The sequence below is a fragment of the Vogesella perlucida genome, assembly GCF_979366545.1.
Map to the genome: position 1 here is coordinate 282249 of NZ_CEETRO010000001.1, position 115343 is coordinate 397591.

Sequence of the window (115343 nt, forward strand, 5' to 3'; positions counted from 1 at the left end):
ACAGCGGCGCGAAACGGTCAGGCTCGTTTTCATGTGCAGCCAGCGCCTGCGCGACCCGCTGGCGTACCTCGCTGATGCTTTGTTCGCCGTTTTTGGCGTATTTTTCCAGCAGTACTTCACGCGAAATGTCTTGTTCCACCCATGCCATTGCCTGCTCCCGATTCATGACCACACCACCATATGTAGCACCCCAAGAGGCAGATTACACAATTTTTAGTGGCTCAGGGCATTGATGGGGGTCAAGGCATTCACGGCCAGTAACGCTGGCGCAGCTGGCGGTAAGTGCCACTGGCCACCAGCTGCTGCCAGGCTTGCTGCCAGGCTTGTAGCTCGGCAGCCGGCGTCGCGAGTGACGCTACCAGATAGCTTTCCAGCGCCACGGTGGGCAACAGGCTAGGCTGTACCGCCGCCGCAGACAGCCCGGCTTCCTGCAGCTTGGCTTTAAGATCACCCGCCACCACGGGCGCCAGGCGCACGCGGCCTGCGGCCAACATGCGCAGGCACAGCGCATAGCTGCTACTGTGCTCCACGCGCTGGAAGCCAAATTGCAGGGCATATTCTTCGGGCGCACTGCCATACACCACACACACCGGTAGCTGGCGGGCCTGCTGCCAGCTTGTAGCTTCGTGTGGGCGTAGCGGGGACTGATAAAACACCAGCGTGTCACGATACAAGGGCACCAGCCATTGGTAGCGCAGCTCGCGTGCCGGGGTACGCAACAAACCCACCAGCATGGCGGGCTGCCGCGCATCCAGCGCTTTGAGTGCCCGCGCCAGCGGCACGTCGCTTACCCCCTGGGAGCGGCCAAGCTGCTGCAGTAAAGCCTGGGCCAGCGCCAGTGAAAACGCCCGGGGGCCACTACCGGGGCGTGGCACCGGCGGCGAGGTGTCATGCAGGGTAACACCCTGCAAGCTGTGCACATACACCGCAGGCCAGCGTGCCGGCTCCTGTGCCAGCACATAGGTGCTGGCCAGCGACAATCCCCAGACCAGAAGACGCCGCATCATGTACGGAAGCGGTTTACCGATGTACGCAAAGCCTCGGCTTGCTGATGGATGGCATTGACCTGCTCTACGGCGTGGCTGGCAGACGACAGCGCGTCCTCGACCACGCCAGCCACTTGCTCCACACTGCCGGCAATACTGGTACCCGCTTTGCTCTGTTCGGACATGGCCAGCGCCACCGAGCGGATGCGGTTGAGCGAGTCCTGCGCACGGCTGTTGATCGCCTGCAGCGCGCTGGAGGCTTCCTGTACGCGGGTCACACCCTGCTCTACCACCGGGGCAATGCTCTGCACCTGGCCGGATACGGTGCCGGTATCGGCCACCACGGCTTGTACAATGGCCGAGATCTCGTCGGTAGCCAGCGCAGTGCGCTCGGCCAGTTTGCGTACTTCGTCGGCCACTACGGCAAAGCCGCGACCGGTTTCACCGGCACGGGCAGCTTCGATGGCGGCGTTCAGCGCCAGCAGGTTGGTCTGGTTGGCAATTTCGCGAATGGTTTCGGCAATACCGCTGATATGGCGCGTGCGCTCGGATAGCGAGTGCACCTGGATGTTGACCTCACCGATCTGGCTGGCAATCAGCTCGATATGACGGCTAGCCTCGGTGGTCAGCGCGGTACCGCTGGCGGCCTCGTCTACCGTGTGACGGGCGTCGTTTTCGTTGTCGCGTGCGCTGGCGGTAACGTGGTCGATACTCACCGACAGCTGCTCGATAGCGGCCGCCGCCGAGGCGGTAGATTCGCTGGCATTGTGCGACACGTTTTGCAGGTGGCCCATGTGCTGCTTCAACTGGGTACCGGCGTCGGCTATGTCATGGCTACCGGCACGAATATCGGTAATGATCTGCGCCAGTTTGTGCTGCATGGCGTGCATGCTGCCCAGCAGGCTGTGTTCCGGGCCGTTGACTACGATTTTTTCGGTGAGGTCGCCTTCGGCAATGCGGCGCACCACTGCCGCCGCGTAGGCCGGGTCGCCGCCCAGCGAGCGCAGGATGCTGCGCGACAACAGCCAGGCCAGCACACCTACCGCCACAATGCCGATCACCACGAACAGCAGCATCCAGCGCGCCTCGCTCCAGAAGATCTCGTCGATATCATCCACAAAAAAGCCGGTACCGATCACCCAGCCCCAGGGCTGGGCACGTACCACGCCGTTCAGTTTGGGGATATCCACATCGCTCCCCTGGCGGGCAGCGACCACGTACACCATGCCGTACTGAGCCTTACCCAGTGCTTCGGCATAGACCTCGACCGAGGTACGGCCATCCGGCCCTTTGCCGCCATCGTCATACTTGCCGATACGCGACTCTTTCGGGTGGTACAGCATCACGTTGCCGCTGTCGCGTACAAAGTAGTACACCTCTTTGGTGCGTACCATGGACAGCGCCTTCAGCGCCTGCTGCTTGGCCTCTGCCTCGGGCAATTTGCCCTCGGCCGCCAGCTTGGCATGGCGATCTACGATGCTTTCGGCCACCTGCAGCAGGTAGGTGATCTGGGTTTCTTTTTCGTGCAGCAAGCCCTGCTTCTTGAAGTACAGGGACATGCCACCGAGCAGTAACAGGCCAAACAGACTGGCCAGGGTGAGAATCAACAGGCGGGTAGACAGCTTCATCGGGTGCTTCCTCTCTATTTCTATTTATCGTTATCCGTTCGCCCATGCAGCGGCTGGTGCATGAAAACAGGCATGAACACCCTTGGCCATTGGGGATACCCGCAGCGTGGCACAGTTTTATTGCCATTGATGTGGTATGAACCAGCCCGGTGCATTAGGCAAGCCGGCTGGCACCAAGCTTGCCACGCTTTACTGTCAAAGCGCTTTCAAACGCCCTGGCCAGACAGCCAGGCATGACAACGCCCCGGCGTGCGGGGCGTTGGTGCGCTATCTGCAGGGCAAGCCTAAGCGTGGCTGCCATGCCCGGCGGTATTTACTGCAGCTTCAGCAGCAAGGGCACGCCGTCAGCAGACGATTTCACCTGCTCTGGCGGCAGCAGGGCAATCCGCTCGGCCAGGGTGGGCTGGGCGGCCAACATCAGCTGCCGGGCGGCAGTAGCGCGGGCGCTGGCCAATGCCTGCAAGGCGGCACTGTCGATACGCTGGGCCGCCAGTAGCTCGGCACGCATGGCCTGCGCCCGCGCCGGGGTATCGGCAGCCAGCGCAACGCGCTGCAGCCAGGCGATACGGCCAAACTGCTGGCTGTAGGCCTCGCCCACGGCACGGCGTACCGCCGGGTCGCCCATGTCGGGTAGCGGCAATGGCTCGTCGTGCTGTAGCTGGTACGCCGCGCCTTTCAGGATGCTGCTGTCTACGCGGTAGCGTGCCAATGCGGCAGCGTCGCTTGCCGCGTCATAGCTGCCGCCCAGCGCCACCTTCAGCTTGGGGCGCTTGGCCAGCAGCTCGGCCAGTTTGTGCAGTTTTTCACGCTCGGGCGGCGGGATGCGATCGTCGCCGGCGTCGGCGTAGATCTCGTCAAAGCCTTCGCCGCCAAACAACGCACGGAACGGCGCGGTAGCCACCTTCACCAGCACATTGCGCAGCGCCTGCCACACCAGATGGCCATAGCTGAAATCGGGCGCGTCCAGGCTACCGGCTACCGGCAGCGACAGATCAATGCGGCCGTCGCTGTCTTCCAGAATGGCCACCGCCAGGCGCAGCGGCAGGCGCGTGCCCTGGTAGTCGGCCACCTCGTCACCCAGCTGGATGTTGTCTACCACCATGCGGTTGTCGCCCTTCAGTTGGCGGTCTTGCACCAGATAGCGCAGCTCGGTGCCCAGGCGGCCATCGGTAATTTTCCAGCCGGCAAAGGTCATGGCATAAGGGTTCAGGCTGCCCAGCGGGATATTGCGGAAGTTCAGCGCCATATCCAGATCGCGCGTGACATCCAGCGGTAGCAGGCTGCCGCGGATGCGCACGTCACCGTACTGGTCTACGCGGCCATCCAGCGTGACCGTACCGCGCCGCCCAGGCTGGCTGGACAAGCCCAGCACGGTACCGGACAGGCTGTGGATGCGGGTGCCAAACGCCGGGTTCAGGCCACGGTCGGCAAAATCCAGCCTTGCATCGCGCACGCGCACGGCGCGCACGTCTACCACCGGCACGGCAGCCGGTTTAGCCGCAGGGTTGGCCGCAGGCGATGAGGCCGCCGCCGCAGGCTGTGCTTTCAGCACATGGGCAAAGTTGGGTACGCGCTGCTCGTCCAGGATAAAGCGCAGCTGCGGTGACACCAGCCGCACATCGCCCAAGGAAATACGCTGCGGCTGGGCACGGATGGCCGACAGCTGCAGGCGCTGCCAGCCCAGCAGTGGCTCGCGCTGGCCAGGCTCGTACAGCGCCAGCTGGTCCAGCGCGACGCTGCCGGTGGCCTGCCAGCGCTGGTTTTTCCAGCTGGCCTTGAGGTTGGCCGACAGCAGGCCACCGCCAAAGCGCAGCGTGGTGGCGTCCAGCGCGTACGGCGCCAGGCCCTGCAGCGGCAGGTGACGGGCGTTCAGTGTGGCGCTGACATCGCGCAGGTTGGCCGCCAGCTGCGCCTGCAATGCCAGCTGGCCACGGCCCAGCCGCGACTGCCAGCCCAGCGTAAAGCCTTGCTGCGGGTTGCCCTGCAGCGTGGCCTGGTCGATATCCAGCTGCAGCGCCACCGGCTGTGCGGTGGTGGCATCGCGCCAGCGCAGCTGGCTGTCGCTGAGCGCTAGCGCCGGGTAGTGCAGCTGCCATCCTGGTGCAGGGGTGTGCTTGGCTTCTGTCGATACGGCAGCGGCAAGCGGCTGCGGGTGCTGGCGCAGCAGGCGCTGCCAGTCCAGTTCGCCCTGCCGGTTGCGCGCTGCGGCCAACTGCAAGCCACGCAGCTGGATGTCGCCGACCACCAGCTGGCGCCTGGCCACATCGGCACGGCTAGCCGCCACATCGAGCGCGGCCAACCTGGCCAGCGCGGGCTGGCGGCCACTGGCCAGGGCCAGATCGCGCAGCGCCAGCGTGGCGTTATCCAGCTTGATGCCGCCTTGGGCATCGATAGCCAGCGCCGCCTGCAGCCGCTGAAGCGTCAGGCTGGCGGACAGCGGGCTGACAAAGCGCTGGTCGGTGGCGCGCAGCTGCCAGTCTTGCAGGGTGATAGCAGGCAATTGCAGCTGCCAGCCGGGGTTGGCCGCAGGCTGGGTCGCGGCGGCCTGGCCGGTGGCAGGGCTGACTGCAGCGCCTGTTTGTGGCAACGCCGCTAGCCAGTCGGCGCGGCCCTGGCGGTTTAGCACGGTGGCGAGCTCGCCGCCCGCCAGGGTCAGCCGGGCAATGTTCAGCTGGCGCGTGGCCAGATCGAGCTGCCCGCCAGCCAGTGTGAGGCTGGCCAGCTTGAACGGGCTGCGGCTACCCGGTGCCTGCAGTGCCAGCCCTTGCAAGTTGGCCGCAAAGCCGCGGCTGGCCAGCTGCAGCGTCTTGCCTTTTAAATCAAAGTGGTACGGCACGACCAGGCCCAGCTTGCCGGCCGGTGCGGCCAACTTCAGGTGCGGCTGCACATAGGGCCATACACTGGCCAGGGTGAGGTCGCGCACCTTCAATACACCATCAGACTGCAGCGGCTGCAGCTGCAGGCTGCCCTGCCAGTCCAGCTGCGTGCCGTCGTCCAGTGCGGCCGCCAGGCGGTAGCGGCCATCGCTGCCGGGCAGCGTGGACACATCATTCAGCTGCAGGCTAAGCGGCAATACCTGGCGCTGCAGGCCACCGGCCAGCGCGTCCTGCAGCTGGATGCGGCCTTTGTTCAGCGCCAGCCGGGTCATGACCAGCTTGAGCGGCTGGCTATCTTGCGGCTTGGCCTGAGCCGGCCCGGCGGCGTCGGCGGCCAAGCGCGCCCAGTTCCACTGCCCTGCCGCGCTACGGCTGGCAAGCAGCTGCGGCGCGTCCAGTGTCAGCTCGTCCAGTGCCACGCGCCCCAGCAGCAGCGGCCAGGCCTGGGCATCTAGCCGTAAGCCTTGTGCGGCCAGCAGGGTGCTGCCGTCGCGGTCGGCCAGGCGGATGTCGCGCAGTGTCAGGCGCAGCGCCCACGGCTCGAACACCACCTCGCCCAGGGTGAGCTGGCGGCCGATGCCCTGCGCCCACTGCCCCGCATAGTGCTGGATCAGATGCGGCACGGCAGCCCAGCTACCGCCCAGCAACACGGCGAATGTGCCCCCCACCCACAACAGGCGGCGTGGCCAGCGTGACGATGCAGGCGTGGCAGGAGACGAGGAAGCTTCAGTCATGGCGATCACAATCTGGGCAAGGGTGAGGCGGCGGCGGGCCAGGGTATGGCCTTGTTCTTGCTGCATAGAAAAGCAGATGCAGGCTTAGCTGCATTCTATAACTTTTACCGGCATGAAATGCAGAAACTCAATAAAGCGTTTGCATTAAATGCCGACCACTATCCTGCTGTGCAACCCGGGAGCCTGCCCATGAATGCTGCGCAAACCATCCAGCGCTGGCTGGACGAACACCACATTACCGAAGTGGAGTGCCTGATCCCCGACATGACCGGCCTGGCACGCGGCAAGATCGTGCCGCGCCACAAGTACAACGCGGCCGAGGGCCTGCGCCTGCCCGAGGCCGTGCTGATGATGACGGTAACCGGCGACTACCCCGAGCAGCACTTTACCGCCCCGGCCGACCCGGACATGCGGCTGATTCCCGATGCCAGCACGCTGCGGCCGGTACCGTGGGCCAAGGAGCCCACCGCGCAGATCATCCACGACTGCGTCAATTTCGACGGCACACCCGCCGCACTCTCGCCGCGCAACGTGCTCAAGCGCATCCTGAAACTGTACGAGCAGGAAGGCTGGCGCCCTATCGTGGCGCCGGAGATGGAGTTTTACCTGGTACAGGTGGAGCCGGACGAAGACATGCCGCTGAAGCCACCAGTGGGCCGCACGCGGCGTACCGAAGCCGGCATGCAGAGCTTCAGCATCGACGCCGTCAACGAATACGACGATATCTTCGACGTGATGTACGACTGGTGCCAGGCACAAGGGCTGGCGCTGGACACGCTGATTCACGAAATGGGCACCGCGCAGATGGAAATCAACCTGGACCACGGTGACCCGCTGGCGCTGGCCGACCAGGTGTTCCTGTTCAAGCGCACCGTGCGCGAGGTAGCCATCCGCAACAATATGTACGCCACCTTCATGGCCAAGCCCATGCAGGGCCAGCCCGGCAGCGCCATGCACATCCACCAGAGCGTGGTGGCGCTGGACGGCGGGCAGAATATTTTCAGCCAGCCGGACGGCAGCCCGTCGCCGGCGTTTTTCCACTTTATCGGCGGGCTGCAAACCTATCTGCCCGCCGCCATGCCCTTCTTTGCCCCCTATGTAAACAGCTACCGCCGGCTATCGCGCTTTACCTCGGCGCCCATCAACCTCAGCTGGGGGTACGACAACCGCACCTGCAGCCTGCGCGTGCCACACAGTGGCCCGGAAGCACGGCGCGTGGAAAACCGCCTGGCCGGCGTGGACGTGAACCCCTACCTGGCGCTGGCCGCCAGCCTGGCCTGCGGCTACCTGGGCATGAAGCAAAGCCTGCAGCCAGACGCCCCGCTGGCCGGCAGCGCCTACGACCAGCCACACCAGCTGCCGCGCCACCTGGACGACGCCATCGACCTGCTGATGAACTGCCAACCGCTGGCCGAGCTGTTTGGCGAGCATTTCATCCAGGCTTACAGCGCCATCAAGGAAGCCGAGTACGGCGAGTACTTCAACGTGATCAGCCCGTGGGAGCGGCGCTTTTTGCTGCTGCACGTGTAAAGCGGGCGGAAAATGGCCATGCGGCCAACCTTGCAGCAAGGTTGGCCGCATTTATGTCATAAATTCAACAAAAAACATATGAAAATCAAAATGGCATATGCAAAAATGGCAGCATGCAAAACAAAACACAAAATGCCAAATGGAAAAATTAGTACGCCAAATTTACGAGACATATGACTGCGCAGAACATCTCGATGCCACGCAGTTTTCTCTCTGGTGCTTGAAACACTTGAACACCGCTCTGGCATTTGACTCGGGGGCGATCACCAGCTTCATTCCTAACGAGAAAGGCCAAATGGCGATAGCCTCACAGGTTGGCCACAACGTAGATGCGGATAAAGTCAGGTTGCGGCACGAAATTTTGGGTAGTGAAGGCTTTGTGGAAGGCAAGCTACACACACCAGATCCGCTACTAAGAAAAATGGTGCTAGCACAGGATGAAATCCATAGCTGCCATGTACCCGAAGCACAGCATGCCTCATTGCATCACTATGCCAGTCTCACGGGCAGCCTGAATGCTTTGGGTGCTTCCGCAGTAGCAGGCAATGTGCTGCTTTTTGTTTCTGCCTGGAGAGCCAAGGAGCAATACCGCTTCGACGCGCATGATATGCACCAAGCAAGACAAATCGTCCCGCATGCATTAAAAGCACTAGCCATCAACCGGAAGCTCTCCCTGCACCCGCTTCTGGAACACAAGTCGTCCTCGCAGATCTACTGTAATACCAAAGGCGACATCATCCACTACGATGAAAGTGCCATTTACTTGTTGAGGCGCGAGTTTCCTTACTGGCTAGCAGGCAATTTGCCACATGAAGTTCTCAATAGCATCCTTACTTCATCCAGCTATCGAAGCGCTGTGATTACCATCTCAGTGATAGCAAAGCAAGAATCCGTCTTGCATCTCTCCATCTGCAATTCAGCATTGAATCCGCTTACCAAAACCGAACTTCGCATTGTCGAGATGGTAGTTCGGCATAACTCCTTGAAGAAAGTTGCGCTGGAAATGGGCAGTTCAGTAAATACAGTGCGCAACCAAGTATCCAATATTTACAGAAAGCTTGGCATACAAAGCAAAACCGCTTTGGTCAACCATTACCATCAGAATAAAGACTCACTGGCATCCTGAAGGGTGGATTACTCTACAAGGCCACCTTCCTCAAACTTCCACACCCACATTCTATAATCATAAAATGCAGTCTGAACCAACTCCATAGGACTGGCATTACGCAAAGGAATGTAGCCAGATATATATGCAATTCTCGACACGATATTGTTGAAACGTACAGAAAGCGGATTGGCCTTGTACATGTCCGTTTTTACAAAATTCATTTTAAATGGCTTTTCTGGTGGCAATGGCCCACGACTCCTAACACCTCCCGTATTTTTCATACCCAGCGGAGGCGTACTGAATTCCAGCTTGTTAGAAATGGTATTCATTGCTTGAAAAGAAACAACAGCCTTATTACCTACATCATCCTTGACAACCACATCAGTATCACAAATGCGGAATGTCTCATCGGCAGAACTAGCGGGTGATGACCATATGGTAGCTTGAACATCCCAGCACTTCAGATGAGGGCCATATTTTAAAAAGGCCAATGCTACACGCGGGTAGGCTAGCTTGCCATAATTTGCCAACTGTTGATCTTGCTTGGCATATAGCCCTTCAATTCGCCTGGAGGTTGACAGTGGCTTATACAATGTCACACCTGAATCCATACCACCTGAAACAGTTTGCGATTCGATTTTTATATCAATACCTTTGGATACCTTCTCGGCAACACTATTAGTTATTTGCGCCACACTGGCGCAGCCGGATACCAAAATGAGCGCTGGAAGCATAATCATCTTACAGGCTAAGAATCTGCCACGACGCAATTGACCACACACACCAAATACCTCAATAAATATATACATCAAAACATACCAAAGCCCGCGCCATCAACTAGCGTTCAGCACTTGAATTGTGTCACCTACCACCCAAGTTCACTTTTTAGCAATCACCTCACTCTCTTGCAGCACCACTTGTAACTATCAATAACAAGAAAAATGCACTTGCACACATACGCACTCACACTTTCACAGCTACCATTCGAAAAATGGTCAGACAACTAGCACATGAAGTGTTCTTTGGGAAACCACCTCATGGCGAATTCACTTAGACTCTAGACATCGACACATAAGGGTTCTTTACCATAGCCAATCAGACACAGCACATCCAAATAAACAATAAAAATTTCTTGCAATATAAAACCTGCCATTTCATTTAAAGAGCGCATCAATAATTGAGCCACCCACCTTGCCCAGGCTGGCACTTGATACCTTGTTATTCTTCAAATAGTAAGGATAGGTTCGCAATCTCTGCATTTTACCTTCACCAAGATCCTTGAACTCAACAAACGTTGCAGAGATATTGAACGTATCGCCAACAGACTCACCCGGCTTCATTTCCCGCTTTGCTGTAATAACAATTGGTCGTTCTTCACCAGGTGCCAGTACACCAGAACTATCAACACCGCGCTCTTTAAAAACTGGTAGGCCTTTTACGTGCCCCTCTTCATAACCAACACCCAGATTATAGCGATAGCCAAAATTATCCGTCATGACAAAGCTGGTATTCTGATACAGCAGGATCATAGGCCGACTTGTATTGTTAATTAGTTTTACATTGACCGTTGCACGGACAACCTTGTCACCCTTACTGATAGAAATGCCATCAAAGGCAAATTTCAAGCCTGCAACTTCTTTGGCATCACCCACTTCAGCCACGACTCCCTGGCGATTTTCAACCACCTGCTTGCATGCCGCCAGTTCTGTTTTCAGTCTTTCAATTTCAACATCCTTGTTCGATTCTGCCAAGGCAACAGAAGAACAAGAAAAAACAAACATTGCAGAAATAACCGACAGAAATGAAACATTTCGTGCAAAAGGTTTTATCATCACAAGTCTCCTTTATTTTACAGCAGGCCCATACTCGGCCAATACCGAGCCAGATTTATCAACAAACTGCACGCGAGTAACAAAGGCTTTAACGGCCATTTGGTTCATGTCCACAGACTGGCCAAAAAAGTACACTTTCAGTGTTAGCTTATTATTATAGTCATTTCGCATAGATTCGATCTTGCGCGCCACATCCTCACTTCCCACAGGTGAGAATGCCACATCTTTCGCATTAGCCCAAGTTAACTTGTACTGGGAGATATCATTAAAATAGCGGTAAGACCCTTCCGAAAAGTCATTAACAGGAAAGCCTTTTTTGTCAAAATCATAAGTTGCAATATCATTGCTATCGATACTCATCCAATAGTAAGGCTTGGCTTTTGCATCCGCGATACCTGCCTCCAGATTTGGCTGAATGGACTTCAAAATATCACTTTTGCGAAATCCATCCGCTGTTCCTCTATACTCGCGAGAGGAGGCCTCCGCCATTTTAGGAAAATCAGCAGGCACACCAGAAATTGCAGTATAAAGAAACATCAACTGGCTACCACTGGTCAATTCCACGTACTCAGACACTGGCTTAGCCAGATCTGCTTGTGGCAGTGACATCGATGTCTTTTCTTCGGGCACACTAGGTTGATTTGATGCCACTCCAGCCTTATCATTATTTTCAGCGTTATCGCCTTTACCACAAGCAACCAATGCCAAAGCACTGAGCAATACAAAAAATACTGAACGTCCAAACATGAACCACCTCATTTCTGATCAATTGTTGTCTAAGATTTTTCCAAGGCCTGAACTGCTAGCTTTCTGAATTCCATTGGAGCCTTTATGCAAGGGATCGGCGCCTGAGGATTGCCAGCACCAGAAATTACCAGAGAACCGTAGTTGAATATGCGCCCAAAAATACTCTGTCGAACCTGAACACTCTCCACCTTAGAAATATTCAACTCGATAGAATTCCTCATAATTATGCCTGTTTTAGCAACAATACGCTTATTTGTCACTGCCAGTTCTGTAGAGACATACGTTGAAATTGCATAGCAAATCAAAAAAAATCCCATCAAAAACAAGGGCAATGTAATAATACCAACAATTATCATGAAAATAAGATATGCACGACTGGGCCGGGCCCTGACAATAACATGCTCGTCAGGCATCAGTGTAGACTCTACAAAACTGGCCATAATATCTCCGCTGGTGAGGTCTTGCTAAAATTGATTAATAAATTACAAACCACCTGATGACTGGAACTGGCGGTACCAAAAAACTAATTATTCTGACCGACTCTGGGCATCAAATACCAGTCGACAATGAGCAGTCAGATCTGCATCAGCTCTCTGGCATGCAAAAATTACAGGCAACAACGAAAAACCTGCTTTCGCTTTCAGTGCAGTTCTCCGATATGAAGGGTGGTTTGGTTTCTACTTATGATCATTTTATTGATATGATGCACTTATCATCCATAGTGCAAATGCACTATGGATGACGCCGCTTCGTATGGGCATGCGCGTTCTGCTGCCTGTTAGCTACAACTGAGGCTGGGCACGCAGTTGCTGAACAGCATGATTTGCAGGGAGTAGTAAGGCAGCGTGATCTGATTACCTGCCTTGCTCACCGACCGCATCGCTAGCAAGGCGCCACGCAACACGGTACTGCCGTGATAACAGAGGCCAAGGGTATGGCTGGCCAGTGGCCGGCAGGTTGCCGTGATAACTAACGTAGGTGGAGTAGCCGAACGGACACTGACTTGCAGCGGTCTGTAACACACCGGGTGGCTGGCAATCAGCTTGTATTTCACTTCACTATCCGCTATACGCTGGCTACGCGGCGCCCCTGGTTCTGCACGCCGTCCCGCTTGTTGCCCAGCGCCACGCCCATGGCGCAGAAGCCCCCAAACTGTGGCGCGTAGTCCGCCGGGTGTTTCAGGTGCGCCTGGTTGGTAAAGCGGTAGCGCCGTCGTAGCTGGTAGCCTGCAGCATTGCTGACAACGACCAACGTGTGCACCCGATGGGCCGGGCCTGGACGGCATGATCGGCCCCCAGCGCTTTGGCAAGTTGGGCTACTACGAGATGTTCCGCTTGATGCTCAAACAGCAGGAAAGCGCCAGCACCGGCGACCCGCAGGCGTGGAAAGTAGTGGATAACAAGCGGTACCTGAACGTGAACAAGGACGTACAGAAGGAGTGGCTGGAAGACGTACCCGGCCATATCCGCAGCGCGCTGGAAACCTGGCCGGCCATAAATGCGCTGTAGCCTGCCCATGACCACCCCTGCGGCCAACCTTAAGCAAGTTGGCCGCAGGCTTTTGTACGGTGTTTGGCGGGGCTGCCACAGCAGCAAATCATGTGGTAGCGGCAGCGCTGCTGGAGCGCCAATATCAGAACTGCTCCCGCCAGCGAAACGCCCAGCGCCCCACCAGCAGCGTGAAGCCGGCCACCAGCGCCAGCAGCAGCCAGAAGCCGTGCGGGTTGGCCGCAAAGGGAATACCGCCCACGTTCATGCCAAAGAAGCCGGCCACCATATTGATGGGCAAGGCCAGTACGGTCACCAGCGTCAGGGTGAACAGCGTGCGGTTGGTCTGCTCGTTCAGCATGGCAGCCAGCTCTTCTTGCAGCAGCTTGATGCGCTCGACCAGCGACACCAGGTCGCCCAATACCAGGGAAAACTCTTCGGTGGATTCGCGCAGGTCTTGCAGATCGTCGTCGTTCACCCAGGCTGGCGGTTTGTTCAGCAGCCGAAAAACCGAGCCCGGCTCTGGTGCCAGCAGGCGCTGCAGCCGTACCAGGGTGCGGCGCATGGCGGCCAGCTCGGCGCGGCGGTCGCCCAAGCGGTGCGCCAGCAGGCTGTCTTCCAGCGCATCCACACTGGCAGTGGTATCGCGCACGATGCGAATCAGGATATCCGCCTGGTCTTGCAGCAGATGCACCAATAGGCCCAGTGGCGAGGCAAACGCGGCACCGCGCTTGACCGAGGCGCGCAGCTGGTCGATGGCGCGCAGTGGCTTGAGCCGCGCCGTGACCAGCACCTGCGGCGTGGCGCAGGCCCACATGGATGCCACATCGGTCACGCTGCGGTCAAACTCGAAGGTCACGTCGTTGATCACCGCTAGCAGCGCTTCGTCGATGTGCTCCAGCCGGGTGGACCCCGTACCGGCACCCAGCTGCTCGTAAAAAGTGGTGGGTAAGGCGGGCAGCACGGCACGCAGCCAGCGCTGGCAGCCGCTATGCGACAGATTCAGGTGCAGCCAGACAAAGTGGCCCGCGGGCAGGCCTGCGGCCAACTGCTGCTGCAAACCGGCCACGTCCAGCACGCTACCGGCCTGTTGTGGGGCAAAGCGGTAGGCACAAATCAAACCCACCTGCTCTGCATCAAAACGTGCTGTTACTGCTACCGCGCTCATGCTGCTGCCCTCGTCTGGCTAGCGCCGCGCCCACCGCGGCACCGGTCAGTATGCGACAGCCCGGTGACAGCGGCGTGACAATGCCATGCCACGGGCAAGGCGCTTCAGGCGCCATGTTATTGCGGCAGTGGCCATCGTGCACCGCTATACTGGCGGCCTGTTTTTACGGGTGTCCTGCCATGCATTGTTCCCTGTTCTGCCGCGTCATCGATAACTACGGCGATATTGGCGTGTGCTGGCGCCTGGCGCGCCAGCTGGTACACGAGCACGGCTGGCACGTCACGCTGTGGGTGGACGACCTGGCCAGCTTTGCCCGCATCGCGCCGGGGCTGGACATGGCACCAGCCCGCCAGCGGCTGGATGGTATCGAGGTACGGCGCTGGGCAAACCCGCTACCGGCAGACGCCGCCGTGGGCGATATCGTCATCGAAGCCTTTGCCTGCGAGCTGCCGGACAGCTATCAGCAAGCCATGGCCGCGCAAGCACGCCGCCCCTTGTGGCTGAACCTGGAATACCTGTCTGCCGAAGACTGGGTGGAAGGCTGCCACGGCCTGCCCTCGCCCCACCCGCGCCTACCGCTGCAAAAATACTTTTTCTTCCCCGGTTTTACCCCGCGTACCGGCGGCCTGCTGTGCGAGCAAGCCTTATTGGCCGAGCGCGACGCCTGGCAGGCCGATACAGCAACACAACACGCCTACTGGCAGGCACGCGGCGTGCCGCCCTGCCCGCCCGGCGGCGTGCGCTACAGCCTGTTTGCCTACGATAGCCCGGCGGCAGCGCAGTGGGTGCAGCAGTTGGCCGCAGGCAGCCAGCCGGTGCAGCTGCTATTGCCGATGGGCAAGGTGGTGCCGGATGTACTGCAGGCATTGGGCCTGCCAGCAGATGCCACTGCCGGCCAGCACTACGCCTGCGGCCAACTGGCGCTCTACCTGCTGCCCATGACCGACCAGCGCGGATACGACCGCCTGCTGTGGAGCTGTGATTTCAATATGGTGCGTGGCGAGGACAGCTTTCTGCGCGCGCAGTGGGCGGGGCGACCGTTTGCCTGGCACATCTATCGCCAGGAAGACGACGCGCATATCGACAAGCTGCAGGCCTTTTTGCAGCACTACTGCCATACCATGCCGCCTGCACTGACGACGGCAGTGCAGGACTTCATGCTGCAATGGAACCACAACCGGCTAAGCGGCGAGGCCTGGCCAGCCTTGCAGGCACAGTGGCCAGCATGGCAACTGCATGCCGCTACCTGGCCAGGGCAAATTCTGGCTGGCGGGAGCCTGGCGCAGCGGCTAGTGCAATTTGCCGAAATCAGGCTACAATAGCGGGTTTTCTGGAAATCCGTTTCCATTCCAATTCAAGACATTAGGACTTTATAAGCATGAAAACCGCACAGGAACTCCGCGCTGGTAACGTATTCATGGTTGGCAACGACCCGATGGTGGTACAGAAAGCCGAATTCTCCAAATCCGGCCGTAACGCCTCCGTTGTAAAAATGAAGATGAAGAACCTGCTGACCGGCGCCGGTACCGAAACCGTGTACAAAGCCGACGACAAGTTCGACGTAGTTGTTCTGGAAAAGCGCGAGTGCACCTACTCTTACTTTGCCGACCCGATGTACGTGTTCATGGACGAAGAGTTCAACCAGTACGAAGTTGAATCCGAAAACCTGGGCGACACCATCGGCTACATCATCGATGGCATGGAAGACAAGTGCGAAGTGACCTTCTACAACGGCAAGGCCATTTCCGTAGAGCTGCCAACCACCGTGGTACGCGAAGTGGAATACACCGAGCCAGCCGTACGTGGCGACACCTCCGGTAAAGTACTGAAGCCGGCCCGCATCAAAGGCACCACCATGGAGATCCCGGTTCCGGCCTTCGTGGAAATCGGCGACCTGATCGAGATCGACACCCGCACCAACGAATTCAAGAAACGCGCCTGATTTACCGCGCTTTCATGAAAAACCGGCAGCCTGCGCTGCCGGTTTTTTTACGCCCGCGCGCCCTGGCCGCCACGGGCAAGCTTGCCGAAAAACCGCGTGCTGGGTATCATGCCGGCTTCCTGAGGGAGTAGCCGCCCTGCGAGACAGCAGGGGCTTGCGTCAACACACTTGGCCGTTCGGCCATGGCGCCAGCGACACGCGTTTGGCAAGACTCATGATTCGCCATGCACAGCGGGGGCTGCGCCATGGTGGGTCATGTTTCGTGCGCAGCCCCCTCGGAGTCTTTATGGAAGCGTTTTTCCTGTCTACCGGCATTGTTGCCCTGGCCGAAATCGGCGATAAAACCCAACTGCTGGCCCTGCTACTGGCCGCCCGCTTCAAGAAACCCATCCCCATCATTCTGGGCATTTTTGTCGCTACCGTATTCAACCACGCCGCTGCCGCCTGGCTGGGCCACGTCGCCACCGGCTTTATCGATATGAACATCCTGCGCTGGGTACTGGGTATTTCCTTTATCGCCATGGCAGTGTGGATGCTGATTCCCGACAAGCTGGACGACGAAACCAATCTGTTCGAGCGCTTTGGCGTGTTTGGCGCCACCTGTATTGCCTTTTTCCTGGCCGAAATGGGCGACAAAACCCAGATCGCCACCGTGGCGCTGTCGGCGCGCTACATGGACGCGACCATCGGCGTGGTCATGGGCACCACCATGGGCATGATGATTGCCAACGTGCCGGCTGTGCTGCTGGGCGAGGTCGCCGCGCGCAAGCTGCCGGTAGAACTGGTGCACAAGATCGCCGCCGGCATCTTTGCCGTGGTAGGCGTGCTGACGCTGGTGAGCTTCTAAACAGCTACCTGTAGCCATGCGGCCAACCTTATTGCCGGGTTGGCCGCATAGCTGGGCAAGACCTACTTTTGCAGCAGAATCTGCGCTTGGCCGTCGCACTCTTCCAGCTGGTCGACAAACCGGCTGAACTCGGCACTGCGCAGGGTATCGGCAGACAGCCACAATGCTTTGCGCACCCATTGCTGCGCCAGCCCTACCCCGTTTTTGACCGGCACGGCGTTGAGCGTGTAGTCGGCCCATGGCGAGCGCACCTCGCAGCTTGCCGGCTGCGCCAGCGGCTTCACGCCATGTACGCGCGTGACGCTTTGCGCGTTGCTGGCTTCCATCAGGTAGTCCGTTACCCCGGCCTTGGCCTGCCACTGCCGCCAGGTAGCAATACGGCCACTCGTCTGGCGCAAGTCCAGCAAGCGGAATGCGCCCAGCGGCTTGGTCACCTGCCCTACCGTCGCGTCTACCGTGTAGCGGTAAGGCTCGGCCAGCAAGGCCGGGACGGCGCTACGCTGCACCTGGTGCTGTGTCTTGGTCATGCCATTGGACAGCAAGGCCTCGGCCAGCACATTGTCCTGCCGCTCTTTACCCTGCCCGCTTTCCACCCCCAGTATCTGGCGCGCCATGCTGCCCGCCAACTCGCCCTCGGCCTTGAGCTGCCACAGGCGGCCATCTTGCGGGCTAAAGTCCAGCTGCTGCCTGTTATAACTGCTGGCGGCGGCCATCAGCGCGATGCGGTCGGCTACCACCTGGCCGTCGTCAGCGAGCACAAAAACATTGCGGTCTTGCAGCTCGCGCACCGGGCCGTGCAGTACGTTCAGCTTTTGTGTCGGGTCCAGCCAGTAGGTCTGGCCGCCCACCTGTAGCCTGACAATAGCGTGGTTCAGGCCATTCTGCGGTGATAGCAGCAGCGGCGTGTTATCGACATCCGCACGCACCAGCGCCACCTGTGCCTGCATACCACTGGCCCGCAGCATGGCGGCCAGCGTCAACGCCATATCCTTGCAGTCGCCAAAGCCACGCTGCTCGATTTGCGCCAGCGTGAACGGCAGGTAACCGTTTTCTGATATCCGCCAGTCGCCCATGTAACGGATGCGGGTATTCACGTCGGCCATCAGGCTGGCCAGCTGTTGCTGCCATGGCTTACCCTGTACGGCAGCCACGGCGGCGGCGGCCTGTGCGGGCAAGGCCTCAGCCAGCCGCTGTGCAAAGCCGGTCGCTATCGGCGCCAGGTAGCGCATGGGGTCAGCTTCGGTGCTGACATCGATCACCGGCAGGCTGCGCAATGCAAAGCGGTTTCCGGTTTCGGTCACATCAAAAAACATGGGCTGCAGGCTGCGTGCGGCCAACGTTTTGCCGTCTGTCGATTGTGTCACCTCGATGCGGCCAGCCAGATCGCGGCCCGCCCAGTGCAGTGGCTGGTCGGCGCGGATTGTCCAGTTGAACTCGTCTATGCGCAGGCTACCGGCGGACAAGCCTTGCAGCTGAGACAGGGCCTCGAAAGGCGCAATGCGCGGCGTCTGGCGGCGGTACTCCAGTACCACGGTGCTACCGGTACGTACTGCGGGAAAAGCCACGGTCAGGTAGCTGCTGCTCTCGAAGCCATTCTGCCCGGGCATGGTGCCACGCTGGATGTCGCCGTCCGGTACGGCCAGCTCGGTACCATCCGGCTGGCGTGTGTAGGCGCGCAGCAGGGTGAGCGTTTCGCGTTCACGGAACACCAGGGTCGCGGTGCCGAAAGCATCGCGGCCACTATCGCGCAAAATGGTGACCACCTGCTCGATGCGGCAGTCGCTACCCTGCGCTACCTGCCACTGGCAATCTTGCCGGAAGCGCAAGGCCGAGTTGGCCTCCTGCGGGGATTTGAACGCCGCCATGGCCGGCATGGACACCGCAAGGCAAAGTAACAGCTTGGCAGACCGATTCATGATATCAAGATTCATTCTCATCAATAATGCCGCACAAAATACAACAAAGTCATAGTCCGGACAAGCGCCACGCTGACTCAAGCCGCGCCTACCACTCTACTCAATAAAAAACCGCAGCACCTGGCTGCGGTTTTTTCTGTTACGGCGACGCGTTCTTAGCGACGCGGGCTGCGGCGGCTGCGTGGTTTAGGCGCTGCGCCGCCATCTGCAGCCGGTGCTGCCGGTGCCTGACTAGCAGGTGCGGCACTGCCTGGGGCAGCGTTGGCCGCAGCAGCGGCCGGCTTGCGACGGCGCGCTGGCTTGGCAGCTGCTGGCTCGGCCGGCGGGGTTGCCGGCTGGGCTGCGGGCTGCGCTGCCGGTGCGGCCTGGGCTGGCGCTGGCTTATTGGCCGGTGCCTTGGCTGCAGCCGGCTTGCGCGGGGCACGCGGCGGCTTGGCGGCGGGGGTATCCGCCACTACCGGCTGGGCTTCGGCAGCTGTGGCCGCAGGTACCGGCTGGGCTGGCGCGGTTTGCACCTCGGCCGGTTTGTTAGCAGCATGCCCCTTGCCACGATGGCGGCTGCGCGACGATTTGGCCGCCGGGGCCGGCGTCTCGCTGACTACCGGCAACACCGCCTCGACCAGTCTGACCGCCGGCTTGGTGGCAGGTTTGGCGCTGGCTTTCGGTGGCGGCTCGTTGCCCCCCTGGCGGCGGTTGTCACGACGGCCTTTATGGCCACGCGACCCACGCTCGCCGTCGTCACGCCCGCCTACCGGCTTGCGGCCAACATCCAGCAAGGCAAAGTCTACCTGCGCGGTTTCCAGGTCGGCACGCATCACCTTGATGGTGACGGCGTCGCCCAGCTGGTAACGCAGGCCGCTCTTCTCGCCGATGATGGCTTGCAGGTCTTTGTGGAAGTGGAAGTAATCCTTGCCCAGCTCGGAGATATGGATCATGCCTTCCACGTACAGGCCATCCAGCAGCACGAAGATACCGAAACCGGCCACAGCACTGATCTTGCCGGTGAACACTTCGCCTACTTTGTCGCGCATGAAGTAGGTTTTCAGCCACGATTGCACGTCACGGCTGGCGTCGTCGGCACGGCGCTCGGCCATGGAGCAGTGCTCGCCAATGGCTTCCCACTTGCCCGGCTTGTACTTCTTGCCCGCCAGAATGGCCTTGATGGTACGGTGCACCAACAGGTCGGGGTAGCGGCGAATCGGCGAGGTAAAGTGCGTGTACGCCTCGTACGACAGGCCAAAGTGGCCCAGGTTTTCCGGCTGGTAAACCGCCTGCTGCATGGAACGCAGCAGCATGGTCTGGATCATGCTGGCGTCCGGGCGCTCGCGCACGCGGTCGGCCAGCTCGGCGTAATCTTTGGTGGTGGGCTTGTCGCCACCACCCAGGGTGAGGCCACTCACGTTCAGGAAACGACGCAGGTTTTCCAGCTTCTCGGGCGTGGGGCCTTCGTGCACGCGGAACAGGCACTTGTGTTCGTGCTTGAGAATGAACTCGGCCGAGCACACGTTGGCCGCCAGCATGCATTCCTCGATCAGACGGTGGGCGTCGTTGCGCACCACCGGCACGATCTTGTCGATCTTGCCCTGCTCGTTGAAAAGCATCTGCGTTTCTACGGTATCGAAATCCACCGCGCCGCGTTTCTTGCGCTGCGCCAGCAACTGCTGGAACAGGGCATACAGGGTTTCCAACTGCGGCTTGCGCGGGTGCTCGCCGCCTTCTGACAGCAGCTGCCATACCTGGGTATAGGTAAAGCGCGTTTGCGAGCGCATCACCGCCGGGTAGAACTGGTACTTTTTCACCTTGCCGCGTGCCGAGATCTGCATATCGCACACCATGCACAGGCGGTCGACATCCGGGTTCAGCGAGCAAATGCCGTTGGACAGCTCTTCCGGCAGCATGGGGATCACACGGCGCGGGAAGTACACCGAGGTGCTGCGGGTGCGGGCGTCCACGTCCAGCGCATCGCCGGGGCGCACGTAGTGGCTCACGTCGGCAATGGCCACAATCAGGCGGAAGCCCTTGCCGCTTTTCTCGGCGTACACCGCGTCGTCAAAGTCGCGCGCGGTTTCGCCGTCGATGGTGACCAGCGGCAGGTCGCGCAGGTCAACGCGGTCCTTGATGTCTTTCTTGCCGACTTTTTGCGAGGTGGCTACGGCCTGCGCCAGCGCTTCGTCGCTGAAGATATGCGGCAGGTCGTGTTTGCGCAGGGCAATTTCGATTTCCATGCCGGGGTCGGCGTAGTCACCCAGCACTTCGCTGACTTTCACGATGGCCTGACGGTGTGCATCGGCGTATTCCACGATGTCTACCATCACCACCTGGCCGTGCTTGGCACCGCCATCGCCGCCGGCTTCTACCAGCATTTCCTGGCGTACACGGCGGTCTTCGGCCACGGCAAACCATACGCCGCGCTCGTTATAGATACGAGCAATCAGGCGGGTAGTGGCGCGCTCGATCACATCGGCAATGCGGCCTTCCGGGCGGCCACGGCGGTCGGTGCCGGCCGGGCGTACCATCACGCGGTCACCATGCATGACCTTATGCATTTCGCGTTCGGAAAGATAGATATCGTCGCCCTCGCCGTCTTCACGCACGGCAAAACCGTAGCCATCACGGTGGCCGGAGATGCGGCAGGGGATCAGGTCGAGCTTCTGCGCCACGCAGATCTCGCCCTTGCGGTTAATCAGGATCTGGCCGGCACGTTCCATGGCGCGCAGACGGCGCTCGAACAGGTCCAGCTCGTGATCGTAAATGGGGAAAACGGCCGCTAGCTCCTCTGCGTGCATGGGCACACCATTTTTTTCGAGGATTTCCAGGACAAATTCGCGGCTAGGTAAGGGATTGTCGTATTTGGTTTTTTCGCGACTCAGGTGGGGATCCTGCAGGCGCAAAGGCTGGTTCTTGCTGTTTTTTCTATTGGAGGCCATTGACACTCTCAAAATGATCATTATAATGCGTGCTTCTTCGGTGCACTGCCCTAAACAAGCAGCTGTAGCGATGATACAGCAAAGCAGCGCCCAGGTGGCGGAATTGGTAGACGCACTAGGTTCAGGTCCTAGCGCCCGCAAGGGTGTGGAAGTTCGAGTCTTCTCTTGGGCACCAGCAAATGCTAGCTTCTTTGTTGTAAAAAACCCGGTTGGCCCAGGTGGCGGAATTGGTAGACGCACTAGGTTCAGGTCCTAGCGCCCGCAAGGGTGTGGAAGTTCGAGTCTTCTCTTGGGCACCAGCAGCAATGCTGATGTTCAACCGGTAAAAATTTGTCGTGCCCAGGTGGCGGAATTGGTAGACGCACTAGGTTCAGGTCCTAGCGCCCGCAAGGGTGTGGAAGTTCGAGTCTTCTCTTGGGCACCAGCAAGTTATCTTGCTGTTGACACGACAACTGACAATCAAGGTTTTGGCCCAGGTGGCGGAATTGGTAGACGCACTAGGTTCAGGTCCTAGCGCCCGCAAGGGTGTGGAAGTTCGAGTCTTCTCTTGGGCACCATCACTTTTTGTCAGATAGCAGTCGGCAGCACACAATCAGGTTTAAGCCCAGGTGGCGGAATTGGTAGACGCACTAGGTTCAGGTCCTAGCGCCCGCAAGGGTGTGGAAGTTCGAGTCTTCTCTTGGGCACCAGTTAAAAAAGCCGTTGACACAGTCAACGGCTTTTTTGCGTTTGCACAGCGTCCCATCATGTTGGCCGCACCCTGCGGCCAAGCCTGCCCTGTTTATTCCGGCGCCTTGCTATCCAGCCAGATGGTCACCGGGCCGTCATTCACCAGCGCTACCTGCATATCGGCACCAAACACACCAGTAGGTACCGGCTTGCCCAGCGCCTTGGCCATGGCGGCCACGAAAAGGTCGAACATGGGCTGCGAGATCTCGCCACGTGCCGCGCGGCTATAGCCGGGGCGGTTGCCCTTTTTGCAGCTGGCAAACAGCGTGAACTGGCTCACCGCCAGCACCTGGCCGCCCGCGTCCAGCACCGAGCGGTTCATCACGCCTTGCTCGTCGTTAAAAATGCGCAGCTGGCTTACCTTGCGCACCAGCCAGTCGATGTCGGCGGCCGTATCGGCCTCTTCCACGCCCACCAGCAGCAGCAGGCCGGTGCCAATCTGCCCCGTGATGCTGCCCTCTACCGTAACGGATGCCTGGGTTACGCGCTGTACCAAAACCCGCATGCTTGCCTCTCCTGCCTGATTGCCATTCACCGGCGACAGTGCCATGCATTAGAATGGCCGCCGCCCACCGCCAAAGGACGTGACATGTTGATGGTTATTTCGCCAGCCAAAACGCTGGACTACGACACCCCTGCCCACACCGCCCGCTACACACAGCCGGGGTTTCTGGCACACAGCGCCGAGTTGATCACCACCCTGCGCCAGCTCAGCCCGGCCGACATTGGCCAGCTGATGAGCATCAGCGACACGCTGGCCACGCTCAACGCCGGGCGGTTTCACGACTGGGGCGGTGAATTTACACCAGAAAACGCCAAACAGGCAGTGCTGGCTTTCATGGGCGACGTGTACGAAGGGCTGGATGCCAACAGCCTGAGCGAACCGCAGCTAGGCTGGCTACAGCAGCACCTGCGCATTTTGTCCGGCCTGTACGGCCTGCTGCGCCCGCTGGACCTGATGCAGGCCTACCGTCTGGAAATGGGCACCCGCCTGGCCAACGCGCGCGGCAGCAATTTGTACCAGTTCTGGGGCGACATCATCACCGACGCGCTGAATGCTGAGCTGGCGCAGCAAGCGCAGCCGCAGCTGGTGAACCTGGCGTCCGACGAATACTTCAAATCGGTGAAACCCAAGAAACTGCAGGCCACCGTGATTACCCCGGTATTCCAGGACCTGAAAAACGGCCAGTACAAGATCATCAGCTTTTACGCCAAACGTGCGCGTGGCCTGATGGCGCGCTGGGCGGTAGAACACGCCGTGACCGACGCCGAGGCACTGAAGGCGTTCAACAGCGAAGGCTATGCCTTTGATGCCCATGCCTCCGACGCCACGCACTGGGTATTCCGCCGCGACCCGCTGGCGCAATAAACCCGTTGGCAGCAAACAAAAAGGTTGGCCGCGGCCAACCTTTACTCGTCTATAAAGCCAAACGCTACTGCGGCAGCACCTCGTTCACCAGCGGCTCGCCCGCTGCAAAAGCGCTGGCATTGCCCAGCGTGGTGTCGGCGATATTGGCCAGCGCCTCGCGCGTCAGAAAACCCTGATGCGAGGTCACCAGCACGTTGGGGAAGGTCAGCAGCCGCGCCAGCTGGTCGTCTTGCAGGCCGGTATCGGACAAGTCCTCGAAGAACACGCCCTCCTCCATTTCGTACACGTCCAGCCCCACGCCCGCCAGTTGGCCGCTTTTCAGCGCGTCGATAATCGCGGGCGTATCCACCAGTGCGCCACGGCTGGTATTGATCAGGATGGCACCGGGTTTCATGGCAGCAATGGCCGCCGCGTCGATGATATGGCGGGTGGCCGGCAGCAGCGGCACGTGCAGGCTCAGCACATCGCTCTGCGCCAGCACCTGGGCCAGCGGGGCGTATTCGAAACCCAGCCGCGCCGCCAGCGCCGCATCCTGCTGCGGGTCGCAGGCCAGTACGCGCATGCCAAAACCGCGGGCAATGCCGATGGCCGCCTCGCCAATACGGCCGGTACCGATCACGCCAAAGGTCTTGCCGTACAGATCAAACCCCACCAGACCATCCAGCGAGAAGTCCATCTCGCGCACGCGCACATAGGCTTTGTGGATGCGGCGATTCACCGCCAGCAGCAGCGCAAACGCATGCTCGGCCACCGCGTGCGGCGAGTAGGCCGGCACCCGCGCCACACGGATACCATGCTGGCGGCAAGCTGCCAGATCCACACCGTTGAAACCGGCGCAGCGCAGCACTACCAGCTTGACGCCCAGTGCGGCCAACCTGGCCACCACGACAGCATCCAGCCTGTCGTTCACAAAGGGGCATACCGCATCGTAACCGGCGGCCAGCTCTACCGTCGCGCGGTTGAGCCGTGGCTCGAGATAGCCCAGCGTATGGCCAAAGCGGGCGTTGGCCAGGTCCAGCGCCATGCGGTCGTAGTGTTTGGTATCAAATACGGCGATTTTCATAGGTGTTCCTGCCAAGCCAAAACGCCATCATGCCGCAGCGCTGGCCGCCACGCTAGCGTGCCAGGTAGTAGCCGACACACGGTTAACCGCCGGTAGCTGTGCCGGCTACGGCTTGGCGGTAGCGGCTTCGTCGTGGCGCTGCTGGCTTACCCAGATCAGCTTGCTGGTATCAAAACCCAAAGCCCGTGCCTGCTGCAACAGCGGTGCTGTCACGGCCTCCGGCAGGCTGCGGTCGCGCGCCAGCAGCCACAGATAGCTGCGGTCATTGCCCGCCACCATCGCCCAGCGGTAGGCCGGGTCCAGGGCGACCACGTGGTAGCCGCCGTAAAACGGCCCGAAAAACGATACTTTTAACGAAGCCGTAGTGGGGTCGGCATTGAATAGCGCACGCCCCAGCGCCTGCTTCCAGCGCCCGGTTGCCGTATCGTAGCCACGGTTCAGTACCGCCACGCTACCGTCTGGCTGCAAGGTGTAGCGGGCCGAGACATCGCTCATACCGCGTTCGAAGCTGTGATCAAGACGGGCTATTTCGTACCACTGCCCGCTGTAGCGTTGTACGTCAAAGCCACTGACAGGCTGAATGCCCTGGGGTGGCAAGGTACTGCACGCAGCGAGCGATAGCAGCATGGCGGCGGCGGCACCCAGCCGGGACAAACGGGAAAGCAGCATGACGGTCTCCTTTGGGCGCCTGGCGCCCGGTAATGTGGCCATAAGGGGGGTTGCAACGCAGCACCAAGACAGCTTGTGCCATGCCTGCTACCGCTTGGCAAGCTGGCGACAGAGCCCTGCCTGCCCACTAGCTGACCGCACGCTTCGGTGCGCTGCGCAAGCGATATCGCAGGCAAATGACAGCGCAGGCCAAAACCGCCACGCCAGCACAGGTGCCAACCCGATCTGGCACCATGCATAGCCAGCCGGCCCATGCTGGCGTGCAGCCGTCAACTTTCCATGCGGACCAGCTTGATCTCCTCGTCAAACAGCGTGTGCAGCACCGGCTGGTGCGTCACCGCCAGTACCGTGCTATCGGGTAGCGCATCACGCAGGGCACGCAAGCAGGCTTGCGCCGAGGCGTCGTCCAGCTGGTTGGTGGCTTCATCCAGAATCAACAACGCAGGCTGCTGCAGCATGGCGCGCACCAGCGACACCCGTTGCTGCTCGCCACCGGACAGCACCCTGCTCCAGTCAGCCACCTCGTGCAGGCGCTCGGCCCATGCGGCCAACCCTAGCGCTACCAGCGCCTGGCGCAATGACGCCTCTGGCCACGGCTGCAGCGCCGGGTAGCTCAGCAGCTGCGCCAGGCTGGCGCGGAACAGATACGGCTGCTGCGGCAGGATCAACACATCATTCTGCGTGCAATGCTCCCCGCGGTAATAGGGCCAGATGCCTGCCAGCGTACGGATGAGCGTGGACTTGCCTACACCGCTGGGGCCGTCCAGGCGAGCCCAGCGCCCGGCGGCCACGTGCTGGCTCAGCGCCTGCAGCATGGGGCGGCCATCGGGGTAGCACACCTGTAGCTGTTGCAGCTGGACACCCGATGCCCCGCCCGGCGCGGGGGCCGGCTGCGGTGCCAGGCTGCGCGCTGCCTCCAGGCTGCTGACAAACTGGTGTAAACGCTGCACCGAGGCCGACCAGCGCGCCAGCTCGTCGTAGGCACGCACAAACCAGCTCAGTGCATTGCTCACCTGCATGAAGGCAGAGTTCACCTGCATCAGCCCGCCCAGCGTCAGCGACTTGGACAAAAACGCCGGCAGCGCGGCAAACAGCGGCACCATACTATTGATGTAGTTGTAGCTGGTGCTGAACAGCCCCAGGTTGCGCTCGCGCTGCATCATGCGGTACCAGTTGGCCGCAATGCCGGCAAAATCGTCGGCCACGTGGCGGCGCGCCCACGGCTCGCCACCGTACAGCGCGATCTGCTCGGCGTGCTCACGCTGGTGGCGCAGCGTGCTGCGCAGGTCAGCCTCGCGCTGTTGCTGCTGCACATTCAGCCGTGTCAGCTCGCTGCCGATCCAGTGCGTCAGCACCGCGCCAAACAGCGCGTAGCCCAGGGCAAACCACAGCAGGTAGCCGGGCACCACCAGCTGGCTATCGCCCCATGGCAGGGTGAGGTCGCTGGACAGCTGCCACAGGATGAACACAAACGACAGCAGCTTGGCCACCGCCGACACCAGCGAGCGCAGCAGGTCGATGCTGTCGGTGACCAGCAGGTTCACGTCTTCGGCAATGCGCTGGTCGGGGTTGTCCGGCTCGCCGTACAGGCCCAGGCGGTAAAAGGCGCGCTCGCCCAGCCAGGCGTCCACCAGCTGGCGCGTCATGGCTTCGCGCCAGCGCAGGATCAGCAGCTTGCGCACCCAGTCCAGCGCCACCGCCACCACCACGGCGGCGCTGATCAGCAGGCAGTAACGCCCCAGCAGCGGGTAGATGCGCGGCGTGTCCAGCGCGCCCAGCGCGTCGTAGAAGTCCTTGTTCCAGAAGTTCAGCCATACATTCATCTGCACCAGGATCAGGCCCATGCCGAGGATGGCCAGCAGCAGCAGCCAGGCTAGCCAGTTATGGCGCGAGCGCCAGTACGGGGCGGCCAGCTGCCAGAATTGACGCAGGGTATTCAAGGTTGGGTCTCCATCAGTTTGGGGTCAGGCAGGGTCAGCAATAGCGCCAGGTTCTGATCCAGGCGCAGGCCGGCAGCCAGCGCGCGTACGCTGGCCGCGTCCAGCGTGCTGCCCAGGCTGGCGCTATGTGCCAGGTAGCGAGTGTCGCCGTAGTGGCGCACGCTGAGCTGCAGGCGGTTGAAGCGGCTGTCGTCGTCGTTCAGGCGGGCGCTGGCTTGTTGCCGGCCGTATTCCAGCGCAGGTTGCAGCATGGCGTCGTCCAGCGCGGCGGCCGGCTGCGCAAGGATGGCGTTTACGCGCGCCAGCAGCTCGTGCAGCCGCGCGGGGTCGGTGGTGAACTGCCACTCGCTTTCCAGGCGGTCGGTATCGGGGTTGAGCTTCAGGCTGAACTGCACGCTGTACACGCCGGCCGCCTCTTCGCGCAGTGACTGGCGCAAGGCAGCATGCAGCGCGCGCCCCAGCGTGGCCACCTGCAGCGCACGTTCGCCCTGCCACGGCATGGGCACGCTGCCGTAGGCCTGTGCCCGCGCCACAGGCTCGCGCGCGATGGCGTGCCGGCTTTCAAAGCGGCCCGGCAGCGGTAGCAGCGCACTGGCGGTGACAGCGTCTGCGCGGCGCGGTATCGGCGCCAGGTAAAGGTTGGCCGCGGTCACCACCTCGGCCTCGCTGGCGGCACCGCTCAGGTAGTGGGTCACCGGCCGTGCTGCCAGCTGCTGCCACAGCGCACGAAGCCCGGCCGGGGTTTGCCGCTGCAGCGCGGCCACGGTGGGGGCCTGGTCGGCAGCGGTTTGGGTATAGCGCAGCTTATCCAGCGCGGCGTAGGCCTGGCTGGCAGCGCTGCTGTCGCGGCCCAGGCTGTCTTGTTGCAGGCGCAGCAGCGCCGTGTCGATAGCGGCGTGCAGCTGGCGCGTCTGGTAGTAGTGCCACAGCGTGGCCAGCTGCTCGGGCGTGACGCTCGCTTGCTGGGTCAGCAGCTGGCTGCTTTGCGACTGCGACAGGCTTAAGCGCTTGGCCTTCTCCCACGCACGCAGCTGCATGGTTTGCCAGCCAGCCGGGCCGCTGGCTGCGGCCAACTGTGCGGCCAGCTGCCACTGCCAGCCGTCGGCACCGGGCAGGCGGTAACCAGCGCCCGATTCTGCGACATAGCGCAGCTTGCCATCCTGGTTGGCACGGTACTGCCACACCAGGCGGTCGCCATTGGCCAGCTGCCACATGGCCACCTGCTGCGCGTCGTCGCGCCACAGCAGCGTGCTGCCGGCTGCCGGTAGCGCAGGCGGCAGTTCGGGCAGCGGCACGGGGGCCGGCACCAGCGGCGGCGGCACGGCGGGCAAGGCTTTGGCGGCGATGTCTGCCTGCAGCGCCAGCACCTGCTGCGGTGTGGGCAGGGGTACAGCTTTGAGGCCGGGCGCCATCATGAACAGCAAGCGGTCCGGGCTGTGCAGCCAGCCGCGCAGGTGGGCGATGATGTCTTCGTTGCTGATGCCCGCCAGAATGGCTTCGGCCATCGGGCCTTTCTGTGCCGGGTCTTGCAGCACGCGCTCGTCGGCCACCGCGTTTTGCAGCGCCTGCAGCCATTTTTGTGCGTCCCAGCCGGCGCTGCTGCGTGGCGAGCGTCGCGCTACCGCCATCAGTTCTTCGCGTAGCCGGGTCAGCCCATGGCTATCCGGTGCTTGCTCTTGCAGCAGGCGCTGCAGCAGCAACAGGTGCTGCATGCCGGCCTGATGCACCCCGGGGTTGACGCTGGCGGCAAAACCCAGGGTAAAGGTGGTGCCACCAATAAAGCTCTTGCGCGCCACCACGCTACGCATGCCGTCGGGGCGCAGCGGCTGGTAACGCACCAGCTCCTGCTTGAGCAGTTTTTCGGCCAGGTTGTCCAGCAGGCGGACGCGGAAACCGGCGCTGTCCTGCGCAAGATCGCTGCGGCTGCGCAGCACCCAGCCTACCTGGCTGCTGCGGTTATCGGCGTCTTGCAGGCGGCCGGTACGCAGCGTATTGCCCAGCACCGGGTTACGGTCGGCACGGGGTGGCAGCGCGGCGGCCGGGCGCGCGGCAAACCAGTGGCGAATGCGCGCTTCGGCGGTGGCCACGTCGATATCGCCTACCACCAGCAGCGCCATATTGTTGGGCTGGTACCAGCGCTGGTAGAAGCGCTGCAGGTTGGCCGCCGGCTGACTGCGGATGCTGTGCTCGGTGCCGATGGTTGGCCGCAGGGCTTGCAGGCCGCCTTCGCGCAATAGCAGGCGGCGCTGCTGCTCCATGCGCTCGCGCGCGCCGAGCTTGCCGCGCCATTCTTCCAATACCACGCGGCGCTCTTTTGCCAGGCTGCTATCGCTGATGCGGGCGTGGCCGGCCATTTGCGCTAGCAGGAACAAGCCCTGGTCCCACTGGGCCAGCTGCGCTTTGCCGGCCAGGTTGAGCATGTACAGCGTGCGTTCGTAGTTGGTCACGGCATTGAACTGTTGGCCGGAGCGCCAGCCCATGGCCTGCATGCGCCGGGCGATGCCTTCCGGGACATCGCGGCTTTCGTGGAACACCATGTGCTCCACCATATGCGCTACGCCGGACTGGCTGTCGTCCTCTTCCAGCGAACCGGCGTGCACCAGCAGCTGGATGGCCAGCGTCTGGGCTGGCTGCCGGGCTGGGACAATAAAGTAGCGCAAGCCGTTGGGCAGGGTGCCACGGTGGATGGCCGGGTCCCAGCGGAAGGGTTCCGCCGTAGCGGGTGCGGCATGGGCCGGCAATAGCGCCGCCATGCCGCAGGCGGCCAGCAGGCAAAGCCAGCGCGCCAGGGTAACAAGATGAGTCACGACAAACCTCTAGCAGATGTCAGGCGGGTGGCATGCGGCGATGCCACCCGCCCGGGGGTCAGAACTGGTAGCCCAGCTCCAGGGTGAAGGTACGGCCACGCTCGTAGGTGGCGTAGCTGTCGCTGACGCTGAGCATGTTCTTGCGGTTGGTCAGGTTCTCGATGCTGAGCTTGACCTGGGCGCGCTGGTCGCCGCTGATGCGCGGGTTCCAGGCAATAACGGTGTCCAGCGTCAGCGAGCGCGGCAGCGCGGTCTTGCGCCACACGTCCACGGTGCTGCCTTCGTAGGTGGTAGTACCGTCCTGCAGCATCTGCTGGTAACCGTCGCGGATACGCAGCAGGTTGCTGATGCTGAGGCTGTAGGCCGGCAGCGAGGTGATGGCCCCCAAGCGCAGTGTCCACGGCCGGTTGTAGTTATCGGCCGGCATATCGCTGTAACGCATGAACTGGCCGTCGTACTGGATGATCTCGTCGGCGGCCTTGTCGCTGCTGTAGGTATCGGCGTAGCTGGAATAGTTGCTCTTCACGTCGCTGTTGTTAAACGCCAGCCAGAAGCTGGTGCGGCTGTTACCCAGCCGCCACGGGGTGCGGCCGCTCCAGCTCAACGTGAAGTCACGGGTCTGGCTGCCGCCCTGGTTGGTGTACACGTAGCACTGGTTGGACGCGCACTCGGTCTGCCCGGAGATCAGGCGTTTGACGATCTGCTGCTTGCCGTCGCGGCGGGTCAGGCGCAGGTCGAACAGGCCGCCAGCCCAATCCGGCTCCCAGCTGGCGCCCACGGTCACTTCGTCGTCGTAGGGGCTGTCGATATCAGACAAGCGGTTGGCCGCTTTGGACTGCACCGGGTCGCTCCACACCAGCGAGCTGGTAGTGCGGGTCTGGGTGTACTGCAGGGTGCGGATCTTGTCTTGCAGCGCGTAGGCCAGCAGCGAGCGGCCGTAGTAGCGGTTGGCACCGGCGTTCAGCGACAGGCCTGTGGCGGCCTGCCAGGTCAGGCTGCTGCGTGGCGCCAGGTTGAGGTCGCGGGTAAGCGTGTCGTGGTCGGCACGCAGGCCCAGGCGCAGCTGCCAGTCTTGCCAGCGCATCAGGTCGTCGACATACGCCGCACTGCTGAGCGCTTCCATTTCGGCACCGCCCGCCTGGTAGGTAATCAGGCGGCGGAAATACTGGCCGCGACCCTGCGCCAGCGTGGCGGTAGCAGAGCAGCCTTCGGTATCCACGCTGCCATCGGCGTACTGGCACGACGCCATGGCGCCGCTGGTGGGCAGGTTGGCCGGCGTGAGCCAGTAGCGGGTGGTGCTCAGCCGCGCATACTCGGCGGTCTGGTGCTTGAGGTCGATACCGGTGCCGATCTTGTGCGACAGGCTGCCATCACCGGCCAGCTCGAACGATGCGGCCAACTTGTAGTTCACGGTGCGCAGTGTCTGGTCCACGTCGCCCCACGCCCCTTCCAGGCTGGTGGGGTTGCTTTCACTGGCATCGCCCCAGTTTTTGGCAGTGGACCAGCGCCAGGCACGGTAGTAGTCCACGTCGCTGCGGCGCGACTGCTCGTTCTGCATCAGCGACAGCTGCTGGTTGAGCGTCACGCTGCCCAGCTCGGACACCAGGCGGCCGGACAGCGCGGTACCGCCGCTACGGATCTGGTAGTCGCTGTCCTTGGCATCGGCGATAAAGTAGCCATTCTCGGCCGGCGCGTAGCTAAAGGTGATATCGCCGCTGTGCGGGCTGTCTTTGGGCGACCAGTCAGCCTTGATGGCCAGCGCGTCCATGCGCCGGGTCTGGGTGACTTCCTGGCTCACCACGGTGCTGTCGTTATCGGTTTTGAAACGCTTGAGCGGAATCTCGGACTCGCGCCGCACGGCCGACACCACCACGCCCCAGTCTTCACTCGGGCGGGCTTCCACGTTGGCCTTGTACGTCCACTTGCGGTAGCGCGGCTGGTTATCCGCATCGGACGACTTTTCAAACGCGCTTTGGCGATTGGGGTCGATGATCTGCTCGCTCCACGACGACGAGGTGTAGCCGATGCTGACGCTGCCGCCCAGCGTCTTGCGCGCACGGCACAGCTCGGCCTCCACCACACCGCCGGTAAAGCGGCCGTATTCGGCAGGCACGTTGTTATCCAGCACGCGGGCATTGCACAGCTGGCTGCTGTCGTAGGCCAGCGCCTGCGCCTGGCCGGGGATGTATTCGGGGTTGGTGGTAACAATCTTGTTACCCGGGTCCAGGTCATTGGCAATGGACAGGCCGTCTACCAGCATCTCGTTCTGGTACGGTTTGGCACCATGAATGCTGATTTCAGCGGGGCTGATTTCGCCGCCAGTGGCCGACGACAGCTGCGCTTCGTCAAACTGGATATTGGGGTTGATGCGCAGCTGGCTGGTGAGGTCACCGTTGGCCGCAGGCAGCAGCTGCAGCATTTGCTGATCCAGCTTTTCCGGCGTACGCAGCAAGGGCGCGGTCACCACCACCGGGGCCAGTGTGGTGGGCTCCCCTGCCGCGCTGCTGGCCGGGCGCATGACCAGCTGGTAGCGCGGCCCGGCGATAGGCTCGGCGCGGTAAGGGGTGGCGGCCAGCAAGCGGGCAAAGCCCTCGGCCACGGTAAACTGGCCGCTCAGCGCCGGGCTCTGGCGCCCGGCCAGCCATTGCGCATCAAACGCCAGAATCACGCCTACGTCGGCGGCGTAGCGCGCCAGCGCGGTGGCCAGCTGCCCTGCCGGCAGCTGTACCGTATGGCGGGTAACCGCCGTGCCGACGGTATCGGCCCAGGCCGGGGCCGGGGCCAGCACGGCCAGCACGGTGAGTGCAGACAGGCCAAAACTGAGCTGGCGCAAAGCCTGGCTCAGTGGTGTGAGGCGGGGATGTGCGTGGGATGCAGTCGTGTTCTTCATGGGCTCACCAGCAAATGAGAATCAGTTGTTATGCTGGTAGGCCGAATGGTGGCCCCGAAAAAGACACCCCCTGCGCAAAAAAATTTTCACGGCGTGCCGGGTGAGCCTCAACGCAGCGTCAGCAGTGTCCACAGGGGGCCACGCCGCACGATCTTCACCGGCAAGGTGGCGGTGATGGCCTGCAGCGAGGCTTGCGGGTTGTCTTCGGAAAATGCGCCGGACACCAGCAGGGCCGCTGCCTGCGGGTCGCACAGCAAGGCACCGGGATAATGCGGTGCCAGCCGCTTGACTACGTCGCCCAGGCGCGCATTGACCACCACGATGCGGCCGCTAACCCAGTCTGGCGTCGCGGCATCCAGCGGCTGCGGCAGTCGCCCGGCCTCTGCGCCCAGCTCGCCGTGCTCGCCAGCCTGCAGGATCAGCCCCACCCCGCCCGCCCACGGCTGCAGGTGCACGGCGTGCGCCTGCACCGCCACGGCGGTGTGGCCATCGGCTAGCGCCACGGTAAAGCGCGTGCCTAGCGCGGTAATGTGGCCGTGCCGGGTTTCTACCTGCAGCGGTCGATACGGCGTGTGATGGTCGCTGGCAGTGGCGATGGCAACCTCCCCTGCCAGCAGGCGGATCAGCCGCCGCTGCGTGTCGTAGCTCACCTGTACGCGTGCGCCGGCGCGCAGCACCAGCTGGCTGCCGTCGGCCAATGTCACGTGCTGGCGGCGGGCATCGGCATGAAAAGACTGCGGTACAGCGCCGTGCTGCAGGCGCAGCCAGCCCTGCCAGCCGGCACCCAGACAGCCCAGCAGCAGTACGCACTGGCGCAGCGTGCGGCGCCGCCCCTGTTGTTGCTGTAATAGCTGCTGGCCGATACCGCTGGGCAAGGGCTGCAGGCGGTGGGTAAGCGCAGCCAGCTGCTGCCAGGCTTGTTCGTGCAATGGGTTGGCCGCACGCCATTGCTGCCAGGCAGCACGGTCGCCATCGCTAGCTTCGCCAGCGCTGAACAGCACGTGCCACTCTGCCGCTTGTTGCAAGATTGCCGGGGTCAGTGTGGCCATGGTCAGCCCTGCGCCAGTTGATAGGCCAGGCAATGGGTAAGTGCCTTGACCATGTATTTCTTGACGCTGCTTACCGAGACCCCCAGCGTACTGGCTATGTCGGGGTAGCTCATGCCATCCAGCTGCGCCAGCAGGAAGGCTTGCCGGGGGCGGCTACCCAAGCCTGCCAGCATGGCATCCACCTGCAGCAGCGTTTCGATCACCAGCGCCTGCTGCTCGGGCGACGGCGCCTGTGCTTCGGGCTGGCTAGCCAGTGCTTCCAGATAAGCGCGCTCCAGATCCTGGCGGCGAAACAGGTCCACCATCAGCCCGCGCGCAATGGTCACCAGAAACGGGCGCGGTGCTTGCAACGGGGGGAGCAACTGCTTTTGCAGCACGCGCACAAACGTATCCTGCGCCAGGTCGGCCGCGTGCTGCTGGCTCGGCCCCAGCTTGCCGCGCAGCCAGCCTTCCAGCCAGCCGTGGTGCTGACGATAAAGCGAATCAACGCTGTGAGCGTCGTTCTGAGCCAGGAGGGCAGGAAGGGGCATGGCGCGCTTCAGCATATTTGATAATAATTATCATCTACAAAACAAAAGCAGGCTGTCAACTGCGGCCGTTCCACGCAGTACTGACATCTCGCCTGTACGGCCGCCAGGCTAATCACCAGGCAGGCACCGACTCCTCCACAGCGGGGCCGGTTGCCCTGGCTGGCGGCTTACAGGCTGCTACGGCTAGCGATAGCCTGCATGAAAGTGCCTTGCGGGCGGATAGGCAGATAGCGCTGGTAGAAGCCCAGATACGTGGCCAGCGGGTTGATGTCGCGGAACAGGTCCGGGTACAGCGTCTTGGCCACGTACTGCAGCAGCGCGGCGTCCATGATGCTGCGGGTGGCACCGTGGTACACCGCGTAAACGCGCTGGTTTTTCACGGCGGGCAGCTCGGCCCAGCCGGCACGCTGGGTAAAGCCTTTCAGGCGCTGCTGCACGGCGGCAGCCGGAATATCCTGGCCAATCTGCATGGCGGTTGCGCTGGTGACGTTCTCGTAGCCGGCAATCAGGATAACCTCAGGTTTGCTGGCGATCAGCTGCTCCGGATGGATGGTGCCCCAGTCTTTCACAAAGGGCTGGGCAATATTGTCCCCTCCGGCCAGCATGGCCATGGCACCCCACATGTTCTTGCCGTAGGTGTAGCTATACTCGGCCGGGCCTTTATCGCCCAGCTCGATGTAAATACGCGGCTGCGAGCGTTTGGCTTTCGCCACGCGCTGCGTGATGGTATCGACTACCTGGCGGTAATCGCTGGCAATACGCTGCGCACGAGCTGTCTCGCCGGTAACTTCACCCAGAATGCGGGTGCTGGCCAGGTGACGTTCCAGCGTTTGTGCGTTGTAATCCACCACCACCACCGGGATGCGTGCCGCATCCAGGCGCGCCACTTCAGCGCCCAGTGCCTTGTACTGCCAGTCGGCCAGCACCACCACATCCGGTTTGGCGGCCATCACTTTCTCGATGGAAAAGGTCTGGTCTTGCACATTGCCTACATCTGGCACCTTGGCCAGCTGCGGCTTGCTGGCCACGTACATGGCCCAGGTTGCCGGGCGCGATTTGACAAACCAGCCGCGCGACATGCCCGCCAGACGGTCGTAGCCTTTGTCGCCCGCCACGGCAAAGTAGTCTTCGATATAAAAGCCTAGCATCACGCGCTTGGCTGGCGCATCCACCGTTACCTTGCGGCCAAGTACGTCTTCAATCACCACCGGCTTGGCGACGGCTAGGCTGCCGATACTGCACAGCAACAAGCTGGCGAGCAACGTTCTGGTTTGGGCTGGGGCGTTCATATCGTCTCCTATAAAATGCTAATTATTATCATTTATAAAATACAGGACAAGCCAGCCCGGCATGCCATGGTGCTGGCAGCACACGTTTATCCACACGCCCTCCCTGTCACAGTGGTGCATCCTGCCCGTAATGGAATCGATTTCAGCATGACATGGCTGCCAACTGCTTTAGCACGACCGTTCTATGGTTATTTATTGCGTTAAGTTCTTATTCGCATTGACTCATCTTTTATTAAACGAGAATAATTCGCAAAATAACCACAAAGACAGGATACTGCCATGACCCGTTCCACCTTGAAGCAAACCGTACTGCTAGCTTCGCTGCTGGCCATCCCCGCCCTTTCTCACGCTGCGCCGGTAACGGTCAAAGACATCGTGGGCCGCCAGGTCAAGCTGGACCTGCCCGCCAAGCGGGTGGTGCTGGGCTTCTACTTCGAAGACTACATGGCCATTGGTGGCGAGAAAGCGTACGACAAGGTGGTGGGTATCTCGCGTGAGGCATGGGAGGGCTGGCGGCCGGCCAACTGGGCACTGTTTAGCGCCAAGCGCCCGTCGCTGAAGACGCTGGCCGACGTGGGCGAGGTTGAAGTGCAGACCTTCTCGGTAGAAAAGGTGTTGGCGCTGAAGCCCGATGTACTGGTGCTGGCCGAGTGGCAATACAAAGGCCTGGGCCCGGATATCAAGCGCCTGGAAGACGCCGGCGTGCCGGTCGTGGTAGTGGATTACAACATGGAGCTGCCGGCCAACCACCGCGCCAGCACCCTGCTGCTGGGCAAGATTGCGGGTGATGAAAAGCGCGCCACCCAGCTGGCCAATGAATACACCCAGGCCATCAGCCAGGTACAGCAGCGCATTAGCAAAGCCGGCCTGCCCAAGCCGCGCTTTTACGTAGAGTTCGGTAACAAGGGTCCGTCGGAGTACGGCTTCAGCTACGGCAAAGGCATGTGGGGCCCGCTAGGCACGCTGGCGGGTGGCGAGAACATCGCCGCCCCGTTCGTGGAATGGTATGGCCCGATGAACCCAGAAAAGGTGTTGGCCGCACAGCCGGAAGTGGTGTTCATCTCTGGCACCGAGTCCACCAAGAACCCCACCGCGATGCTGCTGGGCCAGGGCGTAGAGCGCAAGGTAGCCGAGCAGCGCCTGCAGGGCTTCAGCCAGCGTAGCGGCTGGGCCAGCCTGCCTGCGGTGAAGAACAAACGCGTTTACGGTGTGTACCAGGGCGCATCACGCACCGTGCTGGATTACAGCATGGTGCAGTTCATGGCCAAGGCGCTGTACCCGTCGCTATTCAAGGATATCCAGCCAGAAGCCAATTACCTGCGCTTCTACCAGCGTTACCTGCCCGTCGCCGCCACAGGCACTTTTATGGTCGGTCATTAAACCGGGCGGCGCACCCCACGCGATTGCGCTCCCTCCGGCAGGCTACCCGCCTGCCTTTTTCCATTTGCAAGGATGCTTTCATGCTGGACACTGCCGCGCTGCATAGCGCCCTGATACAACAGCGCACGCGCGAAAAACGCCGCTGGCGCTACTTGCTGCTCTTTATTGTGCTGATTGCCTTAAGCCTGCTGCTGGATGTGGCCACCGGCCCCTCGCTGCTGCCGCTGCGTGACGTGGTCACCACGCTGCTGTCGCCGGCCAGCGCCGACAGCATGACCTACGCCATCGTAATGGATATGCGCCTGCCCATCGCGCTGATGGCACTGGTGGTGGGTGCCGCGCTCGGCCTGGGCGGCGCGCAGATGCAAACCCTGCTGGACAACCCGCTGGCCAGCCCGTTTACGCTGGGGCTGGCAGCCGCAGCCGGCTTTGGTGCCGCGCTGGCGCTGGTCAGCGGTGGTTTTGGCCTGCCGCCACTGATTGCCATCCCGGTAGGGGCTTTTGTGTGCTGCATGTTGGCCGCCAGCCTGTTGTTCGGGCTGGCACTGATGCAACACGTCAGTAGCCAGACCATCATTCTGGCCGGCATTGCCATGTTGTTCCTGTTTCAGTCGCTGCTGTCGCTGCTGCAGTTTTTGTCCTCGCCGGAACTGAACCAGCAAATCGTGTTCTGGCTGTTCGGTAGCCTGATGCGCACCACCTGGGACACGCTCGCCATCACTGCCGTGGTCACCGTAGCGTGTGGCATCTTGCTGTACCGCGACGCGTGGCAGCTCACCTGCCTGCGCCTGGGCGAAGCCCGTGCGCGCAGCCTGGGGGTGGACGTCACCCGCTTGCGCCTGAAAACGCTGGTACTGGTGGCGCTGATGACCGCCACCGCCATCAGCTTTGTCGGCATCATCGGCTTCATCGGCCTGGTGGCACCGCATATCGCCCGCATGCTGATTGGCGAAGACCAGCGCTTCCTGATACCGCTGTCGGTGCTGTGCGGCGCCTGCATGCTGTCGGTCTCGTCGGTGTTATCCAAATCCATCATCCCTGGCGCGCTGTTCCCCATTGGTATTGTCACCGCCATCATCGGCGTGCCGTTTTTCATCTGGCTGATTCTGGGAAAGGGCCGCAAACGTGCTTGAACTGAATCAACTGACGCTGCATATCGGCAAGCAAACCCTGGTGCGCCAGCTCAGCCTGCAGCTGCAGCCAGGCCAGCTACATGTGATCATCGGCCCCAACGGCACCGGCAAAACCAGCCTGCTGCGCGCGCTGTTCGGCGAGCTGGCTCCCCAGGGCGGCGATATCCGCTTTAACGGCGAAACCCTGTCGCGCCTGCACCTGGCGCGCTGGCGCAAGCGCTTTGGCTACATGCCGCAAAACATCCAGCTGGAGCTGGACCTGAGCGTGCTGGAGGTGGTGGTGCTGGGCCGGCTGGACAGCCTGAGCATGCGCCTGTCCGACGACGACATCCTGGCCGCCCTGCAAGCCCTGCAGGCGCTGGGCATCGCCCACCTGGCAGACCGCGCCATGTACTCGCTCAGCGGCGGGCAACGGCAGATGGTGCTGTTTGCCCAGGTACTGCTGCGCGACCCGCAAATCATGATGCTGGACGAGCCGGTCAGCGCGCTGGACCTGCAGCACCAGATGCAGCTGATGGAGCACCTGCACCAGCAAACCCGTGCCAAAAACTGGGTCAGCCTGGTGGTCTTGCACGACCTGAACCTGGCAGCGCAGTACGCCGACCAGCTCATCGTACTGGCGGGTGGCCAGCTGCAAGCCTTCGGCCCGCCGGCCCAGGTACTGCACGCCGAGCTGATTCACCAGCTCTACCAGGTACCGGTAGACATCCACCACGACCGCGACGGCAAACCGTATATCCGCACCCTGCGACAGGAGCACACCCAACCATGCTAAGCCCCCGCCATGTCCTGGCCACCCTGATGTTGGCCGCAGCCACCACCCCGGCCCTGGCCGCCGAGCATGTAGTACGCATGCTGAACATCGGCAGCAACGGCACCACCATGGTGTTCGAGCCGGCCTTTGTCCAGGCAGAGGTCGGCGACAGCGTGCGCTTTGTGCCGGAAACCGCCGGCCACTACGTGCGCAGCCTGGCCACCCCAGGCGGGGTCAGCCAGTGGAACAGCAGCGAAGACCAGCCCTACACCGTCAAGCTTGAGCAAGCCGGCCTGTACTTTTACATCTGCCCGCCGCATTTGATGATGGGCATGATCGGCCTGATCCAGGCCGGGCCTAATGCGGCCAACCTGCCGGCCGTACAAGCCAGCATGCAGGCACAAAAGGGGCGCATGTACAGCAACAGCCAGCGCGTGGATGCTCTGCTACAGCAGGTAAAGCCATAAATGAACGCCCTGGCCGATAGCCGCCAGGCCTGGCAGCGACTGAGCCCGGCAGCTCGGCTGCTAGTGGCCAATGGCCTGGCCTTCAACCTGGGCTTTTACATGATGATGCCCTTCCTGGCCCAGCACCTGGGCGGCACTCTGGGCATGGCCGGTTGGGCAGCCGGCCTAGTAATGGGCATGCGCGTGTTCAGCCAGCAGGGCCTGTTTCTGCTGGGCGGCACGCTGGGCGACCGCATCGGCTACCGCCCGGCCATCATCTGGGGTTGCCTGGTACGCAGCGCCGGCTTTGCCCTGCTGGGCTGGGCCGAGCACCTGCCACTGCTATTGCTGGCCGCGTTTCTTACCGGTTTTGCCGGCGCGCTGTTTACCCCCTGCGCCCAAGCCTACCTGGCGGCAGAGTGCCGCGATGCCACGCAAAGGCAGCAAGCTTTTGCCCTGCACAATCTGGCCAGCGAAGCCGGTATGCTGCTGGGGCCGCTGGCCGGCATGCTGCTCACCGGCGTGAGCTATGGCCTGACCGGGCTGGTGTCCGGCGGGGTCTTCCTGCTGCTGACCTGGCTGCAATGGCGGGTACTGCCGGGCGAGCCGCCACGCACCCGGGCAGTAACGGAAAGCGTATGGCAGCAATGGCGCAGCCTGCTGCGCAACCGCGCCTTTCTGCGCTTTACCGCGCTGGCCAGCTGTTATTCCTTGCTGTTCCACCAGCTCTACCTGGCGGTGCCGGCCTTTATCCACAGCCAGCCACACGCCACCTGGCTGCTGGGTAGCGTCTTCACCGTGACAGCGCTGATCGGCGTGTGCTTGCAGCTACCGGCCACCCATCTGGTACAGCAGCGCCTGGGCAGTGCCGGTGGCATGGGGCTAGGCCTGGCATTGATGGGCAGCAGCTACCTGCTACTGGCGTGGTTGGCCGCATGGCCAGCGCTGGCCGTACTGGGCATGGCGGTGGTGTTTTCGCTGGGCTCCATTCTGTGCTACCCCTTGTTTTCCGCCCACCTGCCCTACTACGCCGGCAGCGAACGGCTGGGTGGCTACTATGGCTTTCACGCCAGTAGCGGCGGCTGCGTGGCGCTACTGGCCAATGTCGGCATTGGCGCTGCCCTGGGCGAGGCCGGCAGCCCCCCGCCGATAGCCGTGTGGTACGGCTTGGCCATCGCAGGCTTCATATCGGGACTGCTGCTCTATCTCCAGTTGAAAACCGAACGGTCAAGCAGCCCGCCAGTCAGCCGTGTATCACCATAAAAAGCAAAAACCCCTGACTCAATGAGCTGCTTGAATCAGGGGTTTTCCCTGGATGCCAATAGCCAAGCTCGACCCTGCCGCCTGACGATTTCACCACCGTGTGCCACCACGGGATAGGCAGGTCACCATGCGCCATAGCCTGTCATTGCACACTTGATACCAGCCAGCACATGCTGGCTTTAGCAAGCAGCGATGATTCAATCAGCCAGATCAACACGAACATGAAAAAAATCATCGCTAGCAGAACAAACACCGGTGCACCGCCTATCGTCTTCCAGCTCAAAATGAGTGCTTGCTTGCACCACCCAGCTCTGCTTGCACTACGCCCCGTATCTGCATCACAACAGATAGAAAAATAAACAACAGGGCTCACCGCGAGCAATAAAGAAAGCAAACAAACCAACAGCACCAAAAAGACAGGGATATCTGGCAAGAACAGCAAAAAAACTGCCACAACAAGTAGAAAGACAAAAAACTCCAGAAAATCACCCACCATCTCAACATCAAAAAGCAGATCAGGCAGCAGCAACGGCTTAGTCAATGCCACGACAGCAGCATGCTGAAATGTTTGCACCAGACCAAAAGCCAGGAAAGCAAAACAAAAACCGGCATAAGCCGCTATGAGCCAGCCATTTAAAAACAAAAAAACAAAAACAAAAAGGTGAGTGACAAGCAATGATGCAAGCAAAAATCTACGCGCACCACCACCACTTACCAGCATATCCACGAGTGGTCGCAAAAAAGCTGCCGGCAACAGCATCAGCATTCCTGCGATAGCCAGCTCACTGACACTCCCTGTCGCTTTATACGCCCACAGCAGCAATATGCATTGCATCACAACCGAACTTGCTTGTGATGCCACCTGACCAAACAGTACAAACCAGAACATTCACCCCAACCACAAGTAAGATCATGCGCGTCAATCGGTCGCCAGGCGCACCCATGACCAACATGCAAAAAGCCTGGCTACCGGCTCACATCAGGAAGAAAAATTCCCGCCCAACGCTTTATACAAAGCAACAAAGTTGCTCATTTCTGCGGCACGCAAATCAATCAAAACCTGACGTGCACCATATAGCTGACGCTGAGAATCAAGCAGTTCCAGCCGCCCTTCCATTCCGGCACGATAACGGAGGTTAGATAGATTCAGTCTTTTCTCTGCACTGGCGACGGCACGTTGTTGTGCCTCTATCTGGCGGCCATAGGTTTCACGCCCTGCCAATCCGTCAGCCACCTCTCTGAATGCGATCTGAATGGCACGCTCGTACTCTGCAACGGCAATAGACTTTCTTACCTCTGCCAAGCGTAACTCAGCCCTTAGTTTGCCCGCGGTAAAAATGGGAAGACTGAGCTGAGGGACAAATGTCCACGATCTGCTATCGCTCGAGAACAGATTTTTCATCTCCGCACTACCATATCCAAAGGTTGTCGTTAATGAAATCCGTGGAAAGAATGCAGCCCGCGCAGCGCCAATATCTGCATTTGCAGCACGTAAATTATGCTCTGCTTGCAGTACATCAGGGCGGCGGGTCAATAAGGCAGATGGCAGGCCGACCTGCAGCACGGGCCGGGGTAATGTTTCAAGCAAAGGAACAGGTACCATTTGTTCTGGCACATCCCCACCGGTTAACAACTGCAGATTATTGTTTGCTTGCAATAAAGCGCGACTTCTGGCTTCAACATCTGCCTCCGCACTCGCCACCTGACCTTCAGCCTGCGCTACATCAAGCCCGCTACTTTGATTAGCATCTTTTAATTGACGGACTAGTGCCAGTGACTGTTGCCAGTCAATCAGCGTTTTTCTCGCTAGTTGCCACTGCTCTTTTGCCAGCAACTGCGCATGATAGGCATCGGCAACAGCGCTAATCAGCGATATTTCGGCTGCATTCCGCCCTTGCTCACTGGCAATAAAACGATCAAATGCGGCATCAGTCATCGTACTCGCACGAGAAAACAGATCTACTTCAAATGCACTTGTTCCTATTCCGATGTTTTTCAGTGAGCTCACCGTTGCACCACCACCATTGGTATTACTACGCTGACGGGTAAGACTCACCGTGGCATCAACAGAAGGAAAACTGGCTGAACGCTGAATACCATACTGCGCCTGAACGGCTGCAACATTAAGCGTTGCCAATTTAAGGTCGCGATTATTCACGAGAGCGTGTTTGATCAACTGCTGCAAGCGAGGATCAAGAAAAATTTCAGACCAGTCGCTATAGACTTTCTTCACCTGGCCGTCCTCACCACCAGACAATGGATAAAGCTTCGGCACCGGGGTATCCGGCATCACCAGTTCCGGGGTGAGTGAACACGCAGACAAGGTGGCCATGGATAACAAAATGACTAGATGTTTTCTCATCAGACAGACCCCTCATCTGCAGCATGGCGATGAATCTGGCGCTTACCTGCCCAGGCATTGACTTTTTCCTGCAGGCTCATCACAAAGACAAAGAAAACCGGCACAAAAAATATGGCCAGCACGGTCGCACTCACCATGCCGCCGAACACACCGGTGCCAATAGCATGCTGCGTTTCTGCACTGGCACCTGCGGCCAACATCAACGGTACGACACCAAGGCCAAATGCCAGAGAGGTCATCAGAATCGGGCGCAAACGCAAGCGTGAAGCGGTCAATACTGCGTCGGCAATGGTCTTGCCTTGTTCTCTGAGCTGTTTGGCAACCTCTACGATCAAGATGGCATTTTTCGCCGAAAGACCAATCACGGTAATCATACCTACCTTAAAGAACACATCATTTGGCAGCCCCCTGAGCAAGACTGCCGCCACGGCACCCAGTAGCCCCAACGGCACCACCAGCATCACGGCCATCGGAATACTCCAGCTTTCATAAAGTGCAGCAAGCACCAGGAAAACCACCAGCATCGACAACAGCATCAACAACGGTGCTTGTGTTGCAGACCCACGCTCTTGCAGAGACTGCCCCGTCCAGGCAATGCTGAATCCCGGTGGCAGCTGCTTGGCCAGGCGCTCCATCTCGGCCATGGCCGCACCACTGGAAGCACCTGGTGCCGCACTACCGGATAGTTGCGTGGCTGGCACACCCTGGTACCTCACCATTTGCAATGGCGTTTCATTCCACACTGGTTTCACTACTTCCGATAATGGCACCATGCCACCTTGGGCATTGCGTACATATAACTTGAGGACATCATCAATCTGCATGCGTGCCGGTGCATCAGCCTGCAAAATGACCTGCTGCATACGCCCGGCATTAGGGAAGTCATTCACGTACAGTGACCCGATAGCAGAAGATAAGGTATCGCTGATACTGGTAAACGCAACGCCCAATGCCTCTGCTTTTTGTCTGTCAATATCAAGACGAATACTGGTTCCAGCAGGCAGTCCATCCGGATAAACGTCTGTTACCACCGTACTCTTTGCGGCCAACTCAAGCAGTTTGACTTCCGCAGCTTTCAACGCCGCATACCCCTGATTGGCACGATCCTGCAACCGGAGCGTAAATCCCGAGCTGGTGCCCAGTTCTTCAATCGCTGGTGGCGACATATGCATAACGCGGCCCTCTGCGACCCCCTCGGTCGCTTTCGATGCAGATTCCACTTCAGATTTCACAGTAGCGCCGCCGCGTTGGTCCCAATCCTTCAGCGTGGTAAAGGTCATGGCAGTATTCGGGCCGGACCCGGAAAAACCAAAACCCAGAACCGATAGACTGGCATTGACTGCCGGGCGCTGAAGCACATGTTTCTCGAATTTCTCCACCACTTCCAAGGTTCTGGGTGTCGTAGCATCGGCTGGCAGCTGGAAAACCGTCATGAAATACCCTTGATCTTCTTCCGGCAAAAATGAAGACGGCAGAATGTGGAAACCCGCAAGCAAGCACGCCGTTAACACCGAAAAAATCAGCATCATCCGCCCTGCTTTCAAAATCAGCTTGGCCACCTGGGAATGATAACGGCTTGCCATCGCGTCAAAGGTACGATTGAACCAGCCAAAAAAACCTTTCTTGGCATGATGTCCGGAAGCAGCAGGTTTCAGCAAAGTAGCGCACAAAGCAGGCGTTAGCGTCAGGGCCAAAAATGCGGAAAACAGAATGGAAACCGCCATGGACAAACTGAACTGCTGATAAATTACCCCCACCGAACCACTCGCAAAAGCCATCGGAATAAATACGGCAGTCAATACCAGGGTAATGCCGATTACCGCGCCGGATATTTCACGCATCGCCTTGATAGTGGCTTCTCGTGGCGACAGCCCCTCTTCGGTCATGATCCTTTCTACGTTCTCAACTACCACAATGGCATCATCCACAATAATGCCAATACCCAACACCATGCCAAACATGGTCAGTACATTAATAGAGGCACCGGCCAAAAGCATAACGGTGAAGGTACCTAGCAAGGCAATAGGTGCCACAATGGCGGGTATTAATGTGTAGCGGATATTTTGCAAAAACAGGAACATCACCAGAAACACCAATACCATGGCCTCAATCAAGGTATGGATAACTTTCTCAATAGAGGCTTTGACAAATGGTGCGGTATCAAAAGGTATCGAGTACGTCATCCCTTTGGGCATGGCTTGGCTAAGTTCGCCCAAGCGGGCTTTCACTGCATCAGCCGTTTTTACCGCATTGGCGCCGGGTGCCAACTGGATGGCAGCTGCGGTTGCACTTTTGCCATTCTCACGGTTATCAAAACCATATGACTGCGCCCCCAGCTCGACCCGCGCCACATCGCCCAGAACGACTTTCGATCCATTTGCATTCGATTTGAGCACCACATTGGCAAACTCATTTGGACTGCTCAGCTGGCCCTGAACGGTCAGCGGGACTGTGACCCGCTGGCCGGATACAACAGGCGCCGCGCCAATACTGCCCGGGGATATCTGGGCATTTTGCTGGCTGATCGCCGTGGACAAATCCGCCATCGTCAGCCCATATGCAAGCAGCTTGGCAGGATCTACCCAGATGCGCATGGCTTGCTCCGCACCAAATAGCTGTACGCGGCCAACGCCCTCAATGCGACGCAACTCTTCCACCATGTTGCGCGCCATGTAGTCGCTCAGTTCCACCTCGCTGAATTGGCCGGTATCGGAGCGCAGCCCGATAATCATCAAGAAACCGGACGAAGCAGACTCGACCGACAGGCCATTCTGGCGAACCGCTTGTGGTAAACGGGACTCGATTGATTTGAGCCTGTTTTGTACGTCGACTTGTGCCAGCTCTGGGTCAGTACCGGGTTTGAATGTAACGGTGATAGAGGCCGAACCCGAGGTATCCGTGGTCGATTCGAAATACAGAAGATTCTTTACACCGGATATTTCACGCTCGATCAGACTCAGCACCCCATCGTTCATGGCCTGTGGCGTCGCGCCAGGGTAGCTGGCGGTTATCGTCACGCTTGGCGGCGCCACCGAGGGGTAGCGGGCGATAGGCAGATTGGGAATAGCCATCAAGCCAGATAGCATGATGAAAAATGCGATCACCCAGGCAAATACCGGGCGATCAATAAAGAACTTAGCCATGAATAAACCCTTCCGTCCGGTTAGCGCACAGCCGGCTGAGTCGCCGCCAGATTGCTGCTTAGCGTGACCGGCATACCCTCGACCAGACGCTCCATACCCGCCACCACAATGCGCTGGCTTCGTTTCAGACCCGATACGATGCGATAACGCTGGCTGACCAATTCGCCCAATTCAACCGGTGCAAGGTGCGCCACATTCTGGCTATTGATGGTCCAGACGTGGGCTTTGCCACCCGGCCTGACCACCGCTTGTTGCGGCACACTCAACGCGTCCGGGTAACTGGCCAGCGGAATCCTTGCCCGAACAAACATGCCCGGCAGCAGTTGGCGCTTCGGATTATCGACTTGCACACGCAAGAGGACATCGCCAGTACCCGAGTCAACATTGACCCCGGAAAACAGCACCTTTGCGCTTACCTCATAGACACCGCCAGTGCTTTTCAAAATGGCGACAGGCATGCCGTTGCTGGTATTCACACGATGCTTTTCCAGCGCCTGTTGCAAAGCCTCCAGCGAAGCCGCAGGGCGACGGACATCAACATACACTTTGTCAATCTGCTGAATACGCGCCATGGGGCTGGTGTCGGATGTGCCAACCAGCGCCCCTTCCGTCACCAATGCCTGATCGATGCGGCCAGCAATCGGGGCATCCACGGTGGTAAATTTCAGGTCCAGTTGCCGACGAGCCAATGCCGCACGTGCCTGTGCGACGTCCGCAGCAGCTTGATCACGCTGGGAAACAGCATCGTCGTAAACTTGGCGGCTAATCGCATCAGACGCCAGCAACGGTGCCAGACGCTGGGTCTGGACTTGCGCACGCGTCAAAGCAGCCTCAGCCCTTTGCAGTGCAGCGTTGGCCGTGTCTTTCTCGGCAACAAACGGAGCCGGATTGATCTGGTATAGCGGCTGGCCGGCGCGGACTTCCCCGCCTTGCTCAAACAGCCTTTTCTGGACGATGCCGCTGACTTGTGGCCGAATTTCGGCAACGCGAAACGCCTCCACCCGCCCCGGGAGGTCTTCGCTGGTGTTGAATGTCGCGGGAAGCACAAGCTCGGTAGACACCACTGGGGATAATGGTGTTTCATCTGCGACAGGTTGCTCGCAAGCGGCCAACAACAATGACACGGCGACTGCACCACCTTGCAGCAAAACCTGATTTATCTTCATACAAACCTCGCCAGGAACGGGTAAAAAAGCAAGCCAAGGTAGATTTTGCATTTACCTGATGGATTTATAGTTGGCGTTGTGTGGAGACTGGATGGAGATGAAATAAATTGTCTGACCTGAATGAAGCGGCACGCTCCCCGTCTGGCTTGATCCTGATAGCAGAAGACGAGGCCGAGATTGCCGAAATACTGGCCGCCTATTTGTCACGCAGCGGTATGCGCTGTGTGTTTGCGGCAAACGGGCGCGAAGCACTGGCGCTACACCATAGCGCCAGACCGGACTTGGTCTTGCTGGATGTACAGATGCCGGAAATAGATGGATGGCGCGTATTGTCAGAAATACGCCTCCACAGCAATACACCCGTCATCATGCTTACGGCCATGGACCAGGATATCGACAAGCTGATGGGGCTGCGAATCGGTGCGGATGACTATATTGTCAAACCCTTTAACCCGGCAGAAGTCGTCGCTCGCGTTCAGGCAGTGCTGCGGCGTAGCAATATGCACCAGCCCCCTCTTCAATCATCATTACTCAGGGCAATGCCCTTTCTGATCAACTTGCAAAGTCATGAGGTGATGGTAGAAACCGGTGAGGGGCCGTTAGTGCTGGAACTGACACTGACTGAATTCAAGCTTTTAGCCCAATTGGCTACCGCACCCAAGCGAGTATTCAGCCGAGCGGAACTGCTCGCCAGCTGTTTGCCAGAGGGCGATACCCTTGAACGCACGGTTGACAGCCACATTAGCAAACTACGGAAAAAGCTGGAAAAAGCCGGTATAACAGACATGCCACATGGTGTACGTGGTGTTGGCTACCGGCTTTGGAGTTAGCGATGAAACTGGTTGGCATCTATCGTCAGATTGCACTTACCATGATGGCCATGGCTGTTGGCATCACGCTATTGGTCGTGATTACCTCGTATGTGCTTTACGCTCTTTGGCAAAAATATTGGCCAAACTACTTTCCTGACGACGATTACATGCAGACGGGTCCGGAATGGGTCTGGTTCATATTAACAACTTTAACCGCACTGGGACTAGCCGTAGGCGTTGCATCCCACATCTCAAAACGAATACTCTCACCATTAAAATCCGTCACCGACAGTATCAAAAAAGTGGCCGATGGTGATTTATCAGCACGCGCAGTCGCTAATGAAAATGCCCCGCTTGAGGCGTTTCATCTTGTCAATGACTTCAACGTGCTCGTTGAAAAATTGCAGCAAGCTACCAATGAGCAAGTATTCTGGAATGCTGCGATTGCACACGAATTGCGTACACCAGTCACCATTCTGAGGGGGCGCTTGCAAGGTTTGGCCGAAGGCGTGTTCGAGCCGGATGAACGACAATTCCGCAGCCTGCTTATGCAAATTGAAAGCCTAAATCAGCTCATCGAAGACCTGCGAGTCGTTAGCTTGGTCGAGAGTGGGCACTTACCCCTGAACCAGCAGAAAGTTGATATATCTTTGGAAATTCAACATGTCGTTGAGTCAATGACAGATGTGCTGAAAAAAACAAATCAACACGTCATCATGGACATACAGGCAAATTCTGCTTTTTGCGACCCGCTGAAGATACGACAGGCCATTCTGGCACTACTGGAAAATGCAACAAAACATGCCATGCCAGGAGGTATCCTGATTAAAACCAGCATGGTGAATGAAACATTTTCGATCAGTATCGAAGATGAAGGCCCTGGTATCCCGGACACATTCATAGCCCAAATGTTTACTGCCTTCAGGCGCGCGCCAACTGCGTGCGGCCAAGGTAGTGGCTTGGGCTTGGCCGTTGTGGCTGCCATCGCCAAGGCTCATGGCGGCCAGGTAGCTTATGCTAAAAACGTCAAGAACGGCTCGTCATTTACGATAACCCTTCCTCATCACATCAGCACCTTGCCGTAGCCGCATCATGATTTAATTCAGCACAGCACCATTGTAGAAGGTGAGAAAACCACATGATGAATGATGAAATAATCCTGAAAAAAACCACCCCTGATGACATCGCGGCCTTCAAGAAAGAACTGCAGGAAGCTTTCTCTTTGGCATGCATGGGTGAACCAGGATTTACCCTTGATGAACCGATACCATCAGATGATGATCTGGACAAATCCATCACATCACCCAATAGCGTCATGCTGCGCATCCTATACAACAATAAAAAAGTAGGTGGGGCTATCGTCAGTATCAACCAGCAAACTCACGACAATTCGCTTGATTTTTTCTTCATAAAATCAGGTGAGCATGGAAAAGGTTTAGGTCGAAAGGCTTGGTTTGCCATTGAAGCACATTACCCGGAAACCAAGTCTTGGCAAACACACACGCCCTATTTTGAAAAGCGGAATATCCACTTTTATGTGAACGTGTGTGGTTTTAAAATAGTGGAATTCTTCAACCAAAAACATCTCGATCCGCATGCGCCGCCGTCGGATAACTTGACTGGGCCCGATGAAGCGTTCAGGTTTGAAAAGTTGATGTAAGAGATGAACGGCCAACTATCCGCACGGCGCCAGCCCGGACCGCACCGGCGCCGGCTTGCAGAGCCACAAAACGGAGGCAGCGTGTCGCAGCGGTGGTCGCAAAGCTTGAAACCATTACGTCGTCCAGACCAGCCCTGCATGAAAAAGGCCCTGCATCAGCAGGGCCTCGCATGCGCTGGATGTGTAACGCCATCAGCCGCTTGATCAGGGCTGGCGATACACCTCTTTACCCGCCAGAACAGTAGATAGCACTTTCACCCGCTGGATATCCGTAGCCGGCATCTGCAGCAGATTACGGTCCAGCACAATCAGATCGGCCCACTTGCCGGCTTCAATCGAGCCGATATCCTTTTCCCTGCCCAACGAGTACGCCGCATTGTAGGTGAAGGCACGAATGGCCTGCGGTACGGTCAGGCCGGGGTCATCGCCCAGACGGCCGGGGTAGCGGTCGGCTTCGCCAGGGTTGGCACGGGTGACAGCAATCTGCAGCGCAAACCATTCGTTTAACGGATCAACCGGCCAGTCACTACCAAAAGCAATGGTGGCACCGGCCTGCTGGAACTTGCCTGCCGTTTCCAGATAGGGGTAACGCTCATGGCCGATATACGGTTTGACGGTATCCAGCGTGTCAGCTGCGGGCTTGCCCCACTGGAAAGACAAAATGGGCAAGGCGTTCAGCTGGCGGTAACGCGGGTAGTCGGCCGGGCGAACCAGCTCGTTATGCGCCAGGGCCGGGCGCAGCGTGCTGTTCGGGTAGACCTTGCGCAGTTTTTCTACCGCGTTAAGGGCAACGGTGACGGCTTGGTCACCATCGGTATGCAAATGCGGGGTGAGCTGCCGGCGAGCCAGGGCCAGCACCAGCTGGTCCAGCTTGACCTGGTCAAAGTACAGTTCGCCGCGCTTATCACCGGCACGCCAGTCCGGCGCGGCCTCGCTGCCATGATTGTGCAGATAGGGTGCGTGCAGTGCCGCCGTTTGAGCCGGGGCCTGGATCACGCCGTCCATGAAGATTTTGGCAGTGGTCAGCCGGATATCCGGTTGACCGTCCACGCGCGGCTGGTGGTAGCGCTTGGCCAGCTTGCCTACGTTGGCCGCAGCCTGCTCCGGCTGGCGGGCTTGGTCCGGGGTAATGACCGGGGCAAAATGCGCGCGCGCCGTTAACTTGCCTTCCGCCCGCAAGGCAGTAAATGTCTGCAGGCTGTGCGGATCGGCGGCGGCGTCCAGAAAGGTGGTCACCCCTTGCGCATTCAGGGCGGACAAAGCAGCCAGCGCATAGTCGCGGCGCTGGGCTCGTGCAGCGGCAGCCGGCAGCGGCGGCATGGCCTGCATCACGTTTTCCATGGCCCCGTCTTCAAAAATGCCGCTGGGCCGCCCGTCCGGCAAACGCAGGATCTTGCCGTTGCTAGGCGCTACCGTGGCGGCACTGAGTTTGGCGGCACGCATGGCGGCACTGTTGGCCGCCAGGGTGTGGTGATCGCTGGAGACCACAATCACCGGGCGGGTGGGCTCGATGCTGTCCAGCACGGCGGCACTCAGGTCGGAGCCTGCCGGCATGCCCTGGCGGAACCAGGCTTGTACCTGTAACCATGCCCCGGCCGGCAGTGGCTGGGCGGTCAGGCACTGGCGAATCCGCTCACCGATGGCGCTGGTATCGAGTGATTCATACGCCAGCGAACAGCTGCGCAGCAAGGCGCCCCCGCCCAGCGGGTGCAGGTGGGCATCAACCAAGCCGGGCAGCATCATCTTGCCGGCCAGATCAACGGTGCGGGTGGCGGGGCCGGCCAGAGCGCGAATCTGCGCATCACTGCCCACCGCCATGATGCGGCCATCCCGAATGGCCACGGCTTGTTGCACACTGTCGCTGGCATCTACGGTATAAACCACGCCGTTTACATAGATGTGGTCCGCAAATGGAGCCGCCACGGCCGTGCCGGCATACAGGGTGGCCGCAACAGCCAGCGTAAGGGCAGCCAGACTGCGGCGGCGGTATGGATGGGTAGTCGTCATGAGGCGTTCCTGTGGGCTTGGAAATAGTAAGTTATTACTTACATTTATTCATAGCAAGCAAACCTGCTAGTATCTGCCGACGTCTTCCCTACCCTGTGTCTTTTCGTCCGCATGATCGACTGCTTCGCCTTCCTGAAAAAACAGCCTGCCCAGCAACGCTCCCTGGACTCGGTGAACCGCATCCTGGACAGCAGCCGCCAGATCCTGGCCGTGGCTGGCTACGAGGCGCTGAGCACCAACCGCATCGCCCAGGAAGCCGGCGTAAACGTGGCCTCGGTCTACCAGTATTTTCCGGATAAGGAAGCCATCCTGTGCACGCTCTACCTGCACTGGGTCGCACCGGTGTACGCCATTTACGATGACATGCTGGCGCAAGCCAGGCAGGGTTTGCCTTTCGTGGCGATGGTCAGACAGCTGGAAAGCCGGCAAAGCCAGCTATATGAAAACACCTGGGGATACCAGCACATGGCCCATCTGGTGGAGATGCTGCCTGCACTGCGCCAACTGGAAAACGAACACGTACAGCGCAGTGCGGCCTATCTGGCCGACCTGCTATCGACCTACCGCCAGGGTTGGCCGCGGGCGCAGCTACTGACATACGGGGCCATGCTGTACCGGGTAATCGGCACCTTCAATACCGCCTACGCCACGGCCACGCCCGGCGAGAAAGCGCTCATCCTGCGCATCTACCGGCGCACGCTGATCGGCATGCTGCGCATTTATCTGAACGCACGCACGCCAAGCAGTCGGGCTGTCTGCCAGTGCCCTCCGCCGCCAATACAGCGCTAGCCAGCGTATCCGGGTGTAGCGCATAAACACTGATCACGCTGCCACAGAAAACTGCTCAAAACTGGCACAGATCTGTCACAAGTGGCGTTGTGACAGTTTTAGCGATGCTAAAAACGCAAAACCCCTGATCCAATTTTTCAATTGAATCAGGGGTTTGTGTTTGGTTGCGGGAGCAGGATTTGAACCTACGACCTTCGGGTTATGAGCCCGACGAGCTACCAGACTGCTCCATCCCGCGTCTGATGTGTTGAATAATATACAGTATCTATCGTGATGTCAATGATTATTTACTGTAATTATCAATTTGTTTTCCGGAAGGCTTTGCCGGAAATGAAAAAGCCAATCTTTCGATTGGCTTTTTCGAAAACTTGGTTGCGGGAGCAGGATTTGAACCTACGACCTTCGGGTTATGAGCCCGACGAGCTACCAGACTGCTCCATCCCGCGACAGAGAGGAGCAACTATATCTGTAGAGCACTGCCGCGTCAAGCTTTTTACAAAAATAACTCAGGCTGCCGTCTGTACGTAGGCGTTAGCGGGGTAAATCACGCTTTCCACACCCGCAGGTGTGCGCATGGTCACTTCGTAACGGCGGCCTACTGCACGCACGTCCATGACTTCAAAACGCAGCTCTTCACCGCTATCGGTGACTTCCAGGATGCTATGACCTGGTTCCAGTTGGTTGATACGCATTGTAAATTTCCTTTTCAGTTTTCATTCTTGTTATGAACTATTGGTAAAACAGCTTGAAGCTACAGGACACCATACACAGTGTCAAAGGCATTGACCATACGTAAGACTACGAGGTTCCCGTGTATTGTCAGACAGCTTAGCAGCGGCAAATGAACGCCGGATGACAAACAAGAAAAACGCCCCGCAATGCGGGGCGTTGTGGTGTGGATACCGGTACAGCTTAGCCTACGCGCATGCCTGGCTGGGCGCCGTCGTCGGCATCCAGCAGGAACAGGCCACTGCTGTCGTCGTTACCGGAGGCGCAGACGATCATGCCTTGCGATACACCAAAGCGCATTTTGCGTTCGGCCAGGTTGGCTACCACGATCACCTTGCGGCCAACCAGCTTTTCCGGCTCCTGGTAGGCGGAACGGATACCGGAGAAGATGTTGCGCTGTTCAAAGCCCAGATCGACGGTGAACTGCAGCAGCTTGTCGGAGCCTTCCACAAAGTTGCAGGCCAGTACCTTGCCCACGCGCAGGTCCAGCTTGGCAAAGTCGTCGATCTTGATGGTGTCGGCCAGCGGCTCGTAGTTGGCCGCAGCGGCCGGTGCTTGTGCTTCCATTGTCTGTTTGTTCGCTTCGATGAGTTTGTCCACCAGCACCGGGTCGACGCGTTGCATCAGGTGCTGGTACGGCTTGATGGTGTGACCCAGCAGCGGCTGCTGGGCGTCGGTCCACTGCAGCGGCGCCACGTCGAGGAAGGCCTCCACGTCTTGCGCCACTTTCGGCAGTACCGGCTTCAGGTAGATGGTGAGCAGGCGGAAGGCGTTGATCAACACGGTGCACACTTCGTGCAGGCGCGCTTCCTGGCCTTCCTGCTTGGCCAGCTCCCACGGTTTGTTGGCATCAACATAGGCGTTCACCACGTCGGCAATGCCCATGATCTCGCGCAGCGCCTTGGCGTACTCGCGCGCTTCGAAGGCGGCGGCGATGTTGTCGGCCTCGGCGGCGATATTGCCCAGCAGGCGGGTTTCATCCTGCACGCTGTCGGCCAGCTTGCCGCCAAAGCGCTTGGTGATGAAGCCGGCGGCGCGGCTGGCGATGTTGACGTACTTGCCCACCACGTCGGAATTGACGCGAGCCACGAAATCACCCAGGTTCAGGTCGATATCTTCGATGCGGCTGTTGAGCTTGCCGGCGATGTAGTAACGCATCCATTCCGGGTTCAGGCCGCATTCCAGATAGCTCTTGGCGGTGATGAAGGTGCCGCGCGACTTGGACATTTTCTGGCCGTCCACGGTGAGGAAGCCGTGGGCGAACACGCCGGTAGGCGCGCGCATGCCGGAGAACTTCAGCGTGGCGGGCCAGAACAGTGCGTGGAAGTACAGGATGTCCTTGCCGATGAAGTGGTACATCTCGGTGTCGGTGTCAGGCTTGAACCAGGCGTCGAAGTCCAGGTTCAGCTGTGCGCACAGCTTCTTGAAGCTGGCCATGTAGCCGATCGGCGCATCCAGCCACACGTAGAAGTACTTGCCCGGCGCGTCGGGAATCTCGAAGCCGAAGTACGGGGCGTCACGGCTGATGTCCCAGTCCTGCAGGCCACCGCCGATCCACTCGTTCATCTTGTTCAGCGATTCCGGCTGCAGATGCGGCTGTACCACGCCGTCGGCACGGGTGGTCTGGCCGCTGGTCCAGTCGCGCAGGAAGTCGGCGCACTCGCCCAGGCGGAAGAAGTAGTGCTCGGAGGTTTTCAGCACCGGGGTGGCGCCGGACACGGCCGAGTACGGGTTTTTCAGCTCGGTGGGGTTGTAAGTGGCGCCGCACACTTCACAGTTGTCGCCATACTGGTCTTTGGCGCTGCATTTCGGGCATTCGCCTTTCACGAAGCGGTCTGGCAGGAACATCTGCTTTTCCGGGTCGAACAGCTGCTCGATGGTACGCGAGGTAATCTTGTTATCGGCACGCAGCGCGCGGTACATCTGCTGCGCCAGTTCCTTGTTCTCCGGGCTGTTGGTGCTGTAGTAGCTGTCGTGGCCAATCAGGAAACCCTGCGAGTCGGCCACGTGCAGCGCTTCTACTTCGGCAATCAGCTGCTCGGGGGTAATGCCGCGCTTCTCGGCTGCCAGCATGATGGGGGCGCCGTGGGTGTCGTCGGCACACACGTAGTAGCACTCGTGGCCGCGCATCTTCTGGAAACGCACCCAGATATCGGTTTGGATCTGTTCGAGCATGTGGCCAAGGTGCAGCCCCGCGTTGGCGTAAGGCAGTGCACTGGTCACCAGAATCTTGCGTGTGGTCATGGAGAAGCGTCCGGTGAAAGGTATTCGGTAAACCGTCGATTATAACGACAAAGGTTGGCCGCGACAGTCATCGCGGCCAACCTTCTGCAATTACGCTGCTCCGCCTATCGTTACAGCGGGTTCAGCTTGGGGCGATGGCCAGGCCGGCAGGGCCAGAGGCCATGCCCGTCAGGCCGATTGTGGCAGCATGTCCGGGTCGTCGCGCTCGGCCATGGCCACGGCCACTTGCGGGCGGGCCAGCCACACAAACAGCAGCGCCGTCACCACCGACAGCAGAGCAAAGCCGGTGATGCCACCAGCAATATAAGCCCAGCGGAACAGCTCGATGCCGATACCGTAGCCGGCCATGCACAGCATACTCATGCCCGCCGAGACCACGCCCTTGGGCAGGCTGCTGCTCATCAGGGCAAAGCGGTACAGCACGCCAAAGGACAAGCCCTCGCCTACCGCCATCAGGCTCATGCCCAACACCAGGAAGATGTGCTGGTAATGGCCATACAGTACGCCGGCCAGCATCAGCACCAGCCCGCCCACTACCGGCCACATACCCAGCAGCACGGAGCGGCCCAGCGGCCAGGCTTCGGCGCGAGCGGCCAACAGCAGGTTACCGGCGATCAGGCCACCGAATACCGGCAGCTGCCACAGGCCGTAGGCCAGCGTGCTCATGCCCAGGTCCTCGACCAGCAGCACCGGCGACAGGGCAATCCAGCCCATTAGCGGCAGCGCCAGCATGGGGATGCACAGTACCGACAGCACAAAGCGGCGGTCACGCAGCAGCTGCAGGTAGTCGCCACCCATGCGCGACAGCGGGCGCGGGTTGGCCGCAGGCTGCACGGTTTCCGGCATTTTCCACCACAGGCCCAGTAGCGCCAGCAGCGCGCAGACGGCAATAAACAGGAAGCAGCTGCGCCACGGCGCCAGTTCGATCAGCGCGGCACCGGCCAGCGGGCCCACCATGGGCGCAATCAGCGCCACGTTGGCCATCAGCGCGGTAACGCGTACCGCGGTTTTCTCGGCGTAGGCTTCCTGCACCGCGGCATAGCCCACGGCATTGATGAAGCACAGGCCCATGCCCTGCAGTACGCGCAGCGCCATATAGGCTTCGATGCTGTGCACCAGATAGGTGGCCAGGCAGCTCACGATAAAGAACACCACGCCGGACAGCAGCACCGGGCGGCGGCCGTAGCGGTCGGACAGCGGGCCGGTAAGCCACGATAGCGCCGCACCGCCCAGCAAAAAGAACGTCATCGACAGCGGCACCCAGCCGGCGTCCACGCCGAACTCGCGGGTAACCTGCAGCATGGCCGGCTGCGCCATGTCGTTGGCGATATACACGGCAAACTCGAACAGCACCAGGGCTAGCGGGAACAACAAGGTAGCAACAGACAGGTGGGCAATTTTATTATTGGCAGACAAAAGAACACCTCAAAAAACCATGACAAGGCAGCAAGCCGCCGCGTCACGTTGACAAAAAGGCCGGGGATTCTACGTGAAATCAGCCACTTAGGCCAGCGCTTATTGCCACCGCGCTGCCAGCGCGGGCGGCTGGCGGCGCTTTGGGCTATCATTTACCGCATTCCCCGCGCCCCCGGCGCCTGTCGGCGGGGGCAAAACCTGATTAAAATAGTCGGGTAATCCCGACTTGGCGCACGATATGTTCTCCCGACTAGGCAAACTGTTTGGCAGCCCTGCCAACACCGACACCCCACGGACACCCGACATGGCTCACAGCGACGCAGATATCCTGGCATCCCTCGCCACCCTTATCGACCCGGACACCGGCAAGCCCTACCGCAAAGGCCTGGCCATTGCCTGTAACGACAGCAGCCGCCTGGCGCTGAGCGTCAAACTGCCCTACCCGGCCAAAAGCCGCTTTGCCGAGATCGGCGCGCTGTTTACCGAAGCGCTGGCCCCGTTTGCCGACGGCCGCCCGGTAACAGTAGAGGTCAGCAGCCAGATCACCAGCCACGCCGCCCAGCGCGGTGTGCCGCTGCTGCCCGGCGTGAAAAACGTGATTGCGGTGTCGTCCGGCAAGGGCGGCGTGGGTAAATCCACCACTGCGGCCAACCTGGCACTGGCGCTGGCAGCCGAAGGCGCGCGCGTGGGCATACTGGACGCCGACATCTACGGCCCCTCCCAGCCGCTGATGATGGGCCTGCAGGGCCAGAAGCCCGAGGTGGTGGACGGCAAACTGAAACCGCTGGAAGCACACGGCGTGCAAACCATGTCCATTGGCTACCTGGTAGACGACGACCAGGCCATGGTATGGCGCGGCCCTATGGTCAGCCAGGCGCTGCAGCAGCTGCTCAACGACACGCTGTGGGACGAGCTGGACTACCTGGTGATCGACATGCCGCCGGGCACCGGCGACATCCAGCTGACGCTGTCGCAAAAAGTACCGGTGACCGGCGCCATCGTCGTCACCACGCCGCAAGACATCGCGCTGATCGACGCCAAGAAAGGCCTGAAGATGTTCGAGAAGGTGGGCGTGCCCATTCTCGGCATTGTGGAAAACATGGCCATGCACGTGTGCAGCCAGTGCGGCCACGAAGAACACATCTTCGGCCACGGTGGTGCCGACAAGATGAGCGCGCAATATGGTGTAGACGTACTGGGCTCGCTGCCGCTAGACCTGTCCATCCGCCTGTCTACCGACGAAGGCAAACCCACCGTGGTAGCCGAGCCGGATGGCAAGCTGGCCGCCCGCTACCAGCAAATCGCCCGCCGCGTGGCGGTGAAAGTTGGCGACAAGGCGCGTGACTTCTCCAGCAAGATGCCGAAGATCGTCATCCAGAACAGCTAGGGCACACGCATGATCGGCATGTTCGATTCAGGCCTGGGCGGCCTGTCGGTATGGCGCCAGCTGCGCCACGCCCTGCCACAGCAGGATGTGGTGTACCTGGCCGACCAGGGCTACTGCCCCTACGGCGAGCGCAGCCAGGCCGAGCTGATTGCCCGCGCCGAGGCCATTACCGCCTGGCTGCTGGCACAGGGCGCGCAGCTGCTGCTGATCGCCTGCAATACCGCCACCAGCGCCGCCGCGCGCCACCTGCGCGAACGCTACCCGCAGCTGCCCATTGTCGGCATGGAGCCCGCCATCAAGCCCGCCGTGCTGGCCAGCCAAAGCGGCCGCGTGGGCGTGCTGGCCACCCACGCCACGCTGCAGGGCGACAAGTTCCGCCAGCTGGTGGCACAGTTTGCCGGCGATACCCTGGTAGTCGCGCAGGCCGGCAAGGGCTTTGTCGAGCTGGTAGAGGCCGGCGAGCTGGACAGCGAGCGCAGCCGCGCCGTGGTTGGCCGCGCCCTTGCACCGCTACTGGAACAAGGCGTAGACCACGTGGTACTGGGCTGCACCCACTACCCGTTTCTGGCTCCGCTGATACGCCAGCTGCTGCCGCCACATATCGACATCATCGACCCCACCGACGCAGTGATCCGCCAGACACTGCGGCTGATGCAGCAGCACGGGCTGCCCGCAGCCAGCGGCCCGGCGGCGCACTACCGTTTTGCCAGCACCGGCCAGCCCGACAATATGGCGCACTTTCTGCAGCACACCCTGGGCACCCAGGCGCAGGTGGCATACCTCGATCTGCCCGGCTAACACCGGCATCCCCCAACAGCAGGCCCGGGCACAGCCCGGGCCCCAGGCTGCTGACAAAGTACCAACAAAGGCCCTACCGGACCCGGCAAAGCCGGGCCGCTCAACATAGGTACTTGAATCCGCAGCCTTGCTGTTTACAAGACAAACCCTGCTTGCATGGCAAACAGGGTTTGTCCTCAATCTCGGGCCCAGGTACACCCCGGGCCTCTTGCTTTTCAGCACCGCTTACAACTGATGTCATGCAGCTGGATTGACAGAAAAATATCTCAGGTTTTACCCGCCACCGCCGATAAGCAAACATGGGGCAGCACACGGCAACGCCAGTGAATGCAAGGCCCCGGGGCAAGGCAGGAGGCTTACATCATGGGTAATCTCAGCTGGTGCGCCGCAGTGCGCGGGCAGGACGCTTATCACCAAGCCACTGCCATGCTCAAAGCAATTGAAGAACATAAACAGGCTATAGCCAGGCTGGAAGCCAGCCTGGCAACACTGGGTGACATCGTGGATCTGGCACGCGTAGACCGCATGGCTGCCCAGCTACTGGTAGAAGAGCGCCTATCAATAAGCGACCACAAACAGAGCGGTTAAACCGCCTACCATAGTCTGATACCGCAAGGTGCCAACTATAACGGCCAGCCCTGGCAACAGGGTTGGCCGCTCTTCTTTGTAGCCGCTGGCTAGCGCAGCTGCGGGTAACTCAGCCAGGCCAGGTGCAGCACATTAAACCCCGTATGCAGCAAGACAGCGTAAGCCAGCCGGCCGGTAGCGGCGTACAACAGCGCATACGCGGCACCAGCCAGCGTGGCCACCAGCGCCCACAGCACGCCACCGGGCACATGCACCAGGCCAAACAGCGCAGCGGATAACACGCAGCGCTGCCACAGCGGCCAGCGTGCCGCCGCCGCAAACACGCCCTGGCGAAACAGCGCCTCTTCCGGCAAAGACACCAGCAGCAGGTTGGCCGCCAGCCACGGTAGCCACCAGGCCGGCCATTTGGGCTGCCACGTCAGCAGCCCGCTCGCCAGTGCCAACCCCAGCGCGGCCAACAGGCAGGCCGCGCACGCCAGCAGCCATTTCCCCCGCCTTGCCACCTTTGGCAAAGCCACGCGCGGCAGGCACAGCAGCAGCCACAAGCCGGCCAGGCCCTTATCCCAGTGCCAGTAGAGCGTGTAGGGCTTGCTGTTATCAGCCAGCTCGCCCTGCCACCAGCGCGGCGGGGAAAAGCCGGGCAAGATGTGCAGCGCCAAAGCCAGTATCAGCAGCACCGCTGCCAGCCCCGGCCAGCGCGCCTGCGGCCAACGCTGGCACAGCCAGGCGGCCAACCCCAGTAGCATGTAGGCCAGGCACGCCTGCAGCCCCAGCACACCCGCCCACAGCGCCATGGCGGAGGCTGGCAGCACCATGCCCAGCGCTAGCCGGCGCTGCCCGGACAGGGCCGCCAGCAGCGCGATCGCCAAAAACATAAAGGCAGCCAGCACGGGCCAGTCGGGTACGGTATAAGTCATGTCAGGGCAAAAAGCAGTAAAGCGCGCCAGTGTAGCGCAAGGCAAAAGCATTGCGGCCAACCTTGGGCAGGTTGGCCGCAACGGTAGGACAGCAAGGGCGGCGAGTTACGCCTGGCGCACAGCGGCGTCCAGCGCCTGCACCACGTCTGCCAGAATATCGTCCACATGCTCGATGCCGATGGACAGGCGGATCAGCTCCGGCTTCACGCCGGCACGCAGCTGCTCTTGCGGCGACAGCTGGCGGTGCGTGGTAGACGCCGGATGGCACGCCAGGCTCTTGGCGTCACCGATATTCACCAGCCGCGTGACCAGCTGCAGCGCATCGATAAAGCGGCCACCGGCCTCTACCCCACCCTTGATACCGAACGACAGGATGCCCGACGCGCGGCCGCCCATGTATTTGTCCACCAGCGGTCGGCTGGGGTGGCCTTCCAGCGCGGCGTACTCCACCCACTCTACCGCCGGGTGCTGCTGCAGGTACTGCGCCACTTTCAGCGTGTTGTCGCAGATGCGGTCCAGGCGCAGGGCCAGCGTTTCGATACCCAGCAGGATCTGGTGCGCGTTAAACGGCGAGATCGCCGCGCCCATATTGCGCAGCGGCACCACGCGGGCGCGGGCAATGTAAGCCGCCGCGCCCAGCACTTCTACATAGTTCACGCCGTGGTAGCTGACGTCTGGCGTGTTCAGGCGCACAAAGCGCTCTTTGTGCTCGCCCCACGGGAACTTGCCGCTATCCACGATAATGCCGCCAATGCTGGTACCGTGGCCGCCCAGGTATTTGGTGAGGCTGTGCACCACGATGTCGGCGCCGTGCTCGAACGGGCGGCACAGGTAAGGCGACGGCACGGTGTTATCCACAATCAGCGGCAAGCCGTGTTTGTGGGCTTCGTCGGCAAAGGCGCCAAAGTCCACCACATTGCCTAGCGGATTGCCGATGGATTCGCAGAACACTGCCTTGGTCTTGTCGTCCACGTTGGCCGCAATATCCTGAGGGCGCGACGGGTCGATAAAACGCACGGTAATACCCAGTTGCGGGAAGGTGTGGGCAAACAGGTTATAGGTGCCGCCGTACAGCGTACTGGTAGCAATGATGTTGTCGCCGGCCTCGGCAATGGTCTGGATCGCATAGCTGATGGCCGCCATACCGGACGCTACCGCCAGCGCACCAATACCACCTTCCAGCGCGGCCACGCGTTTTTCCAGCACGTCGGTCGTGGGGTTCATGATGCGGGTGTAGATATTGCCCTGCACCTTCAGGTCGAACAGGTCAGCACCGTGCTGGGTACTGTCAAAAGCGTAGCTGGTAGTCTGGTACAGCGGTACTGCTACGGCTTTGGTGGTCGGGTCGGGGCTGTAGCCCCCGTGTACGGCGAGCGTTTCCAGTTTCATCTTTGTATATCCCATGGGGTCATTATCACCGGCCTGCGTCATGGCCGGCCGCAGGCCATACCTTAACGTCATGCTGCCACAAGATAAAGTCTGTTTTTTGCAAAGCTTTGCAAGCCGGTAGCGCTGCAACCGCCCAGCCAAGCCGGCCAGGAGCACCTATGCTTCAATAAAACAAGATAACGGGTTACCCATGCTGCAACGATTTTTCCCGCTGGCACATACCATCAGCCGCCAAATGTTCTGGCTGCAGGCCCTGTTGGTCATCCTGCTACTGAGTGCCATGGCATTCTTGCATTACTACAGCGACGAGCAAGCCTCGCTACTGGCGAGCGAAAGCCGCCGCCATGCGCGCGAACAACAACAGCTGGGCGACACCGTGTCGCGGCTGGGCGACCTGCACAACCGGCTGATCTTGCTGGTAGAAGAACAAGAGGCCGAGCAGCTCAGCAGCACCGATATCATGCGGCGCAAACTGAGCCTGCAACAAGCGCTGAACCGGCTTACCCGGGACACCTTGTCTCTGAGCGAACAAACCCGGCAAAGCCCATCGCTGGCGGGCCTGGTACGCGATATCCAGGCCGACCTGATGCGCTACCACACGCAGGCAGACAAGCTGCTGCAACTGCTGCCCAGCGAAACCGAGGCCGCAGAAGAACAGGCCCTGATCATCAGCCGGGAGGTGACCCATGACATGGAAAAACTGCGCAAGCTGGCACGCCAGCAGCGCGAAATGTCCATCCGGCACTTTGAGGCTGCGCTGCAAGACACCGTGCAAACAGGCCACCGCATGCAAAGCATTTTGCTGGGCCTGCTACTGGCAGCCCTGGGCTTGATAGGTTGGCGCATGCACCGCATCGGCCACCAGCTACAACGCACCGAAGCCTTGCTGATCGCCCTGGGCAGTGGTGACACCAGCATCGATCCGCCATTAGGCGATGCCCTGTTCCGCCCCGTGTTTGACGCGCTGCGCCGCTTTCGCACCTTGCTGCTGAGCCAGCAAGCCCTGCTGGCCAGCAGTGAAGCCCAGCAACAAAAACTGGAACACATGGTGAACGAGCGCACCGCTCACCTGCAACAAGCCAACCGCCAGCTGGAAGACGAAATCCGTCAGCGCCAGCAGGCAGAAAAGCGTCGCCGCCTGTACGAAATGGTGTTCGAGCACACTGAAGATGCCGTGATCATCACCACGCCCGATACCCATATCGTGGCAGCCAACCCGGCCTACCAGATGATGACCGGCATGACAGCTGACGAGCTGTACGGCAAGCGCCCGCCCATCACCCGCTCTGGCCACCACGACCGCCAGTTTTACCAGCAACTGTGGGCACAGCTGTCCAGCGCCGGTCGCTGGCGAGGTGAAATCGTTAACCGCCATGTTGACGGCAGCCTGGTACATGCCCTGCTCACCATCAATGCCGCCACCGAACCCGACGGCTCGGTCACGCACTATGTGGGCATTCTGTCCGACATCACCCAGCTGAAACTGGCGGAAAACCAGCTACGGCGGCTTGCCTACTACGACCCGCTCACCGCCCTGCCCAACCGCGTGCTGCTGAAAGACCGCCTGGCACACGAGATCGACATCGCCCGCGAAGAAAAGCGCAGCTTTGCCACCATGCTGCTGGACCTGGACCGCTTCAAATACGTGAACGACACGCTGGGGCACAAGGCTGGCGACGAACTGCTGATGGATGTGGCCGAACGCCTGCGCGGCACCGTGCGGCTGGAGGACACCGTGGCCCGGCTATCGGGGGACGAGTTTTGCATCATCGTGCGCGACTGCAGCCCTTCGCAGGTAGCCCGCACCGCCGAAGCCATCGTCACGGTGCTGAACCTGCCCTTCCGCCTGGAGGCACGCGACGCCGAGGTGGGTGCCAGCATTGGTATCGCCATGTTCCCCGGCGATGGCGAAAGCAGTGAACACCTGATGAAAAATGCCGATGCCGCCATGTATCAGGCCAAGGCACTGGGGCGTAACCGCTATTGTTTCTTCGAGCCTGCCATCGAGGCGCGGCTGCGTGACGAGATGGAGCTATTCACCCAGCTGCGCCACGCTATAGAAGACCAGCAGTTTGTGCTGCACTATCAACCCATCGTGCCGCTGGCAGCCGGGCTGGGCAGCTATGGCGAGGCGCTATTGCGCTGGCCTGGCGGTGGCAACCAAGCTTCGCCGGGGGTGTTTATCCCCTTTGCCGAGCAACACGGCCTGATAGAAGGCATCGGGGATTTCGTGCTGGAGGCTGCCTGCCGCTTTATCGCGCTCAGCGTAGAACAAGGCCAGCCGCAAAGCATCAGCATTAACCTGTCGGCACGCCAGCTGGCCATGAGCGACTTGCCGGAGCGGCTGGTGCAGGCCGTGTCACAGCATGGCATTCCAGCATCTGCCATCGAGCTGGAGCTCACCGAATCGTCGCTGATCCAGAATCTGGAAGCCATTTCGGTCACACTGACCCGGCTGCGCCAGGCGGGCTTTCGCATTGCCATTGATGACTTTGGTGCGGGCTACTCCTCGCTGAACTATCTGGTAGAGCTGCCGGTAGACAAGGTAAAAATCGACCAGCGCTTTATCTGGAGCCTGTTCAACAGCCCGCGCAACCAGGCCGTAGTCAAAGCGATTCTGTCGCTGGCACGCACCATCGGCATCCAGACCGTGGCAGAAGGCGTGGAAACCGCCGAACAGCTGGCTTTTCTGCAGGCCCATGGCTGCCACTACGTGCAGGGCTATTACCTGGCCAGACCCATGAGCCAGCAAGACTTTCTGACCTTCCAGCAGCTGGGCTCCGGCAACGCAACGCCTGCGGGCTAAGCCGCGGCCAACCCTGCCCGCAACGGCACCGCATGCGGCGTGGCGTACACATACCGTCGTGATAAACAAAACCCCCTGCCGGGTAAGCGGCAGGGGGTTTTGTTTGACAGTACGGGCTACCATCGGGGCCCGCTCTGGGAGCCGATACTAGTCAGCAGCAGGTGCAGGTGGTGGGGCGATGACCAGCACTTTGTCTACGCGAGTGCGATCCATGTCCATGACCTCGAAGCTGAAGCCATTCCACACCACTTTATCGGCGGCGCTAGGCACGCGGCCCAGCATGAACATGACAAAGCCGCCCAGGGTCTGGAAATTACCCGACTCTTCGCCCTCGATGCTGTCCAGCTCGAAGTGCTCTTTGAAGTCTTCCAGCGACATCATGCCGTCTACCAGCCAGCTGCCGTCTTCACGCTGCACGATTTCTTCGTCACCGTCGCCCGCTTCGGTCGGCAAGTCGCCCACAATGGCTTCCATCACGTCGTTGATGGTGACCAGGCCTTCGATTTCACCGTATTCGTCCACCACTAGCGCGGTATGGTTACGCGTGCGTTTGAACTGCTCCAACAGCTGCATCGGGCTGATGGCTTCCGGCACGTACAGCGGCGGGCGCACCGATTCGGCCAACTTGACCGACTTGTCGTCCAGCAGGCGGTGCAGCAGGTCTTTGGCCTGTACCATGCCCAGTACGTTTTCGAAACCGCCTTTTACCACCGGGTAGCGGGTGAACACGCTGCCACGAATGATCTTGAGGTTTTCTTCCAGCGGGTCTTCCACGTCCAGCGCAATGATGTCCTTGCGCGGCGTCATGATGGAGACCACCTTCTTTTCGTCCAGGCTGAAGATGTTTTCCACCAGCTCCTGCTCGGCGCGGTCAAAGATGCCTTCGTCGGCCCCCTGCTCCATCAACACCTTGATTTCCTCTTCGGTAATGGACGGGTCTTTGTTCTTTTTCACGCCCAGCACACGCAGCACGGCCTCGGTAGACAGACTCAGCAGGCGTACCACCGGCGAGGTGACGCGGGCCAGCAACAGCATGGGGCGGGCCAGAATAGAAGCCAGCACTTCGGGGTTTTGCATGCCTACACGCTTGGGCACCAGCTCGCCGATGATCAGCGAGAAATAGGTAATCAGCATGACTGTCACGGTCAGGGCGATCGGACGGGCAAACTCGGCCAGTAGCGGATAAGTTTCCAGATACGCCTGCAGGCGGTCGGCAATGGCGGCTTCACCGAAAGCACCGGACAGAATGCCAATCAGGGTAATGCCGATCTGGATGGTAGACAGGAAGCGGGTAGGTTCTTCTGCCAGCTTGAGCGCGGCAGCGGCGCCACGGTTGCCTTCGTCTGCCCACTGCTGCAGGCGAACCTTGCGTGAAGAGACGATGGCGATTTCGGTCATGGCAAAGATGCCATTGAGGAGAAAGAGTACAACTAATATAAGCACGTCCATTGGACAGGGTGAACACCATATAAAGAAGACAGCACCATTCTACATGCTGGCAGTTTTTTCGCCACTCCCCACCCTGCTACCCGCATGCCATAGCGGTGACAGCGGAATCATTGGCAAGGCAAATTTCAAGCACTATAAATAAAAGCACCAAGCCGATAGTGCGTCATTTTCAAGGAAACACCATGAAGCAAATATCGTTACGCACCCACCTCATCCTGATAGTGAGCATCGCCATTCTTTTTTGCGTGGCGCTGGGTACGAGCGGGCTGCTGGGCTCACGCAGCATCGCCAGCGAAGTGAACGACTTGCTGAACATCCAGAAAATGATCCGCCAGCAAACGGAAGCCGACATGATGCACGATGCCGTGCGCTCCGACGTGCTATCGGCACTGTACCGCGACAAGCTGGGCGAAAAAGACAAGCTCAAGGGAATCGCGGCAGACTTGGCCGAGCATGCCAAGCATTTTCGCGAGCTGATGGCCGATAACACCCAGCGCGCCAGCGGCAACCCCCAGCTGACGGCACTGTACGGTGAAGTGGTGCCGCAGGTAGAGCGCTACCTGCAGTCGGCTAGCGTCATCATCGGCAGCCTGGAAAGCCAGCCGGACAAGGCGCTGGCCACCCTGCCCGCTTTCGAGCAGGATTTTGACGCACTGGAAGGCGGCATGGAAAAAGTGACCGATGCCATCGAGCAGTCTTCCGATAGCGCGCAACACACCGTCGATGCAGGTATTACCAAACAGTCCATCATCAGTGGCACGCTAGCGCTGGTAGCCGCCGCACTGCTGGCGGCTTACGCAGCAGTGCTGAGCAAGCTGCTGCTGCGCCCGCTCAAAGCGCTGACCCATACCGCCAACCAGGTGATCAAAACCGGTAACCTGAGCCTGCGCGTGGATGACCATGCCGGGCTGGAGCTGGCAATATCGATACAAGCCTTCAACCGCATGCTGCAGTCACAGCAAAAGCTGGTGGCACAGCTGCAAGACGTGGCCGGCTCGCTGGAAAGCACCAGCGGCAGCATCGGCGAGCTAACCGCCCGGGTGCGCAGTGATGCGGAAACACAGAGCAGCTCGGCCGAGCATATCAGTAGTGCCATCAGCCAGATGAGCCACAGCGTCGCCAACGTCAGCCAGAGTACACGCAGCGCACTGGAGTGCAGCCAGGCAGCGGGTGAGCAGGCGCGCAGCAGCAGCCAGACGGTTACGCAGTCGGCCAACGCCATCCTGGCCGCGACAGAATCGGTACAGCATGTGTCCAACGTGATCCACTCGCTGGAAAGCAGTGCCATGCAGATTGGCAAGGTGGTGGAGGCCATCAGTGGCATTGCCGAGCAAACCAACCTGCTGGCTCTGAATGCGGCCATTGAAGCGGCCCGTGCCGGGGAAAGCGGCCGCGGCTTTGCCGTGGTCGCCGACGAAGTGCGCAACCTGGCAGAGCGCACCAGTACGGCCACCAAGGAAATCCAGACCATGGTGTCGGGCATCCAGACGTCGGCGCAGCAAGCGGTACACGCCATGGAAGACGGCATCCGCCAGGTAGCCCAGAGCTCGGAAGACGCGCAAAAAGCCGGCAATGCCATCGAGCTGATTGAAGAGCGTACCCGCGAGAGTGTCAGCACCATGGGGCAGATCCACCAGGAGCTGCAAGAACAAGCCAGTGCCAGCCAGGACATCGCCGGTAACGCCGACCAGGTTTCCGACATGGCCAAGCGCACCCTGGGTAGCGCGCTGGAAGTCGAAACGGAAACCCGCCGCCTGCTGCAGCTGGCACAAAGCCTGAATAAAACCCTGGCCAGCTTCAGCGGCTAGGCCGGCGTGCCGCGACATCGCCAAGCTATACATAAAAACCCCGCCGGCTTGCGCTAGCGGGGTTTTGTTTTGCCTGCGGCCAACCTGCCAGGTTGGCCGCATGGACGTGCTTACTCGTAGTTGTCGATAGACGGGCAGCTGCACACCAGGTTGCGGTCGCCGTATACGTCGTCGATACGGTTCACGCTAGGCCAGAACTTGTTTTCCAGCACGTACGGCAGCGGGAAGAACGCCTGCTCGCGGGTGTACGGGCGGGTCCACTCGCCAGCAATGTCGGCCTTGCTGTGCGGTGCGTTGCACAGCGGGTTGTTGTCTTTTGGCCATGCACCGTTTTGTACCGCGTCGATTTCCTGGCGGATAGACACCATGGCAGCAATGAAACGGTCCAGCTCGGCCTTGGACTCGGACTCGGTCGGCTCGATCATCAGCGTGCCCGCTACCGGGAAGCTCATGGTCGGCGCGTGGAAGCCGTAGTCCATCAGACGCTTGGCCACGTCTACCTCGGTCACGCCGGAGGCGGCCTTCAGCGGGCGCAGGTCGATGATGCACTCGTGCGCCACGCGGCCGTTCTTGCCGGTGTACAGCACCGGGTAGTGGGCTGCCAGCTTGTCTTTCAGATAGTTGGCGTTCAGCAGTGCGATCTCGGTAGAACGCTTGGCACCTTCTGCGCCCATCATGCGGATATACATGTAGGAGATCGGCAGGATGGATGCCGAGCCGAACGGCGCAGCGGAAACCGCGCTCTGCCCGGCTACTGCACCCGGCACCTCGGCTACCACGTGGTTGGCCATGAACGGCGCCAGGTGCGCTTTCATGCCGATGGGGCCCATGCCTGGGCCGCCACCGCCGTGCGGAATGCAGAAGGTCTTGTGCAGGTTCATGTGCAGCACGTCGGCGCCGATGTCGGCCGGGCGGGTCAGGCCCACCTGCGCGTTCATGTTGGCACCGTCCATGTACACCTGGCCGCCGTTAGCGTGTACCAGTTCGCAGATTTCCTTGATGGACTCTTCGAACACGCCGTGGGTAGACGGGTAGGTAATCATCAACGCGCCCAAGTTGGCCGCATGCTGCTCGGCCTTGGCCTGCATGTCGGCCATATCCACGTTGCCGTTGTCGTCGGTTTTCACCACCACCACCTGCATGCCCAGCATCTGTGCGGTCGCCGGGTTGGTACCGTGCGCCGACTGCGGGATCAGGCAGATGGTGCGGTTCGCATCACCACGGCTGGCGTGGTAGCGACGGATCGCCAGCAGGCCGGCGTACTCGCCCTGCGCGCCGGAGTTAGGCTGCATGGAGATGGCGTCAAAGCCGGTAATGGCCAGCAGCTGCTGTTGCAGGCCATCGATCATTTCCAGGTAGCCGGCGGCCTGCTCGCGCGGGGCGAACGGGTGCATGTTGGCAAACTCTGGCCAGGTCACCGGAATCATCTCGCTGGTAGCGTTCAGCTTCATGGTGCAGCTGCCCAGGCTGATCATGCTGTGGTTCATGGCCAGGTCGCGGTTTTCCAGCTTCTTCAGGTAGCGCAGCATTTCGTGCTCGCTGTGGTGCTCGTTGAACACCGGATGGCTGAGGATGGCGGATTCGCGCTTCAGGCTGGCCGGGATCGCGTCGGCGGCGGCAGCGTCCAGCGCGGCAATGTCGGCAGCCTTGCCAGTGAAGATTTCAATCAGCTGGGCCAGGTCGGCTTCGGTAGCGGCTTCGTGGAAGGCCACACCCAGCACGCCATTGCCGGCGTCACGCACGTTGATACCGGCAGCCAGCGCCGCAGCGTATACGTTGGCCGCATTGGCACCCAGCTCGACCTGTACGGTGTCGTAGAACTGTTCGAATTTCAGCTTGCCGCCCGCCGCTTTCACCGCGTGGGCGAAAATGGCAGCCAGGCGGTGGATACGCTGGGCAATGCGTTTCACGCCAGCCGGGCCGTGGTACACGGCGTACATGCCGGCCATATTGGCCAGCAGCACCTGGCTGGTGCAGATATTGGAGTTGGCTTTTTCGCGACGGATGTGCTGTTCGCGGGTTTGCAGCGCCATGCGCAGCGCGGTCTTGCCCTTGGCATCGATGGACACGCCGATGATGCGGCCAGGGGCCGAGCGCTTCATGTCGTCGCGGAAGGCAAAGTAGGCCGCGTGCGGGCCGCCAAAGCCCATCGGTACGCCAAAGCGCTGGGTGTTACCCAGTGCTACGTCGGCGCCCATTTCGGCTGGCGACTTCAGCGCCACCAGCGCCATCACGTCGGCGGCCACGATGGCCACGCCACCTTTGGCTTTGACGGCAGCAATGTACGGGGTCAGGTCCAGCACGTCGCCGGCTTCGCCCGGGTACTGGAACAGCGCACCGAAGTAGTCGCCATTACCGGCTTCTTCCGGGTGGCCCAGCACCAGCTCGAAACCGAAGTACTCGGCGCGGGTTTTCAGTACGTCCAGGGTTTGTGGCAGTACGCGGCTATCCACAAAGAAACGGTCGCCTTTTACCTTGGAGGCACGGCGCGCCAGCGCCATGCCTTCGGCGGCAGCGGTAGCTTCGTCCAGCAGCGAGGCGTTGGCGATGTCCAGGCCGGTGAGGTCGATCACCATTTGCTGGAAGTTCAGCAGCGCTTCCAGGCGGCCCTGGGCGATTTCGGCTTGGTACGGGGTGTAGGCGGTGTACCAACCTGGGTTTTCCAGCACGTTACGCAGGATCACGCCGGGGGTAATCACCGGGTAGTAACCCATACCGATAAACGATTTGTTGATGACGTTCTTGCTGGCCACGGCTTTCAGGTCGGCCAGCGCGTCTACTTCGCGCTGTGCTGCGGGCAGGTCCAGCGCACGGTTGAAGCGGATACCGGCCGGCACGGTTTGTGCCACCAGATCTTCCAGCGAGCTGGCGCCGATTTCGGCCAGCATCTGTTGCTGTTCGGCATCGCACGGGCCGATGTGGCGGGCGATGAATTCTTGATGATTGAAGAGTTGCGAGAGAGACATGTCTGCGATTCCGTCTTATCGATTAGCCACGAAAACACACGAAAAAACACGAAAGAAAACCCGCTAGGGCAACAGCTAAAACCTGTTGCGGCGTCACCCCAAGCCGGGCATGAGCCAAAGGTGTAGCCGCCTGGTTGTGGCAATCGCTTCGAGCGCCGCCAGGCATTTCCGTGTCCTTGCGTGTGTTTCCGTGGCTAATAAAAAATGCCCCGCCATCTTGCGATGGCAGGGCCGTTTTATCAGGCGCCGATTTCGGCTGCGTAGGCAGCGGCGTCCAGCAGGCCATCCAGATCAGCGGCGTTGGCCGGCTTGATCTTGAAGAACCAGCCTGCGGCGTATGGCTCACTGTTGGCCAGCTCCGGGTTGGCTTCCAGCTCGGCGTTCACTTCCAGGATTTCGCCGGCGATCGGGGCGTATACGTCGGAAGCGGCTTTTACCGATTCCACCACGCCGGCTTGCTCTTCGGCAGCCAGGTTGGCGCCGACGGCAGGCAGCTCGACAAACACGATGTCACCCAGCAGCTCTTGCGCGTGCTCGGTAATACCCACGGTTACGGAGCCGTCGGCTTCCAGGCGCAGCCATTCGTGGCTGGATACGTATTTCAGTTCGGCAGGAATGTTGCTCATCGTTTCTCTCCAGAAAAATGTGTCGTGATGGTGTAGCGGGACAGGCTCTTGCTCGCCCCGTCGTTATACACCAGCTTATTCAAAAACTTTCTTGCCGTTACGCACGAACGGCATTTTCACCACACGCACGTCGGTCAGCGTGCCGCGCAGGTCTACCTGGGCGGTAGCCGCAGTGGCAGCCGGTACACGGGCGATGGCGATGGAATGCTTGAGGGTGGGCGAGAAGGTGCCGCTGGTGATGATGCCTTCGCCGATGCCTTCTACCACCACTTTCTGGCCTTCGCGCAGCACGCCGCGGCCTTCCAGCACCAGGCCGACCTGCTTCATGGCAACACCGGCTGCCTTCTGGGCTTCCAGCGCGCTACGGCCGATAAAGTCGCGGCCTTCGGTCATGGCGATGGTCCAGCCCATGCCGGCTTCCAGCGGGGAAACGCTGTCGTCCATATCGTGGCCGTACAGGTTCATGCCGGCCTCCAGGCGCAGCGTGTCGCGGGCGCCCAGACCGATAGGCGCTACGCCAGCGTCTTTCAGCTCGTTGAAAAAGGTAATGGCTTCGGTAGCGGGGATCATGATTTCCAGGCCATCTTCACCTGTGTAGCCGGTGCGGGCAAAGAACCACTCGCCGGATGGCAGACCCTGGAACACTTTCAGTGCACGGATGGCGTCGGCCAGTGCCGGTTTTACGCTGCAGACTTTGTCGATGGCGGTGGGGCCTTGCACGGCCAGCATGGCCAGGTCGCGGCGTACTTGCAGGGTCACGTCGAAACCGGCGGATTGTTTTTCCATCCAGGCCAGGTCTTTTTCTGTGGTGCCAGCGTTAACGACCATGCGATAACCAAAAGCGGTGAGGTATACGATCAGATCGTCTACCACACCGCCTTGTTCGTTCAGCATGCCGGAGTACAGTGCCTTGCCCTCGAAACCCAGCTTGGCTACGTCGTTGGCAATCAGCTTTTGCAGCCAGGCCTTGGCGTCGCTACCGGTGATGTCCACCACGGTCATGTGGGATACATCGAACATGCCGGCGTCGCTGCGCACGATCTCGTGCTCTTTCAGCTGGGAGCCGTAATGAATAGGCATTTCCCAGCCAGCGAAATCAACCATTTTCGCGCCGGAAGCCACGTGGGCATCAAATAGGGGGGTACGTTTCGGGGCCGTCATTGCAAGTCCTTAGGAGTGAGATTATCCCTGCCTCACACCCCTCTGTCCCTGCACCTGAGATTTTCCGGCATTGCGCCGTTAGCCCCTTCGGTGGGCGCATCCTGTGCGCCACTCTCCAGATTCTGCGGGGAAAACCCCGATTCTTGCAGTCCTTTTGCCTGAGCGATTGCGGGTGCACTTGCGCCTTCGGCGGCGGTTTTGCCCGGTGGGCAAACCGCTCTCTCCTGCGGAATGCGCGCATTATCGTTGCCACAGCGTAGCTTGGCAAGCTGGATTTGGCGGCACTGTGGCACCCAGCGGCCTGGCAACACGACGGGCAGATGACAAGACAAAAACAGCCATGTCACCCGGCTTGAGCCATCACTATCGCCACGGGCAGTCATGCGACACCTTGCTGCGCGCAGGCCTGGGTTACTGACACAAACCGGACACACCCAGGACAAGCGCTGCGTACATGATGCAAGAAGCATGGTATGCAAGCTACTGTTTGGTAAGCCTACCCTGCAAGACCACGGCTACCCAGACCAAGGCGCCAGCACGCATATACCGGGGCCCAGCCGTGGCTGCCTTAGCGTACAAGTACAGAGGGAGCAGCGACATGCAGCCATCAATTGATGACATTCTGGCCAGCCTGGAAAATTGCGGTGAACACGCTGCGCAACGGTGCGACGGGGACAGGCAGCTTTATACAGCCGCGCTACATGGCATGCTGCACCAGGCCACCATGCATCTGCCGCCATTGGAAAAACTACTGGTGATCCATGCCGCCATCACCCTGTTTGGGCCCGATGCCAACATCAACGATGACACGACTGATGACAAAACGGGTGATCGTGATCTACTCGGCGATGAGCAAACACTGATACCGCTTCATCTGGGCGCATAGCGCAAAAGCAACAAGGGCCGGCGTGCCATGCACACCGGCCCTTGCATCATGTTGGCCGCAGGCTACCCTGCCCCACCGAGCTTAGCCTTTCACCAGGCGCTCGCGCAGCTGCCACAGGTACACAGGCAGGCCGGCCAGCAGCAGCAGGATGCCCCACATGACCACTTCGGCACCGGAGCCGTAAATGGTCCACATGGCAAAGATAAAGCCGCCAAACGAGAACGCCAGCGGCGCGTACCAATCGCGGCGGCTGAACTGCTGGTGGCGCTTCAGCATCACCGCCAGCAGCGCCATGGCGCAGAAGGCATACGGCAGCAACGTGGTGGCCGTGGCCAGCAGGATGACAAACTCGAAAATCTGCACGCCACTGTCGCCACCAGCGTACTTGCTGGCCAGCAAAATGGTCACCAGCACGGTAGACAGCACCAGGCCGACGATGGGCACACCGGCTTGGTTTTCACGCACGAAGAAGCGCGGAAACAGCTTATCGCGGGCGGCAGCGGCCGGAATATGCCCCTGCATCAGGCACCAGCCATTGAGTGCGCCAAAGCAGGACACCACGGCACCCAGGCCTACCGCGTAGTAGGCCCAGTTACCCCACAGCTGGCGGGCTGCATCGGCAAACGGTGCGCTGGATGCGGCCAACTGGCTGGCGGGCATCAGGCCCTGCAGTGCAATGGTGCTCAGAATGTACAGGCCGGCGGCAATCAGCGTGCCCAGCACGGTGGCACGCGGGATGGTGCGCTCGGGCTGGTCCACATCCCCAGCCGGTACCGAGGCCGACTCCAGCCCCAGAAACGCCCACAGCGTCAGCGCCATGGTCGCGGGGATGGCTTCGCCCAGCGGCTTGTGCTGCGGGTTGAACTGTACAAAGTCGGGGTTCAGATACAGCAGGCCGGCGATGGTCACGCCCCCCAGCGGCAGCAGCTTGATCAGCGTGGTCACAATCGCTACACGGCCGGAGCTTTGCGGGCCGCGGCTGTTGATCCACGTTACCAGCCAGATCAGGCCGATGGCGGTGGCACCGGCGGCCAGGTTACTCTGGTTCAGCACCGGGAAAAACACCCCCAGATAGCTGACACCGGCCACGGTCAGCGCCGCATTACCGGCCCACAGGGCAATCCAGTAGCCCCAGGCAATCAGGAAACCGGCAAAGTCGCCAAAGCCTTCGTGAATATACGCATACGGGCCACCGGCTTTATGCGGCAGCAGGGTAGCCAGCTTGGCAAACACCAGCGCCAGGCAGATGGCGCCCAGCGAGGTGATGGTCCAGCCGATCAGCGACGAGCCGCCGTATTGCGCCAGCGAGGCCGGCAGCAAAAACACGCCGGAGCCGATCATATTGCCCACCACCAGGGCGGTACACATCCAGAAGCCGAGCTTGCCCGGTGCGGCCTTAGTCATGGCAGCCTCCCTGGCAGGCGGGGTAAACGGGGGGAACAGCTGCGTGCGGCCAGGCCGCACGGGGAATGAGGTATTGCATGGAAAGTCCTGATTGTTCTTGGGTTTTGCTGGTGTCCACAGGCCCGCCCCTGTCTCGGGGCGTGGCCATGCCGCACAGGCGGGCTGCACGGCATCACAAAACAAACAGGGCCTCGACGAGGAGGCCCTGCTGCTGTGCACAAAATTATAGCGTTTTTTGGCTATGCCAGGACGATAGGCCCGGCCGGCACACTCGCCAGCTGCCAGTTTTGTCGCGCCCACTGCCATATCTCGTCGCGTGTCTGTACGTGGGGCGGCACCGGGTGCCCTAGCCGCGCCAGTGCATCGCGCAGCTGCTGCGCCACGTTGGCCGCATCAATCGCCGGGGCCAGCGTCTGCTTGGATAGCTTCTCACCCGCCGCATTCACCATCACCGGCAGGTGGCAATGCGTGACCGCCGCACCACCCAGACACTGGCGCAGCCATAGCTGGCGCGGGGTAGACACCAGCAGGTCGGCACCGCGGACAATGTCGGTCATCCCCTGAGCGATGTCATCCACTACCACCGCCAGCTGGTAGGCCCAGAAGCCATCCGCCCGCAGCAGCACCACATCGCCGATATCGCGCTGCAGCTGCTGGCCATAATGCCCCTGTAGCCGGTCGGTAAACGCCAGCTCTTCGTCGGGTACGCGCAGGCGCCAGGCGCGTGCCTGCCGCCCGGCAGCCACGCCGTGGCGGCAGGTGCCGGGGTAGACCGTGCCATCCACGCCACGCTGGCCCTGCTCGGTAATTTCCTTGCGCGTGCAGGCGCAGCCGTAGGCGTGGCCGGCATCAATCAATTGATCCAGTGCCGCACGGTACAAATCGTAACGGTCGTGCTGCCAGGCCAGCTCGCCCTGCCATTCAAAACCAAATGCTTCCAGCGTGTGCAAAATGGCGCTGGCGGCACCGGGCATTTCCCGTGGCGGGTCCAAGTCTTCCATGCGCAGCCACCACTGGCCGCCATGGCGCCAGGCTTCCAGATAGCTGCCCACCGCCGTGGTCAGCGAGCCGGCATGCAAGAGGCCGGTGGGGCTGGGAGCGAAACGGCCACGGTAAACGGGGGCAATAGACAAAGTAGAGGCAGACATGGCGGGCAAACAGGGCAACAATGACTAGATGGGCGCTATGCCCGGCTAGCAGGAGATGATCGTGACGCACGTTGTAACCGAAGCCTGTATCAAATGCAAATACACCGACTGTGTCACCGTGTGCCCGGTGGACTGCTTTCACGAGGGGCCGAACTTTCTGGCAATCGACCCGGACGAGTGCATCGATTGCACGCTGTGCATTGCCGAGTGCCCGATCGATGCCATCACCACCGATACCGACCTGCCCGCCGGCCAGGCGCACATGCTGGCGCTGAATGCCGAGCTGGCGGCGCAGTGGCCGGTGATCACCACGCAGCAGCCCCCGCTGGCTGACCACGAACACTGGGCTACACAAACGGGCAAGCTGCCGCTACTGGAACGCTAGACGCAAAAAAGGTTGGCCGCGGCCAACCTTTTGCTTGTACTGCAGCACAGGGCTAGATGAACAGGTCGATATCGCCACCGTGCTTTTGCTCGGTATCGCGGTCGATACGGCGGCGGTAGCTTTCTTCTTCCTGCACCAGGGTTTGCTGCGGGTTGATCTTTTTCACCATCACCTTGCCGGTATCGGTAAAAAAGTAGATCTTGCGCGCGATATCCAGCCCCAGGTCTTCGGCCACGATGGGAATGTTTTCCTGCGCCAGAAAAGCGCGCACGAAACCGGCATTGCGCTGACCGATATTCACCGTGGTCATACCGGCAATCACGTTGCCGCCACCAAACACCTTGGCCTCTAGTGTGCTGCGGTTGGCGCCCAGCTTGAGCATGTCGTTGATCAACAGCTCCATAGCGTGGGTGCCAAAGCGCGCCGGCATCAGGCGGTCGCTATTACTGCTGCCCTGGTCTGGCAGCATGAAATGGTTCATGCCGGCGATACCGGTTTTGCGGTCGCGCAGGCAGGCCGACACACAGGAGCCCAACACGGTAACCAGCAGCAGCCCGTCGCCGGAGGCTTCGTATTCGCCAGGCAGTAGCTTGGCCGCCGCGCGGTTGAAACTTTTATCGAAATATCGATGATGTGCGGTACCGGCAGTCGTCATCAGGCCTCCCGCATGGTTTTGCCAGCCAGGTAGGCCAGTACGCGTTCCGCCACTTTATCCAGCGGGGCGACCTCGTGTACCGCGCCGACTTCAAACGCAGCACGTGGCATGCCATACACCACGCAAGACGCCTGATCCTGGCCAATATTGAACGCACCGGCTTCGCGCATGCGCAACATGCCTGCCGCGCCATCGCGCCCCATACCCGTCAGAATTACGCCGACAGCACGCTTGCCCAGCAGGTTGGCCGCAGAGTCAAACAGCACGTCTACCGACGGGCGGTGGCGGTTTACCGGCTCACCCTGCCCCAGCTCGGTAACGAAACCACTGGCCACCTTGCGCAGGCTAAGGTGGGAATGCCCTGGCGCGATATACACATGGCCGGGCAGTATCGGCTGGCCGTCGGTGGCCTCGCACACCGACATGGCACAGCTTTGATCCAGGCGGCGCGCAAACGACAGGGTGAAATTTTCCGGCATGTGCTGCACGACCAACACCGGCGGGGTATCGGCCGGTAGCGCCGACAAGAACTCGCGCAGGGCTTCGGTACCGCCGGTGGAGGCCCCCACCACAATGATGGCATCGCGGCGCAGGATAGCCGTTTGCGTGCGCGGCGCAGCCGGCTTGCTATCCCGCTGGATAAACCGCGGCGGCAAGCGCACATGCGCCCCAGCAGCCATACGGATTTTTTCGCAGATTTTCTCGGCGTAATCCAGCATGCCGCGGCTGATGTCCAGCTGTGGTTTGGCAATACAGTCCACCGCGCCCAGCTCCAGCGCCCGCAAGGCGGTTTCCGAGCCACTGGCGGTGAGGGAGGAAATCATCAGTACAGGGGTTGGCCGCAGGCTCATCAGACGGCGCAGGAACTCCAGGCCGTCCATCTTGGGCATTTCCACGTCCAGGGTGATCACATCCGGGTTGGTTTCACGGATACGCTCGCGTGCGGCAACCGGATCGGGGGCAAACGCCACCACTTCCATATCGTGTTGCTCATTGATGATCTTGCCTAGCAGCTCGCGTATCAGCGCCGAATCATCAACCACTACCACGCGTATCTTGCGCTCCGTGCTCATGGTGTTTTTCCACTCGCCAGGCGGTAAGCCGTCTTGCCGCAGGGCGAAAAGGTATCAGTAATATGCTGGATATTCTCGGAATGCCCCAGCAACAACAGGCCGTGCGGTTTCAGGTACTGGGCAAAATGCTCCAGGATCCCGGCTTGCGTGGGCTTGTCGAAATAGATCAGCACATTGCGGCAGAAGATGACATCAAACATGCCAAGCTGCGGCCAGTTGCGGTCTACCAGGTTGATCTGGCGAAACTCCATATTGCGCATCAAACCGGACTTGATCTTGACCATGCCTTCGTTCTGACCGCGCCCGCGCAGAAAGAACTGCTTGAGCTGCTGGTCGCTCAGCTTGGCGATCCTGTCCAGAGCGTACACCCCTCCGGCAGCCTTTTTCAAGACATTGGTATCGATATCTGACGCAACGATATGATAATTACCCGACCTTACCGCCGGATCCAGCGTCATGGCGATCGAATAAGGCTCTTCACCGGTAGACGAAGCAGAGCTCCACACGCGGTAGGCGTCACCACGATCCGCGTGCTGTAGGGCGTGCTGGTGCAGGATATCGAAGTGGTGCTGCTCGCGGAAAAACGAGGTCAGGTTGGTGGTAAGCGCATTGATGAAGTGCTCCCACTCGTGCTCCCCTTCCGGTGAGCGCAGCAGGGCCAGATAGTCGGTAAAATTGGCTACGCCCAGGCGGCGCACATGCTTGGCCAGCCTGGCGTAGGCCATATGGTTCTTTACCGCACTCAGGGCAATACCGGTTTTGTCGTAAAGCAGCTCGCGGATGATGCGGAAATCTTCATCGGAAAAATGAAGATCCCGCGCAAAGATGCTTTCCTTATCGCTGGCGGTGCTCAGAATTCCTCCCACTCGCCTTCATCCGTGGCGGCCGGGCGCACCGCCTGGTGGTTCATGGCAGGCAGGGCCTTACGCACCGGCGCTGCCGGCTGGTGCACCAGCACGCTGGCTTGCGGCTTGCGTTCCGGTTTGCGCAGGCTGGCCGCTGCGCCTAGCTGGTCCAGCTTGAAGATGGCCACGGCATCGCGCAGATTGGACGCCTGCTCTTCCAGCGATTCGGCAGCAGCAGCGGCCTCTTCCACCAGGGCGGCGTTTTTCTGCGTGTTTTCGTCCATCTGGCTCACGGCCAGGTTCACTTGCTCGATACCCGAGCTCTGCTCGATGGAGGCCGCCGAGATTTCGCTCATGATGTCGGTCACGCGGCGGATGGACGACACGATTTCTTCCATGGTGCGGCCCGCCTCGTCTACCAGACGGGTACCGGATTCCACTTTTTCTACCGAATCGCCAATCAGGCCCTTGATTTCCTTGGCAGCCGCCGCCGAGCGCTGTGCCAGGTTGCGCACCTCGCTGGCCACCACGGCAAAGCCGCGGCCTTGTTCGCCGGCGCGGGCGGCTTCTACTGCCGCGTTCAGCGCCAGGATATTGGTCTGGAAGGCAATGCCGTCGATCACGCTGATGATGTCCACGATCTTGGTGGCACTCTCGTTGATCTCGTTCATGGTGGAAACGACCTTGCCCACCACCACACCACCGCGCGAGGCAATGTCGGAGGCACCCACCGCCAGGCTATTGGCCTTGCGCGAGTTCTCGGCGTTCTGTTTCACGGTGCTGGTGATTTCCTCCATGCTGGAAGCGGTTTCTTCCAGGCTGGCGGCTTGCTGCTCGGTGCGGCTGGACAGGTTCACGTTACCGGCAGAAATCTCCTGCGCTGCCGTGTTGATAGCGTCGGTCGCTTCCTTGATGTTGCCAACGATCTCTTTCAGGCGTGCCACCGTCAGGTTGGTATCGTTACGCAGCTGGCCGAACATGCCTTCGTATTCGGCTTCTATCGTACGGGTCAGGTCGCCGGCAGCCAGGCCGGACAGTACCTGGGCAATGTCGTTCAGGCCGCGGCTGGACACGTCCAGCAGCTGGTTGACCTGACCAGACAAGGTGGCAAAGAAGCCGGTTTTGCCGTCCAGCGGAATACGCTGGCTAAAGTCACCGTTGGCCGCAGCACCCACCACTTCGGACACTTCTTTTTCTACACGCACTTCTTCGGTACGGTCGGCCCACTCGACTACCGAGCCGATGCGCTCACCGCTATCACTGAACACCGGGTTGGCAATCAGGCGGAAGGTACGGCCGCCCACGCTGATCTGGCTGGTGTGGGTGGTTTTCAGTGCCTCTAGCAAACCGCGCTGGTGCGCAGGATTACGGTGGAAGACATCCATATTGGCGCCCTGCAGTTTGCGGGCGTCAAAGTTTGGCAGGACACGCTTGATGTCGTGCTCGGCCACTTGCAGCATGTCTTGTACGCTGCGGTTCAGGTAGATGATGTTGCGGTCGTTGTCGGCAATCATCACGTTGGACGACACATTGTCCAGCGCTTTGCGGATACGGGTATTTTCTTCCAGCATGCGCAGGTCGGCTTCGCGTTTTTGCTGCTCCAGCGCCTCGCGCTTCAGCTGCTCGGTAATGTCCTGCCACTCCACCACGGTACCCAGGGCGGCGCCTTGTTTGTTCATGATCGGGGTCACGAACAGGACAAAGGTACGCACCCCCACCTGGATGGTGGCTTTGTGCGGCGAGCGCATGCTGGCCAGCATGCTGCGCTGGTGTTCCGGGCGCTTGTGGAAGCCATCGATATTGCTGCCTACCAGGTCGCGAGCGCTAAAGCCTGGCAGCTCTTTCTTGATATCGGCCTCTGCGTTTTGCAGCATGTCCGCTACAGCGCGGTTGGCGTACACCACGATGTTATCGGCGTTGGCAATCATCACATTGGTCGCTGCTGCGTCCAGTGCGTTGCGAATGCGGATGTTCTCGATGGCTTTATCAGCCGCCTGCTTGATGTAGTAGAACAGGCTGCTGGTGTCTTTGTCGGCAACCTGCAGGGTACTGGTCACCTCGCCGCTAGCCAGCTCTTGCATCAGTTTGGTCGCGTCGGACGGCTCACCACCAATGACGCGGAACAATGAGCGACCAATCAGGTAGGCAGCCAGCAAGCCGATCACAAGAGACGCGACCAGGAAACCCTCGGTAATCAGCAATGAAGTATTGGCATCATGTTGCAGGCTAACCCCGTGCTCCTGTGCCATGCCTTCTTCGTAGGCAACCAGCGCCTCGACAGCGCTCAGGTAGGCTTTCTGGGCGTCACGCAGATGCGAAAACAGGAAAGCCTTGGCTTCGGGCAACTGACCGGCATTGAACAAGGCAGTAAACTGACGCAGCTTGGCACGGTATTCCTGATCGGCCTTGACCAGACTGGCTTGCATGGCAACCGACTCATCTTCCGGCGGACGCTGTTTCAGCACCTCCAAGGCGGCATCAATGTTTTTGAGCTGTTCATCCAGCTCTTTCACTTGCGAAGCGCCAATCTGTGGATCGTCTGCCAGCAGAGCGGTACGCACACCACGTGCCGTACCATTAATATTGTCCACGATCTTGTTCACCGCGTTGGCACGCGGCATGTGGTTCTCGGTGATTTCCGCACCACTTTCGATAATGGTCTGCAGCCGGAGAACCGCCAGGATAGACGATGCGGCAATCAGGGCCAGCAGCACGCCGAACCCGATAACCAGTAACTGTTTGACTTTCATGCCTTTTCCCCTGTGTTAAACGTTGGCCGCAACAGCCGCATCCATCAACGCCATCTCGTCACTGCTCATCAGTTTTTCGATATCTACCATGATGATCATGCGCTCCCCCACTACCCCCAGGCCCTGGATGTAGTTGGTATTCATCACGGCACCAAACTCCGGCGCCGGGCGAATATCATCACCGGATAGCTCGATCACATCCGACACCCCGTCCACGACCATACCAACAGTGCGGTTGAGCACGTTCAGGATAATGACCACAGTAAAGTCATTATAGATAACGTTACCCACATCAAACTTGATACGCATATCCACAATGGGCACGATGTGCCCGCGCAGATTGATCACGCCTTTGATAAAGCTGGGCGACTTGGCCAGGCGTGTTACCGCGTCGTAGCCGCGGATTTCCTGTACCTTCAGAATATCGATACCGTATTCTTCCTTACCCAGCGCAAACACCAGGTATTCACGCCGGGCTTTGTCGGTATCACTGCTGTTGTTCGCGTCCATGGTGGCAACACCCATTACTAGCACCTGTTAATGAAGCTGCGCCGTGAGTATTTCACCGTGCGCCTTTTGTAAATTCATGCGGACAATCGCCGCCACATCCAGAATCAGCGCGACGCGGCCATCCCCCATGATGGTGGCACCGGACAACCCTTCTACCTTGCGGTAGTTGGCTTCCAAGTTTTTCACCACAAATTGTTGCTGCCCCAGCAGCTCGTCCACCATCAGCGCCACCTTCTGGCTACTGGATTCCACAATGATCAGAATGGACTTGTCCGGCTGCGATGCCGGGGCATCGATAGAGAAATACTCCGCCACACTGACGATCGGCAGATACTCGCCACGCACACTCACCACCTGGCCACGCCCGGCGATAGTCTTGACCTCGCTGGGCTTGGGCTGCAGCGACTCCAGAATGTAGTTCAGTGGCAAAACATAGGTTTCATCGGCAATCTTGATGGACATGCCGTCCATGATGGCCAGGGTCAGCGGCAGGCGAATGGTCATGGTGGTACCAATGTCCACCATGCTGCTGATATCGATACGGCCACCCATGGCGACGATATTCTTGCGCACCACGTCCATGCCCACGCCACGGCCAGACACGTCGGTGACCTCGGCGGCGGTAGAAAAACCCGGCTCGAAAATCAGCGCCCACACCTCGGTATCGCTCATGGTATCGGATACCGGCAGCCCGCTTTCACGTGCCTTGGACAGGATCTTGTCACGGCGCAGACCGGCACCGTCGTCGGTCACCTCAATGACGATGCTGCCCCCTTCATGGAAGGCACGCAGGGTCAGCAGGCCGGTTTCTTTCTTACCTTTGGCACGGCGCTGCTCGGGCGACTCGATGCCGTGGTCCAGGCTATTACGTACCAGGTGGGTTAACGGGTCGGATAGCTTTTCGATAAAGCCTTTGTCCAGCTCGGTATTCTCACCCACCATTTTCAGCTCGACTTGCTTGTCCAGCTTGCCGGCCAGGTCCCGCACCACACGCGGGAAGCGGTTGAATACAAACGCGATGGGCATCATGCGGATAGACATCACCGCCTCTTGCAGCTCGCGCGAATTACGCTGTAACAGCGAGATGCTGTTCAGCAGGTTTTCGTGCTCGACCGAGTCCAGCCCCGAGCCATACTGCATCAGCATGGACTGGGTAATGACCAGCTCCCCGACCAGGTTGAGCAGCAAATCGACTTTATCGGTGCTGACACGAATGGAGTTCTCGCCCGCTGTTGCAGCACCCGCTGTCGCCGCCCGCGGTTCGGCACGAACGGGCTCTTTTGCCGGACTGGGCGCATGATGTGCGGCGGGTACGGGTGCCGCCGCCGGGGCTGCCACGAGTGGCTCAAACAGGCCGAAGCCATCTTCTTCAAAGGCAACGCCGGGTTTGCTGCTGGCGGTGGCTGCCGGCAAGGGTGCAAACAAGCCAAAGCCGTCTTCTTCAAAGGCAATGTCAGCGTTTGGACTGGCAGTGCTGGCTGGCAAGGGGGCAAAGAGGCCGAAACCGTCTTCTTCAAACGCGATATCACCGGCAGGTGCCAGCGCAGGCAGCGAGAAGAAACCGACGCCGTCATCTTCTACCGTGATGTCTTCTACCACCTTGAATGACTCGGGTGGCAACAGAAAAGCCAGCATCTCGACGACATCATCGCAAGGCGATGCTGTCGTAAGCACCGCCAGCGCGGGAATCACCGGATCGGCTTGCTCGTCCAGTGCCTGCATGATCTGCAGGCTACCCAGTGCCGCCAGGCGTTGCCATAGCTCTTCCACCGCCATGGCGACGGGAGGATAAATTTCAATATGCAAACGGCCAGAAGCGGCGACCGCCGGTGCCGCCACAGGCGCGGAGGGCACGGCAGCCGCACCGGGGACTGACAACTGCTCCAGCTTTTGCTTGAGTACAGCAATGCGCGCCTCATCTACCGGCTCGTCACCACGGTGAAATGCCAGCATTTCCTTCAGCAAGTCACCGGACAGCAAGGACGCATCAACAATGTCCCGACTCAGCGGCAGCTCGTTCTTGCGCACCTTGTCGAGCAGGTTTTCCAGCACGTGCGTCAACTCGGCCAGATCACTGAAACCGAAGGTGGCGGCGCCCCCTTTTATGGAGTGGGCTGCACGAAAAATGGCATTGAGGTCTTCGGACTCGGGCTGCTGTACGTTAATCGCCAGTAGAAGCGATTCCATATTGACTAAGTGTTCTGCAGTCTCATCGAAGAACACCTGATGAAACTGCGACATGTCAAAAGTCATGGACGCCCCCTGAGAATGATTTTCTGATGGTTAGCCAACAAGGCGGCGTACAACGTCTACCAGTTTCTGGGGGTCGAAGGGCTTGACCAGCCAACCGGTAGCACCGGCGGCACGGCCTTGGGCCTTCATTTGATCGCTGGACTCGGTCGTCAGCATCAGGATGGGAACAGAGGCATAGTTTGGCAGGCGGCGCAGCGAGCGGATAAGTGTCAGCCCATCCATGCCGGGCATGTTCTGGTCGGTGAGCACCAGATCAACCTGCCCTGCTTGCGCCTTGGAAAGCCCGGCATTGCCATCGGAAGCCTCGACAACTTCATAGCCGGCACTTTTCAGGGTAAAGGCGACCATTTGGCGAATCGAGGCGGAGTCGTCCACCGTTAGAATTCTTTTAGCCATAGACTCAGCAATCCATCTAGATTAAGTATGCACACAATTTAAACGAAAAAGCCTGCGAAGCCACCATGTTTCTATACGTATTAGCCCATGCATGCCACTTTAGTCAATGTCATGCATAAAACTGTACGCATCTAACAGATCGCATCGCAAGCTGCCTGATGACAGCGCCCCTGGCTGCCTCGCCGGCCAGGCAGGCAAGCAACGCAGGGCGAATCAGGGTCAACGAATGGTAAACAGCTTGGTGAAGCAGGCAATTTCCAGCACTTGGCGAACGGTATCCTTGCAGTTCACCAGTGCCAGGTCTTTACCCGCTGCGCCTGCACGCTCTTTCAGCAGCAGCAGCATGCCTAATGCAGAACTATCCAGATAAGGTACCTGCTCAAAGTTAACATCGATACTGCTGACATCCGGGTTCTCCAGCAACTCCTGGCTGGCGGCACGGAAATCTTTGTGAACATTGAAATCAAACTGGCCAATCAGCAAGATAATCCCTGTCTTGCCTTCTACCTTCACGATGGGCTTCATACATTCCTCATCAAGTTGTTTGTATCGGTTGCACAACCGGTAGCTGCAGCTCGAAAACCGTGCCCCGGTCATCACGCTTGTACGTAATTGACCCTTTCATATCCTCGACCACCCGTTTGACAATGGCAAGGCCAAGACCAGTGCCATTTGCCCTTGTGGTAAAGAAGGGATCAAAGATCTGGGATTCTACCTGCTCGGGCACACCTGCGCCCTGATCAATTACCCGGATGACGTAAAAATTACCTAATAATTCCGCCTCCAGCACCACCCTGGATGACGCTGGCGCGTGCTCACAGGCATTTTCCAGCAAATTCACCAACGCCCCCAGCAGATCGGAACGCCCACCCGACACGATGGCATCCTCACCTATGCTTGGCTGCCACTGCAGCTGCTTGCTAGCCAGCTGCACCTGAATGATGGCCTCCAGCTCCGCCAGAACTGATGATAAACGAATGGCCTCAGTCCCATCCCGCACCGGGCCGACACGCACGAAGCGCAGCATATCCTGCACCAATACCTCCAGCGCCTGCAGGCGGTTCATCACCTTACCGGCAAAACGACTACGGCCCTCTGCCGGCAAATCATCACGCTGCAAGTTGGCCGCATACAACAGGGCCGTCGCCAGAGGTGTACGAATCTGGTGCGCCAGCGATGCGGCCATGCGCCCCATCACTGCCAGCCGCTCCTGCTGTGCCAGCTGCTGGTGCAGCTGGTGAAGATTACTGACGTCCACCAGCAACAAAAACGAACCCGCGCCAGGGAGCGGACAAGCCACCACGGTAAAAAACTGCAGGGCATCCTGGCGATGCACATAGACACCGTCCCGCTCGCTCTCGTGAAAGTGGTCGCTCAGCAGCCAGGGTTGGCCGCATTGCACATCCGGCAGCCAGCCACGCACAGCCGCATTTAACGCCACCACATGGCCGGCATCGTCCAGCTCCACTACCCCGGCTGGCATCACCTGCAGCAAGGTGGACAAGCGTGCGGCCAACTGCTCGTTGGCCGCAGACTTGGCAACCAGCTCATCATTGGCAAGCTGCAGTTTCACATTGAGCTCGGCGACCTGAGCTTCCAGCAGCTGATAAGCCTGAATCAGGTCATCCGTCACACTATTGAAGTGTTCCAGCGCGCTGCGAAGTTGACCTTCGTCTGCTTTCATTCGTAAAACCCCATTCAGATGCGACACATCCATTTGTAAAACATGCTTGAACAGTATGATAATGGACAAGAGACATCCGCGGCATCTTGCCGATGTACCAGGGCAAACAAACTTGCCCTAGCCTTTTTCCGCGGACAGAGTATGAATAGTATTGTCAGTGACCACGTTGAACGACAGCCAACCTCCGGAGGTTTCCGTGTCTGAACTACTTAAAAAAATTGATGCCCGCACCAAGCTGGCCGGCACTAACAAACTGGAGATCCTTCTCTTCTCCCTAGGCGTAGACCAGCGCACAGGCCGCAAGGAGACCTTTGGCATTAACGTGTTCAAGGTCAGGGAAGTGATGCGCACACCGGAAATCACCTCGGCACCGGAAATGCCGGCCTCGGTGGAAGGCATGGTGAGTCTGCGCGGCAGCCTGGTTCCTGTCATTGACCTGGCCAAGTACGCTGGCATCATTTCGGACAAACGACCGGAAATCATGATCGTGACCGAATATAACGGTCATACCCAAGGCTTTCTGGTAGAGGCGGTAGACACCATCCTGCGCCTGGACTGGGCCGCCATGCGCGTGCCGCCAGACATGATCACCAACCGCATGGGTGGTCTGGTCACCGCGGTCACCGAGCTGGATGCCGGCACCCTGGTGATGATGATGGATGTGGAAAAGGTTCTGGCCGAAACCGCGATGTACGGCGACGAGCACCAGTTCGTGAACATCGAGCCACTAAAAGAAGAGCGCATGGTGTACTTTGCCGACGATTCTGCCGTTGCCCGCAAGCAGATCGAGCGCACCTTCCAGGCCATGCAGGTGAAGTACGCGTATTCCATCAACGGCATGCGCGCTTGGGACGACCTGCAGCGCATGGCAAACCAGGCTGACCTGGCGGGCCGCAAGCTCTGCGACATCGTGCACTTGGTACTGACCGATGTGGAAATGCCGGAAATGGATGGCTATATGCTGACCAAGATGATCAAGTCGGATCCGCGCTTTGCCGGTATCCCGGTATTGATGCACTCGTCGCTGTCGGGTCAGTCCAACCAGAAACTGGGCGAGTCGGTAGGGGTGGACGCCTATGTGTCCAAGTTTGAACCGCAGAAGCTCTCGATGAAAATTCGCGAGATGCTGAAAATCTGAGCTACCTGAATAATCTCTGGAAAAACAAGGAATAGCCATGGCAGCATCTGACGCATCCCTTCTGGCCAGTGTCGACGCCCGCACCAAGCTGGCGGGGTCAAACAAAATGGAAATCCTGCTGTTCTCGCTGGGAACACGGGAAACGTTCGGTATCAACGTATTCAAGGTACGCGAAGTATCGCAAACCCCGTTCATCACCCGCACCCCCAACATGCCCTTTGGTGTGGAAGGTGTTTTGTCGCTGCGCGGCAACATCATCCCGGTGATCTCGCTGGCCAAGTTCATTGGCTGTGAAACCGACACCACCACCTACGGCACCATGATCGTGACCGAGTTCAACAAGAGCACCCAGGCCTTCCTGGTGGACTCGGTAGACCGCATCATCCGCGTAGACTGGGATAAGGTGCGTGCGCCGGAAAACGTGATGAGCACCACGCAGCAAACGCTGATTACGGCGGTGACCGAGCTGGAAGACGGCAAGCTGGTCTCCATTCTGGACGTAGAACAGATTCTGGCCAGTGTAGTGGGCGAAACGCGCGTACCGGATATTCCGACCGCTGCACTGGAACAAGACCAGTACGTCTTCTTTGTGGATGACTCGGTCGTGGCACGTAAAGAAATCAGCAGCGTGCTGGACAAAATGGGCCTGAAGTATCACCAGGCAAACAACGGCAAAGAAGCTTGGGACAAACTGCAGGTACTGGCCAATCGCAACTGGTCGGACAACGAAAACCTGCACGACACACTGAAACTGATTCTGGTGGATGCAGAAATGCCAGAGATGGACGGTTACGTACTGACCAAGCTGATCAAATCCGACCATCGCTTCAATGGCATACCGGTTGTCATGCACTCGTCCCTGTCGTCCAACGCCAACCGCGCCATGGGCACCAGCGTCGGCGTAGATGCCTATGTTGCAAAATTTGACCCCGCAATCCTCGCAGATACTTTAATTCCGTTCCTGCAACGCTAAAATAGCGGGTTAAACACCAATACTTGGTCAGGACAACGCCAATGGCAGATAAAAACCTCCGTTTCCTCGTGGTGGATGACTTCTCCACCATGAGACGTATCGTACGCAACCTGTTGAAAGAACTCGGTTTCACCAACGTGGATGAAGCCGAAGACGGCCAGGTTGCGCTACACAAGCTGAAAACACAGCATTTTGACTTCATCGTATCCGACTGGAACATGCCCAACATGACGGGCATCGAGCTGCTGCGTGCTGTCCGTGCCGATGCGCAACTGAAACACCTGCCCTTCTTGATGATTACCGCAGAAGCCAAGCGCGAAAACATCATTGAAGCAGCTACTGCAGGCGCTAGCGGCTACATCGTCAAACCGTTTACTGCCGCCACTCTGGAAGAAAAGATGAACAAAATCTTCCAGAACCTAAACAAATAACATCTACATCGCGAACATAGAGCGGTTGAGGAGGAGTAATCGTGTCTGATCACCTTCTTGAAAGTGGCGACTCTCCAGAACTGGAAGCACTTTTTGACAGCATTGCAGCTACCCAGCAACGCAGTGATGACGCTGTATCCAGTGCACCTGCCGCCGCAGGTGCACAAGCAGAAATGTCACAAGAGCAAGTCATGGGCATGTATGCGCAGATCGGGCAGATGACTCGCAAACTGCACGACACCCTGCGCGAGTTGGGCTACGACAAATCGCTGGAGCGTGTAGCCGATGCCATTCCGGACGCCAAAGATCGCCTGGGCTACATTGCCACCCTGACCGCCAATGCGGCAGAGCGCGTGCTGAATGCCACCGACATTGCCAAGCCGATCCAGGACGACCTGCAAGCACGTGCAGACCAGCTGAATCAGCGCTGGGAACTGCTCTACGCCAACAAGCTGTCCACCGAGGAATTCAAAACGCTCGCACAGGACACCCGTACTTACCTGGCGCTGGTGCCAAAACAAACCGAAGCGACCAGTAACCAGTTGCTGGAAATCGTGATGGCGCAAGACTTCCAGGACTTGACCGGCCAGGTCATCAAAAAAGTGATGGAGATGGTCAAAACGCTGGAGTCCGAGCTGCTGACCGTACTGATCGAGTACCTGCCTGCCGAGCGCAAGCTGGAGCTGAACACAGAATTGCTGAATGGCCCGGTGGTGAACCCCGATGGCCGCACCGATGTAGTAACCAACCAGCAGCAAGTAGATGATTTGCTGGATAGTCTTGGTTTCTAGGTCATACTCCAAGAACACGCATTAAGTCGACATACAAAGGAAGCAAAAATGAGCGACTTCGCCGGAATGGAAGAACTTCTGCAGGATTTCTTACTCGAGTCGACCGAGCTACTCTCCGATGTGGATAACAAGCTGGTAGAACTTGAAAAAAGGCCGAATGACCGCGCCTTGCTCAATGATATCTTCCGCGGTTTCCATACCATCAAGGGTGGTGCGGGCTTCCTGAATGTCGCACCGATGGTGACGATCTGCCACCGGACAGAAAACCTGTTCGACAAGCTGCGCAACTCCGAGCTGGGTCTGTCCTCCGAACTGATGGACGTGATTCTGGATGCTACCGGCGCAGTGCGTGACATGTTCACCGTACTGTCCCAAGGCTTGCCTCCGCCAAACCCGGATCCAGCCATGTTGGCCGCACTCGATGCTGCGCTTGCGGGCAATCTGGCCGCCGTTAAGGCACCTGCCGCCGCGCCAGTCGCACCGGTAGTGCAGGTACAGGCGCCAGCCCCGGCACCGACCCAAGCAGTGAACAGCAATGAGCCTAACTGGGAAGCCCTGCATCAGGCGGTTACCGGTACTGAGCAGCCCGCGGCTGCCGTCAATGTGCCAACTGCCGCGGCCGTGGATATGGCCGCTGCCGCCACCATGGTCGTGGAAACCGCGCCGGCCGAGTTGATACCGGTAGCCCAGGCCCCTGCCGCCGTTGTTCCGGCTGCACCCAAGCCACAAAACAAACCGGCCCCCTCGACTGGCGGCTCGATTTCCGGCCAGGAAAACACCATCCGCATCGACACCGTTCGCCTTGACCAAGTGCTGAACCTGTCAGGCGAAATCGGCCTCACCAAAAACCGCCTCACCACGCTGCGTACCGAGATTCTCCAGGGCAATATGGAGACCAACACGCTGCGCTCGCTGGATGAAGCCATCAGCCAGTTGGACCTGCTGGTAAGCGATCTGCAAAACGCGGTAATGAAAACGCGCATGCAGCCGATCGGCCGTCTGTTCCAGAAGTACCCGCGCCTGGCACGAGACCTGGCACGACAGCTGGGCAAAGAAGTCGAGCTGGTGATTACCGGTGAAGAAACAGAACTCGACAAGACCATGATCGAGGATCTGAACGACCCGCTGGTGCACTTGGTGCGCAACGCCGTTGACCACGGTGTAGAGTCCGCTGACGAGCGTATTGCCATAGGCAAAAAGCCGCAGTCGCTGATCGAGCTGACTGCCGAACAGGTAGGCGACCACATCGTTATCGAGATTACCGATGACGGCAAAGGCATGAACCCCGAGGTACTGCGCCGCAAAGCCATTGCCAAAGGCCTGATCGATGCCGAGACTGCCAACTCGCTGGACGAGAAGCAGTGCCTGCAGCTGATTTTCCTGCCAGGTTTCTCCACCAAAGACCAGATTTCCAGCGTGTCCGGGCGTGGTGTGGGCATGGATGTGGTACGCACCAACATCCAGAAACTGAATGGCCGTATCGACATCAACTCCATCCAGGGTGAAGGCACACGCATCAGCATTTCGCTGCCGCTGACCCTGGCGATTCTGCCGGTACTGGTTGTTCGTGCCTGCAACCAGCCTTTTGCGGTACCGCTGGCCATGGTGCGCGAGATCATTCCGATCGACACCACAGCCATTCAGGAAGTCTCCGGCCGCCCCACTATCGTGGTGCGCGACGAAATCCTGCCGCTGAAAACCCTGTCGGGCCTGCTGAACTGGCAGCCTACGCAAAAGCCGAACTTTGGCGTGCTGATGCAATCCGCAGAGAAATCGTTCATCCTGGCGGTAGATTCTTTTGTTGGCCGCGACGACGTGGTGATCAAGCCACTGCAGAATATCCGTCCGAAAGGCGTAGCGGGTGCCACGCTGTCTGGTGACGGATCGGTGGTACTGGTTCTGGACATGGAAGACCTGCTGGCAGGCCAGATGGATTCCTCAGCCAACGGCAGCATCATGCTGAGAAACGCAGACAACTTCTCTTACTAAGAAAATTACAATGTCGACATCCGCCTTTCTGGGACGTCAGCCTGTACTGAACAGGAATCAGCAGCTCATTGGATATGAGCTGCTTTTTCGTCGTGCCGACGATGCCGCTAGCGCCACCCCACACGCCCCTCTGGAGGCAGACACCCAGGTATTGGTGAATGCCCTGAACAATATGGGCACCAACTGGTTGATTGGTAACAAACTCGCCTTCATTAATGTCGGCGAAGCCATGCTGACCAGTGACTTCCTTGAGCTGTTGCCACCGCGCCGCGTGGTGCTGGACCTAGCGGCCAACATTCAACCCACCAACGAAGTTGTATCGCGCGTACGCTACCTGCGCTCGCTGGGTTTTGGCATTGCACTGGACGATTTTTCCTTTGACGCGCCATCTGCTGCCCTGCTGGAGCTGGCCAACTATGTCAAACTGGACGTGCAAAGCCAGACACCCCACCAGTTCCAGACACAGGCAGCCAGGCTGCGCAGCTATCCGGTGATCCGCATTGGCGAACGCATCGAGTCCTATCAGCACTACCATCTGTGCCGTGACCTGGGTATGGATGGTTACCAGGGCTATTACTTTGCGCGGCCGGAAACGCTTTCCGCGAAAGTGATTCACCCCTCGTTCGCCAATACGCTCAAACTGTTGAACCTGCTGCGCGCCGACGCGCCAGTACGCGAAATCGAAGCGGTACTGAAAACCGATGTTGCCCTGTCGTTCAAGCTGCTGCGTTATGTCAACTCTGCTGCCGCGGGCCTGAATACCACCATCAGCTCGTTTAGCCATGCCGTGACCGTGCTGGGGTACCAAAAGCTATACCGCTGGCTAACACTGTTACTGGTGACCAGCAACGAAAGCAACCATCTGGCCCCGGCACTGCAAAAAACCGCCGTGATTCGCGCACGCCTGATGGAAGTGCTGGCACAAGAAACCGGCTTTACCACAGAACACTGTGATAATGCTTTTATTGCAGGCATGTTCTCGCTGCTGGATGTCATCTTTGACATGCCCATGTCAACCATTCTGGAGCACATCAGCCTGCCGGCAGAAATCCACCAAGTGCTGGCAGACCAGACAGGTGGCCTGAGCCTGTTATTCCGCCTGACCATGGCACTGGAAGCGGGTGACCCGTCGCTGCCTAATTTGGCCTACCAGCTGTCCCTGTCACCGGATCAGCTGAACCAGCTTCACACCTCTGCCCTGGCCTGGGTAGAAGAACTCGGACTTTGACTTACCCTGATGAATTTACTTGCCATCGATTGCTCGAACCAGAACCTGTCCGTCGCACTCTCCACCCCTCACGGGATAAGCAGCCAGCACCATAGTGTTAAACAAGGTCACTCCGACCATGCCCTGACAGCCATCCACCAGCTGTTAAGCGACAACGGCGTCGGTCTGACTCAGCTGGATGCCATCCTGTTCGGCCAAGGGCCAGGGGCCTTTACCGGCCTGCGTATCGCAGCGGGTATCGCCATGGGCCTTGCCACGGCCGCCGGTTTGCCGGTCATCGGTATCCCTACGCTGGACGCCATTGCCCGCAGTTTGCCGCAAGGGAGCGGACTGGCTGTCATCGATGCCCGCATGGGCGAGGTATACGCGGCACACTACCTGCAGGGCCAGTGTCATGGTGAAATCAGCGTTATAAAAGCTGAACAAGTCCAGCTGGATGACATCACTGCCGTTGCAGGTGATGCCGTCAACTTGCTGGCCCCGCACGACTTGCCTGCCTGCCATGTCGTGCCACAAGCCAGCGACTATATCGCCCTATACCAGGAAAACCCTGCCCGCTACCCGGCCAGCATGAGTGCAGACCTGCTGTACGTACGCAACAAAATCGCCCTGACCGCCAGCGAGCAACGCGAGCAGAAACGTGGCTGAGTTTACCCGCGCCCAGCTGGCAGACGCCCATCGGCTGGCCAGCGCCGAAGCCGACAGTACGCCCCACGCGTGGAGCAGCACACTGTATGCCGGCTCTCTTGAGAGTGAGCACGACACCGTCTGGCTCATGCAGGAAGGTAATGTACTGCTAGGTGTCGCGGTGCTGATGCAGGTGCTGGACGAGGCGCATATACAGAACTTCTTTATCCACGGCAGCCACCAAGGGCAAGGTTTGGGTGGCCAACTACTGCGCTTCGTACAGCAGCAGGCACGACAACAGGGGGCCAGCTGCCTGTTTCTTGAAGTACGTGCCAGTAACCGCATTGCCCTGCAGCTTTATCAGCGTGCCGGCTTTATCCCGTACAGCACGCGCAAGGCTTACTACCGCCATGCCGATGGCAGCCGTGAAGATGCCATCCTGATGAAAGCTACCCTATGAGCCGCAGTGCGTTTGTCCTGCACGAAATGGGCCTTAGCCCGCTATGGCGGCCCCGTGGCGAACCCGGGATACAGGACAGCCCTGTAAACTTGGCCACACCCCCAGCCGAAGCGGCCGCCGTCGCCACTGTCGCCACGCCCCCACGCGCGGCCGCCCTGGCCAGCACAGCCCCCGCTGCCGAACCGACCACGGTTGAAGTAAACGAGGCTCCCCTGCAAGCCAAGCTGCCTGATGTCCTGCCGATACAAGACTGGGACAGTCTGCATGCCCGCGTGGCTGCCTGCCAGCGCTGCGAGCTGGCCAGAACGCGTCACAATGTTGTCGTTGGCCGTGGCAACCCAAAGGCACGCCTGCTGATTATTGGTGAAGCCCCCGGCGAACAGGAAGACCGGCAAGGGCTGCCCTTTGTCGGCAAAGCCGGCCAACTACTGGAAAACATGTTGGCCGCAGCCGGGATCCACAGCGAGCAAGATGTCTATATTTGTAACGTGGTGAAATGCCGCCCGCCAGGCAACCGCAACCCGGCCCCCGCCGAGATAGCCAGCTGCGCCAGCTATCTGCAGTGGCAAATCGACTCCGTCAAACCCGACCTGATTGTGGCACTCGGCCGCTTTGCGGCCCACACCCTGCTCAATAGCCAGGCACCGATCAGCACACTGCGCAAGCAACTGCACCATGTGCAAGGCCATCCTTTGCTGGTGACCTTTCACCCGGCCTACCTGCTGCGTAGCCCCGGTGAGAAAGCCAAAGCCTGGCAAGACTGGCACCAGGTAAAATGCCAGTTGGCCGGCTAAAGCTGCAAAATACTGCCGGCCCCGTACACCACCGGCATGGCATACGCTAGTATATCGATATATCCATACAGCTAGCGGGGCCAATGTCATGCAGAAGAAAACCACCTTCTATCTGCAGGTGCTGATGGAGGTTCTGCTGATCCTCAGCACCGCCAGGCTGGCAACCATACTGTTGCAGCAGGCCTTCCCCTCTGGGCTGGGCCAAGTACCCGCCGCACTGCTCGACGGCCTGCTGCTGACCCTGCTGGCCACCCCGTTGCTGACATGGCGTATCACTGCTCGCTTGCGTGAATACCCCGGCGACGCCACCTCGCTACGTGCTTCGCATCTTCAGTTCATCAGTATTGGCGTCACGCTGTCAGGTCTGCTGCTAGTCGCAGCCGGTATCAACCGTGACACACTTGCCATCGTTGCTATCGCCGGCTTTGTCATGAGCGTGCTGGCAGGCTTGGCCAGCTGGCTACTACTGCATAACAAACAACAGGCAGAGGCACTGGCCGCCAGCATGACGAAAGACCTGGCCTTGCTGGCCAAGGTAGCCCGGCATACCACAAACGCTATCGTGATTACCGACACCGACAGGCGCATTACCTGGGTAAACGAAGGCTTCACCCGGCTAACCGGCTACACGCTGCAAGAGGTACTGGGCTTGCAGCCCGGCAAACTGCTGCAGTCACCGGATAGTGACCCCGAGGTAATCGCGCGTATCAGCCAGGCACTGGCGCAGCAACAACCTTATCAAGGCAAGCTGCTGAACCGGGACAAGTCGGGCCGCGACTACTGGGTAGCCTTGGAAATCCAGCCGCTGCACGACGAACACCAGCGCCTGGAAGGCTTCATGGCCATTGAAAGTGATATCACCCTGCAAGAAGCCATCCAGGGGGATTTGCATAGCGCGCTGCTGGAAACCCAGACCGTACACGACATCATCCAGCAGCATTTCATCGTGTCCATTGCCGACCCTCAGGGCCATATAATCAGCGCCAACCAAGCCTTTACCGACATCAGTGGCTATACCCTGCCCGAGTTGCTGAACCAGGATCACAGGCTACTGAACGCCGGCGTACACGAGCCCGCTTTCTGGCAAGACATGTGGCAGACACTGGCACGCGGCCAACCCTGGCGCGGCGATGTCTGCAACCGCCGCAAAGACGGCAGCCTGTACTGGGTAGACAGCATCATCGCCCCTTTCATGAATACCCAGGGTGGCATAGAACGCTACGTATCGATCCGCCGTGACATTACCGCCAGCAAGCTGCACGAGGCATCGCTGCAAGAAGCCAAACATCAGGCTGAGCAAGCCAGCCAGGCAAAAAGCCGTTTTCTGGCCAATATGAGCCACGAAATCCGCACACCGATGAACGCCATACTGGGCCTGCTGCAGCTATTGCAGCACACACCGTTGGCGGCAGAGCAGCAAGACTACGTAGACAAGACCGAAGCCGCCGCACGCTCGCTACTGGGCTTGCTGAATGACATCCTGGACTTTTCCAAGGTAGAAGCCGGCAAAATGACACTGGACCTGCAGCCGTTTCGCCTGGACCAGCTTATGCACAACTTGTCGGTGATCCTGTCGGTAACCAGCCTGAACAAGCCGCTTGAGCTCATTTTCAATGTGGATGCCAAAATCCCCCCCTGGCTCACCGGCGACGCTATGCGGCTGCAGCAGGTGCTGCTCAACCTGGCCGGCAATGCCATCAAATTTACCGAGGCCGGCGAAGTACTCGTCCGCATCACACAGCAAGCCCGCACCCGGGAAAACGTTACCCTGCTGTTCAGCGTTCAAGACACCGGCATCGGCATCAGCAGCGAGCAGCTGGGCAAGCTGTTTCACAGCTTTAGCCAGGCAGAAACGTCCACCACCCGCCGTTACGGCGGCACTGGGCTGGGGCTGGCTATCAGCCAGCGCATGGTCCAGCTGATGGGCAGCGACATCCGTGTAGAAAGCCAACCCGGCAAAGGTAGCTGTTTCAGCTTTGAGCTTACCCTGGCCGTACCGCCCGCCCTGAACGAACAACCCGTCATCCCTGTCGGTAGTGCCCTGTCGGTATTGATCGTGGATGACAATCCCGTTGCGCGTGAAGCCACCGCTGCCATGGTGGCTCAGCTAGGCTGGCACGCCAGCTGCCTGGAAAGCGGCGAACAGCTGGTCAGCATGCTGGCAAGCCTGGGGGGCAAACCGCTACCGTACCAACTGGTCTTGATCGACTGGCAAATGCCGGGCCTGGACGGCTGGGCCAGCTGCCGTGAACTACGCCGCTACGACAGCCAGGTACAAATAGTGATGGTCACCGCCCACGGGCGCGATATGCTGGCCGCCAAGTCCGACCGCGAGCGCAGCTTGCTGGCGGGCTTTCTGGTCAAGCCTCTCACCCAGAGCATGCTGAAAGAAACCGTCGATCAGTTACCGTTCACCCCGCTGGCCAATCAGCAGGAGGCAGCGCCCGCTGTCGATATTGCACCACCGCCAAGTGCCCCGCTCGCCGGGCTGAGGCTGCTGCTGGTGGAAGACAATGTGACCAACCGGCTGGTGGCAAAAGGCTTGCTCAGCAAAGAAGGGGCGCAAATCGATATTGCAGAAAACGGTGAACTGGCCGTGCATGCCGTAGCCAACATGAACCCGCGCTACGATGCGGTTCTGATGGACCTGCAAATGCCAGTCATGGATGGGCTGACCGCCACACGGGAAATCCGGCAAACCCTGGGGGAAGCGCAACTACCGATTATTGCCATGACGGCCAATGCCATGCACGACGACCGGGCCAACTGCCTGGCCGCTGGCATGAACGACCATATCGGCAAACCTTTTGCTATCGCAGACCTGCGCGACATGCTGCTACGACACATTGCTGCAGCTCAGGCCGGAAAATAAACGGCAACCGCCTGGGTAAAACGCTGCCAGGCTTGCATACACGCCTGCCACGCCGCCTCAGGCACCTGCTCGTGCCCCTCTGCGGCAGCAAGCTGCTCCAGCGCCTTGGCCGCTTGGGACAAAGCCAGCGCGCCCATGACAGCAGCAGCACTCTTGAGTGAATGTGCCGCGCGCCGCGCCGCCGGCCAGTCACCCACCAGCCAGTGCGCGCGGTATTGTTGCATTAGCAGCGGGGCTTCTTGCAAAAAAGCCTCGAGGGCTTCGCGGTAAAGCTCCACCATGCCGGCCATATTGTCCAAGGCAGCGTGGTAGTCCAGATCCGGCAGCGTGCTCACAAAAACATCCTAAAACAATTCGATATCATGATGACTGGCAGCCACCTCGGCCTGCTGTGGCTGACGCAAGGCCTGCAATTGCAAACGGCATTGTTCGCGCACGGCGGCCAGCTTCTCGCCACTACCCGATGCGGACAGCAGCTGCGGTGCCAGTTGCTGCAAAGCCTGTAGTGTTGAAACACACTGTCCGGCGCGGCCCAGCATCTGGCTCAGGCGGTCCTGAAACTGCAAGGAAGTAATCGCCACATTGGTACTGTGCTCCACCTGCCCGGCAATACCGTTCAGTTGCGTAACCGCCTCTTCCATTCCCTGGCTCAGCTCGTTGATCTGGCTCATGGTGTGCTGCACACGCATCTTGGCCTCCAGCACATAACTCATGTCATGCGATGCCAGCGCTGCAATACTGGCATGCGCTTCTTCCACCATTTTCTGTACAGACAGCATGGTCTGGCTGATCTGCTCGTTGAAATCATGCGTACGCAGCGACAGGGCACGGACTTCGTCGGCCACCACGGCAAACCCGCGCCCTGCCTCACCCGCACGCGCCGCCTCGATGGCAGCATTCAGTGCCAGCATATTGGTTTGCTTGGAAATGCCGTCAATATCCGCCAGGAAAGCGTGCACACTGCGGATTTTTTCGTCGATTTCGGTCATGTGGTTGACCTGCACGATACTCACCTGGCTGGTGCGCAGCGTATTTTCCACAAAGATTTCCAGCGTGGCATTGGTGTCATGGGCAAAACGCTCGAAGCTGGCGGTATGCTGGTTATCGCCCCCCTCCTCGGCCCCGATCATGCTAATGGCGATATGCTGCTGTGCCTTGGCGTGCCGGGTAATGCTGCTAAAGCTGTCCAGCAGGCCCCCGATGGCCTCTTGCAACAAGCGGTTAGCTTCTTGCAGCTGCCCTTCCAGCTGCTGGCACTGCTCGGCATACGCTTGCTGTAGCTGTAGCCACAGCGGCTCAATCTCTTGCCACGCCGCCCGCACCTCTGCCTGTTCATCACGCTGCTGCGCCTGCACCGACCGCGCCGACCGCATGCACCAGCCGACAAGCAACAGCACCAGGGCGGTAAACCCGCTATGCAGCCATGCGGCCAACCATCCCTGCTGTGCCAGCAAGGCTGCCGACAAGTGCCATGCCAGCACGGCGAACAGTGCAAGGCCCAGCAAAACGGCCTGCTTTTTGTGAGACATGCTCCCCCCTCTGATTATTTGCCGCACAGCACGGTGATCCTTTCTAGTATTAGACCATGCAAGCAGTGCGACGCAGCTTATTGCCTAGATGGCACGACACGTCCCGCAGTATCTGTCATAAGTGGTCGTACTATCGTCACGATAAGGCTGGTTAATACCCTTGCTAATGCATACAATAACCATACCGCATACAACCCACCCTTGCCAGCCGCTACGACTAACCACGCAAAGGCCAACCATGTCTGTCACTTTCCATATCCGGGAGCAAGAGGCCACCATCCAGGTGCACGGCCATTTCAACTTTTCCCAACATGGGGCATTTCGTGATGCCTGCAAGGCCGTGCTGGCACACCAGGGGGTCAAGTCGGTAGAAATCAACCTGATGGAAGTAGACCATCTGGACAGCTCGGCGCTGGGCATGCTGCTGGTGCTGCGCGACCAGGTAGAAGAGCGCCGTATTCAACGGCTGCTGATCAGCAATGCCAAACCTGTGGTTCGCCAGATTTTCGCCATTGCCAAATTCGACAAGTTTTTTGAAATAGACTGAAAGCCAGCCAACATGCAAACCCTGAACGTGCTGGTAGTCGATGACAGTAATGTAAACCGCCTTGTAGTAAGCCGTCTGATTCAGTCTCTGGGCCACCAGGTGGTGACCGCCGAGGATGGTGCCCAGGCACTGGCATGCTGCGAAACCATGCTGCCAGACCTGATCCTGATGGACGTCATCATGCCGCAGATGGACGGCCTGGAGGCTACCCGTCGCATTCGCGAGCGTTTTAACAAGCGCTGGATTCCCATCATTTTCCTGACCGGTAAAATCGAACAGGAAGACATGCTGGCGGGCCTGGACGCCGGCGGCGACGATTACCTGACCAAGCCGGTAGACATCAAGCTGCTGACCGCCAAGATCCGCGTGATGTCGCGCATCGCCGACATGCAGCAGCGTATCAGCCAGGATGCCCAGCGCCTGGAAGCCTACTATCTCAGCAATGAGATGGAACAACAGCTGGCCGAACACGTACTGCACAACCTGTACGGCGATCGTAGCCAGACTGGCATAGAACAATGGATCCAGCCTGCCGTACAGTTCAGTGGTGACATCATTACCGCCGCGCGTTCCCCTACCGACACCCTGCACATCATGCTGGCCGACAGTACCGGCCACGGGCTATCTGCTGCGATTGCCTGCCTGCCTGCGGCCACGGTGTTTTATGCCATGACGCAAAAAGGCTTTGGCATCAACGCCATCGCGCGCGAGATCAATAAAAAGCTCAAGCAACACCTGCCGGTTGGCCGCTTTGTCGCCGCGACACTGGCTGCCATCAACCCGCAGGAAAAAACCGTCACGGTGTGGAATGGTGGCATCCCGTTTGCCGCTTTCATCAACGAGCGAGGCCAGATCGAGAAACAGTTCCAGTCCAGCAACCCGCCGCTGGGCATTTTGCGCAATATGGACTTTGATGCCGGCGTCGATGTCTACCGCTGGTCCGAACCGGGCCGGCTGATGATCTGCTCTGATGGCCTGACCGAAGCCAAAGGCGCACAGGACAATATCCTGTCACTGGATACCCTGTGCAGCATGCTGGCCAGCCCGTCTAGCCAGCCAGCCATTGGCCCGCTACGCGAACAGGTGCTCGCCCACTTGGGCGGGCATGAAAACGCCGACGACATCTCGCTGGTGCTGGCCCCCTGCACCGCCAGTATCGGCCCGGCCAAACCGGCCACACAGGGCACGGTGTTTACCCAGCTAAGCAACTGGGAGCTACGCCTGGACTTTGGCCCCAAAGAGCTGCGCGAGGAGCTGGGCATGGCCACCCTGCTGGGCTGGCTCAACCAGATCGGCTTATCCGAAGGCCAGCTCAGCGACCTGCTGCTCATTGTGACCGAGCTATTCAACAACGCGCTGGACCACGGCGTACTGGGGCTGGACTCCAGCGAGAAGCACTCCAGCACCGGCTTCACCAGCTATCTGATGAAACGTGCGGGCAAGCTGTTCGGGCTGGAGCACGGCTGGATACAAGTGGCCATGTCGCATGTTACCGGCGAAGACTTCCCCATTCTGAAACTCTGCATTCACGACAGTGGCCAAGGCTTTGATGCCACGCCTTTCCTGCACGGCGAGCCGGACCACACCGCCCTGCACGGGCGCGGCATCACCCTGGTAAACCGGCTATGCCGCAGCGTGCGCTATCTGGAAAACGGTAGCCGTGTGGAAGTGGAATACGTACTACGCTAAGGCGCGGCTTGTTATCATGCCGCCCGATAGCTTTCTCACCCCAATCCTCAGCATGCCGTTTACCCTGCCACAGCCCGGCCACGCCGAGCTGGATATCAAGAAAAGCCGCTTTATTGCCTGCGTCGAAGCCGTACCCAGCCGTGCGGCCGCCCTGCAGCGGGTAGCCGAGCTCAAAGCCGCCCACCCTGGGGCTGCGCACGTGTGCTGGGCCCTACTGGCAGGCGGACACTCTGCGGCCAACGATGACGGCGAACCCTCAGGCACGGCAGGCCGCCCCATGCTGGATGTGCTACGACACCAGCAGCTGGAAGGCGTGCTGGCCACGGTGGTGCGCTACTACGGCGGGGTCAAACTGGGCGCTGGCGGGCTGGTCCGCGCCTATACCGATGCCGTTGCCCAGGCGCTGGCACACTGCGCGCGCGAAGAACAGGTTGCCATGCTGACCTTGGGCTGCAGCCTGCCCTATGCACTGGAAGGTACGGCACGGCGCCTGCTGCATAAGCACGATGCCACCCTGCTGGCAGTACAGCATGCGGCCAACGTGACCCTGCAATTCAGCCTGCCCGCACAGGCCGCCGACACCCTGCGCCACAGCCTGAACGAGGCCTGCCACGGCCAGCTAAGCTGGCTGGATACGCACTGACACCCCACTGCCGCGTGCACAAAACAAAACCCGCCGTGGCGCGGCGGGCGAGAGAGCGGCGGGTCGGGTGGGGGCTAACCAGATGGCCATAACCCTGCGCAGCCAACACTAGCGGTTTTTCTGCTGGCGATAGGCCACCACCATCTGCACCAGGTCAGCAATGGAACGCACCCCCATTTTGTCCATCATCTTGCCACGGTGTGCTTCCACCGTTTTGATGCTGATACCCAGGTCGTCGGCAATGATCTTGTTCATCTTGCCTTCGATCACGCGCTCCAGCACCTCGCGCTCGCGCGTGGTCAGCGTAGCCAGACGTGCCTCGCACTGGCCGGCCTCCTGCGCGCTTTGCGCCTGGTTGGCCGCACTGGCCAGCGCACTGTCGACCGCCGCCAGCAGGGCTTCCTGATTGAACGGTTTTTCCAGGAAGTCATGTGCGCCCCGTTTTACCGCCTGCACCGCCATGGGCACATCGCCGTGGCCGGTAATGAAGATCACCGGCCAGGTATTGCCACGCGCTTGCAGCTCGTCGTAAAGCTGCAGCCCGCTCATGCCCGGCATGCGGATATCCAGAATCAGGCAGCCCGTCCCCTGTGCTGGGCGATAGCTGTGCAGAAAGCCTTCGGCGCTATCGTGGCAGTCAATATTGTAGTCGTGGCTTTCCAGTAGCCACAGCAAGGAATCGCGAAAGGCCTCGTCGTCGTCCACGATATGGATGCGTATGTTCTTGGCTACGGTCATGGCTCAAACACCGGCAATGTGAAACGGAAAATAGTACCACCCAACGGATGATCTTCCACTGAGAGTTGACCCTGATGAAACTCCACAATCGAGCGGCAGATATTCAAGCCCATACCCATGCCGTCGCGCTTGGTGGTAAAGAAAGCGTCGAATAACTGCGACTTCAGCGCGTCCGGCACGCCATGGCCGCGGTCTACAATGGCCACCTCGATACGCTTGCTGTGCTGGCGCTGCACGCTGATTTCCAGCTCGCGCTCGTCGGCAGGCAGCTGTTGCATGGCTTCCATGCCGTTCTTAATCAGGTTCAGCAGCACCTGCTCGATCAGGATCGGGTCAACGTGTACCGGCGGCAAGTTGGCCGCAAGATGCACGTTGATGGTACTGCCCAGCCGCCGCGCCTCTATTTCGGCAATCGCCAGCGCTGCGTCGATAATATCGCCCACTTCGGCTTCTTTGCGTACAGGCTCGCTTTGCTTCACGAATTCGCGCACGCGGCGCACGATCTTGCCGGCGCGCTCTGCCTGGGCGGTGATTTTTTCCATCACGGGGATGAGCGAAGCCGGTGTAGCCTTGCCCTGGCGTAGCCGCTCCACACAGCCGGCCTGGTAGTTGGCGATGGCAGACAGCGGCTGGTTCAGCTCGTGCGCCAGCGTGGACGCCATTTCGCCCATGGTAATCAGGCGCGAGGTGGCCTGCAGCTTCTGCATCTGCTCGGCGTAGCGCTGCTCGGCGTCGTGCTGCTCGGTGATGTCGGTCAGGATCAGCATCTGCACATTGTGGCCATCCACCCAGCGCACCGCGCGGCTGCGCAACAGGAACCAGCGCCCCGGGTCGTCCAGCCATAGCTCCTGGTCGGTATTGGCGTGCTGCAGCATCTGGCGCAAGCGCAGGTCGCAGTATTCGTACTCGTGCTCCTCGCTGGCTGCGGCCAACCATTGGCGGTAGCGTTTATTGCAGAACAGCAGCTGCTGGGTGTCGGGCCGCACCACGGCGACTGCAGCGTCTAGGCCCTCGATCACCGCGATAAAGCGCTCGTTGGCCGCCTCCAGCTGCTGCTGTGCCTCGCGCTTGTCGGTCATGTCAGTGAGAGCGGCCATCCAGCCGGTATGCACGCCATCGGCGTCGATCAGTGGCGAAATCAGCATCTGGCCGTAAAATTTCTCGCCACTCTTGCGCTGCATTACCGACTCGAACAGCTGCTGGCTGTTATCGCCCGACAGCGTCTGGCGCAAAGCATCGTAATTCAACTGCGCCACATCCGGCGACCAGTACGGATACGGCGGGCGCAGGCCAATCAACTCGTCTTCACTAAAACCGGTAATGCGGCAAAACGCCGGGTTCACATAGCTGATCTGGCCATCCAGATCGATGGCACGGATGCCGACGACCAGCGAGTCCTCCATGGCCTTGCGGAACATATACTCGTGGCGCAGCGCCTGCTCGGCCTGCTTTTCGGCGGTAATGTCGCGGCCGGACAAATACAGCACGCCGGCATCCAGCAGCGGGCTCATGGCCCAGGCCAGCGACAATACGCGACCATCACGATTCAGCATGCGCGTTTCCACGTAGCGGTCTACGCTGCCGGCTTCCAGCAGCTGGCGAATCAGCTGGCGGGTGGGCTCGCGCTGCTGCGGGTCGACGTAATTCAGAAACGAGGTCCCCTGCAGCTGCTCGGCGCTATACCCCAGGCCCTGCACAAACGCCGGGTTGATGTGCAGCAAGGTGGTATCTTCCCGCATCACCCCCAGCCACTCGCGGGACAGCTTGTATACCCTGTCCCGCTCGCGCTCTGCTTCGATCCGGCGGCGGATATGCCGAGACAAGCTAAACAGTGACAACAGTGTCAGCACGGACAGGCCGGTAATCAGCCCAAGCTGGATCAAACGGTTTTTATCGACATCACCGCGCACCGGGCGGGCCACCAGCGCCAGCGATGTGCCGCCCAGGCGAATGCTTTGCGTTACCCCCAGCGGCGGCTGGCTCTGCGCATTACGCGCCAGTGTCAGGCGGCCGGATTGCAGCGCCAGATGGTATTTTTCGGCAAACCAGGACGGCGGCACGCGCCGTACAAACGCCCCCGCCTGATAAATGCCAATCACCATGCCGCGAAACTGCGTGTCGCGGTATACCGGCACCATCAGGTCGAACCGCCAGTCGCCGCCCTCGCTTTGATAAGGCTCGCTAAAACGCGGGTGGCCGTCGTTGCGCGCCGCCAGGTAAGCCGCCACGCGCTGGCCGGAGATACCGGCACCGGCCGACAGGCCAGATTCTTCATACGGCGCCACCCAGCGCACAAGATAGCTGGCGTCGGCCAGCACCACGGCCGCCATCTCCGGTGTATTACCCAGAAACTGCGAGGCCTGTACCAGAAAACCCGGCTCATCCAGCTCTTCGCGGCCGATATCGCGCGCAATTTGGGCCAGCTCGGCCTGGTGCCCATCCAGGCGCAAGCGCATGGTCTGCTCGGCCCACAGCGTGTCCTTGGCCAGGTCGGTACGCTGCTGCTCGCTCTCGCGCGCATCCAGCGTCCACAACATCACCGCCATGGTCAGGAAAAACAGCACGATGGTACTGTTGGGCATCAGCCGGTAAACCGGGCTGCGCCGCAGCGAGGTATAAAAGCGGGAAGTGCGCATGGGCAAGACGGGTTGGCCGCAGGGGTCGATGGAATGCGATAATAAGCGCCCCCTAGCGATAATGCCATCAGGAGCAGCCCGTGCGCCGTCTGTTAAGCCTTTGCCTGTTGACGCTGGCCAGTGCCCACGCGGCGGAGCCTATCCGCATCGGCCTGTCCGGCCCGTTCAGCGGCGGCTCGTCCCCGATGGGTCTTTCCATGCGCAACGGCATCCGTCTGGCGGCAGAGGACATCAACCGCCAGGGTGGCCTGCTGGGGCGGCCGATATTGCTGATAGAGCGTGACGACCGCGGCCGCCCGGAGCTGGGCCTGCGCATTGCCGGTGAGCTGATAGACAAACAGCGCGTGGTCGCCAGCGTGGGCTTTGCCAATAGCGGCGTGGCATTGGCCTCGCAGATACGCTACCAGCAGGCGCGCATCCCGGCCATCACCGCGGTGGCGACTGCCCATATCATCACCCAGCAGTTCACCCCGCCCCGCCATGCGGCCAACTATGTATTCCGTGTGGCGGCGTCCGACAGCCTGCAGGCACCGCTGATCGTGCGCGAGGCGCTACGCCGTGGTTTTACCCGTGTAGCGGTACTGAGCGACAACAGCAACTACGGCAGGCTGGGCAAACAGGACTTGCTGAAAGCCCTGGCACAAAAAGGCCTGAAGCCCGTTAGCGTCAACCAGTTCAACAATGGCGAGCTGGACATGAGCGTTTACCTGAACCAGGCGCGGGCAGCCGGCGCACAGTGCATTCTGACTTACACCATCGGGCCCGAGCTGGCACAAATTGCCAATACGCTGGCGCAGATGGAATGGCGCGTTCCCATCATTGGCAGCTGGACGCTGTCTATGTCCAACTTCATCGAGAATGCCGGGCCCAACGCCATAGGGGCGCGCATGGTGCAAACCTTTATCCAGGATGGCAACACGCCGCTGCGCCTGCAGTTTATCAACCGCTACCTGCACGCCAACGGCGGCCTGCGCATCCCGTCGCCCCCTTCTGCCGCCCAGGGCTACGACAGCATGCTGCTGTTGGCCGCCGCCATCCGGCAAGCCGGCAGTACCGATGGCCCGGCCATTCACCACGCGCTGGAAAACCTCAAACAGCCGGTGGCCGGCCTGATTACCACCTATCGCAAACCGTTTTCCCGCACGGACCACGAGGCCATCGAGCTGGACGTACCGGTGATTGGCGAGGTACGGCAACAGCAAGTCATGTACGCCTACCCGCAAGACCGCCAACGCCAGCCCTGACGCGGGGGGTAATAAAAAAGCACCGCGCTTGCGGTGCTTTTTTATTACCGGTTGGCCGCAGCTTAGCGGCGCTCCTGCGTGAGCAGGTAGGACTCCAGTGCGTGGCCGGCAGACAGGATATGAAAGCGCAGAAACTCGGCCGCCTCATCCGCCGCACCCTTGCGGCACAGGTCCAGCAGCTTGCTATGCTCTTCGTGGGCACGCTCCATGGTGCGGGTAAACAGAATCTGCATGCGGGTATAGCGGTCGGTTTTGTTATGCAGCTGCTCGATCAGCGCCATGGTATTGGGCCGTTTGGCGGCACGGTACAGCGCCAGGTGAAAGCGCGAGTTCAGCTCGCCCCAGTGGCGGATATCATTGGTGGCCAGCGCCTGCTCGAATTCGTTCAGCGTGGCTTCGGCTGCATCGTGGTCGGCAGCCACCTGACAGGGAATGGCAGCCCGCAGCACTTCGCTTTCCAGCATGGCGCGGATTTCCAGCAGTTCCAGCACGTCATCCAGCGATAGCTTGGACACCAGCGCACCCTTGTGATCAATGATCTGGATCAGGCCTTCGGCCTCCAGCTGGCGCAGCGCCTCGCGCACCGGCACGCGGCTGACGCCATATTCATTTGAGAGTGCTTCCTGACGCAGCTGCTGTCCGTCGGCAAACTCGCCCGAAAGAATGCGCTGACGCAAAGACTCGGTCACGGCGCTGGTAAGGGTTTGTCGCTTGATGGGCTGCATAGTGGTCATGGTCACGCTCTGGCTATCGGATACATGCAAATGTATTCGATTATACGGTTAAATACGCGTGCGACAAGAGAATACAGAAAAGGGACATCGAATTAGCAGAAGTGCATAGCAAAACAGCACAAACAAGGTGCGGATGCCCTGCAAAAGCCGGCCAGACAAAACTGGCGGACAAAGAAAAACCCGGCCACACGGGCCGGGTTTATTCTGGGGTGGATGATGGGGCTCGAACCCACGACAACAGGAATCACAATCCTGGACTCTACCAACTGAGCTACATCCACCGCTGAGCGGTGTGTCTGACGCACTAAAGCGGCAAACCGAATTTTGGGGTGGATGATGGGGCTCGAACCCACGACAACAGGAATCACAATCCTGGACTCTACCAACTGAGCTACATCCACCACAGATACTGCATTTCTTACTACCACATCGCCACTGGCGCGCCCGACAGGAATCGAACCCGTAACCCCCGGCTTAGAAGGCCGGTGCTCTATCCGGTTGAGCTACGGGCGCTCTATCGGGTGTGGCTGTGGTCGGGGCGGTGGGATTCGAACTCACGACCCTCTGCTCCCAAAGCAGATGCGCTACCAGACTGCGCTACGCCCCGACGACAGGAGGCGAAATATACAGGGCTGTTTTATTGCTGTCAACACCCAATGCTAAAAAATTGCATACACAAGCGTCTCGCTACAGGCGTGTGCCGGTAAAACACGACAGCCCCGGCTGCTGCAATGCAAAAAAGAATGCATCACAAGCCCTTGAAGCGATTGAGCAGATACCCCAAAAAATGAGAAAATCCGGCTTTCGTTCACTTCTAACCTTAATGGTGGATAGCAGCATGGCGGCACAACTCATCGACGGCAAGGCCGTTGCCGAAACCCTGATCAATCGCGTACGCGTGGGCGTGGACGCCCGCCTGGCCGCAGGCAAACGCGCCCCGGCTCTGGCAGTGATTCTGGTCGGCGACGATCCGGCTTCCGGCATTTACGTAAATAACAAGAAGCGCTCCTGCGAAAAGGCGGGCGTGCGCTCCCTGTCTTACGAGCTGCCAGGTAGCACCAGCCAGGAAGAACTGCTGGCCATCATCGACCAGCTGAACGCCGACGACAGCGTAGACGGCATTCTGGTGCAGCTGCCACTGCCCAAGCAGATCGACCCGCAGCTGGTGATCGAGCGCATCAACCCCAAAAAAGATGTAGACGGCTTCCACCCCTACAATATGGGCCGCCTGGCTATCAAGATGCCGCAGCTGCGCCCGTGCACCCCGCGCGGTGTGATGACGCTGCTGGAAGAGTACAACATCGACCCGAAAGGCAAGAATGTGGTGATTGTGGGCGCCTCCAACATCGTTGGCCGCCCGCAAGCCCTGGAAATGCTGCTGGCGCGTGCCACCGTTACCGTGTGCCACAGCGCTACTGCCGACCTGGCGGGTGAAGTTGGCCGCGCCGACATCGTGGTGGCGGCCGTGGGCATCCCCAACTTCGTGAAAGCCGCCTGGCTGAAGCCGGGTGCGGTGGTAATCGATGTGGGCATCAACCGCCTGGACAGCGGCAAGATTTGTGGCGACGTAGAATTTGACGCCGCACGCGAAGTGGCCAGCTATATCACCCCGGTACCCGGCGGTGTCGGCCCGATGACCATTGCCACCCTGTTGCAGAACACGCTGGATTCGGCCAATCTCAACGCCTGACGCAGACACCGTACCCGCACGCCGCCGTCTGCCGCTGCAGCCGGCGGCGTTTTTTATCTGCCCTCAAGACAAAACCTACAGACAAAGAGTCAAACCATGAGTAATCGCCATTCTGCCACCCTGCTGATCAGCTGCCCGGACAGCCACGGTCTGGTTGCAGCCATTGCCAATTTCCTGCTCACCTATAACGCCAACATCCTGCACGCCGACCAGCACCAGGACCCGGTAGAAAATCTGTTCCTGATGCGCGTACAGTGGGACCTGAACGGTTTCAGCCTGCCAATGGACAGTTTTGCCGCCGCCTTTGCCCCCATCGCCGAAAAGCACAATATGCAATGGCAGGTATCGCTGTCGGTACGCAAGCCGCGCATGGCGATTTTTGTCTCCAAATACGAACACTGCCTGGTCGACCTGCTGCACCGCTACAGCATCGGCGAACTGGACTGCGACATCCCGGTCATTATCTCCAACCACGAAGATTGCCGCCGCCTGGCCGAATTCCACGGCATCCCCTACCACGTGATTGCCGTCACCAAAGACAACAAGGCCGAAGCCGAGGCACGCCAGTGGGCGCTGCTGGAAGAAGCCGAGGTCGACCTGATCGTGCTGGCGCGCTATATGCAGGTGCTGTCGCAAAAATTTGTCGAGCGCTACCCGCACCGCGTCATCAATATCCACCACAGTTTCCTGCCGGCATTCGATGGTGCCAAACCGTACCACCGTGCCTTTGCCCGCGGCGTGAAGCTGATCGGTGCTACCAGCCACTATGTCACCGAAATCCTGGACGACGGCCCGATCATCGAGCAGGAAGTCACCCGCATCTCGCACCGCGACGACGTGGAAGACCTGATCCAGAAAGGCCGCGACCTGGAGCGTGTGGTGCTGTCCCGTGCCGTGCGCTGGCACCTGGAAAACCGCATCCTGGCTTACAACAACAAGACCGTGATTTTTGACTAAGCCATGAATCTGCCACTGATCCACGACGCCATCGACCTGCTGCGCCTGCGCGTTGGCCGCCTGGAACAATACCAGTACCCGCTGGGCCAGCTCATGGGCGTATTTACCGCACTGGGCATCATGTCGGCCGCCGCCGCCCATGCCGATGGCGCCAGTGGCGACCCGCTGGCACTCACGCTGTTCTTTACGCTGTATACGCTGATGGAAACCTCGCTGTACGCCACCTTCATGCGCTGGTGGTTACGGCGGGCAGGCTGCCTGGTCGAGTTCCCCTTGATAGGGCTGATTGCGGCGGCCAGCCTGATCAAGCTGCTGGACCCGCTGGTAAGCTGGCTACCAGACGATGTGGCACACGGGCTGTCGCTGGTACTGGGCGCGGTCGCGCTGTATATCGTGGTAAAGGCGCAGGCGCTGACCACCGGCGCCAGCGTGTTGCGCGTGCTAGGCGGCACGCTGCTGTTTTCGCCCGTAGCCATCATCCTGATGGTGAATATGGTCACGGTAGCGGCCAGCATGGGTGTGGAGGTGTTCCCGCCCGAGCTGATGCAGGCCGCCACGCTGCAACCTGGCGATAGCGCGCCTTAAGCACACGCCTCTGCAAAACAAAACGCTGCCCCAGGGCAGCGTTTTGTTTTGCTTCGCCCGCTCAGGGCTCCTCTTGCGGGCTGGCGGCCAACGCTGCGGCCAGTGCCTGCCGTACCGCTTGCGCACTGAAAGCGCTCTGCCACATGGCGTGAAACTGGCCATCACGATAAAGCGCAAAAGCCGGCAGCTGAAACAGCTCGAAGCGGTGCGCCAAGGCCTGCGCGCGCACAACATCGGCATACCACAGCTGCACCCCCTGTTCTGCCAGCCATCCAGGCAGCTGCGCCAGCCACCCACGGCAGGCACCGCAATGCGGCTGGCCGAACATCACCAGGCTTACCCCGGGGGCGGCGGCCAGACTGGCATCAAAACCAAACTCATCCAGCGCTTGCCAGGTCATGCTTAGTCCATCTTGGCGATATAACGCGCCAGCTGCAGAATGGCGCGCACGGCATCGCTCTTCGGGCCTTCTTCGCCACGCAGCTTGGCGTAGCGGCGCAAAATGGCGCGGGACTCCACATGCACGTCCATCTCACTATCGGGCGAGGTAATCAGCGTCATGCGCGCCCCACCCTCCTGCATGCGTGGCTGGCCCTGGGCAATGCACAGGTAAACCTTGTGGGCGTTATGTTGGGTAATGTGATCGTACAGGTACAGCATGGAGTTGATGCGCAGGCCGGTCTGGTCGCGCACCTGGCGCAGCAGGGCCTGCGAGCGCAGCTCACCACGCTGCGATACACCGCCAGGCAAGCTGAACCGCCCACCGGCAGAAGCCGTCATCAATACACCGTCGGGTAGCTCGATAATCGCCGTGGCACGGCGGGGCAAGGTAGGGGAAAGGCGGGATTCAAAACGGTTTTCACGCGTAAAACTCATAATATGCAGGTACAACCCAATAGATGAAAGAACAGAAGAAACAATAAAATGGTGCAGGCCTATTTTAATCAAGCACTTGGCGAGCGGCAAATACCGTCCGCATCAAAGTGCGGCCAACAGTTGGTTTTTACGCCGCTTTCGGTAACAATCGCGCGCCCAGCCTAACACGATACGGATGACCCCATGACCTCACCTGCTCCCACCCCCAGACCGCACCGCGTCGCCGTGATTGGCGGCGGCCCCGCCGGCCTGATGGCTGCCGAAACGCTACTGGCAGCAGGCGTACAGGTCGATGTCTTTGACGCCATGCCCTCGCCCGGGCGCAAATTCCTGCTGGCCGGGGTAGGTGGCATGAATATTACCCACAGCGAGCCACAAGCCGACTTTTACCGCCGCTATGGCCCGCGCGAGGCGCAACTGGCCCCGATGCTGGACGCCTTCAATGCCGACGCGCTGCGCAGCTGGGTACACGACCTGGGCATCGACACGTTTGTGGGTAGCTCGGGCAAGGTATTCCCGCGTGAAATGAAAGCCGCCCCGCTATTGCGGGCCTGGCTGGCCCGCCTGCGCGAGGCGGGCATGCAGCTGCACGTACGCCACCGCTGGCAGGGCTGGCTGCCCGATGGCCGCTTGCGCTTTGGCACACCGGCTGGCGAAGTACAGCTCACGGCTGACGCGGTTATCCTGGCACTGGGCGGCGGTAGCTGGGCCAAGCTGGGCTCGGATGGCCGCTGGCTGCCCCTGCTCAATGAAAAAGGCGTCGACACCCGGCCACTGGCCCCCTCGAACTGCGGCTTCGACCGCCCGTGGAGCGAACACTTTGCCAGCAAGTTTGCCGGCCACGCGCTAAAAGGCGTGACTGTGCATTTTGCCGACGCCTGCGGCCAACCCAGCCAGCGACGCGGCGAGTTTGTCGTGACCGCCACCGGGGTCGAAGGCAACCTGATCTACGCCTACAGCGCCGCTATCCGCGACGCCATTGCCCGCGATGGCCACGCCACCATCACGCTGGATCTGCTGCCAGACCGCAGTCCAGAGCGCCTGCTGGCCGAGCTGCAACGCGGCCGTGGTGCCGCCTCGCTGGCGAACCATCTACGGAAACAATGCGGACTGGATGGCGTAAAAGCGGGGCTGCTGCGCGAACTGCTGGATAAAGACAGCTTTAACGATATGGCGAGCCTGGCACAGGCCATCAAGGCACTACCACTCACGCTGCACGCAGCGCGCCCCATCGACGAAGCCATCAGCACGGCAGGCGGCGTACGGTTCGAGGCGATGGATGAGCACGGCATGCTGAAAGCCCTGCCCGGGGTGTTCTGCGCGGGAGAAATGCTGGACTGGGAAGCGCCAACCGGCGGCTACCTGCTGACGGCCTGTTTTGCCAGCGGTCGTGCCGCAGCACAAGGTGCCTTGTACTGGCTAAAGAGCAGCAAGCTCTAATCACCTACCGCCTGGATGGCCGCGAGCGACGAGCCGTACTGTTGACGGTAAAAGCGGTCCAGCTGCCCGCTACGCTGCCAGCGCAGCGCTTCTTCATCCAGCGCCTGGGCAAAGTCGGCCAGGCCGGGGCGCACGGCCACTGGCTGATGCATACTGGCGGCGACCGGGTGTAACACGCGCATCTGCCGTCGACTTTGCAGCGGCAAACTGGACACAACGTAGCGTTCATCATCAAACACCACATCGACTTTATTGCGCATCAGCAGGGTAAACAGGCCATCTGCGTCGTAAGCCGGCACGCGGGACCAGTCCCGCTGCAATACCAGCCTGTCCGGGTAGCGGTAATGCTGCCCCCACCCTACGCGCAAACCCGAAAACTGGCCCAGACCCGTGAACGTCTTATGCGGGGAGTGATAGGGCACCATGGCGCTCAATACCCAGAACACCATGGGTTGCTTGGTCAGCAGCCAGCCATCGAGCTGCTCTTTATTCGGCGTAAAGGCCAACGCATCCGCCCGGCCAGACGCCGCCAGCCGGCGGCAGGCTTGCAGTGACAAAAACTGGTATTGCACGTGCCAGTGCTGCTGGCTGGCCGCTTGCGCAATCCAGCTGGCAGCCATGCCGGCAACGCGGCCAGCATCATCGCGATACAAGAATGGCGGCCAGGACTCGGCACACACTTTCACTACAGCGGCATGTGCTGCTGCAGGCAAGAGTAAAGCCGTGATGACCAGTCTATGCAACAACATACCTGCCCTTTTCTGCGTTGCAGGCACACGGTTGTGCCGAATCCAAGAGGCTCGCTACCGGCAGCCTGCACAGGTGCTGTTGCGAACAAATAAGCCAGATCTATCGTTTATATTACACACTTCAATACTGAGCACCGCAATATGCAGTCTGCGCAGCATTTGCCATAGCAATAAAATCATTAGAAAAAAACGGCCAACCCGAACAGGTTGGCCGCATTGATTTTGAAACCTAGCAAAACTCACAGTGCACGACAACACTATTGCGAGCTATTTCTGAAACAAAGAACCGGGGTCAAAGCCGACACGGATTGCGCCCCAGTGGCGGTCATTGATCATCACGGGCAAGGCGATCTCGGACAAGATCTCACCGGTATCCCGCATATAGGTCTGTAGCAGGAAGGGCTGTTTGCTGCGCGCCGACTTCAAACCGGTCGGGTCATTGAAAATGCGCTTGTCTCGGCTACCGACCAGGTCCAGCTGCGGGTCGCCTGTCTGCGGTTTGGAGTAAAAACTGTTGTGCGTAGGCGCGTAGCCATTGTTGTCTACCAACAAACAGAAGCGCCCGCCGGTCACATTCTGTACCACCCGGTCGTACACCTTCTGCAGTGGCAGCTCCAGCTTGGTGTCGTACTGGGTGTGATACTTGGCCGGGTTGGTACCGGGAATGGGCTGATAGCGCTGGTCAAAAATATCACAGCCATTCTGCTGGGCCTGCTGCAGCAGCTGCACCAG

Annotated in this window: 97 protein-coding genes, 11 tRNA genes and 3 riboswitches (2 of these 111 cut by a window edge); of the genes, 47 read left to right on the forward strand and 61 right to left on the reverse strand. The window is 59.9% G+C overall.

The window, feature by feature from the left end:
- The 4 genes from ACZ9XP_RS01375 to ACZ9XP_RS01390 all read right to left on the reverse strand — a co-directional run.
- Positions 1 to 148: the start of an adenosylcobalamin-dependent ribonucleoside-diphosphate reductase gene (locus tag ACZ9XP_RS01375; RefSeq protein ID WP_240803392.1), read on the reverse strand. Its footprint begins 2705 nt before the window's first position; only the first 148 of its 2853 coding nucleotides appear in the window; it begins with the start codon at positions 146 to 148; the stop codon falls past the left edge of the window.
- Between the two features lie 100 nt (positions 149 to 248).
- Positions 249 to 1007 (reverse strand): type 2 periplasmic-binding domain-containing protein, encoded by a 759-nt coding sequence (locus ACZ9XP_RS01380; protein WP_147683879.1) that lies wholly within the window; start codon positions 1005 to 1007, stop codon positions 249 to 251.
- Positions 1004 to 2614: a methyl-accepting chemotaxis protein gene (locus tag ACZ9XP_RS01385; RefSeq protein WP_147683881.1), complete on the reverse strand. Its 1611-nt coding sequence runs from the start codon at positions 2612 to 2614 to the stop codon at positions 1004 to 1006. Before ACZ9XP_RS01385 ends, ACZ9XP_RS01380 begins: the two co-directional genes overlap by 4 nt.
- Before the next feature lie 313 nt (positions 2615 to 2927).
- A complete protein-coding gene (locus tag ACZ9XP_RS01390; RefSeq protein ID WP_465187884.1) occupies positions 2928 to 6290 on the reverse strand; it encodes a DUF748 domain-containing protein in 3363 nt (1120 codons plus the stop codon).
- Between the two features lie 123 nt (positions 6291 to 6413).
- On the opposite strand from ACZ9XP_RS01390, the gene ACZ9XP_RS01395 reads away from it, so the two are divergent.
- Together ACZ9XP_RS01395 and ACZ9XP_RS01400 are read left to right on the forward strand one after the other, a co-directional pair.
- Positions 6414 to 7754, forward strand: a complete 1341-nt coding sequence (locus ACZ9XP_RS01395) for a glutamine synthetase family protein (protein WP_147683885.1) — start codon at positions 6414 to 6416, stop codon at positions 7752 to 7754.
- A 139-nt stretch (positions 7755 to 7893) separates the two neighbouring features.
- On the forward strand, positions 7894 to 8880 hold the full coding sequence (locus ACZ9XP_RS01400) for a response regulator transcription factor (protein WP_465187885.1): 987 nt from the start codon (positions 7894 to 7896) through the stop codon (positions 8878 to 8880).
- 8 nt (positions 8881 to 8888) lie between these two features.
- On the opposite strand, the gene ACZ9XP_RS01405 is transcribed toward ACZ9XP_RS01400, so the two are convergent.
- The 4 genes from ACZ9XP_RS01405 to ACZ9XP_RS01420 form a co-directional block, all read right to left on the reverse strand.
- The gene (locus ACZ9XP_RS01405; RefSeq protein WP_147683891.1) at positions 8889 to 9671 is read right to left on the reverse strand and encodes a hypothetical protein; all 783 of its coding nucleotides are present in this window, start codon (positions 9669 to 9671) and stop codon (positions 8889 to 8891) included.
- A 345-nt stretch (positions 9672 to 10016) separates the two neighbouring features.
- Entirely contained in the window at positions 10017 to 10694 is a 678-nt protein-coding gene (locus ACZ9XP_RS01410; RefSeq protein WP_147683894.1) for a hypothetical protein, read from the reverse strand.
- Positions 10695 to 10706: 12 nt separating this feature from the next.
- Positions 10707 to 11441 carry a hypothetical protein gene (locus ACZ9XP_RS01415; RefSeq protein ID WP_147683895.1) on the reverse strand — a complete coding sequence of 245 codons (735 nt, stop codon included), beginning with the start codon at positions 11439 to 11441 and terminating at the stop codon, positions 10707 to 10709.
- Positions 11442 to 11470: 29 nt separating this feature from the next.
- Complete coding sequence (locus ACZ9XP_RS01420; protein ID WP_147683897.1) at positions 11471 to 11881, reverse strand: PH domain-containing protein; 411 nt, start codon at positions 11879 to 11881, stop codon at positions 11471 to 11473.
- A 56-nt stretch (positions 11882 to 11937) separates the two neighbouring features.
- On the opposite strand from ACZ9XP_RS01420, the gene ACZ9XP_RS01425 reads away from it, so the two are divergent.
- Positions 11938 to 12183 carry a hypothetical protein gene (locus tag ACZ9XP_RS01425; protein WP_147683899.1) on the forward strand — a complete coding sequence of 82 codons (246 nt, stop codon included), beginning with the start codon at positions 11938 to 11940 and terminating at the stop codon, positions 12181 to 12183.
- Between the two features lie 323 nt (positions 12184 to 12506).
- On the opposite strand, the gene ACZ9XP_RS01430 is transcribed toward ACZ9XP_RS01425, so the two are convergent.
- Positions 12507 to 12701 (reverse strand): hypothetical protein, encoded by a 195-nt coding sequence (locus tag ACZ9XP_RS01430; RefSeq protein ID WP_147683901.1) that lies wholly within the window; start codon positions 12699 to 12701, stop codon positions 12507 to 12509.
- 23 nt (positions 12702 to 12724) lie between these two features.
- Between ACZ9XP_RS01430 and ACZ9XP_RS01435 the strand changes: the two genes are divergently transcribed.
- A complete protein-coding gene (locus ACZ9XP_RS01435) occupies positions 12725 to 12949 on the forward strand; it encodes a hypothetical protein (protein ID WP_147683903.1) in 225 nt (74 codons plus the stop codon).
- A gap of 124 nt (positions 12950 to 13073) precedes the next feature.
- Here ACZ9XP_RS01435 and ACZ9XP_RS01440 read toward each other — a convergent pair whose 3' ends face one another.
- Positions 13074 to 14096 (reverse strand): transporter, encoded by a 1023-nt coding sequence (locus ACZ9XP_RS01440; protein WP_147683905.1) that lies wholly within the window; start codon positions 14094 to 14096, stop codon positions 13074 to 13076.
- A 179-nt stretch (positions 14097 to 14275) separates the two neighbouring features.
- On the opposite strand from ACZ9XP_RS01440, the gene earP reads away from it, so the two are divergent.
- From earP to ACZ9XP_RS01455, 3 genes are all read left to right on the forward strand, one after another.
- Entirely contained in the window at positions 14276 to 15418 is a 1143-nt protein-coding gene (earP, locus tag ACZ9XP_RS01445) for an elongation factor P maturation arginine rhamnosyltransferase EarP (protein ID WP_147683907.1), read from the forward strand.
- A 56-nt stretch (positions 15419 to 15474) separates the two neighbouring features.
- A complete protein-coding gene (gene efp, locus ACZ9XP_RS01450) occupies positions 15475 to 16038 on the forward strand; it encodes an elongation factor P (protein ID WP_017508451.1) in 564 nt (187 codons plus the stop codon).
- Positions 16039 to 16156: 118 nt separating this feature from the next.
- A riboswitch (yybP-ykoY riboswitch) is annotated at positions 16157 to 16322 on the forward strand.
- Between the two features lie 2 nt (positions 16323 to 16324).
- Positions 16325 to 16885 carry a TMEM165/GDT1 family protein gene (locus tag ACZ9XP_RS01455; protein ID WP_147683909.1) on the forward strand — a complete coding sequence of 187 codons (561 nt, stop codon included), beginning with the start codon at positions 16325 to 16327 and terminating at the stop codon, positions 16883 to 16885.
- A 62-nt stretch (positions 16886 to 16947) separates the two neighbouring features.
- Here the strand turns inward: ACZ9XP_RS01455 and ACZ9XP_RS01460 are convergent, their stop codons facing one another.
- A complete protein-coding gene (locus ACZ9XP_RS01460; protein ID WP_465187886.1) occupies positions 16948 to 18801 on the reverse strand; it encodes a DUF3857 domain-containing protein in 1854 nt (617 codons plus the stop codon).
- Between the two features lie 155 nt (positions 18802 to 18956).
- On the reverse strand, positions 18957 to 21728 hold the full coding sequence (gene rnr / locus ACZ9XP_RS01465) for a ribonuclease R (protein ID WP_465187887.1): 2772 nt from the start codon (positions 21726 to 21728) through the stop codon (positions 18957 to 18959).
- An 88-nt stretch (positions 21729 to 21816) separates the two neighbouring features.
- On the opposite strand from rnr, the gene ACZ9XP_RS01470 reads away from it, so the two are divergent.
- From ACZ9XP_RS01470 to ACZ9XP_RS01490, 5 genes are all read left to right on the forward strand, one after another.
- Positions 21817 to 21903, forward strand: a tRNA-Leu gene (locus ACZ9XP_RS01470).
- 37 nt (positions 21904 to 21940) lie between these two features.
- Positions 21941 to 22027, forward strand: a tRNA-Leu gene (locus ACZ9XP_RS01475).
- A gap of 38 nt (positions 22028 to 22065) precedes the next feature.
- A tRNA-Leu gene (locus tag ACZ9XP_RS01480) sits at positions 22066 to 22152 on the forward strand.
- Between the two features lie 46 nt (positions 22153 to 22198).
- Positions 22199 to 22285 (forward strand) — tRNA-Leu (locus ACZ9XP_RS01485).
- Positions 22286 to 22330: 45 nt separating this feature from the next.
- A tRNA-Leu gene (locus ACZ9XP_RS01490) sits at positions 22331 to 22417 on the forward strand.
- Between the two features lie 92 nt (positions 22418 to 22509).
- On the opposite strand, the gene dtd is transcribed toward ACZ9XP_RS01490, so the two are convergent.
- On the reverse strand, positions 22510 to 22962 hold the full coding sequence (dtd, locus tag ACZ9XP_RS01495; RefSeq protein WP_147682326.1) for a D-aminoacyl-tRNA deacylase: 453 nt from the start codon (positions 22960 to 22962) through the stop codon (positions 22510 to 22512).
- A gap of 84 nt (positions 22963 to 23046) precedes the next feature.
- On the opposite strand from dtd, the gene yaaA reads away from it, so the two are divergent.
- Positions 23047 to 23826 (forward strand): peroxide stress protein YaaA, encoded by a 780-nt coding sequence (gene yaaA / locus ACZ9XP_RS01500; protein WP_147682327.1) that lies wholly within the window; start codon positions 23047 to 23049, stop codon positions 23824 to 23826.
- A gap of 64 nt (positions 23827 to 23890) precedes the next feature.
- On the opposite strand, the gene ACZ9XP_RS01505 is transcribed toward yaaA, so the two are convergent.
- The 8 genes from ACZ9XP_RS01505 to ACZ9XP_RS01540 form a co-directional block, all read right to left on the reverse strand.
- On the reverse strand, positions 23891 to 24889 hold the full coding sequence (locus ACZ9XP_RS01505) for a 2-hydroxyacid dehydrogenase (protein ID WP_147682328.1): 999 nt from the start codon (positions 24887 to 24889) through the stop codon (positions 23891 to 23893).
- A gap of 105 nt (positions 24890 to 24994) precedes the next feature.
- On the reverse strand, positions 24995 to 25558 hold the full coding sequence (locus ACZ9XP_RS01510) for a lipocalin family protein (protein WP_147682329.1): 564 nt from the start codon (positions 25556 to 25558) through the stop codon (positions 24995 to 24997).
- A 269-nt stretch (positions 25559 to 25827) separates the two neighbouring features.
- Positions 25828 to 27498 carry an ABC transporter ATP-binding protein/permease gene (locus ACZ9XP_RS01515; protein WP_465187888.1) on the reverse strand — a complete coding sequence of 557 codons (1671 nt, stop codon included), beginning with the start codon at positions 27496 to 27498 and terminating at the stop codon, positions 25828 to 25830.
- A complete protein-coding gene (locus tag ACZ9XP_RS01520) occupies positions 27495 to 30305 on the reverse strand; it encodes an insulinase family protein (RefSeq protein WP_465187889.1) in 2811 nt (936 codons plus the stop codon). Before ACZ9XP_RS01520 ends, ACZ9XP_RS01515 begins: the two co-directional genes overlap by 4 nt.
- Positions 30306 to 30363: 58 nt before the next feature.
- Positions 30364 to 33195 (reverse strand): TonB-dependent receptor plug domain-containing protein, encoded by a 2832-nt coding sequence (locus ACZ9XP_RS01525; RefSeq protein WP_147682332.1) that lies wholly within the window; start codon positions 33193 to 33195, stop codon positions 30364 to 30366.
- 107 nt (positions 33196 to 33302) lie between these two features.
- On the reverse strand, positions 33303 to 34244 hold the full coding sequence (locus ACZ9XP_RS01530) for a FecR domain-containing protein (protein ID WP_147682333.1): 942 nt from the start codon (positions 34242 to 34244) through the stop codon (positions 33303 to 33305).
- A gap of 2 nt (positions 34245 to 34246) precedes the next feature.
- Positions 34247 to 34774, reverse strand: a complete 528-nt coding sequence (locus ACZ9XP_RS01535; protein WP_465187890.1) for a sigma-70 family RNA polymerase sigma factor — start codon at positions 34772 to 34774, stop codon at positions 34247 to 34249.
- A gap of 167 nt (positions 34775 to 34941) precedes the next feature.
- Complete coding sequence (locus ACZ9XP_RS01540) at positions 34942 to 36063, reverse strand: ABC transporter substrate-binding protein (protein WP_147682335.1); 1122 nt, start codon at positions 36061 to 36063, stop codon at positions 34942 to 34944.
- Between the two features lie 279 nt (positions 36064 to 36342).
- Here ACZ9XP_RS01540 and ACZ9XP_RS01545 point away from each other — a divergent pair, with 279 nt between their 5' ends.
- From ACZ9XP_RS01545 to ACZ9XP_RS01565, 5 genes are all read left to right on the forward strand, one after another.
- Positions 36343 to 37443: an ABC transporter substrate-binding protein gene (locus ACZ9XP_RS01545; RefSeq protein ID WP_147682336.1), complete on the forward strand. Its 1101-nt coding sequence runs from the start codon at positions 36343 to 36345 to the stop codon at positions 37441 to 37443.
- An 83-nt stretch (positions 37444 to 37526) separates the two neighbouring features.
- Complete coding sequence (locus ACZ9XP_RS01550) at positions 37527 to 38576, forward strand: FecCD family ABC transporter permease (RefSeq protein WP_465187941.1); 1050 nt, start codon at positions 37527 to 37529, stop codon at positions 38574 to 38576.
- Positions 38569 to 39351 carry an ABC transporter ATP-binding protein gene (locus tag ACZ9XP_RS01555; protein ID WP_147682338.1) on the forward strand — a complete coding sequence of 261 codons (783 nt, stop codon included), beginning with the start codon at positions 38569 to 38571 and terminating at the stop codon, positions 39349 to 39351. The genes ACZ9XP_RS01550 and ACZ9XP_RS01555 overlap by 8 nt, the downstream gene beginning before the upstream one ends.
- The gene (locus tag ACZ9XP_RS01560; protein ID WP_147682339.1) at positions 39345 to 39797 is read left to right on the forward strand and encodes a plastocyanin/azurin family copper-binding protein; all 453 of its coding nucleotides are present in this window, start codon (positions 39345 to 39347) and stop codon (positions 39795 to 39797) included. Before ACZ9XP_RS01555 ends, ACZ9XP_RS01560 begins: the two co-directional genes overlap by 7 nt.
- On the forward strand, positions 39798 to 41039 hold the full coding sequence (locus ACZ9XP_RS01565) for an MFS transporter (RefSeq protein ID WP_147682340.1): 1242 nt from the start codon (positions 39798 to 39800) through the stop codon (positions 41037 to 41039).
- 142 nt (positions 41040 to 41181) lie between these two features.
- On the opposite strand, the gene ACZ9XP_RS01570 is transcribed toward ACZ9XP_RS01565, so the two are convergent.
- From ACZ9XP_RS01570 to ACZ9XP_RS01585, 4 genes are all read right to left on the reverse strand, one after another.
- Complete coding sequence (locus ACZ9XP_RS01570; protein WP_147682341.1) at positions 41182 to 41928, reverse strand: hypothetical protein; 747 nt, start codon at positions 41926 to 41928, stop codon at positions 41182 to 41184.
- Between the two features lie 90 nt (positions 41929 to 42018).
- Positions 42019 to 43401, reverse strand: coding sequence for an efflux transporter outer membrane subunit (locus ACZ9XP_RS01575; RefSeq protein WP_147682342.1), 1383 nt, complete (start codon positions 43399 to 43401; stop codon positions 42019 to 42021).
- Positions 43401 to 46544 (reverse strand): multidrug efflux RND transporter permease subunit, encoded by a 3144-nt coding sequence (locus ACZ9XP_RS01580; protein ID WP_465187891.1) that lies wholly within the window; start codon positions 46542 to 46544, stop codon positions 43401 to 43403. The genes ACZ9XP_RS01575 and ACZ9XP_RS01580 overlap by 1 nt, the downstream gene beginning before the upstream one ends.
- A 20-nt stretch (positions 46545 to 46564) precedes the next feature.
- Complete coding sequence (locus ACZ9XP_RS01585; protein WP_147682344.1) at positions 46565 to 47710, reverse strand: efflux RND transporter periplasmic adaptor subunit; 1146 nt, start codon at positions 47708 to 47710, stop codon at positions 46565 to 46567.
- Between the two features lie 107 nt (positions 47711 to 47817).
- On the opposite strand from ACZ9XP_RS01585, the gene ACZ9XP_RS01590 reads away from it, so the two are divergent.
- Genes ACZ9XP_RS01590 through ACZ9XP_RS01600 form a run of 3 tightly spaced genes read left to right on the forward strand, consistent with a single transcriptional unit; the run spans position 47818 to position 50182 of the window.
- Complete coding sequence (locus ACZ9XP_RS01590; protein WP_147682345.1) at positions 47818 to 48540, forward strand: response regulator; 723 nt, start codon at positions 47818 to 47820, stop codon at positions 48538 to 48540.
- Between the two features lie 2 nt (positions 48541 to 48542).
- A complete protein-coding gene (locus ACZ9XP_RS01595; RefSeq protein WP_147682346.1) occupies positions 48543 to 49607 on the forward strand; it encodes an ATP-binding protein in 1065 nt (354 codons plus the stop codon).
- A 53-nt stretch (positions 49608 to 49660) separates the two neighbouring features.
- A complete protein-coding gene (locus tag ACZ9XP_RS01600; RefSeq protein WP_147682347.1) occupies positions 49661 to 50182 on the forward strand; it encodes a GNAT family N-acetyltransferase in 522 nt (173 codons plus the stop codon).
- A 204-nt stretch (positions 50183 to 50386) separates the two neighbouring features.
- Here ACZ9XP_RS01600 and ACZ9XP_RS01605 read toward each other — a convergent pair whose 3' ends face one another.
- A complete protein-coding gene (locus tag ACZ9XP_RS01605; RefSeq protein WP_147682348.1) occupies positions 50387 to 52189 on the reverse strand; it encodes an amidohydrolase in 1803 nt (600 codons plus the stop codon).
- A gap of 111 nt (positions 52190 to 52300) precedes the next feature.
- Between ACZ9XP_RS01605 and ACZ9XP_RS01610 the strand changes: the two genes are divergently transcribed.
- Positions 52301 to 52978, forward strand: coding sequence for a TetR/AcrR family transcriptional regulator (locus tag ACZ9XP_RS01610; protein WP_147682349.1), 678 nt, complete (start codon positions 52301 to 52303; stop codon positions 52976 to 52978).
- Between the two features lie 161 nt (positions 52979 to 53139).
- Here ACZ9XP_RS01610 and ACZ9XP_RS01615 read toward each other — a convergent pair.
- The 5 genes from ACZ9XP_RS01615 to ACZ9XP_RS01635 form a co-directional block, all read right to left on the reverse strand.
- Positions 53140 to 53216, reverse strand: a tRNA-Met gene (locus ACZ9XP_RS01615).
- Between the two features lie 131 nt (positions 53217 to 53347).
- Positions 53348 to 53424, reverse strand: a tRNA-Met gene (locus ACZ9XP_RS01620).
- A gap of 60 nt (positions 53425 to 53484) precedes the next feature.
- Complete coding sequence (locus tag ACZ9XP_RS01625) at positions 53485 to 53670, reverse strand: hypothetical protein (RefSeq protein ID WP_147682350.1); 186 nt, start codon at positions 53668 to 53670, stop codon at positions 53485 to 53487.
- A gap of 220 nt (positions 53671 to 53890) precedes the next feature.
- Positions 53891 to 55951, reverse strand: a complete 2061-nt coding sequence (gene metG, locus ACZ9XP_RS01630) for a methionine--tRNA ligase (RefSeq protein WP_147682351.1) — start codon at positions 55949 to 55951, stop codon at positions 53891 to 53893.
- A gap of 168 nt (positions 55952 to 56119) precedes the next feature.
- Positions 56120 to 57367: an MFS transporter gene (locus ACZ9XP_RS01635; RefSeq protein ID WP_465187892.1), complete on the reverse strand. Its 1248-nt coding sequence runs from the start codon at positions 57365 to 57367 to the stop codon at positions 56120 to 56122.
- 304 nt (positions 57368 to 57671) lie between these two features.
- Between ACZ9XP_RS01635 and apbC the strand changes: the two genes are divergently transcribed.
- From apbC to ACZ9XP_RS01650, 3 genes are all read left to right on the forward strand, one after another.
- The gene (apbC, locus tag ACZ9XP_RS01640) at positions 57672 to 58754 is read left to right on the forward strand and encodes an iron-sulfur cluster carrier protein ApbC (protein WP_240803348.1); all 1083 of its coding nucleotides are present in this window, start codon (positions 57672 to 57674) and stop codon (positions 58752 to 58754) included.
- Between the two features lie 18 nt (positions 58755 to 58772).
- The gene (gene murI / locus ACZ9XP_RS01645) at positions 58773 to 59552 is read left to right on the forward strand and encodes a glutamate racemase (protein WP_240803343.1); all 780 of its coding nucleotides are present in this window, start codon (positions 58773 to 58775) and stop codon (positions 59550 to 59552) included.
- Positions 59553 to 59915: 363 nt separating this feature from the next.
- Positions 59916 to 60140, forward strand: coding sequence for a hypothetical protein (locus tag ACZ9XP_RS01650; protein WP_147682355.1), 225 nt, complete (start codon positions 59916 to 59918; stop codon positions 60138 to 60140).
- Between the two features lie 89 nt (positions 60141 to 60229).
- On the opposite strand, the gene ACZ9XP_RS01655 is transcribed toward ACZ9XP_RS01650, so the two are convergent.
- Both ACZ9XP_RS01655 and ACZ9XP_RS01660 read right to left on the reverse strand, forming a co-directional pair.
- The gene (locus tag ACZ9XP_RS01655) at positions 60230 to 61015 is read right to left on the reverse strand and encodes a CPBP family intramembrane glutamic endopeptidase (RefSeq protein ID WP_170253471.1); all 786 of its coding nucleotides are present in this window, start codon (positions 61013 to 61015) and stop codon (positions 60230 to 60232) included.
- A 147-nt stretch (positions 61016 to 61162) separates the two neighbouring features.
- Positions 61163 to 62446: an aminotransferase class V-fold PLP-dependent enzyme gene (locus tag ACZ9XP_RS01660; RefSeq protein WP_147682357.1), complete on the reverse strand. Its 1284-nt coding sequence runs from the start codon at positions 62444 to 62446 to the stop codon at positions 61163 to 61165.
- A gap of 190 nt (positions 62447 to 62636) precedes the next feature.
- Between ACZ9XP_RS01660 and ACZ9XP_RS01665 the strand changes: the two genes are divergently transcribed.
- Positions 62637 to 65252 carry an EAL domain-containing protein gene (locus ACZ9XP_RS01665; RefSeq protein WP_147682358.1) on the forward strand — a complete coding sequence of 872 codons (2616 nt, stop codon included), beginning with the start codon at positions 62637 to 62639 and terminating at the stop codon, positions 65250 to 65252.
- Positions 65253 to 65399: 147 nt separating this feature from the next.
- Here ACZ9XP_RS01665 and ACZ9XP_RS01670 read toward each other — a convergent pair whose 3' ends face one another.
- Complete coding sequence (locus ACZ9XP_RS01670) at positions 65400 to 66701, reverse strand: hemolysin family protein (RefSeq protein WP_147682359.1); 1302 nt, start codon at positions 66699 to 66701, stop codon at positions 65400 to 65402.
- A 182-nt stretch (positions 66702 to 66883) separates the two neighbouring features.
- Between ACZ9XP_RS01670 and ACZ9XP_RS01675 the strand changes: the two genes are divergently transcribed.
- Positions 66884 to 68509 carry a methyl-accepting chemotaxis protein gene (locus tag ACZ9XP_RS01675; protein ID WP_147682360.1) on the forward strand — a complete coding sequence of 542 codons (1626 nt, stop codon included), beginning with the start codon at positions 66884 to 66886 and terminating at the stop codon, positions 68507 to 68509.
- Positions 68510 to 68619: 110 nt separating this feature from the next.
- Here ACZ9XP_RS01675 and gcvP read toward each other — a convergent pair whose 3' ends face one another.
- From gcvP to gcvT, 3 genes are all read right to left on the reverse strand, one after another.
- Entirely contained in the window at positions 68620 to 71475 is a 2856-nt protein-coding gene (gene gcvP, locus ACZ9XP_RS01680; protein WP_147682361.1) for an aminomethyl-transferring glycine dehydrogenase, read from the reverse strand.
- Between the two features lie 239 nt (positions 71476 to 71714).
- Positions 71715 to 72101, reverse strand: a complete 387-nt coding sequence (gcvH, locus tag ACZ9XP_RS01685; RefSeq protein WP_017507055.1) for a glycine cleavage system protein GcvH — start codon at positions 72099 to 72101, stop codon at positions 71715 to 71717.
- A 75-nt stretch (positions 72102 to 72176) separates the two neighbouring features.
- On the reverse strand, positions 72177 to 73262 hold the full coding sequence (gcvT, locus tag ACZ9XP_RS01690) for a glycine cleavage system aminomethyltransferase GcvT (RefSeq protein ID WP_147682362.1): 1086 nt from the start codon (positions 73260 to 73262) through the stop codon (positions 72177 to 72179).
- Between the two features lie 32 nt (positions 73263 to 73294).
- Positions 73295 to 73391, reverse strand: a riboswitch (glycine riboswitch).
- A 7-nt stretch (positions 73392 to 73398) separates the two neighbouring features.
- Positions 73399 to 73499: riboswitch (glycine riboswitch) on the reverse strand.
- Positions 73500 to 73860: 361 nt separating this feature from the next.
- On the opposite strand from gcvT, the gene ACZ9XP_RS01695 reads away from it, so the two are divergent.
- Positions 73861 to 74148, forward strand: coding sequence for a hypothetical protein (locus ACZ9XP_RS01695; RefSeq protein ID WP_147682363.1), 288 nt, complete (start codon positions 73861 to 73863; stop codon positions 74146 to 74148).
- A gap of 81 nt (positions 74149 to 74229) precedes the next feature.
- On the opposite strand, the gene ACZ9XP_RS01700 is transcribed toward ACZ9XP_RS01695, so the two are convergent.
- On the reverse strand, positions 74230 to 75552 hold the full coding sequence (locus ACZ9XP_RS01700; protein ID WP_147682364.1) for an amino acid permease: 1323 nt from the start codon (positions 75550 to 75552) through the stop codon (positions 74230 to 74232).
- A gap of 239 nt (positions 75553 to 75791) precedes the next feature.
- Complete coding sequence (gene gluQRS / locus ACZ9XP_RS01705; protein ID WP_147682365.1) at positions 75792 to 76700, reverse strand: tRNA glutamyl-Q(34) synthetase GluQRS; 909 nt, start codon at positions 76698 to 76700, stop codon at positions 75792 to 75794.
- Positions 76701 to 76761: 61 nt separating this feature from the next.
- Here gluQRS and fdxA point away from each other — a divergent pair, with 61 nt between their 5' ends.
- Positions 76762 to 77085, forward strand: coding sequence for a ferredoxin FdxA (gene fdxA / locus ACZ9XP_RS01710; protein WP_147682366.1), 324 nt, complete (start codon positions 76762 to 76764; stop codon positions 77083 to 77085).
- Between the two features lie 52 nt (positions 77086 to 77137).
- Here the strand turns inward: fdxA and cheD are convergent, their stop codons facing one another.
- The 9 genes from cheD to ACZ9XP_RS01755 all read right to left on the reverse strand — a co-directional run bounded on the left by cheD (position 77138) and on the right by ACZ9XP_RS01755 (position 87320).
- Complete coding sequence (cheD, locus tag ACZ9XP_RS01715) at positions 77138 to 77740, reverse strand: chemoreceptor glutamine deamidase CheD (protein ID WP_147682367.1); 603 nt, start codon at positions 77738 to 77740, stop codon at positions 77138 to 77140.
- A complete protein-coding gene (locus ACZ9XP_RS01720) occupies positions 77740 to 78813 on the reverse strand; it encodes a protein-glutamate methylesterase/protein-glutamine glutaminase (RefSeq protein WP_147682368.1) in 1074 nt (357 codons plus the stop codon). The genes cheD and ACZ9XP_RS01720 overlap by 1 nt, the downstream gene beginning before the upstream one ends.
- A complete protein-coding gene (locus tag ACZ9XP_RS01725; protein ID WP_240803345.1) occupies positions 78810 to 79679 on the reverse strand; it encodes a CheR family methyltransferase in 870 nt (289 codons plus the stop codon). The genes ACZ9XP_RS01720 and ACZ9XP_RS01725 overlap by 4 nt, the downstream gene beginning before the upstream one ends.
- The gene (locus tag ACZ9XP_RS01730) at positions 79664 to 82408 is read right to left on the reverse strand and encodes a methyl-accepting chemotaxis protein (protein WP_147682369.1); all 2745 of its coding nucleotides are present in this window, start codon (positions 82406 to 82408) and stop codon (positions 79664 to 79666) included. The genes ACZ9XP_RS01725 and ACZ9XP_RS01730 overlap by 16 nt, the downstream gene beginning before the upstream one ends.
- A 15-nt stretch (positions 82409 to 82423) precedes the next feature.
- Positions 82424 to 82933, reverse strand: coding sequence for a chemotaxis protein CheW (locus ACZ9XP_RS01735; RefSeq protein ID WP_147694713.1), 510 nt, complete (start codon positions 82931 to 82933; stop codon positions 82424 to 82426).
- Between the two features lie 12 nt (positions 82934 to 82945).
- Positions 82946 to 85171: a chemotaxis protein CheW gene (locus ACZ9XP_RS01740; RefSeq protein ID WP_147682371.1), complete on the reverse strand. Its 2226-nt coding sequence runs from the start codon at positions 85169 to 85171 to the stop codon at positions 82946 to 82948.
- A 30-nt stretch (positions 85172 to 85201) separates the two neighbouring features.
- Positions 85202 to 85546 (reverse strand): response regulator, encoded by a 345-nt coding sequence (locus ACZ9XP_RS01745; RefSeq protein ID WP_240801272.1) that lies wholly within the window; start codon positions 85544 to 85546, stop codon positions 85202 to 85204.
- 240 nt (positions 85547 to 85786) lie between these two features.
- On the reverse strand, positions 85787 to 86092 hold the full coding sequence (locus ACZ9XP_RS01750) for an STAS domain-containing protein (RefSeq protein ID WP_017507042.1): 306 nt from the start codon (positions 86090 to 86092) through the stop codon (positions 85787 to 85789).
- A 10-nt stretch (positions 86093 to 86102) separates the two neighbouring features.
- Positions 86103 to 87320 (reverse strand): PAS domain-containing sensor histidine kinase, encoded by a 1218-nt coding sequence (locus ACZ9XP_RS01755; protein WP_147682372.1) that lies wholly within the window; start codon positions 87318 to 87320, stop codon positions 86103 to 86105.
- 127 nt (positions 87321 to 87447) lie between these two features.
- Here ACZ9XP_RS01755 and ACZ9XP_RS01760 point away from each other — a divergent pair, with 127 nt between their 5' ends.
- The 10 genes from ACZ9XP_RS01760 (at position 87448) to ACZ9XP_RS01805 (ending at position 98554) form a co-directional block, all read left to right on the forward strand.
- Entirely contained in the window at positions 87448 to 88389 is a 942-nt protein-coding gene (locus ACZ9XP_RS01760; protein ID WP_147682373.1) for a chemotaxis protein, read from the forward strand.
- A 37-nt stretch (positions 88390 to 88426) separates the two neighbouring features.
- Complete coding sequence (locus ACZ9XP_RS01765) at positions 88427 to 89362, forward strand: chemotaxis protein (RefSeq protein ID WP_147682374.1); 936 nt, start codon at positions 88427 to 88429, stop codon at positions 89360 to 89362.
- A 41-nt stretch (positions 89363 to 89403) separates the two neighbouring features.
- Complete coding sequence (gene cheY / locus ACZ9XP_RS01770; protein WP_147682375.1) at positions 89404 to 89793, forward strand: chemotaxis response regulator CheY; 390 nt, start codon at positions 89404 to 89406, stop codon at positions 89791 to 89793.
- A 41-nt stretch (positions 89794 to 89834) separates the two neighbouring features.
- Positions 89835 to 90584: a protein phosphatase CheZ gene (gene cheZ, locus ACZ9XP_RS01775; RefSeq protein ID WP_147682376.1), complete on the forward strand. Its 750-nt coding sequence runs from the start codon at positions 89835 to 89837 to the stop codon at positions 90582 to 90584.
- Positions 90585 to 90632: 48 nt separating this feature from the next.
- Positions 90633 to 92573, forward strand: a complete 1941-nt coding sequence (locus ACZ9XP_RS01780) for a chemotaxis protein CheA (RefSeq protein WP_147682377.1) — start codon at positions 90633 to 90635, stop codon at positions 92571 to 92573.
- Positions 92574 to 92583: 10 nt separating this feature from the next.
- Complete coding sequence (locus tag ACZ9XP_RS01785) at positions 92584 to 93801, forward strand: EAL and HDOD domain-containing protein (RefSeq protein WP_147682378.1); 1218 nt, start codon at positions 92584 to 92586, stop codon at positions 93799 to 93801.
- A gap of 9 nt (positions 93802 to 93810) precedes the next feature.
- Positions 93811 to 94449, forward strand: a complete 639-nt coding sequence (gene tsaB, locus ACZ9XP_RS01790) for a tRNA (adenosine(37)-N6)-threonylcarbamoyltransferase complex dimerization subunit type 1 TsaB (protein ID WP_147682379.1) — start codon at positions 93811 to 93813, stop codon at positions 94447 to 94449.
- Positions 94442 to 94888: a ribosomal protein S18-alanine N-acetyltransferase gene (gene rimI / locus ACZ9XP_RS01795; protein ID WP_147682380.1), complete on the forward strand. Its 447-nt coding sequence runs from the start codon at positions 94442 to 94444 to the stop codon at positions 94886 to 94888. The genes tsaB and rimI overlap by 8 nt, the downstream gene beginning before the upstream one ends.
- A gap of 89 nt (positions 94889 to 94977) precedes the next feature.
- A complete protein-coding gene (locus ACZ9XP_RS01800) occupies positions 94978 to 95682 on the forward strand; it encodes a uracil-DNA glycosylase (protein WP_240803346.1) in 705 nt (234 codons plus the stop codon).
- An 88-nt stretch (positions 95683 to 95770) separates the two neighbouring features.
- Positions 95771 to 98554, forward strand: a complete 2784-nt coding sequence (locus ACZ9XP_RS01805) for a response regulator (RefSeq protein WP_147682382.1) — start codon at positions 95771 to 95773, stop codon at positions 98552 to 98554.
- Here ACZ9XP_RS01805 and ACZ9XP_RS01810 read toward each other — a convergent pair.
- Entirely contained in the window at positions 98539 to 98889 is a 351-nt protein-coding gene (locus ACZ9XP_RS01810; RefSeq protein WP_147682383.1) for an Hpt domain-containing protein, read from the reverse strand. The genes ACZ9XP_RS01805 and ACZ9XP_RS01810 overlap by 16 nt on opposite strands.
- 9 nt (positions 98890 to 98898) lie before the next feature.
- Positions 98899 to 100083 (reverse strand): methyl-accepting chemotaxis protein, encoded by a 1185-nt coding sequence (locus tag ACZ9XP_RS01815; protein ID WP_170253473.1) that lies wholly within the window; start codon positions 100081 to 100083, stop codon positions 98899 to 98901.
- Positions 100084 to 100321: 238 nt separating this feature from the next.
- On the opposite strand from ACZ9XP_RS01815, the gene ACZ9XP_RS01820 reads away from it, so the two are divergent.
- The 3 genes from ACZ9XP_RS01820 to ACZ9XP_RS01830 are packed head-to-tail and all read left to right on the forward strand — an operon-like array spanning position 100322 to position 102962.
- Complete coding sequence (locus ACZ9XP_RS01820) at positions 100322 to 100630, forward strand: STAS domain-containing protein (RefSeq protein ID WP_170253475.1); 309 nt, start codon at positions 100322 to 100324, stop codon at positions 100628 to 100630.
- 12 nt (positions 100631 to 100642) lie between these two features.
- Entirely contained in the window at positions 100643 to 102319 is a 1677-nt protein-coding gene (locus tag ACZ9XP_RS01825) for a fused response regulator/phosphatase (protein ID WP_147682385.1), read from the forward strand.
- A gap of 16 nt (positions 102320 to 102335) precedes the next feature.
- Positions 102336 to 102962 carry a YigZ family protein gene (locus ACZ9XP_RS01830; RefSeq protein ID WP_240803347.1) on the forward strand — a complete coding sequence of 209 codons (627 nt, stop codon included), beginning with the start codon at positions 102336 to 102338 and terminating at the stop codon, positions 102960 to 102962.
- Between the two features lie 108 nt (positions 102963 to 103070).
- Here ACZ9XP_RS01830 and ACZ9XP_RS01835 read toward each other — a convergent pair whose 3' ends face one another.
- Positions 103071 to 103700, reverse strand: coding sequence for a response regulator transcription factor (locus ACZ9XP_RS01835; RefSeq protein ID WP_147682386.1), 630 nt, complete (start codon positions 103698 to 103700; stop codon positions 103071 to 103073).
- Entirely contained in the window at positions 103697 to 106336 is a 2640-nt protein-coding gene (locus ACZ9XP_RS01840; RefSeq protein ID WP_147682387.1) for a PAS domain S-box protein, read from the reverse strand. Before ACZ9XP_RS01840 ends, ACZ9XP_RS01835 begins: the two co-directional genes overlap by 4 nt.
- An 80-nt stretch (positions 106337 to 106416) precedes the next feature.
- Here ACZ9XP_RS01840 and ACZ9XP_RS01845 point away from each other — a divergent pair, with 80 nt between their 5' ends.
- On the forward strand, positions 106417 to 107580 hold the full coding sequence (locus ACZ9XP_RS01845) for an ABC transporter substrate-binding protein (protein WP_170253476.1): 1164 nt from the start codon (positions 106417 to 106419) through the stop codon (positions 107578 to 107580).
- A 62-nt stretch (positions 107581 to 107642) separates the two neighbouring features.
- Here the strand turns inward: ACZ9XP_RS01845 and ACZ9XP_RS01850 are convergent, their stop codons facing one another.
- The 5 genes from ACZ9XP_RS01850 to ACZ9XP_RS01870 form a co-directional block, all read right to left on the reverse strand.
- Positions 107643 to 108314, reverse strand: coding sequence for a GntR family transcriptional regulator (locus tag ACZ9XP_RS01850; RefSeq protein ID WP_017507024.1), 672 nt, complete (start codon positions 108312 to 108314; stop codon positions 107643 to 107645).
- 205 nt (positions 108315 to 108519) lie between these two features.
- Positions 108520 to 108595: transfer RNA gene (locus tag ACZ9XP_RS01855), tRNA-His, on the reverse strand.
- 44 nt (positions 108596 to 108639) lie between these two features.
- A tRNA-His gene (locus ACZ9XP_RS01860) sits at positions 108640 to 108715 on the reverse strand.
- Between the two features lie 35 nt (positions 108716 to 108750).
- Positions 108751 to 108827, reverse strand: a tRNA-Arg gene (locus ACZ9XP_RS01865).
- Positions 108828 to 108844: 17 nt separating this feature from the next.
- Positions 108845 to 108921: transfer RNA gene (locus tag ACZ9XP_RS01870), tRNA-Pro, on the reverse strand.
- A gap of 231 nt (positions 108922 to 109152) precedes the next feature.
- On the opposite strand from ACZ9XP_RS01870, the gene folD reads away from it, so the two are divergent.
- From folD to ACZ9XP_RS01885, 3 genes are all read left to right on the forward strand, one after another.
- Positions 109153 to 110004, forward strand: coding sequence for a bifunctional methylenetetrahydrofolate dehydrogenase/methenyltetrahydrofolate cyclohydrolase FolD (gene folD / locus ACZ9XP_RS01875; protein WP_026107623.1), 852 nt, complete (start codon positions 109153 to 109155; stop codon positions 110002 to 110004).
- A 96-nt stretch (positions 110005 to 110100) separates the two neighbouring features.
- Positions 110101 to 110961, forward strand: coding sequence for a formyltetrahydrofolate deformylase (gene purU / locus ACZ9XP_RS01880; protein ID WP_147684268.1), 861 nt, complete (start codon positions 110101 to 110103; stop codon positions 110959 to 110961).
- Between the two features lie 3 nt (positions 110962 to 110964).
- Positions 110965 to 111546, forward strand: coding sequence for a hypothetical protein (locus ACZ9XP_RS01885; protein ID WP_465187893.1), 582 nt, complete (start codon positions 110965 to 110967; stop codon positions 111544 to 111546).
- A gap of 61 nt (positions 111547 to 111607) precedes the next feature.
- On the opposite strand, the gene ACZ9XP_RS01890 is transcribed toward ACZ9XP_RS01885, so the two are convergent.
- On the reverse strand, positions 111608 to 111946 hold the full coding sequence (locus ACZ9XP_RS01890) for a thioredoxin family protein (RefSeq protein WP_147684272.1): 339 nt from the start codon (positions 111944 to 111946) through the stop codon (positions 111608 to 111610).
- 2 nt (positions 111947 to 111948) lie between these two features.
- Positions 111949 to 112422 (reverse strand): NUDIX domain-containing protein, encoded by a 474-nt coding sequence (locus tag ACZ9XP_RS01895; RefSeq protein WP_026107622.1) that lies wholly within the window; start codon positions 112420 to 112422, stop codon positions 111949 to 111951.
- Between the two features lie 183 nt (positions 112423 to 112605).
- Between ACZ9XP_RS01895 and ACZ9XP_RS01900 the strand changes: the two genes are divergently transcribed.
- Complete coding sequence (locus ACZ9XP_RS01900; RefSeq protein ID WP_147684274.1) at positions 112606 to 113862, forward strand: TIGR03862 family flavoprotein; 1257 nt, start codon at positions 112606 to 112608, stop codon at positions 113860 to 113862.
- Here the strand turns inward: ACZ9XP_RS01900 and ACZ9XP_RS01905 are convergent.
- Both ACZ9XP_RS01905 and ACZ9XP_RS01910 read right to left on the reverse strand, forming a co-directional pair.
- On the reverse strand, positions 113859 to 114611 hold the full coding sequence (locus tag ACZ9XP_RS01905) for a transporter substrate-binding domain-containing protein (RefSeq protein ID WP_147684276.1): 753 nt from the start codon (positions 114609 to 114611) through the stop codon (positions 113859 to 113861). The genes ACZ9XP_RS01900 and ACZ9XP_RS01905 overlap by 4 nt on opposite strands.
- 267 nt (positions 114612 to 114878) lie before the next feature.
- Positions 114879 to 115343: the 3' portion of a methyl-accepting chemotaxis protein gene (locus tag ACZ9XP_RS01910; protein ID WP_147684279.1), read on the reverse strand. It continues 1332 nt past the right edge of the window; only the last 465 of its 1797 coding nucleotides appear in the window; its start codon lies beyond the right edge, outside the window — the gene reads right to left on this strand; it ends in the stop codon at positions 114879 to 114881.

Bases quoted from the DNA above. Each gene is read 5' to 3' on its own strand.
- ACZ9XP_RS01380 (WP_147683879.1), bottom strand. From the start codon at position 1,007: ATGATGCGGCGTCTTCTGGTCTGGGGATTGTCGCTGGCCAGCACCTAT.
- ACZ9XP_RS01385 (WP_147683881.1), bottom strand. From the start codon at position 2,614: ATGAAGCTGTCTACCCGCCTGTTGATTCTCACCCTGGCCAGTCTGTTT.
- ACZ9XP_RS01390 (WP_465187884.1), bottom strand. From the start codon at position 6,290: ATGCAGCAAGAACAAGGCCATACCCTGGCCCGCCGCCGCCTCACCCTT.
- ACZ9XP_RS01395 (WP_147683885.1), top strand. From the start codon at position 6,414: ATGAATGCTGCGCAAACCATCCAGCGCTGGCTGGACGAACACCACATT.
- ACZ9XP_RS01400 (WP_465187885.1), top strand. From the start codon at position 7,894: ATGGAAAAATTAGTACGCCAAATTTACGAGACATATGACTGCGCAGAA.
- ACZ9XP_RS01405 (WP_147683891.1), bottom strand. From the start codon at position 9,671: ATGTATATATTTATTGAGGTATTTGGTGTGTGTGGTCAATTGCGTCGT.
- ACZ9XP_RS01410 (WP_147683894.1), bottom strand. From the start codon at position 10,694: ATGATAAAACCTTTTGCACGAAATGTTTCATTTCTGTCGGTTATTTCT.
- ACZ9XP_RS01415 (WP_147683895.1), bottom strand. From the start codon at position 11,441: ATGTTTGGACGTTCAGTATTTTTTGTATTGCTCAGTGCTTTGGCATTG.
- ACZ9XP_RS01420 (WP_147683897.1), bottom strand. From the start codon at position 11,881: ATGGCCAGTTTTGTAGAGTCTACACTGATGCCTGACGAGCATGTTATT.
- ACZ9XP_RS01425 (WP_147683899.1), top strand. From the start codon at position 11,938: ATGACTGGAACTGGCGGTACCAAAAAACTAATTATTCTGACCGACTCT.
- ACZ9XP_RS01435 (WP_147683903.1), top strand. From the start codon at position 12,725: ATGATCGGCCCCCAGCGCTTTGGCAAGTTGGGCTACTACGAGATGTTC.
- ACZ9XP_RS01440 (WP_147683905.1), bottom strand. From the start codon at position 14,096: ATGAGCGCGGTAGCAGTAACAGCACGTTTTGATGCAGAGCAGGTGGGT.
- earP (WP_147683907.1), top strand. From the start codon at position 14,276: ATGCATTGTTCCCTGTTCTGCCGCGTCATCGATAACTACGGCGATATT.
- efp (WP_017508451.1), top strand. From the start codon at position 15,475: ATGAAAACCGCACAGGAACTCCGCGCTGGTAACGTATTCATGGTTGGC.
- ACZ9XP_RS01455 (WP_147683909.1), top strand. From the start codon at position 16,325: ATGGAAGCGTTTTTCCTGTCTACCGGCATTGTTGCCCTGGCCGAAATC.
- ACZ9XP_RS01460 (WP_465187886.1), bottom strand. From the start codon at position 18,801: ATGAATCGGTCTGCCAAGCTGTTACTTTGCCTTGCGGTGTCCATGCCG.
- rnr (WP_465187887.1), bottom strand. From the start codon at position 21,728: ATGGCCTCCAATAGAAAAAACAGCAAGAACCAGCCTTTGCGCCTGCAG.
- dtd (WP_147682326.1), bottom strand. From the start codon at position 22,962: ATGCGGGTTTTGGTACAGCGCGTAACCCAGGCATCCGTTACGGTAGAG.
- yaaA (WP_147682327.1), top strand. From the start codon at position 23,047: ATGTTGATGGTTATTTCGCCAGCCAAAACGCTGGACTACGACACCCCT.
- ACZ9XP_RS01505 (WP_147682328.1), bottom strand. From the start codon at position 24,889: ATGAAAATCGCCGTATTTGATACCAAACACTACGACCGCATGGCGCTG.
- ACZ9XP_RS01510 (WP_147682329.1), bottom strand. From the start codon at position 25,558: ATGCTGCTTTCCCGTTTGTCCCGGCTGGGTGCCGCCGCCGCCATGCTG.
- ACZ9XP_RS01525 (WP_147682332.1), bottom strand. From the start codon at position 33,195: ATGAAGAACACGACTGCATCCCACGCACATCCCCGCCTCACACCACTG.
- ACZ9XP_RS01530 (WP_147682333.1), bottom strand. From the start codon at position 34,244: ATGGCCACACTGACCCCGGCAATCTTGCAACAAGCGGCAGAGTGGCAC.
- ACZ9XP_RS01535 (WP_465187890.1), bottom strand. From the start codon at position 34,774: ATGCCCCTTCCTGCCCTCCTGGCTCAGAACGACGCTCACAGCGTTGAT.
- ACZ9XP_RS01540 (WP_147682335.1), bottom strand. From the start codon at position 36,063: ATGAACGCCCCAGCCCAAACCAGAACGTTGCTCGCCAGCTTGTTGCTG.
- ACZ9XP_RS01545 (WP_147682336.1), top strand. From the start codon at position 36,343: ATGACCCGTTCCACCTTGAAGCAAACCGTACTGCTAGCTTCGCTGCTG.
- ACZ9XP_RS01560 (WP_147682339.1), top strand. From the start codon at position 39,345: ATGCTAAGCCCCCGCCATGTCCTGGCCACCCTGATGTTGGCCGCAGCC.
- ACZ9XP_RS01565 (WP_147682340.1), top strand. From the start codon at position 39,798: ATGAACGCCCTGGCCGATAGCCGCCAGGCCTGGCAGCGACTGAGCCCG.
- ACZ9XP_RS01570 (WP_147682341.1), bottom strand. From the start codon at position 41,928: ATGTTCTGGTTTGTACTGTTTGGTCAGGTGGCATCACAAGCAAGTTCG.
- ACZ9XP_RS01575 (WP_147682342.1), bottom strand. From the start codon at position 43,401: ATGAGAAAACATCTAGTCATTTTGTTATCCATGGCCACCTTGTCTGCG.
- ACZ9XP_RS01580 (WP_465187891.1), bottom strand. From the start codon at position 46,544: ATGGCTAAGTTCTTTATTGATCGCCCGGTATTTGCCTGGGTGATCGCA.
- ACZ9XP_RS01585 (WP_147682344.1), bottom strand. From the start codon at position 47,710: ATGAAGATAAATCAGGTTTTGCTGCAAGGTGGTGCAGTCGCCGTGTCA.
- ACZ9XP_RS01595 (WP_147682346.1), top strand. From the start codon at position 48,543: ATGAAACTGGTTGGCATCTATCGTCAGATTGCACTTACCATGATGGCC.
- ACZ9XP_RS01600 (WP_147682347.1), top strand. From the start codon at position 49,661: ATGATGAATGATGAAATAATCCTGAAAAAAACCACCCCTGATGACATC.
- ACZ9XP_RS01605 (WP_147682348.1), bottom strand. From the start codon at position 52,189: ATGACGACTACCCATCCATACCGCCGCCGCAGTCTGGCTGCCCTTACG.
- ACZ9XP_RS01610 (WP_147682349.1), top strand. From the start codon at position 52,301: ATGATCGACTGCTTCGCCTTCCTGAAAAAACAGCCTGCCCAGCAACGC.
- ACZ9XP_RS01625 (WP_147682350.1), bottom strand. From the start codon at position 53,670: ATGCGTATCAACCAACTGGAACCAGGTCATAGCATCCTGGAAGTCACC.
- metG (WP_147682351.1), bottom strand. From the start codon at position 55,951: ATGACCACACGCAAGATTCTGGTGACCAGTGCACTGCCTTACGCCAAC.
- apbC (WP_240803348.1), top strand. From the start codon at position 57,672: ATGGCTCACAGCGACGCAGATATCCTGGCATCCCTCGCCACCCTTATC.
- murI (WP_240803343.1), top strand. From the start codon at position 58,773: ATGTTCGATTCAGGCCTGGGCGGCCTGTCGGTATGGCGCCAGCTGCGC.
- ACZ9XP_RS01650 (WP_147682355.1), top strand. From the start codon at position 59,916: ATGGGTAATCTCAGCTGGTGCGCCGCAGTGCGCGGGCAGGACGCTTAT.
- ACZ9XP_RS01655 (WP_170253471.1), bottom strand. From the start codon at position 61,015: ATGTTTTTGGCGATCGCGCTGCTGGCGGCCCTGTCCGGGCAGCGCCGG.
- ACZ9XP_RS01660 (WP_147682357.1), bottom strand. From the start codon at position 62,446: ATGAAACTGGAAACGCTCGCCGTACACGGGGGCTACAGCCCCGACCCG.
- ACZ9XP_RS01665 (WP_147682358.1), top strand. From the start codon at position 62,637: ATGCTGCAACGATTTTTCCCGCTGGCACATACCATCAGCCGCCAAATG.
- ACZ9XP_RS01670 (WP_147682359.1), bottom strand. From the start codon at position 66,701: ATGGACGTGCTTATATTAGTTGTACTCTTTCTCCTCAATGGCATCTTT.
- ACZ9XP_RS01675 (WP_147682360.1), top strand. From the start codon at position 66,884: ATGAAGCAAATATCGTTACGCACCCACCTCATCCTGATAGTGAGCATC.
- gcvP (WP_147682361.1), bottom strand. From the start codon at position 71,475: ATGTCTCTCTCGCAACTCTTCAATCATCAAGAATTCATCGCCCGCCAC.
- gcvH (WP_017507055.1), bottom strand. From the start codon at position 72,101: ATGAGCAACATTCCTGCCGAACTGAAATACGTATCCAGCCACGAATGG.
- gcvT (WP_147682362.1), bottom strand. From the start codon at position 73,262: ATGACGGCCCCGAAACGTACCCCCCTATTTGATGCCCACGTGGCTTCC.
- ACZ9XP_RS01695 (WP_147682363.1), top strand. From the start codon at position 73,861: ATGCAGCCATCAATTGATGACATTCTGGCCAGCCTGGAAAATTGCGGT.
- ACZ9XP_RS01700 (WP_147682364.1), bottom strand. From the start codon at position 75,552: ATGACTAAGGCCGCACCGGGCAAGCTCGGCTTCTGGATGTGTACCGCC.
- gluQRS (WP_147682365.1), bottom strand. From the start codon at position 76,700: ATGTCTGCCTCTACTTTGTCTATTGCCCCCGTTTACCGTGGCCGTTTC.
- cheD (WP_147682367.1), bottom strand. From the start codon at position 77,740: ATGACGACTGCCGGTACCGCACATCATCGATATTTCGATAAAAGTTTC.
- ACZ9XP_RS01720 (WP_147682368.1), bottom strand. From the start codon at position 78,813: ATGAGCACGGAGCGCAAGATACGCGTGGTAGTGGTTGATGATTCGGCG.
- ACZ9XP_RS01730 (WP_147682369.1), bottom strand. From the start codon at position 82,408: ATGAAAGTCAAACAGTTACTGGTTATCGGGTTCGGCGTGCTGCTGGCC.
- ACZ9XP_RS01735 (WP_147694713.1), bottom strand. From the start codon at position 82,933: ATGGGTGTTGCCACCATGGACGCGAACAACAGCAGTGATACCGACAAA.
- ACZ9XP_RS01740 (WP_147682371.1), bottom strand. From the start codon at position 85,171: ATGACTTTTGACATGTCGCAGTTTCATCAGGTGTTCTTCGATGAGACT.
- ACZ9XP_RS01750 (WP_017507042.1), bottom strand. From the start codon at position 86,092: ATGAAGCCCATCGTGAAGGTAGAAGGCAAGACAGGGATTATCTTGCTG.
- ACZ9XP_RS01765 (WP_147682374.1), top strand. From the start codon at position 88,427: ATGGCAGCATCTGACGCATCCCTTCTGGCCAGTGTCGACGCCCGCACC.
- cheY (WP_147682375.1), top strand. From the start codon at position 89,404: ATGGCAGATAAAAACCTCCGTTTCCTCGTGGTGGATGACTTCTCCACC.
- ACZ9XP_RS01780 (WP_147682377.1), top strand. From the start codon at position 90,633: ATGAGCGACTTCGCCGGAATGGAAGAACTTCTGCAGGATTTCTTACTC.
- ACZ9XP_RS01785 (WP_147682378.1), top strand. From the start codon at position 92,584: ATGTCGACATCCGCCTTTCTGGGACGTCAGCCTGTACTGAACAGGAAT.
- tsaB (WP_147682379.1), top strand. From the start codon at position 93,811: ATGAATTTACTTGCCATCGATTGCTCGAACCAGAACCTGTCCGTCGCA.
- ACZ9XP_RS01805 (WP_147682382.1), top strand. From the start codon at position 95,771: ATGCAGAAGAAAACCACCTTCTATCTGCAGGTGCTGATGGAGGTTCTG.
- ACZ9XP_RS01815 (WP_170253473.1), bottom strand. From the start codon at position 100,083: ATGTCTCACAAAAAGCAGGCCGTTTTGCTGGGCCTTGCACTGTTCGCC.
- ACZ9XP_RS01820 (WP_170253475.1), top strand. From the start codon at position 100,322: ATGTCTGTCACTTTCCATATCCGGGAGCAAGAGGCCACCATCCAGGTG.
- ACZ9XP_RS01825 (WP_147682385.1), top strand. From the start codon at position 100,643: ATGCAAACCCTGAACGTGCTGGTAGTCGATGACAGTAATGTAAACCGC.
- ACZ9XP_RS01830 (WP_240803347.1), top strand. From the start codon at position 102,336: ATGCCGCCCGATAGCTTTCTCACCCCAATCCTCAGCATGCCGTTTACC.
- ACZ9XP_RS01835 (WP_147682386.1), bottom strand. From the start codon at position 103,700: ATGACCGTAGCCAAGAACATACGCATCCATATCGTGGACGACGACGAG.
- ACZ9XP_RS01840 (WP_147682387.1), bottom strand. From the start codon at position 106,336: ATGCGCACTTCCCGCTTTTATACCTCGCTGCGGCGCAGCCCGGTTTAC.
- ACZ9XP_RS01850 (WP_017507024.1), bottom strand. From the start codon at position 108,314: ATGACCACTATGCAGCCCATCAAGCGACAAACCCTTACCAGCGCCGTG.
- folD (WP_026107623.1), top strand. From the start codon at position 109,153: ATGGCGGCACAACTCATCGACGGCAAGGCCGTTGCCGAAACCCTGATC.
- purU (WP_147684268.1), top strand. From the start codon at position 110,101: ATGAGTAATCGCCATTCTGCCACCCTGCTGATCAGCTGCCCGGACAGC.
- ACZ9XP_RS01885 (WP_465187893.1), top strand. From the start codon at position 110,965: ATGAATCTGCCACTGATCCACGACGCCATCGACCTGCTGCGCCTGCGC.
- ACZ9XP_RS01890 (WP_147684272.1), bottom strand. From the start codon at position 111,946: ATGACCTGGCAAGCGCTGGATGAGTTTGGTTTTGATGCCAGTCTGGCC.
- ACZ9XP_RS01895 (WP_026107622.1), bottom strand. From the start codon at position 112,422: ATGAGTTTTACGCGTGAAAACCGTTTTGAATCCCGCCTTTCCCCTACC.
- ACZ9XP_RS01900 (WP_147684274.1), top strand. From the start codon at position 112,606: ATGACCTCACCTGCTCCCACCCCCAGACCGCACCGCGTCGCCGTGATT.
- ACZ9XP_RS01905 (WP_147684276.1), bottom strand. From the start codon at position 114,611: ATGTTGTTGCATAGACTGGTCATCACGGCTTTACTCTTGCCTGCAGCA.